The following is a 93,358-nucleotide window of genomic DNA, read 5'->3' as shown; positions in this document are numbered from 1 at the left end:
ATGAAGAAACACCAGTACTTTGAGAAATCGAAAAATAAATGCCTAAAGTAATTAAGGAAGCAGTTGACAAATGAATGGGTTGAAAACGGGATATAAATTGATGATGAGGACTGAAAACCAATCCTACTAGGGAGCAACGCGATTTCGTGAGGTCGGAGAAAAACAAGCGATCGCTAAAAATTTGCTTCAGTACGCTATAAATATTTATAACATTACAAACAGTACTAATACTGGTAAAATTTTATTTTTATTCTCAATATAAATATGAATCGTTTTTTGGGACAAAAAAAGGTAGGATTCCCAATTAGTAAAGGTTTTGATATCTGACATCAAAACGGGGAGTGCCTACGCTGAATGAAAAATAGTATATATTCTACCTTCGATTTAAGCAAATCATTGGAAAACTTTCTTTGAAAAGTTACGAAACTTTTAGAACTAACGAATATCTCAGAATGGGATGGACGGATTTTCAGAGAACGTGAGCAAAAAATTAGAGACTTAGCCTTAACTTTGGCAGGAGAATGTACAGCGTTGTTGCTCCATAATCTGTCAAAATCTCAAGATTTTTTGGATAAAGCAGAGCAGCAGACGCGGGGATGGTGGCAAGCAAGCACAAAAAAGCATGGTTGCAAAGAACGACAAATATTAACAATTGGAAATGTGAAAGTAAATTTAAAACTACCGTATGTAGTTGAACGTCAAACTCAATCGAAGAATAATAATAAATCTTCACATGAAGGATTTTGTCCATTTTTAAGATATTTGGGAATGACCGAAGGATTAACACCTAATGTTTTCTCAACAATTGCTAAATATGGTGCAATTTCAGGCTCGTTTGAGGCAGCACGAACAACATTAATTGATTGGGGTATAAATATCAGCCTAAAACGTATAGAACGGCTAACGTATTACTTTGGTAAAATTGGCATAAATTTACGTCAATCGAAAATAACAAGTTTAGCTTTAGGCAATTTACCTACAACTAGTATTCTGAAAGACCAACGTGTTGTCATCGCTGTAGATGGTGGTCGTACCAGGATTAGGATTAACAACAAGGGAAGGCGTAAGGTGAAGACTAATCGCTTAGGCTTTACAGGAGAATGGGTAGAGCCAAAGTTATTAACAATTTATGTAGTGAATGACAAAGGTGAAAAAATCAGGAATGGAGAAATTCCCATTACTAATGATGGAACATATTCAGGTTTTGAAGGATTTTTACAAATATTAGAAATGTACTTGGTTAATTTAGGGATTAGTCAAGCTAAACAAGTTTTATTAATTGCTGATGGTGCAGAGTGGATATGGATACACATTCCTCCTTTACTAAAAAAGTTAAACTGTCCACCCGAAACCTATCAAATCTTAGATTTTTATCACGCCGCATCGCATTTACAAGATTTTGCTGATGCTGCATTTAGCACAAATAATGAACGACAAAAATGGTTTATCAATGCCCGAAAAACTTTAAAAAAAGGTCAAACACTAAATTTAATCAGAAATATGGACGAATTTATTCTAGGAGCAACTGGAGAGCGTCTAAAAAATTTGTTACGAGAGCGAAATTATATTTTGAAAGCTTACCGACGCAGGCTTTTAAACTATAATTCTGTTGCCTTTAGAAAACTTCCTCTTGGTAGTGGCGCGGTTGAAAGTTTAATTCGCCAAGTTGTTAATTTACGGATGAAAGGTAATAGTAAGTTTTGGCTTCAAGATAACGCAGAAATTATGTTGCACCTCCGTTGTCAATGGATAGCCAAAAGTTGGGATAGTTTTTGTGATTCTATCTTTAATTCGTTTATCAAACCCCAAACTTCCTGATAAATTTTATACTTTAATTCTGTATTCAATTTATTGTTTGCCATAATTGATACTGAGTATTAAAGACTTATCGTAGATATATTTGGAAATAATCGTCAAATAACTTACTAGCAATCTTTTTGAGATATCTCATCAAGATGATTTATCGTATGATTACGTATATTAACTGTAAACAAAATTACTTCATGCACAAATGTCAGTTTTAGCGAACGCTTGGTTTTTACCCGACCTCACAAAATCGCGTTGCTCCCTCCGGGTAATTCATCCTTCTCCCTTCCATTGAGATTTTAATCAACCCTGCTTGCTCATCTGTAGGCGTATTCATTTCATCTATCGCTGACTCTATCACCTGAATAGAAGCGAGTGAAGGTAACCTTAATCCGCGCCCCTCTTCCATCTGTTTGATAGCGATAATCGCAAAAGACATCAGAGAAGTGATGTAGCTTCCCTTGAGTGCTGGACTACCAGTAGGGCGAACACCGTATCTACGGCACATATCGCGTAATTCAGGTACAGTCTTTATTTCGAGTTCTGAACGTGTAAACATAGAGTTACCATTCCAAAAAAGTGGTATCGGTGAGTCTGTAAGCCTGAGAAACTTGTTACTCACCGATTTAACATTCTCCACTGGTAGGCATGTGGAGAATAGCATTATTTATATTTCTACACAAATGACCAAGAACAAAGGCAAGCCAGAGAATCTAAGACCGTTCACCACAGACAGAGAAGAACCATTGACTGAAAGATTAAATTTACGCATTACTAAATCAATGAAAGAGGAAGTGCAGCAACAGGATGACCCACCAGAGTTTTGCAGGGAAGCTATTCAGAAAGCACTTGATGAGAAGAAAGGGAAAAATAAATAAATTCTAAAATCAACATTTATCAATTAAAAACCCTTCCTTATATTGTCAGGAAGGGTTTTATTTTAATAGTTACACTTGGATTATTAACAGTATAACTATTTATTTAGCAATGCACTTTCCATTGCTGTAATTCTCTCATCACTTCTTTGTTGTAATTCAGCTAACCGTTTTTTAATTTCCTGAAGTTTTTCAAGTTGTTCGGTACTTAATACTTTAGCTGTCATTTGTTATTCCTCATCCTATACGGTCAACGTAATTTCTTAGTTCTCGTATCTCAGCAGCATCTTGTCTTTGTTGCTCTATAGCTTTGTTGTAAAGCTCTTGTAACTGTTTCAACCGAATAGAATCTTCTTCTGTTACCTCTAACCTCTCTCGAAGGGTGTTGTTTTCTTCTTCTAATTCAGCAATTATTTGATTATCAGTTATTTGCTCATATCTTGTACAAAAAGCATTCCAATGAATGTCTCTCATCTCGTCATACGTCTTTTTTATAGACTCTGCCATCGGATAAGTTTTTACTGGAATCTCATTATCTTCCTGTTCCTTCCATTCCCTGAAATATTTACTAATAGTGCTATGTGAACCACCTTTTACTTCCTTTCTAACCTTTTCTTTCGTGACTATTTCTCCTTGAGCAAATAGTTTATCAGCAGCAGCAAAAACTTTCTCTCTTGTGGCTATAGTGTTGCCTTTATATGCTTGAGATGACCAAAATTTAACAGCGAGTCTAACGGGGATAACTTTGACTTGACTACCGCCCCGCTTGCCGTTGCCATTCCTTTCTATGGCAATTTTGTGATCCGTATAATCTTCACCCAGCAAGGCTTTTACCTCTTCTGAACCCAAAAAACGTGATACGTAAAATGGGTGTACCCCAATTGCCTCAGCCACTTGTGACTGACTGAGGAAATATTTGTCAAGGTATTTGAAAACATCAAGTTGGATGTTTCCTAGTAGTTGAAAGTTATCTAACAAGTTATCCAATAACTACAGGAAGATAGAGAGATAGAAGCATAAGCTTAAAACTGGCAAGCAAAAAATACCCTCTAGGATGTTGATTCTTAGAGGGTTTATTATTACTTGGAGTATTACTCTAACTGTTTCAAATCAAGAGACTTATTCGCTCTTATCTTGAAGTACAGCGTTTTTGAGGTAAATGAAGTACATGGTTACAGTTAGATGTCCGCTAACTCTCTTTGCTTGTCTGGCTGTAAATAATGCTTCATGATTTTATCTACGCTCGTGCCGCAAACATCAGCTATTAACGCTAAATCTGTACCATTATTAGCTTGAATACTAATAAATGTATGCCTAGTTGAATAAGGTTTAAGGTAACAGCTTATTTTGCCATCTTCAGCTAGCCCAGTAACAATTCCATTGTATGTCCTTCCTTCACTAAATTTTTTATACCAAACTCCCGCTAATGTATCCAACGAGACACGCTTCCCATTCATTTTAGTAAATACTAAATCTTCGGCAGAAATATTTTTGTTCGAGCTTTTCATTCTTTCGATTAGTCGTGTTAGTCGTGATTTACTTTTAATTTTAAAAATACGTATAACATTAGTTTTAGTATTTTTAATCTCTTTGCTAACAGAACTGTAAGCATCCTCAAAGCGTATCCATCCTTTATCTAAGTCGATATGTTTCCATTGAAGTGCAAAAGCTTCTCCAGGGCGACAACCAGTAAGAAACAGAAACTCAATTAATTCTGCTAATTGCCTGAATGACTGTTTTGTTGATGAGTAGAATGAATCAATTATTAAATCTCTCTCTTCAATCGTGTACGCTCTACGGTCTTCTTCTTCTTGTAATTGCTTTGATTTTTTTGGTGGCTTGTAAAACTTTTTGATTTCTGCAAAAAAATCTTTCTTTATCTTGTCTTCATTTATTGCCCTTTGTGACATAGAGCTTAAAGCACTAAATAGTTTACCAATAGAATCAGAATTGGTACGTCTGGCACACAAATCGTCTATTATTGATTGGGCTAACTCTTCAGTCAACGGTTTATTGAGATAATCGGCTAATAGATAGCCAAAATTTTGTTCATATCTCCCTATTAACGTACCAGCCGATATCTGCTTAGTGTCAACCTTCCAATCTACGTACTCTTGCCATAATTCTCGAAGTGTAGGAACCGTCAAGCTACCAGGAAGATTTATGACATTACTTTTGAGTTCAAGGTATTTTTTTAAACTGGGGTCAAAGTTAGCACCGTTTTGATAATCGATGTCTTCCTGTATTCGCCTAATAATTCCATCCGCCCACTTCCTGTTTTCGTCTGAGTCGTGCCTACCTAAACCTATATATTTTTGTTTCTTTCCATAAAACTGTTGTGAAACGCGGCTACTAAATTGCAATCTTAGAGAGCCTTTATCCATTCCCAGTCTTATGTCTGCTTGTTTGCTACTTTCTTGCTTGCTATACATGATAGTAATTTTCTAGTAATTTACTATAGTAAGCATTGTACTCCATAAGCTTATTAGCCGTTAAAGTGTTTTTGCTAAATCCGGATTCGGATTTAACATAGCCGTTGTCTTATGCAAGAGCGGGAATATTAATCCTATCGAAAAATGATATCTGTATCGAAATTAAGCCGTTAAATTATATTTTCAATGGTCTGTGCTTGGAACTGATGAGTATCATCAAGACTCCAGCTTCGCACTTCTGTTGCTTTACCGTTTTGGACGGAAACTATTATATACGAGTATCCTTGCCAAGCGTACAAGCGATCGCATTCCGAAGGTATGGCAGGGTGGTCTGGGTGGGAGTGAAAAATGCCGATAATACTCAAAGAGCGATCGCGTGCTTGTTTTTGTGCTTGTAACATTACTAATGGTGCGATCGTATATTGCCGTTTTTTACTTTCCACTGTGCCTTCGCCTGAAAATTCAGCACTCGCCTCTGTATTCCAGGCATTTTCTGTTGGCATTACTTCTACTGTAATTTTGCCTTCATTAGTCAGATGGCCTAAAATTATACCACAGCATTCTTCTGGGTAGATGTTTTCAGCATGGCTGCGAATAATTTGCAAGTGTTGTTCGCTAAATTTAATCATATCTGCATTTGTAATTTTACAGGACTTACGCAAGTGTCACAAAAAATCAATTTTTTTTGCTTGTAGTAAGGACTTCAGTCCTTATTAGAGGACTAAAGTCCTTACTACAAACTTAAAATAATATGCCAGTTGCGTAAGTCCTATTTTATTTATCCCAAGCGGTTTTGATTTGGGCACAAGATAATGCTACGGACTGATTTTATTTTTATAATAGTCAATCACTAGAAAATTCCACAACCAAAAAGGTTGCCTGCACTATTTTCCACTACCGACTCTCTAAGTAAGTCAGCACAATCAAATCCAACTATATCAAGAAAAATATACTCGCCTATTTTCTATTCCCTATTACCCGATCCCAACGATAATTACTGATGCCGACTTACTTATTTTTCCAACAGTAATTCCTAAGCAAAATATTTTTATCCATCCTTTTGGCATCTGCTTAATACTCTCATAAAATTATTTTCCTGTCAAAATCAAAAATACTATATTTAGGAATTATGTACATATTTAAAATGTGTATTACTAAAACCTACAAAAAGTTTACAAAAATATTTACTAAAGTCTGGACATTCAAGTAAATATTCGTTATTTATGTATTAAGGGGTTATTTAAATGTTTTCTATGTGGAGACTAGATGTTCATGGGATCGATTGCACAAGGAGGGTATAAAAATATTTCTTTCCTAGTCCGCAGCCCCATTAAGCTAGTAAGGCTTAAGCATTGACAAAGCAAGCAATTTATTACATTTCGTGTTGAGCGCATTCTAGATTGATTTTTCAACTGTTTTTCAGCGATGCCTATGGTAAATGCTTACCTGAGCTAGCGATGCAGGATGAATGAAATCAACTTCAAACTAATTGTTTTATATCTGAATACAGGGCAAAAGAGATTTGTACAGTGCTTAAGACTTAGATAGTCAGAGATAGTTCAATAAATCAGCTATTACGCTTTTAAATTGCATAGTCACTCATGCGATTGGCTACTGACGCTTAACTGTCAACCATTAACAGCCAACGTGAAATGATGTGCTGCATTAAAAGCGCGACAGCTGATTGCTCAGAGTAAATCTTGGGTAAAAATTGCTAACTCTCAACGGCAAAATTAACTCTGCCGAAAGCGTCAACTTTTGGCAAAAATTTTGTGCAGTCAAACAGCACTAACTCGATTATTGACAACTGAAATTACTCCCAAAAATGCATTCAGGAAAGTAAAAGTATGCCAAATATCATTGGAACCAACGGTAACGATACCCTACTAGGAAGCAACAGTGCAGATACAATTAACGGCAAAGCAGGCAACGACACCATCACAGCCAAAAAGGGCAATGACACGCTCACTGGTGGCGGTGGCAAGGATAAATTTGTTTATAACTTGGGTGACGGTATTGATACAATCGCTGATTTTGGTGGCGTAGGTAAAGGTACAAACCCAACAGCAGGAGTTATTGCTGAAGTTGATACTATCAAATTTCAAGGCTCTGGCTTGACAGCACAAAAGCTTGTACTCACACAGAATGGCACTGATTTGGAAATCACCTTTGTAGGTGTAGCTGGTACAAAAGTCATCTTGAAAAACTTCAAACTAGAAGACTTGGAAAACTCCAAAGCTTCTGGAGGTAAACCAGCCATCGGTAATATTATCTTTGATGGGCAAAGTAGCATCATTGATAGTTTTAATGTTCTTGATGCCAACTCTACTCAAACAAGTGTCGGCACTGCCAACATAGTCACCTTCCTCAATGACCTAGACAATAACATTACGGGTTTAGACAACTCAAGTGATGTGGTGAATGGTCAGGGAGGTAATGACAAAATTGATGGCAAGAGTGGCGACGATTTGCTGCGGGGTGGTACGGGTAACGATACTCTCATTGGTGGTGCGGGCAATGATATTCTTGTTGGCGGTATCGGCAATGATAGCCTCATCGGTGGCACTGGTAACGACTTGCTGCAAGGTGATGTGGGAAATGATACTCTTGTTGGTGGTTTGGGTAATGACACCATCAATGGTGGGGCTGGTGACGATTACTTGATTTTTGATGAAAGCGAGGGCCCCGACTTCTCTGGCAATAGCCTGCTATCTGGCGGCGATGGCAATGATTATTTCTCTCTCTACGTGTTCTTCGAGGGCTTTCCCTTTGGCTCTTCAGGCAATAACACCCTCAATGGTGGGGCTGGTAATGATGGCTTGGATGTTGAGTATTCACAAGGCAATAACTTGCTTGATGGAGGCATTGGTAACGATAATTTGAGCGTTGGCCGTTCAAGTGGCGATAACGTACTCAATGGTGGCGATGGTAATGATAAATTGAGCAGTGACTTATCAACAGGCAACAACCTTCTAAATGGAGGCAGTGGTAATGATTCTCTCTCCAGTTCTGGCGTAGAGAACGATAACGACCTCCCAGATATTGTATTTTTCACATCAGGTCAGAACACGCTCGAAGGTGGCGCTGGTGACGATTACTTAAATGTTGACTTATCAACAGGCAATAACCTTCTAAATGGAGGTAGTGGTAATGATTCTCTTTTTGCATCTGGCATAGAGAACGATTATTACTTCCCAGATATTTTTTATGTCACATCAGGTCAGAACACGCTCGACGGTGGCACTGGTAACGATTACTTAAATATTAGCTATTCATCAGGCGATAATCTATTGAATGGTGGTGATGGTAATGATACTCTCACAGCTTCTCTTGCCACTGGTAAGAACACCCTCAAAGGTGGTAATGGCAATGACTACCTCATCGGTGGCGAAGGAAATGACAGCCTCTATGGAGAAGGTGGTGATGATACCTTTGCTTTCAATAGTTTCAATGAAGGCATAGATACCATTTATGATTTCGACACCAATAATGACGTGATTCGGGTATCTGCTGTTGGTTTTGGTGGTGGATTATCACCAGATCTATTTTCTGGAATACTCCCATCTGGTCGGTTTACTATCGGAGCGTCTGCAACCACAAGTAGCCAGCGATTTATTTATAACTCGACTACAGGTGCATTGTTCTTTGACCGAGATGGTAATGCAGGCGGATTTACTCAGGTACAATTTGCACAACTATCTACTGATTTGTCACTAACCAACTTCAATTTTCAGGTTGTTTAATTGTAATTACGGTTACATCAGTTAGTACAACAGCACAAGAATAAATTCTCAGAATGCGAGGTGTTGAACATAGCACCTCGCATTTGATTGCTTGATACAGTCAGCTTAATCAACCAAAGCGATGGTATATTGCCGCTTTTTAATTTCTATTGTGCGTATACGCGTTCGCGAAGCGTCTCGGAGAAAAGAGGATATGATTTATTCAGCTGCACCTAATTTTTTGCAGCCTTTCATATCTCTGATAAGAGAAAAATAAAATACATTTTCTATAATTTTTTCAGAGTAATTTATCTACTATCAAAGTATAAAAAATACCTTATTTACTATAAAAATAGTAAGTTTTTAACCAATAATATAAAGAGTATGCAAAGATATGTTTTTGAGTATAGACATTCATTTGAATGTTTAGTATTTAATTATTATCAGCTTATTTAGATGTTCCCTGTTTTCAAGCTAAAAACGTATCGACAATAGCTCCTAGCAAGGGCTGGCAAATATTTTCTCGATTCCCTGTCAACGGTTCCCTATTCTCAAGACAGCGGGTCTTATTTATCCATAGGTAAAACGCAAATCAATGCAGCATTTTGTAACTAAGTCAAAGAAGCGATCGAAGACTCAAAATCAGATATGGAGTCTGTCTGAATTGTGATTCCTGACTCTGCTAAGTTTGATGTCTTATAAGCGTTATCTTAAACTTTTTTTAGATTATGCTGTATAAACTTTTCCGCTATTTAAGACTTCAATTGTCCTAAATAGCTAGATAAATCATGTCTATTTTTAAAACCGTAGATTTTTGTAATGGGTGTAAAACTCAAAATTACAGCCCAAGCTGAATACTATACCCTCGTTACAAACTTTCAGTTTTAAAATTCATGTGGTTTAACAATAAAGAATTCAGAAGTTAGTAGTCAGAATTCTCCAATTGAATTCTGTGCGTCGAATTTCGGCTAGTTCATTTTGCTCTCAAACACTACTAACTCCAAATTGGCAATTTCAGTTACTCAACAAATTGATTTAGGTAGGTAAAAAATCATGGCAAATATCAATGGTACCAGTGGAAATGATTTCCTAAGTGGCACAACGAGTGATGACCTGATTCAAGGTTTATCAGGTAATGATAATATATTTGGCAATGGAAGTAACGACACTCTAGATGGTGGTTCCGGTAATGATGAACTGAATGCTTCCTTTTCTACTGGAAACAATATCCTCAAAGGCGGAACTGGGTCTGATATTTTAAATGTTTCCTTTTCCTCTGGAAATAACACCCTCAGTGGGGATGCGGGGACTGACACCCTTGAAATTAGCTTCTCTACTGCTAATAATACTGTTTCAGGCGGAGATGGGAGCGATACCTTCTTCGCCTTTAGAGTTCAGGGTACAAACACCCTCAGTGGAGGAGATGGGGATGATTCCTTTTTTTTAAGCGCCCCATTTACAGCCCCTTCTTCCTTAGTGACTCAAACGGTAGAAGGAGGAACGGGTAATGATTACTTAAACATCGATTACAGCAGTTCTAACGTCGGAATCACTACGACAAATGGTTCAATTAAAGCAGGTAACAATCAAGTTAGCTACAGGAATATTGAACGATTAGAAGTTAGAGGTACAGCCTACGATGACAACATTGTGGGGAGCAATGGCAACGATGTGCTTTATGGTGGTAATAGTGGCAACGATACGATTATCGGCGGTACAGGTAACGATACTTTAAATGTTGATTATTCCACAGGCGATAACTCCCTCAAAGGTGGCATTGGTAACGATAGCTTGAGTGCTATTTCTTCAAATGGCGATAATCTGCTGGATGGTGGAGATGGCAATGATGCGATCTCTGCCTCTGCCTACTACTACTACGATCCTTTCAGTAACTACTACAACATAGGAAGTCCGTCCTCAGGCAATAACACCCTCAAAGGTGGGGCTGGTAACGATAACTTGAGTGCCAACTATTCAACAGGTAATAATCTCCTGGATGGAGGTGATGGCAACGATTTTCTCTCTGTCTCTGCCTACAGTACTTTCGACTACAACTCTGGAATCACTTCTTTCTTTAGAAGTTCAGGCAATAACATCCTCAAAGGTGGGGCTGGTGATGATAACTTGAATGCTGAGCGTTCAACAGGCAATAATCTGTTGGATGGAGGCAGTGGCAATGATTTTCTGTTTGCCATTGAAGCCTCTGGTAAAAACACCCTCAATGGTGGCGTTGGTGATGATTTGATATTTGCTGAGATTTCAACAAGCAATAACCTACTTTCTGGTGGTGATGGCAATGATTTTCTGACTACCTTTGGTGCCTCTGGTAAGAACACCCTCAATGGTGGCGATGGCGATGACAATCTCAACGGAGGAGAAGGCAATGATATTTTCATAGGTGGTAACGGTAATGATTTCATTTTGGGCAATGGCGGTATTGATACCTTTGTTTTCAATAGTTTCAATGAAGGCGTAGATAGTATTAGTGACTTCAACGCTACTAATGAACTGATTCGGGTATCAGCTGCTGGTTTTGGTGGTGGCTTATCAGCAGGCGTGCTTCAGACAAGTCAGTTTACTATCGGAACATCTGCAACCACTAGCACTGAGCGATTTATTTATAACTCCACTACAGGTGGATTGTTCTTTGACCAGGATGGTAGTGCAGGTGGATTTACTCAGGTACAATTTGCACAACTATCTAGTGGGTTGTCACTAACCAACTTCAATTTTGTAGTTGTTTAGGGTTAATTAGGGTTCCATGATTTAAAAAATTTGGCGTTGCTGATTGAAAGTATGAATTAGTCTCACGCAAAGAATGGTTGTTTAGTTATATCAAAAATGTCAATTCATACTCTGATTCAGCAACGCCTGTTAAATTAGCTAAAATTTGGGCATTTAACTCTATATTTCAGATATTTTCTTTTGTTTTAGCTTTTTTAAGCTAAATAATCCAAGATTGCGTCACAAGATTGTCTAAGTAAATGTTTGCAGCATGTATACCAATAGTTTGCAAGTATTGTTAGCTATATTTTATGATATCTGCGGTTACAATTTTATCCACATTCTAACGATTATTCATGATGCTGACTTAACATCAGCGATCGCCAACTCAATTAATATGTATTTTTACTCACCGCCTCCGTCACAAGAGTATGAAGAAGACAAAAAGATAAGTAAACCTTGATTGAAATAAACAATGCTCTTTGTCCCACAAGGAATTCCAGGCTTGGTAAATTTATCTGTTTAGCAAGATTGACGAAATCTGAAGGCTTCAATACCTAATCCTGTGAAACATCAGTACTTAAAGATATCCTTTTTTCAATGAATAATATGAAGAGTATGCAAAGATATGCTTTTAGGCATAGACATGTAAGTAAATATTCAGTATTTAGTTAGTATGGTGTTACTTAAATATTGTATATTCTCAAAGTTAAACACCCACAGGTAATACTTGATAAGCAAAGTCAGAAAATTTCTTTGCTTGTTTGTTTTTATCTGTAGACTGTTTGCTAATTTTCAAGCTAGATGTTTGTGGGAGCGATCGCACAACCATAGCATGAAAACATTTTTTTCTCAGTTCAACTCCCCAGTTACAAGCTTATGGACAAAACTTTTCTAATTTACTTCCTACTTTCCTTTTTCAGCTAGATGTTGAAAACTAGCATTATTGACATTTGTTGCAGAAGACTACCAGAAGTTCTGAGATTTTATGTGTTGATAACATCACTTTCATTTCAGGGTTTTTACATAAATTTTGTCGATGTAAAATAATGTGAAGAATGTGCAAAGATATTTGTTGAAATATAGACATCTAAGTAAATATTCAGTATTTAATTAGTATAGTCTTATTTATATGTTCCCTATAAAGAGATTAACTTGCACTCAAATAGCTGAACTTAAATAATCCCAAATAGATTGGATAGTTGCTAAGCTGATGCACGCTAAAAAAGCATAGTTAGTTGTGATGGCCGTTGATTGTTGACTGTTAATTGTCAACAGGCGGCGGCTAGTTAATGTGCAATTTTTATGTGGAACAGCTTATTTACAAGCTAGTTAACAAGGAGATGATTAGAACAATTGCTAATCCTCCTCCCATCTATACCGAAATGATTGAATTTTCGGTGATTTTTTGATGCTGAAAAATAGTATCACAAGTTGATAATTCCAGTTAAAAAAGATTTAGGCAGGAAAAATTTATGGCAAATATTATTGGAACCATTGGTAATGATACGCTACTGGGCACTTCAAGCGCAGATACAATTAACGGTAAAGCTGGTAACGATATCATCACAGCCAAACTGGGCAATGATACCTTAACTGGTGGCGGTGGCAACGACAAATTTGTTTATAACTTGGGTGACGGCATTGATACGATTACAGATTTTGGTGGAGTGGGTAAAGGAACAAATCCAACCCCAGGAGTTATTGCTGAAGTCGATACCATCAAATTCCAAGGCGCTGGCTTGACTGCTCGAAATTTATTGCTGACACAGAACGGTACAAATTTAGAAATCACCTTTGAAGGGGTGGATGATACAAAAATTGTCTTGAAGAACTTCAAACTAGAAGACTTGGATAATCTCAAAGCTTCTGGTACAAGACCAGCCATTGCGAATATTATCTTTGATGGACAAACAAGCATCATTGATAGTTTTAACGTTCTTGATGCTAACTCAACAGAAACAACCATCGGCATCAAAAACACAGTTACTTTCCTCAACGACCTTGCTAACAATATTATCGGTTTAAATAACTCAGATGATGTGATTAATGGTCAAGGGGGTAACGATAAAATCGATGGGTTAAGTGGTAACGACCTTTTGAGGGGTGGAACGGGCAATGATACTCTCATTGGTGGTTTGGGCAATGACACTCTCATTGGTAACGCCGACAATGACTCCCTGGTAGGTGGCGCTGGTAATGACTCCCTGGTAGGTGGTGCAGGCAATGATACCCTTAACGGTGGTAGTGGTAACGATTTGGTGAATGTTGACTCTTCAAGTGGCAATAATATCCTAGATGGCGGCGATGGCAACGATACTCTCTCGGCTTTAGGTGACTACTACGGAGAAGTGGTATCTGGTAATAACACCCTCAAAGGCGGTGCTGGTAACGATTTGTTGATTGCAGACTATTCAGCAGGTAATAACCTACTAGATGGTGGCGATGGCAATGATGAGCTTTCTGTTTCTGGCGACTATTACAGTGCTGTGGTTAGTGGTAATAACACCCTCAAAGGTGGCATTGGTGACGATACTTTGAAGGCTATCTTTGTAACAGGTGATAATCTCCTAGATGGAGGAGCCGGCAACGATTATTTCTGGCTCAACATTGCCGACGGTAATAACACCCTCATCGGAGGTGCTGGTAACGATACCTTAAGGACTGGGATTAACACAGGTAATAATCTGCTTTCTGGAGGCGATGGTAATGATTCTCTCACTGCCTCTGGTGTAGAGGGTTATAGATTTGATAACAATTCAGGCAATAATACCCTCAACGGTGGCCTTGGTGACGACACCTTGAAGGTTGACTATTCAAGAGGCGCTAACCTGTTAAATGGAGACGATGGCAATGATTATCTCTCCGGTTCTGGTTATACCTATGGCTACGGAGGAGCGTATTACATTACCACAGGTAATAATACCCTCAACGGTGGCAGTGGCAAGGATACCTTGAATGTTGACTATTCAGAAGGCGACAACCTATTAAATGGCGGTGATGGCGATGATTATCTCACTGCATCTGGCTACGAGTTCGATGAAGATTACGAAGTCTATTATCAAACCTTAGGCGATAATACCCTCAACGGTGGTGCCGGTAACGATACCTTGAGTGTTGACTATTCACAAGGTAGCAACTTATTGAATGGGGGCGCTGGTGATGATTGGTTATATGGTGTTTATTCAACAGGCGATAATTTCCTTGATGGAGGCGACGGTTTTTATAATCTGTTGTATGTAGCTTATAGTTCTGGTAATAACACCCTTGCTGGTGGTGCTAGCTACAATGATTTTGTGATTGACTATTCAACAGGTAATAACCTAGTATCTGGAAGCAATGGCATTGATTATTTTTCTGCAATAGCCTGTTTTGGTAATAACACTCTCAACGGTGGTGCTGGTAACGATTACTTTGATATTAGTTATTCATCAGGTAATAATTTAGTTAATGGTGGCGATGGCAACGATATTTTCAATACCTTTGGTGCCACTGGTAAAAACACCCTCAACGGTGGTAACGGAGATGATATCCTTACAGGTGGCAGTGGTGATGATAGCCTAACTGGAGGAGCTGGTATTGATACCTTTACTTTCAATAGTTTCAATCAAGGCATCGATCGCATTTCTGACTTTAACGCTACTAATGAAATAATTCAGGTATCGGCTGTTGGTTTTGGCGGCGGTTTATCAGCAGGTGTACTTCAAACAAGTCAGTTGAGAATTGGAACATCTGCAAACACTAGCGCTCAACGATTTATTTATAATTCCACCACAGGTGCATTGTTCTTTGACCAAGATGGCAATGCAGGCGGGTTTGCTCAAGTACAATTTGCGCGACTATCTGCTGGCTTATCTTTAACCAACGAAAATTTTGTAGTTGTTTAAGACTAATAAGCTGTTCAACATCTAGTTCGCATACAGCAATTTTCAGGTAAATAAACCACGTTGTAGGGCGAACAACCGTTCGCCCCTAGCAGGGATTGTGGTTCAAATAGATGAAAAACGGTGTACGTCAATTTTCTCCAACCACAACAAAAATGGTTGATATTCTTATTGCAACGGCTCTTGATTTGATTAATCCTAAACTAAACATCTAAAAAACTGGTTTACAGACTGTTGCTACTGTACTTCATGAACCTGCAATCTGCTGTATCGGCGTTGCGTAAGTCCTAATATCTAAAGACTAAAAAATGTTAATAATAAATAATATTTTTTTCTTAACATATATTAATCAGTAAAATTTTGGCAAATTATGTAAAGTTATTTATTGAGAGTGTCGATAGCTCAGTAAATCTTTTGTATATTACTTGATTGACGGCTTATTGCAACCTTGCTAAAAATTAGTCTCTTTATTCCCTCTTACCTCAATTCCCTATTTTTCAGCTAGATACCAAAGGCGATCGCTCAAAACAAAGGCATATATAGGATTCACATTTGATTTGTGTGAAGCTAGGTACGCTCGTATGATTTTTTACCTATTCCCCGTTCCCTCAACCCTATCTCTACGAGTAGTTCTCCCAATCAAATCTGATTCCTATATTTGAATAAGTAATACTTACAAGTCAAAACAACGAGAATTTTCTAAAAAATGAGTGACCCTCAAGGGTGACATAAAAGTATGCCAAAAACGCGAAATTTTGGTGAATTATTTGCGCGTTCAAATAGCACAAACACAAGAAAGTCAAAAATTTGATTCAAGTAGGAATAAAATCATGGCAAATATCATTGGAACTAACGGTAACGATACTCTACTGGGTACCACCAGTGCTGACACGATTAACGGTAAACTTGGCAACGACACACTCACAGGTGGCGGTGGCAAGGATATATTTGTTTACAACTTGGGTGACGGTATTGATACGATTACAGATTTTGGTGGCGTGGGTAAAGGCACAAACCCAACAGCAGGGGTTATTGCCGAAGTTGATACAATTAAATTTGTTGGTGCTGGATTGACTGCTAGAAATTTGTTGCTGACTCAGAATGGCACAAATTTGGAAATTACTTTTGAAGGGGTAGCTGGCGCGAAAGTCGTCTTGAAAAACTTCAAATTAGAAGACTTGGATAACTTGAAAGCTTCTGGAACAAGACCAGCGATCGCTAATATTATCTTTAATGGACAAACAAGCATCATTGATAGTTTTAATGTTCTGGATGCCAACTCCACAGAAACAACCATCGGCATCAAGAATACAGTCACCTTCCTTAATGACCTTGCCAACAACATTACCGCTTTAGATGACTCAGATGATGTGGTGAATGGTCAAGGAGGTAATGACAAAATCGATGGCAAAAGCGGCAATGACTTGCTGCGGGGTGGTACTGGCAACGATACTCTTATTGGCGGTGCGGGGAATGATACTCTTGTTGGCGGTAGTGGTAATGATAGTCTCAACGGTGGTACTGGTAATAACCTACTCCAAGGTGATGCGGGCAATGATACTCTCATTGGTGGTAGTGGTAATGATACCCTCAACGGTGGTACTGGTAAGGATTTCTTGAATGTTGACTTTTCAAGTGGTAATCATCTGCTAAATGGTGACGCTGATAACGATAACTTAAATGCTAAATATTCAACAGGCAATAACACCCTCAATGGTGGTCTGGGTAACGATAAGTTAGATATTTTACTTTCAGAAGGCGATAACTTACTGAATGGAGGCGATGGTAACGATTTTCTCGTATCCTCTCGCCAATTGGATGATAACTCACCTATCTCCAGCGCTTCAGGCAATAACACACTCAACGGTGGTGCAGGTGACGATAACTTGGATGTAGAGGCTTCATCAGGCAATAATCTGCTTGATGGTGGCGATGGTAATGACTATCTCTCAGCCTCAGGTGGCTTCGTCGGGTCTGTGTCATCTGGAAATAACACACTCATTGGTGGTAATGGTGATGATTTCTTGAATGCTGACCTTTCATCAGGTAATAATCTACTTAATGGTGGCGATGGCAATGACAGGATCTCTGCTTCTGGTGTATTTATCTCACCTATACTTAGCACTAGTGGAAATAACACCCTTAATGGTGGTGCTGGTAACGATACTTTGAGTGCTGACTATTCTTCAGGCAAAAACCTACTCAATGGAGATGATGGCAATGATTTGTTGTTCATCTATAACTCCATTGGGAATAATACCCTTAACGGCGGCGTTGGTGACGATAAGTTTAGCCTCTTTTATGACAATGCCTCTATCGACAATGGAAGTAATAATACTATAGATGGCGGCACAGGTAAAGATTTGTTGGCAATCGAATACTACGGTACTACTGAAGGAATCACTTCAGCTTTCAATACCACTACCAATGCTGGTAATATTTCCGTGGATGGGAAAGTGGTTAGCTATAAGAATATCGAACAATTAAATATCACAGGTACAGAGTACGATGACTTAATTGTGGGCAGCAATGGAAATGATACCCTCAATGGTAACTATGCTGGTAATGATACAGTTTTTGGTGGCGCTGGTGATGACCGCTTGATTGTTGAGTATTCAACAGGCAATAACTTTGTAGATGGAGGCAATGGCAATGATTATATCTTTGCCTTTGGCGCGTTCGGGAATAATACCCTCAAAGGTGGTACTGGTAATGATACCCTCACGGGTGGCAACGGTAATGATAGCCTAACTGGAGGAAGTGGTATTGATACCTTTGTTTTCGATAGTTTCAATCAAGGCATCGATCGCATTTCTGACTTTAACGCCACTAATGAAATAATTCAAGTATCGGCTCTTGGTTTTGGTGGCGGTTTATCAGCAGGTGTACTCAAAGCCAATCAGTTTACAATCGGTACATCTGCAACCACAAGTACTCAAAGGTTTATTTATAACTCGACTACAGGTGCATTGTTCTTTGACCAAGATGGCAGTGCAGGTACTTTTACTCAGGTACAATTTGCTTTAGTTACTACTGGGTTATCCTTAAGCAACAACAATTTTGTGGTTGTTTGATTGTAAATTAGCGATCGCACATAACTAACCAGTAGCTAAAAATCCAAAATCCCTTAATTGCCAGGTGGAACAAGGTTAGACCAATAGACTCAAAAGTCTTTTGATGTCAGAATTTGACCGTTGGTTTATGCCGTAATCCACCTGGCAACTGTTATACTACATAGGACTCATATCAAGTTCGGATAATCAGTTATTGTTACAATTTCTCCCTTGTCCCCGCGTCTTTGCGTCCCCGCGTCAGTCCTAATGATAAGTCTTCACCCGAACATGATATTAATCCGTAACTTTACATCCATTTTTGATGGTGAAACCAAACAATATGAAGAATATGCAAAGATATTTCTATAAATTTCCAAAATCTACGTAAATATTCTGTATTTTGTTAGTAAGATGTTATTTAGATGTTTCCTATTTTTCAGTGAGATCGTCAAGAGCGATCGCCTACAACAACCGGATGCAAATTATTTGTCTATCCTGGGTCAAAGTTCAATATTTTTAAGTTAGGAATAATTACGCATTGACAAAAAAACCTACATGAAGCGTGTATTAGACATTAAAGCTTTAATTTTTTGATGTTTTTCGAGAGATGCTGAGGTTTGATTGATTAAAAAAAGCCTGAAGCCATCATTATTACTCAATACACAGCCTCATAAATTTTTACAGTGCCTAAGGCTTAGATACTCCAAAGTATTTAGATAAGTGCTATCTGCAAACCATTGAAGACGTAAAACTTTCCGAAAAATTGCTACCCCTCAAGGGTGATATCCAGTATATCGAAAGCATCAACTTTCGAGAAATTTTTGTGCGCCAAAACAGCACTAACAACCGAGAGATGAAATTACTTCAACAATCGATTCAAGTAGGAGAAAGTTATGGCAAATATCATTGGAACCAACGGTAACGAGACTCTACTGGGTACCACCAGCGCCGACACCATTAACGGTAAGCTTGGCAACGACACGATAACAGGTAACGCAGACAATGACACACTCACAGGTGGCGGTGGTAAGGATAGATTTGTTTACAACTTGGGTGATGGCATTGATACAATTACAGATTTTGGTGGAGTGGGTAAAGGCACAAACCCGACACCAGGTGTTATTGCCCAAGTTGATACCATCAAATTTGTTGGTGCTGGTTTGACTGCACGAAATCTGTTACTCACCCAAAATGGCACAAACTTGGAAATCACCTTTGAAGGGTTAACTGGTACAAAAATCATCTTGAACAATTTCAAGTTAGAAGACTTGGAAAATTTGAAAGCTTCTGGAAGTACGCCAGCCATTGGCAATATTATTTTTGATGGACAAACCACCATTGTTGATAGTTTTAATGTTCTGGATGCTAACTCAACAGAAACAACCATCGGCATCAAAAATACAGTCACCTTTCTCAATGACCTTGCCAACAATATTACTGGTTTAGACAACTCAAATGATGTGATTAATGGTCAGGGGGGCAATGACAAAATCAACGGTTTAAGCGGTGATGATTTGTTGCGGGGTGGTGTTGGGAACGATACTCTCATTGGTGGTGCTGGCAACGATACTCTCGTTGGTGATACTGGCAATAACTTACTTGATGGTGGCGATGGCAATGATTCCCTTTTTGCTTCTGGTTCTTCCATTGATTACGAAAATATTAACTATGCCTTAGGCAATAACACTCTTAACGGTGGCGTTGGTAACGATTCTTTGTTCGCTAATTATTCATCAGGTAATAACTTACTCAATGGAGGCAATGGTAATGATTTTCTCTCTGCCACTAGCGAACAGTACTATTATACTATAGGTGCTTTAGGGAACAACACCCTCAACGGTGGTGCTGGTAACGATACATTGAATGCTAAATATTCATCAGGCGATAACCTCCTCAACGGTGAAGATGGCAATGATTTTCTCTCTGTTTCTGGGTTCCAATACTACGACGTTATTGGCGCTTCCGGTAATAACACCCTCACTGGTGGCGCTGGTGATGATTACTTGTATGCTGACTATTCATCAGGCACTAACTCACTTGATGGAGGCATTGGGAATGATGTTTTGAATGTTCAGGCTTCAACAGGCGATAACCTACTCAATGGTGGCGATGGTAATGATTATTTGAGTGCTTCTAGCGATAGCACCAGATACGGCATCGAGCGCACCTCTGGGAATAACACCCTTAACGGTGGTATCGGTGACGATACCTTAAGTGTTAACGGTTCAGCTAACGATAATCTGCTTGATGGTGGCGATGGTAGCGATCGTCTCTCTGCTTCTGGCTACTGGGATTACTACAATGGATTAAATAGCGCCTTAGGTAACAACACACTCAACGGCGGCGCTGGCAACGACTCCATAATTGTGAACTTATCAACAGGCAATAATCTTTTGAATGGAGGGAGTGGTAATGATTCTCTCTTTGGATCTGGCTTTGACGGTCTCTCCGATTTAAATGCATATTATGTCACATCAGGCAACAACACTCTCAACGGTGGCGCTGATAACGATTACTTAAATATTGAGTATTCATCAGGCAATAATCTCTTAGATGGTGGGGATGGCAATGATATTCTCATAGCCTCTAATGCCACTGGTAAGAACACCCTCAAAGGTGGAAATGGAAATGATACCCTCACAGGCGGCAAGGGTAATGATAGCCTAATTGGAGGAAGTGGTATTGATACCTTCGTTTTCAATAGTTTCAATGAAGGTGTTGACAGAATTTCTGATTTCAACACTACTAATGAAGTAATTCGAGTATCAGCTGCTGGTTTTGGTGGCGGTTTATCAGCAGGCATACTCAAAGCTAATCAATTTAGAATCGGTACATCTGCAACCAGTGGCACTCAAAGGTTTATTTATAACTCAACTACAGGTGCATTATTCTTCGACCAAGATGGTAACGCAGGCGCATTTGCTCAAGTACAATTTGCACAATTATCTAGCGGCTTGTCATTAACTAACAACAATTTTGTAGTTGTTTAATTAGGAAATAACACCCAGAAATTAAAAATAATTTCTGGGTGTATTTATTGAAATTAAATGGTGAAATTGTCAGCGTATTGTGTACCTATAATTAGAGAGCGATCGCTAACATTAATAATATCAGTATTGATTAAAGTATCATCACCATTTCCACCCGATAAATTAACATCATCAACAATTACACCCGATATAATATTAAAAGGGTAAAGGATGTATTTGAAACCTTTTCCCTTTTCCCTTTCCCCTTTCCCCTTTAACCGAACCATATTAGATACCAAGAGACTTTCTTTCCTTATTACCTGTTGCCTATTATAAGTCTGGCTAAGTAAAGAAAATTGCAAATGCTAGTAATGCAAGATGTTTTAAATGGCAACTCACACTTTACTCATCTATGCAATTTTAAAATCCTCCTGAGGATATAATTTATTATCGATTTTGATTATTTATCAAATCTATAGCCGTAGATATCGCTGTTATTCAAAATAAAATATTTATCCTTCTATCATTATTTAAAATATTTATCCTTGACTTAATATAAAGAATTAGTAACGTAAATATTAAGGAGATATAAAAAATTCTCTTGATAGAGAATTATCTACAAATCATCTTTAAAATATGTAAAGATATTGTTTGAGCAATTAATTAATTAGTAAATATTCTGTATATTAATGATGAACCGATTATTTTAATGCCTTGTTCGGTTTATTTATACCCTGCATTTTGTGTCTTATTTTTTTTCAGCTAAATACCCACGAACATAACCCATAACAAGAGCATAAGTATCTGTTGTTGTGTTTTGGAGCTAGTAATAATTACTCATTGACAAAGCCACTAAATTATAGTCTGTAGGTTTGAGTCATTCAAGGTTGATTTTTAACTCTTTTTCAGTGATGTGTTTGGTAAATATAGGACTCATATTTGATTTTGAGAAATACACATAGGTGCTTTATGTCAAAGGTTAACGTACCAGTTAAAGATTTAGGTGCGTTAGGCTATGGCATCAAAGATCCTACAGATACTTAAATTTTTTCATAAATCAAATCGGACTTTTATAGTTACCTATGCAATTGAGAAAGGATGATTAAAATCATCTTGAAACTATTTTTTTCAATCCATACACTGATTAATTTGTAGAATGCAGTAACGGAACTTAGACAAAAATAGTAAGAAAAATAACTCAAATATATATAGCAGTCGCAAATCATTTGCGAATTCTTGCTGCTGTTGACCATTGAGTGTTAACAGTTGACAGTCAACAGTCAACAATCAAAGTTTCAAACTGTTTTGGGCATCGTTATGTATTTTCTTTGCTCTGAATAAATTTGAACCTTGGTTTCTACTCAATATTTTTGAAGTTATGCACTTCAAAAAGTAATAACAATTCAATTACAAGGAGAATAATCATCAAAAATTCTTAATCTTTAAGAATCAAATTTGAGCGTGTTTAAACTCTTAAATTGCGGCTTTGTTTGCCGTTCCCCAACAGTACTAAAAATAAAGAATTTCATTTCTTCCAAAAATCAATTCAGGCAGGAAAAAGCTATGGCGTATATCATTGGAACTAACAGTAACGATACCCTACTAGGTACTAACAGCTTTGACACGATTAATGGTAAAACTGGTAACGACATTATTACAGGGAACAAAGGGTATGACTACTTAACAGGTGGCGGTGGTAACGATAAATTTGTTGTTAATTTGGATGATGGAATTGTTACTATTAGTGATTTTGTTGGAGTGGGTAAAGGCACAAACCCAACACCAGATGTTATTGCCGAAGTTGATACCCTCAAATTTCAAGGGTATGGGTTAACTCCACAAAATTTACTGCTGACACAGAATGGTAACAGTCTAGAAATCTCATTTGAAGGTGTATATTTTCCTCCGCTATCTATTACAAAAGTTATTCTACAAAACTTCAAATTAGAAGACTTGGATAACCTCAAAGCTTCTGGTAGTAGACCAGCCATTGGCAATATTATCTTTGATGGACAAACTAGCATCACCGATAGTTTTAATGTCCTAGATGCAAACTCCACTGATACGAGCATCGGCATTAAAAACACAGTCACCTTCTTTAACGACTTGGACAACAACATTACAGCTTTAGACAACTCAGATGATGTGGTCAATGGTCAAGGAGGTAATGATTTCATCAACGGCTTAAGTGGCAATGACTTGCTGCGGGGTGGTACTGGCAATGATACTCTCATTGGGGGTACTGGCAATGATACTCTCGTTGGTAATGCAGGTAATAACCTACTCTTTGGAGACAATAATGATGATTCTCTTTCGGTCTCTGGGTATTACACAATAGAATACACTGGCTACCAATACGACTCTCGCTCAGACGGCAATAACACCCTCAACGGTGGTGTTGGTGATGATAGCTTGAGTGCTAGTGGTTCAAAAGGCAATAACCTACTGTGTGGAAGCGATGGTAGTGACACCCTCTCCGTCTTTGGCTACTATCAATCCATTAGCTATAACTACGACTACTACTCAGAGTCATCTGGTCAAAACACCCTTGATGGTGGGGCTGATCGGGATTGGTTAAGCGCTAGTGGTTCGACAGGGAATAACCTGCTTTCTGGAGGGGATGGTAACGATTTTATCTCTGTCTCTGGTTACTACGAATTGAAAAGCTCATCAGACGCTTACGATCCTCGCACTTCTAGCCAGGAATACGATTCTCGTTCCTCAGGTAATAATACCCTCAACGGTGGGGCTGGTGATGATAGCTTGAGTGCTAGTGGTTCAACAGGCAATAATCTACTTGATGCAGGAGATGGCAATGATTTTCTCAACATCTCTGGTTACAATGATTCTAGTAACGTTAACTACTACGACGAGTACGGTAACTACGCTGGCAGTTATTTATATAATTACGAATCTCGTTCTTTAGGTAATAACACTCTCAGGGGTGGTGTTGGTAACGATACCTTAAATGCTGGTGGTTCAACAGGCGATAACCTCTTGGATGGTGGGGATGGTAATGATATTCTCACAGCCTCTAATGCCACTGGTAAAAACATTCTCAAAGGTGGAAATGGTAACGATATCCTTACGGGTGGCAATGGCAATGATAGCCTAATTGGAGGAAATGGCGTTGATACCTTTGTCTTCAATAGTTTCAATGAAGGTGTTGATAGAATTTCTGATTTAAATGTCACTAATGAAACGATTCGGATATCGGCTACTGGTTTTGGTGGCGGTTTATCAGCAGGTGTACTCAAAGCTAACCAGTTTAGAATCGGTGCATCTGCAACTACTAGCACACAAAGATTCATTTATAACTCGGCTACAGGTGCATTGTTCTTTGACCGAGATGGTAGCGCAGGTGGATTTGCTCAAGTACAATTTGCACAATTATCTAGCAGCTTGTCATTAACTAACAACAATTTTGTAGTTGTTTAACTTTGATTAAGGCTCTATCAATCGAGGTAGAGCAAATTGCAATCCTATTTCAGTTGCGAACAATATCGGTGTTAACTGTTGACTGTTGACAGTCAACAGTTAACGTTCAACAACTCTAACAGGTAATATTTCACAAATTATTTGGGATTACTATATTATTTTTTAATTTCTTTTTTGAAAGTATTTGTGTGGTTGTGAATGTAAATAATTCGCTAGGAAAATATTAAGAGTATATAAAAAATAATCTCACTAGATAATTATAAGTAAATATTTTTTTCAAATATGTAAAGATATTTCTTTAAAAATCAATTATTCAGTAAATATTCTGTATATTAATAATGATGAATGTTTTATCCCTGTATTTCTGAAAGTTTGTTTCCTATTTTTTTCAGCTAGATATCCACCCATCCACCACGATAACGGATAACAATAGCATAAATAGCTGTTGTCCTGTTTTGAGGCTAGTAGGACTTACGCATTGACAAAAAACCATAAATGAAGTGTCATTTTTAATACTCTAGCTGCACCGTTCAATATTTGTTGAGCAATGTCTGAGTTCAGGTTAAGCCTGAGTTATTGCTCATAAATGATGATTGGAAAAAGCCTGCAATAGAGATTTATTCCAATGGACACATTTATAGATTTGTATAGCGCCTAAGACTTAGATAGCTTAAATATTTTGTTCAGTGCTGCCTGCAAAGGATTCCAAATATAAAACTTCCGAAAAAATTGCTAAACCTTAAAGGTGGCATCAAGTATATCCAAAGCAGCAACTTCAGCGAAAACTTAATTGACTGCAAAACATTGATTCAAGTACGAAAAAGTTATGGTAAATATCATTGGAACCATTGGTAATGATACGCTAGTTGGTACTGACAGCCAAGATACAATTAATGGCAAAGCTGGCAACGATATCATCATATCTAATAAGGGCAACGACACCCTAACTGGTGGCGGTGGCAAGGATAAATTTGTTTACAACTATGATTCCAATACCTACTTAGACGAAGGCACTGATACCATAACTGATTTTGGTGGAGTGGGCAAAGGCACAAACCCAACAGCAGGAGTTATTGCAGAAGTTGATACCATCAAATTCCAAGGCGTGGGTTTAACTGCTCGAAATTTGCTACTCACCCAGAATGGTGCAAACTTGGAAATTACGTTTCAAGGAGTGACTGGTACAAAAGTCATTTTGAAAAACTTCAAACTAGAAAACTTAGATAATCTCAAAGCTTCTGGTACCAGACCAGCCATTGGTAATATTATTTTTGATGGGCAAACTACCATCACCGATAGTTTTAATGTTCTGGATGCTAACTCTACTGACACGACCATCGGCATCAAGAATACTGTAACCTTCCTCAATGACCTTGCCAACGACATTATTGGTTTAGATGATTCAAATGATGTCATTAATGGTCAGGGGGGTAATGACAAAATTGATGGCAAGAGTGGCAACGACTTGCTGCGGGGTGGTGCAGGCAATAATACTCTCATTGGTGGAATTGGTGACGATTATTTAAGTAATGACTCTTCAATAACTGAGTTTTCAACAGGTAATAATTTACTTGATGGAGGTGATGGCAATGATTTTCTCTCTGCCTCTGGCTACAGAGAGTTCCAAAACTTGGGCTTTGATACATTCTATTTTGCATCAGGCAATAACACTCTCAAGGGTGGCATTGGTAATGATGAGTTACTTGCTCAGTATTCATCTGGCAATAACCTACTAGATGGTGGTAGTGGTAATGATTCTCTAACAGTCTCTGGTTCTTACAGTAGCTACTATGGAGACTATCGCACCTCTGGCAATAACACCCTCAACGGTGGCGCTGGTGATGATAGGTTAAGTGCTGATAACTCAACAGGCGATAATTTGCTCAATGGTGGTACTGGCAATGATTTTCTTGGTATCTTTCAGGCTAGTGGCAATAACACTCTCAACGGTGGTACAGGTGATGATACCTTGAATGCTGACTATGCAGGAGGAGACGGTAGCATATTAAATGGAGGCGATGGTAACGATCTTCTCTCTGCGTCTGGCGCAGAGCCAGACTTTGGCGGAAGAGAACTCGGCAATTATACTACTGGTAATCACACCCTTGATGGTGGTGCTGGTAATGATACTTTGGATACTGGCATTTCATTTGGCAATAACCTACTCAATGGTGGCGATGGCAATGATTATCTCTTTGGCTCTGACTACTATGAACCCTACGCTTACCCGGAACAGAGAAATCTTTACATCGCCTCAGGCAATAACACTCTCAATGGTGGTGCTGGTAGCGATTCCTTGATTGTTGATGATTCAAAAGGCGATAATCTTTTGGATGGTGGCGATGGTAATGATATTCTTTCTGCCTCTGGCGCTTCTGGTAAAAACACCCTCAAAGGTGGAAATGGCAATGATACCTTCACAGGCGGCAAGGGTAATGATAGCCTAATTGGAGGAAGTGGTATTGATACTTTCGTTTTGAATAGTTTCAATGAAGGTGTTGACAGAATTTCTGATTTCAACACTACTAATGAAGTGATTCGAGTATCAGCTGCTGGTTTTGGTGGCGGTTTATCAGCAGGCATACTCAAAGCTAATCAATTTAGAATCGGTGCATCTGCAACCAGTGGCACTCAAAGGTTTATTTATAACTCAACTACAGGTGCATTATTCTTCGACCAAGATGGTAACGCAGGTGCATTTGCTCAAGTACAATTTGCACAATTATCTAGCGGCTTGTCATTAACTAACAACAATTTTGTAGTTGTTTAATCTGATTAAAGCTCTATTAATTTAAATAGAGAAAATTGTAAATTATCGGAATGTGAAATGCCTGAAATAGCAACTCGTATTGCTAGCATCAATGTAATTATGAAACCTTACCTTGGATAAAATTACATGATTAGCCATTCGCCTTACTGCGATCGTTGTGTAGGGGCAGTATACTGTGAACAATCGAAAAATTACTAACTTTCAAGATACTAAGTAAATCGAAAATATGAGCTTTTTACGGATTTTTATGCGCTCAAATAGCACTCACAATTAAGAGTTTAAATTACTTCAAAAATCGATTCAGGTAGGAAAAAATTATGGCAAATATCAACGGAACTATTGGTAACGATACCCTGGTGGGCACCCTGAGTGCAGATACAATTAACGGTAAACTTGGAAACGACATCATCACAGGAGACAAAGCCAATGACACCTTAACTGGTGGCGGTGGCAAGGATATATTTATTTACTACTCCGATGATGGCACTGATACAATCACTGATTTTGGTGGTGTGGGGAAAGGCACAAACCCAACAACAGGGGTCATTGCCGAAGTTGATACCATTCAATTCAGTGGTGCTGACTGGACTGCGCGAAATATGTTGCTCACCCAGAATGGCACAAACTTAGAAATTACCTTTGATGGAGTGGCTAGCACAAAAGTCATCTTGCAAAACTTCAAATTAGAAGATTTAGATAATCTCAAAGCTTCTGCAACAAGACCAGCCATTGGTAATATCCTTTTTAGTGGAGAAGAAAATACCATTACCGATAGCTTTAATGTTTTGGATGCCAACTCCACTGAAACAACCATCGGCATCAAGAACACAGTCACCTTTCTCAATGACCTTGATAATAACATTACAGGTTTAGACAACTCAGATGATGTAATCAATGGTCAGGGGGGTAATGACAAAATTGACGGCTTAAGTGGCAATGACTTGCTGCGGGGTGGCGCGGGTAATGATACTCTCATTGGTGGTGTCGGGAATGACACTCTTGTTGGAGATTCGGGCAATAACACTCTAGACGGTGGTAGTGACAACGATGTATTGAATCTTGACTATTCACTCGGCAATAATACCCTCAACGGTAGCATTGGTGACGATTACTTATTTGCGAGGTATTCACAGGGCAAAAATCTGCTCTTTGGAGGCGATGGTAATGATTATCTTTCCACTTCTGGCTTTGGCAACGACTACGGAGTAACTTATTATCGCACATCAGGTAATAACACTCTTAACGGTGGCAATGGTGATGATTTCTTGGTTGTTGATGATTCAACAGGTGATAACGCTTTAAATGGTGGCGCTGGTGATGATTACTTAAGTGCTAATGATTCAACAGGGGATAATCTGCTTATAGGAGGTGATGGCAATGATTCTCTCTACGTAAATAAAGATATCGATAGTGCCACGATATCTGGCAATAGCACTCTTAAGGGTGGTGCTGGTGATGATTACTTTAATGCTAGATATTCAACAGGTAATAACTTTCTCGATGGAGGAGATGGCAATGACTCCTTCGGCTTGAGCGCTCTATACTTATATGATGTTCCTGCCCTATCCTCTTTAGTGACTCAAACGGTAGATGGAGGAAGAGGCAACAACGATATCTTGTACATCAATTACTCTTATGCCAATGGAGGAATCACTTCAGCTTTCAATCCCACTACTAACATTGGCTCGATTACGGCGGGCATAAATCGGGTTAACTACAAGAATATCGAACGATTAAATATCACGGGTACAGGCTACAATGACAATATTGTGGGTAGCAATGGCAACGATGAACTCGAAGCGGGTTGGAATGGTAATGATACGATAATTGGCGGTGAAGGTGATGATTTCTTGAATGCTGGCTCTAATTCAACAGGTAATAACCTGTTCAATGGAGGTGATGGCAATGATTCTCTTACCGCCTCTGGCTACTTAGTTTATTATCGTGATGAATTTGCCTATAGCGTTCCTAACTCTGGCAATAGCACTCTCAACGGTGGCGCAGGTAACGATAGCTTGAGTGCTAACTATTCAACAGGTAAAAACCTGCTCAACGGGGGCGATGGCAATGATTATCTCTCTGTCTCTGCTGAGTTCGACTACACTAACAACACCAGATTTGACTCCTCTGGGAATAACACGCTCAACGGTGGTGCTGGTGGTGATTTCTTGATTGTTAACTATTCAACAGGTAATAACCTACTGAATGGTGACGATGGCAATGATTATCTCCTGGCTTCTGGTGCTACTGGTAAGAACACCCTCAAAGGTGGAAATGGCAATGATACCCTCGTAGGAGGCAAAGGTAGTGATAGTCTTTATGGGGGAGCTGGTACTGATATCTTTGCTTTTAATAGTTTTAATGAAGGTGTTGACAAAATTTATGATTTCAACACTGCTAATGAAATGATTCGGGTATCAGCCGCTGGTTTTGGTGGCGGTTTATCAGCAGATGTACTTGTACTACAAGCTAATCAATTTAGAATCGGTGCATCTGCAACCACTAACGTTCAAAGATTTATTTACAACTCGACTACAGGTGCATTGTTCTTTGACCAGGATGGCAGTGCAGGTACTTTTGCTCAAGTACAATTTGCACAATTATCTGCTGGGTTGGCATTAACTAACAACCATTTTGTCGTTGTTTAATGCGAGCAGAAAAAATTAGAAACTATCGGATTACAAAATGTATAAAAAAGATGGGAGGATAAAGAAATATTTTCTTCATGCTCCCATCTTTTTTTTGCCTCAACTAAGACAATTTTGGAATACTGAATTGATATTATAGTCTGGCAAACAAGTTACTTCAATTTTTCGTAAGCAGCCAAAATAATTTTCTCTGTTTCTTCCCAGTTAATACATTTGTCAGTTACAGAAACGCCATATTTTAATTCTGCTTTTTTTCCAGTAATTGGTTGATTGCCTTCATAGATATTCGATTCCAGCATCATGCCAACTATTGATGTATTGCCCTTCAATATTTGCTCAATAATATTTTCTAAGACGGCAGGTTGTAATTTGTAGTCTTTATTAGTATTGCCGTGGCTACAATCGATGACAATTCTTGGTGGTAAATTTGCTTCTTTTAATTTTTTTTCTACCAGACTGACGCTGGCTGCATCAAAGTTTGGCTGATTACCACCTCTTAAAATGACGTGGCCGTAGGCATTACCTTTAGTTTGAAAGACGCTGACTTGTCCGTTTTGATTAATACCCAAAAAATTATGAGGGTTTCTAGCTGATTGTAGGGCATTCAAAGCGACTTGAATATTGCCGTCGGTACCGTTTTTAAAACCCACAGGCATGGAAAGTCCACTGGCCATTTCCCGATGAGTTTGCGATTCGGTGGTGCGTGCGCCTATGGCAGACCATGTAATCAGTTCGCTAATGTATTGAGGAATAATTGGATCTAGGGCTTCTGTACCAGCAGGTAGTCCCAATTCTGTAATTTTTAATAATAGCTCTCTTGCAATTAATAAACCATTTTCTACATGAAAAGAATCATCCATTTCTGGGTCGTTAATTAATCCTTTCCAACCTACGGTTGTTCTTGGTTTTTCAAAATAAACTCGCATAATTAATAGCAGTTTATCTTCGACTTGCTGCGCCAATTTTTTCAACTTTTGGGAATATTCCATCGCTGCTTTGGGATCGTGAATTGAACATGGCCCAACTACGATGAATTTTCGGCGATCGCGAAAATCTAAAATATTTTCTATTTCTTCTCTATATCTTAAAACTGTTTGTTCCGCTAACTCAGTTAATGGTAATCTTGATTTAATTTCATTGGGAGTTAAGAGAACGCGATCGCTCTCGATATTAGCATTAAACAATTGATGGTTGTGCATGGAGTTTTCTCGGAATTTGTGCTATTCTGCTTCGGAGTGCATTTTAATATACACAGTTTTTATCAAAAATACAAGTTAAGTTGATATTATGTCTGGGAAATTCTATAATAAAAATTGACTTTAGTGCAGGAATTACTGTTATAAATATTTGAATTGATAGTGATATTGGGGAACTCCAAAAAATAAATTATTCGGCTTAAAGTTGTTAACTGTTAACTGTTGACTGTTAACTGCCAACAGTCAACAGCCAACACCCACTGCTTTTATTATTGCAGATAGTGTGTTTCATCTTATGTGCTAATGCCAAAAGAACTTTGTAGACACTTGTATGACTATTGTTGAATATGATTAAGAAATATTGTTTTTGGTCGATAGATTATGTATGTAAAGGTGTTATCTGCTGTAATCGATGACAAACCACTCATCCAACGGATGATGGAGCTTTATCAGTATGACTTTTCAGAGTTTGAACATCGAGACCTCAACGAGCATGGTTACTTTGGATACCCTTATCTCGATTATTACTGGATTGAAGGCGATCGCTATCCGTTCATTGTACGAGTAGGCAAACAGCTTGCTGGATTTGTTTTAGTGAATCAATTCACATACATACCAGAGAATCAATATTCCATTGCAGAGTTTTTTATTTTGCGAAAATATAGGCAACAAGGAATTGGTAAACTAGTTGCTTTTCAAGTTTTCGACAGATTTTGTGGAAAGTGGGAGATTTATCAAATTAGCGCAAATACAGTGGCTCAAAAATTTTGGCGGAGTACGATTGCAGAGTACACCGCCGCGAATTTTACAGAAATCGCCATTGATGATAGCGATCGCCAAGGAATAATTCAATGTTTTGACAACACCTCAAAATGTTCCTTGAATAATTCCGCCGTCTACTTGCAGCATGACTCCGTTCACAAATGAGGCTGCTGGCGAACTCAAAAATACTTTAATATCATGTCCGCCAAATCACTCATAATAAAAAGTTTATAGTGTACCCCTCCTCTTAAGCAAGCTACGCGAACACTACGAACAAACATTTTTTTATTCAGTTTAATTAACCGGACATGACATAACATCGGCAAACTCTTCTGGTGTCCCAATCCAACTTCAAGGAATTTTGGCATTAATTTTGGCTATTTCTGCTCAATGTTTAGTTAAGCTACGATCTGCAAATCGTTAGTAGTTAAGGAAGATACCCCAGCCAAGGTTGCAAAAAGTCCACCAGAGCCTAATCCTGCTGTTGTACCATCTTGGTTATAGAACAGGTCACCATTAAATCGGTTAAACACAATCTTCGCAACGCTAGTTCCTGCAAGGCTTCCTCCATTAACTGCTTCGTTGATGACAGCAAATTCACTGCTGTTTATATTTGCACCGGCGTTACTGATGAGAGCAGTAAAAGTTGTTTTATCTAATACAATTTTGTCTGTGCTGCTGATAAAATCGGTGATGCGATCGCTTCCAATAAAATTAGTAGTGAAAGCTAATCCAGTATCAAAGACAAATCTATCTGTGCCAGCACCTCCTGTTAAGGTATCATTACCATTCCCACCGTTGAGATAATCATCGCCATCGCCGCCGTTAAGGGTGTCATTATCGGCTTCACCAAATAGCCAATCATTACCAACTTCACCAAACAACTGGTCATTGCCGTTACCACCGTATAACCCACCATTGGCAAACTCATCTGCCCCCGCAAATTTCTGGAATAGATTGTTATCATCGCCATTGCCGCCACGCAGAATATCATTGCCATCACCACCTTCAAGGCGGTCAGACCCAGCACCGGAAATGATGGTGTCATTACCAACACTAGTGCGAATCAAGTTGCTCAAGGTCGTTGCACTAACAACAATGTTGTCATTACCACTGCCTGTTTTAATGCCTACACTCTCGATTTCGCGGAAGGTTGAACCATTAGAAACAGTACCATTGGTGGTCACAGTATAATTAATTGTGATGCCAGTGGTGGCTGCACTGAAGTCCAAAGCGATTGCGTCGTTGCCAGCACCACCGATAATACTGTTGATTCCAGTGCCACCGTTGAGATAATCATCGCCATCGCCGCCGTTAAGGGTGTCATTATCGGCTTCACCAAATAGCCAATCATTACCAACTTCACCAAACAACTGGTCATTGCCGTTACCACCGTATAACCCACCATTGGCAAACTCATCTACTGCTGGAAAATAACGGAATAGATTGTTATCATCGCCATTGCCGCCACGCAAAATATCATTGCCATCAAGTCCGTCAAGGCGATCGCCATCAGAACCACCAACAAGGCTATCATTACCCGATCCACCTATAATCCAAAGGTTTGCCATGAGATTGTAATTAACTCCCAAAAAAATTAAATAAAACTGTTCAATTGTCTAGCAGAAAACTCACCTCAAACGAAAGATATCACCACTTTGTAAAAAGTGGCGGTAAAGTATCTGTTATCTATTGGAATATACCTGAATCACATTTTTTGTTTGCGTTTGCGTTAAGAAAATTTTCATAAATGTGATGGTAATTTATCTGATTTTAAAAAAATCCCTAAAAATTGAATATTAATGTATTGCTTTTATGAACGCTATTTTATTTCTTTGAATAGAGAAAATTTTTCTGACATTAAATCTTTTTAAAACCCTAACTCTATCGTCAAAGCCAAAAATCTTTGTTTGGAACAAAGCACAGAGAAACAAGGTTTTAAATATTCTCTAATGTAGCGGAAGTCTTAATAATACCCGATCGCCCTAACTTGATATCACAACGCAAATATTTAATATTTGTGTAATACTCCTCAAAATGTTCCTTGAATAATTCCGCCGTCTACTTGCAGCATGACTCCGTTCACAAATGAGGCTGCTGGCGAACTCAAAAATACTGCAACATTGGCAAATTCTTCTGGCGTCCCCATGCGACCTAAAGGAACTTTACTATTGATTTTGGCGATTTCTGCTTCTTTTGTTTGGCCACTTTTACTAATTTGAGCGTTGATTAATTCTTCAACTCGTTCTGTATACGTCCAACCGGGTAAAATGCTGTTGACGCGAATTCCATCGCTACCCAATTCTTGGCTGAGAGTTTTAGTTAAACCAATCACTGCCAACCGAATGGAATTAGACAATAGTTCCAAAAAGCATAGACAAATATCTCATGCCCTTTGTGCGCCGGGAATAACCCCCACAGGGCGAACTACAACGCCCTCTATCCCTAGACTAAACGCTGTCGGGACTACTTTTCTTAAAATATTCAAACTACCATTCACATCAGCATGAATCAATAAACCATTACCTGCTCTATACAACTTCGTGCTGATTCTTCGACCACTAAATTTAACATCTTTTGAGTTAGCTTCTCCATAAACAGGAATCGGATCTCGATCTAAAAAAGAAGMCACACTCGTGTAAGACTCCTCAGAAATCAACACCTTAATTCCCACTAATTTAGCTTTATAACTCAACTGCTGCACAAATCGAGCATGGGGAATACAAACAAAGTTTTGATTATTTTTTCTGCCCAAATTAGCATTCTGCTTCCACAAGGGATTTTGACCAATTACTAAAGTCCCAATCCCATGCTTTACCAAGTGGTCAATAACTAACCGACTGGCTTTATGCAGATAATCATCTACTCGAAAATTCCGTTTTTTAGTTAAAATCCGCAGTTGTTTAGAGGTTTTTTGAGCGCTTGGTAGTAAAGATTGTAAATTCGCAAATCGTCGATTGTAATAACGATTAATTGACTTGATAATCCGCCCCGAAACCAGAACTGGAAAAAATCCAGGCTGGTTAGATGTTAAGGTTGCTAAGTTATCTATCCCTAAATCAATCGCTGCTATCACATTCGAGTCTAAACCATAATCTAACTCCTCTTTTTCATACACAACTTCTACTACATAGTGGTCAATTTTTGGCACAATCCTCACTTGATTGAGATGTACATATTCTACCTGAGTAGGAATATAAATCTGTGTTTTTGACAAATGAATCAACCCAGCTTTCATTTTTGGTTTACTCACAGACTGGGCTGTGTAAACTAATAAATGTCTCCCTTTGTCTTTTTGTTTATATTTAGGTAATTTCGGTCTTCCGAAAAACTTAGATTTATCTGATGTATAAGCTTTAATACCTGCAAAAAAACTTAACCAGTTCCGGTGTAATCCTAATAATACTTGTTGAGCGACTTTCGCTGGTATTGCAAGATATGGTTCTGTAGATTTTAATTGTTTAGCTAAACAATTGTAATCGAGATATTTTTGCTCCCAAATAAAGCTTTGACGGATGTGGAAGTTAGCGTAATTRTAGAGGTTTTTGGCTGCAAAACATAACTGATCTATCTCCTGATAGTGGGGATGATTTCGTTGAATGATATGCCGTTCGACCAACTGCATAGACTAGCTGACCAAAATTACATGATATCTGCTCATATATACTAACTCACATTTCTCCAGACTCCAGTCAATAAATTTATGCTAATTCTCTGAAGTTAGGTGTGCTAATTTCCTATTTATTAGCTGCCTAACAGCTGATGAATGACAATTTATGACTAGATTTGTCTACATATTGCGCGAAGTTTTACAATACTCAAGGTTGATGGATATGGGAATTGGAACTTTTAAACCAATAATCCCCTCGGTAAAAACTGAGGGGATTAACGATTATTTAGACTAGTAGTCTGGCAACTCAACAATACTTGGTGAGGTCTGGGTAAAGGGGAAGGGGAAAAGGGTAAGGGATTTAAAACCTTTCCCCTTTCCCCCGCTAAGTTGACTTGGCGAACTACTAGTTTAATGACATTGGCAGCTAAAATTTATTTTGCATTAGTAAGCCATAAATCCTTCTGGTCTGATGGCGTCTTGCAAATCAACTCCCATCAAGTTGGCTCCTTGGATGTTTGCATTTGTGAGATTTGTCTTTTCCAAGTCTGCGTTTTGCAAGTTTGCTGCTTGGAGGTTTGCTCCCAAGAAGCTAGCCTTTTCTAGGTCTGCATCAAATAGGTTGGCTCCTGTTAAGTTTGCTCCTGCGATATTTGCCTTACCTAAATCTGCTCCTTGCAAGTTTGCTCCTTGTAGGTTTGTTTGCTGTAAGTTCGCTCTTTCAAAATCTGCTTTTTGTAAGTTCGCACCTTGCAAATTTGCTGCTTGCAGGTTTGCATCCTTGAGAACTGCACCAATTAAATTACATCCGACACATTCTTTAGTTGTTAACAAACGTCTAACGTTTGCGGCTACAGATTGTACTGGTACTACAACTGGAGGTATTGCTGGAGTTGGTTCTAATACTGGTGATGCAGCTGGAGGTGTTACTGGGGTTGATTCTAAAGCTGGTTCTGATGGTGTTATTGTTTGAGCTTGAGCAGTGGGCTGATTGAACAGTGAAAATGTTGCTACAACTACTACAAATAAGGCAGTTACAAGCCACTGAGTTAATTTTTGAGAATTTGATTTATTCATTAGTTTCCTTCCTGCGATCGTTTGCGATGTTAGATTTGCTTTTGTAAGAGCCATAAATAATGTGCTTTATGTTCACTTTAGATAAGCTAATTGATAAGAGCAAATATTATTTTTATTTAAAAGCATAAATTCAAGTGATTAGAAAACCTCCAGTGTGGGAAGGGGATTAGAGACGCGGGGAGGCGGGGACACGGAGACACGGGGATTATGTCTTGATGCAAATTCTCAAATCATCCCGTAATTATGCAACACCCAAAATCTCAAATCCAAAATATCGCCTCATGCTGAGTGAGAAAGCATTGCCAAACTAGGTAAAAGTCGATAGCTTTCACTTTTAATCAAAATAGACAATCCCAGCCAAATTAAGACAAAGGGGAAGATTTTTCGACCATAGCGAGTTAAAATAGGTGCCATCAGAGGATTACGGGTCAGGTTGTAAGACAATAAACACCACGTCGCAACTGTTAGATAACAAACACATAAAATTACGCCCAAGCTTGGAAGATTGGTAGTAGCGAACAACGGTACATATATTCCAATGTTATTTCCACCGTTAGCAATGGTAACTGCTGAAACACGATAAGTTTGGGGATCGCGGATAATTGCCAACAATGATTTCTTCTGCCGCCCAGATTTACCAGGAGAGGGTAAGTTAATTGACACATCTTGTACTATCTCTCCATCATCTTCTCGGCTGATGAAATTACTAATACCGATGGCGATGGGAAGTAAACCTAGTAAACCAATCCAGGTACTAGGAATAATCAAACCGCCGAAGAAACCAGGGAGGCTAGCAAGCACTAATGCAGTAAATCCTACAAATTCACCGATAACAATATGCTTGGGGCGAAAGGTGCGGTTGACTTTTCCGAAGAAAGCCGTCAAATATAAATTGTCGTCAAAAGTAGTTGCAAAAGCTACAGATATTCCAATAAGTACTGTACTAATTAGCCAACTCATAGTCATTACTCACAAAGATTCAATGCTGTTTGTCCTCAAATCCTGACTTTGCTTTTCGATGTGATGACAGTTCAGGATATTGTTTGACTGTTTTTTCTCGCGACAACTAACAACTAATAGAAGTTCGCCAGACAACAGCCAATTGTCCAACTTTTAAAAGCGATGCTTACGGTGGTAAACTACGCCTCCAATCAAATTGGTGATTTTTTTTCTCAGCAAGGTACCTTGGGAGTTCATGCAGTCAATATTATGACTTTTGACCGAATAAGAGCAAATACTCTTGTTTTTTAAAATGATAAATTAAAGTGATTAAAAGAGAATTCAGGAGTCAGGATTCAGAATTCAGAATGGGCCGCTAACAGATGACTGTTGACTGTGAACCGTCAAAGGTCAACAGTCTTTTGAGAATTGGAAGTCTCAGCCGTTGCTTTCAATGAATAACTCCTCAAGCACCACATCAAATTTTCAATTTAGTGGACTACAATTAGTGGCGGGTATAAATCTCCCATTTCTTTGCTCTAATTCCTCAATTCTGAATTCTAAATTCTGAATTCTAAATTCTTATTTTTAACTCGTAATTATGCTAACTAGTGTTGACCGTCTATTATTTGTCCGGCGAGTCCCAATTTTTAAGGAATTGCGAGACGATTTTATTGTGCGGCTGACTTCAGTGATGAATGAACTGTCATTTCCAGCTAATTACACAATTTTCAGGCAAGGAGAAGAAGGGCGATCGCTTTATATTGTGGTGTCGGGTCGAGTTAAAGTACATATTGGAAACAAACAGCTGGCAGAGGTAGAACAGGGAAAATACTTTGGTGAAATGGCAGTATTTGATACTCAACCCCGTTCCGCCAGCGCCACGACTCTAGAACCTTGTGAATTTCTAGAATTAACGCAAGAGCAATTATATGATGCCATTGAAGAAACTCCAGATATTGCGGTGAATATCATTCGTGAGTTATCACGGCTGATTCGCAGATTGAATGAGGATATGAATGTGACTTCTTTACAAAGTTAATTATCTAGTGAACTGCTACCCTCCCAATGTCCGCGTATAAATTACCTGACCTTGAGAATCATAAAGGGAAAGGGACAAGTTGGCATTGTCACTAATTACAGCCAAGGCTTCCTGTAAGACTTGCAAGTGATTGGTGAGATCGATAGCAGTATTTGAATTCTCAGATTCAGGATTAACCGAAGTATTTTGCCTTAATTGGTCATACTCAGGGGTTAACCGGACAATAATTCCTGCATCCTCCATACTAAAGGTGCAAATCCGAATTCCATTAACACAGGTTTTCTCTAAGTCAGTGCGGGTTTGTTGCAAATCACTAACTACTTGTAGTTTTTCTTGCGCTTGTTTGAGGGATGTTGAGTAGGGTTCGATTAACGACTGAGCTTGAGTGTAATATAAGCTATCTTGGGAAACTTTTTTCGCAGTTTCCAAAGCCTGCTCCCAGTATGTTGCTGCTGCTTGCCATTGATTTTGTTGTTGATAAACTTTGGCTTGGTTGGCGGTGCTAACAGCTTGTTGGTAAGTTCTGGCAGCTAATTGTTCTTTTGTGGTGCGATCGCGTGCTGTGACTAACTTAGGTTTATACTCTAATAACAACTTTTGGGCTTCTTCATAGGCAGGGCTAGTTTGGGGAATCACCCTCAAGGCATTAATCACTACTTGCCAGTTAGACTGGACTTTTTGCCAATCCTTTAATGATTTAGCACTAGCTTGACGACTTGCGGCTGTATTAGCTACATCTTTTGCTGCTGCTAGTTTTTTCAGCCATTTTTCTTCAGTTTGTATCTGCTGATTAATAGTGTGTAAACTAATACGATAACTAAATAATTTTGCTTGTATTAACGGATAAAGTTCGTTGTTGGAAGTTACGGCCTCTAGTGGTGCAATGGCCTGTCGCCATAAATGTTGCCTAGCTTGTATTTCTTCTAAAGTACGTGCGGGAGCTTTAATTTTTTCTGCCGCCAAAGATGCTGTTTGCAAAGCCTTAACTACCTGGCTGATTTTTTCGGCTCGTCCAGACAAACTTACTTTGAGTTCTTCTGATGTTTGGTAACGAGGTGACCAACTAGGAATTACATTCAAGGCTGTGGTAGCGTCAGTTAACCGTTGATGCACTGCGATTAAATCTTTTTCTGACTTGGCGCGACGGATTAATTGGGGAGATTCTGTTTTTAATTGCTGGGCTATTTGTATTTCTTTACACTCAGACATCACACAAGGACGAGTCAGTAAATAACCACCAACACCTAAAACCACAATTCCCACCAACGCCACACCAAAGAAAATGGGTTTAATTCGACGTGTTGGCTTTGAAGTCGGTAAACTCGGTGCATCTGCAAATGGGTCAAATACTTCCTCCTCTTCAGTTTCGTCTGAGGATGGAAAATAGGTCAAAGCTGATGAGGGGGATGAGGGGGAAAAGGATGAAAAGGAAGATATCGCTTCCTCATCTTTCCCTACTTCCTCCTCTTCCTCATCTTCCTTGATTCCCCTTATTCCCTCAGATGTCCAAATGCCCAAATCTCCATCGTTGGATTTTGTCTTGTGCTTGAGAGTGAGAAAACGTTTGGCATAAGGAAGTTGTTCGCCAAAAACTCTCAGGAAACATTGTACTCGTTGCTCTCTGTAGGGTGCTAAAGACTGAAGTGCATCTTCAATAACTGCAAAGATAGTCTCGGCATCAACTGTTACACCGGATGGGTGTTGAGTTAAAATCATTAGCTCGTCTTTATTGACGGCACACTTAACTTGAAAGACTCCAGCCAATGGAACTTCTACAAGCAATTGTTCCTGCAAAGTTTTGGCTAAAAGCTGTAAATCTTCCTGTTGAACTGCTACTTTCATAGAGCTTTCGTACTGATTTCTATATTGTTTTGATTATCTTTAAGGAGGTCAAATCAACTGTTTGGGTTTTTTGAATAAAGATGCACAGTTTAAGCAACCACAGGCTGAAAATCTAATCGAACAACTTTCTAACACAAATTCTAAGTTTTCACCAAAAATTAAAATATTAGTAATTGTTCGTAGTGCTACATTTTGGAGTTAGTAGATACAAGATTAGATAATCTATCCACAGGTATATATTTTCTGTAAAAAAATGGGAATAATAATATTTTTGAGTATTTTCACTGGATAATTTTGTGGCAATTAAATTCACAATAGCTACTCTTCGAGAAAATTATAGTTGTGGAGCAATTGTGACAAAATTATCCACAGGTTAAGGAAATGTTGCTATGTTATAGGCTTTTGACAGGAATACTAGTTATCTTCTATGCCGAAAAGTCTACTGAGGAGATTAATTAAGTATTGTAGCTAGAGAAATTAATTTGCCTCATTTGCTGAATTCGATAAAATTGATACGTGAAAAATAAGTTTTTATAGCTGCCAATATGTAATAAAGGTGCTGCCAAATATTTAGACAGCAATCATCAAAAGCTGGTAAAGTCTCAAGATAAGGTGTATCAATGGATTTATTAGAGTACCAAGTTAAAGAATGGTTTGGGAAGATAGGCATTCCTGTATTGCCTTCACAACGAATTGACCATCCCACAGATTTAAAACGTTTAAAAATTGGTTTTCCAATTGTCCTGAAATCCCAAGTACATGGGGCAGAACGAGCAAAAGCAGGTGGAGTCAGGTTTGCCGAAACAACAATCGACGCCATCGCTGCTGCCCAAAATATCTTTAGTTTACCGATATGGGGCGAGTTGCCAGAGGTTGTACTAGCAGAATCCCAATACGACGCCAACCAAGAATTTTATCTGGCGGTGGTTTTAGACACCGCTGTTTGCCGACCTGTACTTTTAGGTTGCAAAGAAGCAAACATCGATTGGGAATCCGCTGGGGAAAAAATGCATCATGTGGTGGTCGAACAAGAATTTTCGCCATTTTATGCTAGGCGACTAGCTTTGAAAATGGGTTTGCAGGGAAAGCTGATGCAATCAGTAAGCAGCGTTCTCCAGAAGATGTACCAGCTATTTGTGCAAAAAGACCTGGATTTAGTTGAAATTAATCCCTTAGCGGTGAATGCTGATGGTGAAGTGATGGCTCTTAATGGTAAAGTCAGGGTGAACGAACGAGCCATCAAGCGTCATCCAGATCTGACGGAAATGGCAGCAAAAATCATCAGTCGTCATCCAAGTACTGAAATTAACGGTATTTTGGGCGACTGGGATGGCGTGCAAATGCAGGGGAAAATCGGTATTTTAGGTAATGGTACTGGTTCAGTAATGGCAACTTTGGATTTAGTTGCTAATGCTGGCGGTAAACCGGGGGTTTGTTTGAATCTACGCCATGCTTTTCTTACAGATACTACTCCAACTACATTTGGCGATCGCCTAGAAACTGGTTTGAAAATTTTGGCCGCTGATAAAAGCATCCAAGTTATACTAATTAATTTCCTGGGTAGTATTCCTCAGCCACAGCAACTAGCCGAAATTATCGCTAAATTTGTCGAGCAAGACAATAACGAACTCAAATTAAAAATTGTCCGTTCTAACGGTAGTAAAATTCCGCGGGATGTGAATGTTCCCACATTAGTTGTCCGCCTTGCTGGTTCTGAGTGGAATGAAGCTAAAAATTATTTAGCAACACTGGAAACTCACAGCAATGCCCTGATTGTGGTAGAAAATTTAGATGAGGCAGTGGAAGTTGCAGTTCGTCTTGCCAAACCCACTAATAAAAAGCGCGTTGCTGAATAATGGGATGATTTAGGCTGACACGGAGACACGGAGACACGGAGACACGGAGGCATGGAGACACGGAGACACGGAGACGCGGAGACACGGAGACGCGGAGACACGGGAATTATGTCTTGATGCAAATTCTCAAATCATCCCGCAATTATGCAACGGCATAAAAAGAAATAGTCAGACAATTTGAAATTTGAGATTTGGGATTGACCAAAGGCAAAAATCAGAGGTCTGGGAATTTTGGATAAGAGATTTTCAATTGATTCCATTGATAAATCAACAATTGACATGAAAAATTAGAGTTCAGGTTTTCTCATATCCAAAGTTCCGAGACTGAGAATAATTTTTGTTTGCTTGAATTAATATTAATTTTTCATGTTGGAGATGAATTGAAAATGTAACGCTAAAAGTAAGTAAATTTAGAAAAACCCATCGAGACAATATTGTACACATATCCTTTTATGCCCAGTGGCTCAACTCACTGGCTTGCCAAGCTTACGGTAATTGATTATGAACTTAACGCCAGAGAGTAAAGTCTTAATTCAAGGCTTTTGTGAATTTATATCAGGCACTCATGTTGCACAAATGAAAGCCTACGGCACAAATTTGGTAGCTGGTGTTAATCCTGGATGCGGTGGACAGGAACTCCACGAACTACCAGTATTTGACTTAGTAGAGGAAGTAGTAGAGCAATTTGGCACAATTGACACAACAATTATCTGTGTAAATCCCTATGAGGTTTTAGATGCGGCATTGGAAGCGATCGCATCTCACATTAGCCAAATTATTATCATTACCGCTGGCGTGCCACCTTTAGATATGGTGCAATTACTCCGCAAAGCCGAAGCTTGCGAAACTTTGGTTGTCGGGCCCAATAGTCCGGGGATCGTTGTACCAGGAAAAATTCTCTTAGGAACTCAACCCAGCGAATTTTATACACCGGGCCCAGTGGGGATCGTCAGTCGCAGCAGTACCTTGACCTACGAAGTCGCCTACGAATTAACAAAAGCTGGTTTGGGACAGTCCATTAGTGTCAGCATTGGTAGTGATGCTATTGTTGGTTCCTCATTTTTGCAATGGCTACAAATTCTGGACGAGGATGAAACTACAGAAGCCATTGTTTTAGTAGGTCAACCAGGTGGTGGTAGTGAAGAAGCCGCAGCGCGGTACATTGCCGAGGCTATTGATAAACCTGTAATTGGCTACATTGCAGGTAGACAAGCACCACCAGGAAAAAGTTGGCGTCAAACCGGAACTTTAGCAACAGTTATTGGACGCGACCCAAATTTTGGTCTCAAATTCCAGAATTGGTTAAAAAACGGATTTAGTGAACAAATAGACTTCTAAGAGAAGTCGGGGAAGAGGGGGAAAGGGGAAAGGGGAAGGGGGAAAGGGGAAAGGGGAAGGGGGAAAGGGGAAGGGTGAAAGGGGGTGAACGAAATTTTGTGTGGGATTTCTAGCTAAGTATCCAAAAAATTACCCTCCACACTCCCCACACTCCCCACACTCCCCACACCTTTTTTCGCTCACCCGGTGAAAGGTGGAAAGGGGGCAAGGGGGAAAGGTTTGGTATTTTCCCTTTCCCCGGTTGGTGAGCTTGTCGAACCATTAACCTTTTCCCTTTTCCCAAAGTCCAAAAAGCACTTTTACGCTCTTGTCTAATATCTTGTAGCTTATTGCACTCCATTTTCCTTGAACCAAGCCAAAAGGCGCTGCCAGCCTTCCTTTGCTTCTTTTTCGCGGTAGGAAGGACGATAATCGGCAAAAAAGGCGTGGGGTGCGTCTGGGTAGACAATGATTTCAGATTTGCTACTGCTTGACTTGAGGCGATCGCGCATTTGCTCTACTGTATCTAAAGGAATACCCGTATCCTGGCCGCCATAAAGTCCGAGAACGGGAACTGTAAGTTTTGATGCAATATCAATGGGGTACTGGGGCTGAAGTTTAGTAGCATCACCTACGAGTCGCCCGTACCATGCTACACCCGCTTTCACCTTGGGATTGTGTGCAGCGTACAGCCAAGTGATGCGCCCTCCCCAACAGAAGCCTGTAATTCCCAATTTATCGGCATTACCCTTAGCTGATTTCACAGCCCAGTCTACTGTGGCGTCGAGGTCAGATAACACTTGGGTATCTGGTACTTTGGCAACAATAGAGCGAATTTCGTCGATATTGCTTAATTTTGAAACATCACCTTGACGAACAAACAATTCCGGAGCAATGGCTAAATACCCCAACTTGGCGAAGCGGCGAGTAATATCTTGAATGTGTTCGTGTACGCCAAAGATTTCTTGAATTACTAAAACAATTGGGAAATTTTCACCAGTGGCGGGTACTGCTCTATAGGCAGGAATTTCGCCATCCTTGACAGGAATTTTCACTGCACCGGCTGTTAATCCCTTGGTATCAGTGGTGATGACTCCGGCAGAAATCGGTTGCACTGCCAAGGCAAAACCCGTCGCCAAGGTGGCTGTGGCGATAAATTTGCGGCGAGTTATTTCTCTCATATCTCTACCTTGAATTGGCGAAAACTTCTTTGTTTGCGTATCCGTAGAGTAATATAAAATAAATACTACACTTTGGCAATCAGCATACCGGAATATTGACTATATTTACTACTTTAGTATTTTGAGTAACTTACACTGATAAATCAACAGCGATCGCCTGATTCGTCCTTCTAAAATACAAGTTTTCAACAAGTTCTCAAGTCGATTAATTCCTGTGTCATTTTTCACTGCCTACCGACTTTCCAATCTTCTCCACCTGGTAACTCAGTTAAGGTTTCAGCCACAACTGCTGGTAATTCTTTAGCTGAATAAGAATAAGTTAATGTCAAAAATTTCAAAGCAGCCTGAATAATTTGTTTTCTATCTACCATTTCAGTCAGTTGAAATTCATTATATATTCCATTCATTACTTCCACACTGGCATCACGCACAGCTACTTCTATTTCATCTTCTAGATGAGTATCCCATTCTTCTAAATTTAGATAATAAGACTTTTTATTTTCTTTGAGATTAAGTTTTTTAATTTCTAAAACTGAATTGCGAATAGAAGCTACCCAAGAATTTGTTAATCTCTGCTCTAGTTGGTTTTTAATTAAATGAATTAATAAAATTCTTAAATAAGCCTGTATATTACGCAGAATAGCTTGTTTACTCATGCCCTCTAATTCATCTACGATTGCCAAGGCATCTGCATAACGTCCTTCTAAGATACAAGTTCTGAGGTCTATTAATTCTTGTGTCATTTTGATTAACCTCAAAAATTCATCATGCTTATTTCAATATAACAATGCACTATTTTAGCTGTGTCAGTCCAGTAGTGGCGTGTTACGCCAAAGGCTAACGCACCGTTTAACGATTTAAGTGCGTTACGCTACACCATAAGTCACCCCTGAGATTTTTTAATAAATCAAAACAGTAAAAATTCAATATTCTTAACATAAAATTAGGACTTACGCAAAAATCCCCTGCCTTTACAACTAAGTGAGCGTTCGCCGTTAGGCGTTGCCGCTGGCTAGCGATACTTAGTCAGGCAGGGGAGTGTCAGCGCGACCTGCCTTGAAAATAGAGGCTGAAACAACGCAAAATCGTTCCAACATCATTTTCATTGTTCCTTGTGAGCGCAGCTCATGGAGTAAGAGTGCAAAAGTGCTTTTTGGACTCTTGTGGTCAAAGGGATACATCTTTATTGGGGAAAGGGAAAATACCAAACCTTTCCCCCTTTACCCTTCCCCTTTTCCCGACTTATGCAAAAAGTCTAATACCTCTTTAAACAAATAACTTCAAAAATCAAAGCATACTGCTATAAAATATCGCCAAGCCACAGGCAATCAGAGAACCAACAGTTAATCTGTTATTTTTAGAGGTTAGCTTGATAGCACTTAATTTATATAGAGCGCAAAATATATGGGACAAGGTTTTTTGCAAATCGCCTTAACGCTGTGTATAGTTGTAGCGATTACTCCGGTGTTTGGAAGATACATAGCACGTGTTTTCTTGGGAGAAAGAACGCTACTTGATTTCTTAATGAACCCAATAGAGCGAAGTATATATGTACTATCGGGTGTCCGCACAAAAGATGATATGACGGGCTGGCAGTATATCCGGGCTGTAATATGCACAAATCTGATAATGGGTATTTCAGTGTATTTACTGCTGTATTTTCAGAAATTTTTACCTTGGAATCCTAATGGTTTTGGTAGGCCGAATTGGGATATATTGCTGCACACGACAATTTCCTTTTTAACGAATACCGACCAGCAACACTATGCTGGTGAGACGACCTTAAGTTATTTTAGTCAGGTATCCGCTTTAGGCTTTTTAATGTTTGCCTCCGCAGCCACCGGCTTAGCGGTGGGAATTGCTTTTATTCGGGGGTTGACTGGCAGACGACTAGGTAACTTTTACGTAGATCTTATCCGTGCCATTACGCGAATATTACTACCAATATCAATTGTTGCCGCCATCGCCTTAGTTTTAGTAGGTGTACCGCAAACATTAGCTAAGACGATGGATGTGACAACCTTAGAAGGAGGAACCCAGTACATTGCCAGAGGCCCGGTAGCATCCTTTGAGGCCATTAAAATGTTGGGGGAAAATGGCGGTGGCTTTTTTGGCACAAATTCTGCCCATCCCTTTGAAAATCCCAATGGTGCTTCTAATTTAATTGAAGCGATCGCCATGATTGCCATCCCAGCAGCCTTGATTTACACTTATGGCGTGTTTGCTAATAACATCAAACAAGCATGGTTGCTTTTTTGGATGGTGTTTGCGGTTTTTGTATTTTTGGTTGGAGTTACAGCCATCGGAGAACTGCAAGGAAATCCCCTGGTAAACAGAACCATTGGATTAGAACAGCCGAGTTTAGAGGGTAAGGAAGTTAGATTTGGTTGGGCGCAAACGGCATTGTGGGCAGTGATGACCACCGCCACCATGTGTGGTGCTGTGAACGGAATGCATGATTCCCTAATGCCACAGGGCATATTTTCCACTCTTTTTAACTTATTTATCCAAGTTATCTGGGGTGGTCAAGGAACTGGAACAGCTTACTTATTTATTTACTTAATTCTCACCGTTTTTCTCACTGGGTTAATGGTGGGACGCACCCCAGAATTTTTAGGGCGCAAAATCGAGAAACGAGAAATTGTCCTTGCCAGTCTAGTGCTGTTAATTCACCCAATTGTAGTTTTAATTCCCAGCGCCATTGCCTTAGCTTATCCAATTTCCCTATCTGGAATTAGCAATCCTGGATATCACGGCATTTCCCAAGTAGTTTATGAATTTGCCTCAGCCGGGGCAAACAATGGTTCTGGCTTGGAAGGATTGAAAGATAATAGCCTTTGGTGGAATACAAGTACTTTAGTTAGCTTGATAGTAGGACGCTACATCCCCATGTTTGCCATCCTCCTGTTAGCAGACGGCATGTCTGGTAAACAACAAGTACAAGAAACTCCCGGTACCCTCAGAACTGATTCTTGGGTATTTATGGGCATCGCTGCTGGAGTAACCCTGATTTTGGGAGTCTTGACTTTCTTTCCGGTTCTAGCTTTAGGGCCCATAGCCGAAGGTTTGCAACTAGCCTCTGGTAGCTAGATTCAGTTAGGAGTTAATAACTCCTAACTCCTAACTCCTAACTCCCAACTCCTCATTTTTAAGTTTATGAATAAAGCGGCAACTACCTCTAAAGCTAGACGCCCAAATTCTCGTCCTGGCGATCGCCGCCAAGCACGTAAAAAAGCTAGAGTAAATACTAAGTGGTTGTACTTAAGGGCAGTGCGAGATGCTTTTATTAAACTCAACCCTAAGTATGCAATTAAAAATCCAGTGATGTTTTTGGTTTGGGTGGGGACGATGGTCACTATATTGGTAACCGTCGATCCCAACTTATTTGGCCCAACTAACCAAAAGAACCCGCAACTGTTTAATGGTTTGTTATCAGGGATTTTATTTTTTACAGTTTGGTTTGCCAATTTTGCGGAAGCCATAGCCGAAGGACGAGGAAAAGCTCAAGCTGATGCCTTGCGGTCTACAAAATCAGAGACGATTGCTAAAAAACTCGCTGCTGATGGCACAGTGAGTGAAGTTTCATCCACCAGCCTGCAACAAGGTGATACCATCTACGTAGTTGCTGGCGATATTATACCCGCTGATGGTGAAGTAATCATGGGGGTGGCCTCTGTGGATGAATCGGCAATTACTGGGGAATCCGCACCAGTATTAAAAGAATCGGGTTCTGATGTTGCCAGTTCCGTCACAGGTGGAACGCGAATTATCTCCGATGAATTGATTATCCGCATTACATCTGACCCAGGTAAAGGCTTTATTGACCGGATGATTGCCTTAGTGGAAGGCGCGCAACGCAGCAAAACACCAAATGAAATTGCTTTGACGGTATTATTGGCTGTTCTCAGCTTAATATTTTTGTTTGTTGTGGCGACTTTGCCCGCACTTGCCTACTATGTCGATAGTCCTGTTAGCGTCCCAGTTTTGATTGCCCTATTAGTGGCATTGATCCCCACCACCATCGGTGGGTTACTGAGTACCATCGGCATTGCCGGTATGGATCGAGTCGCGCAATTTAACGTCATTGCCACCTCAGGACGAGCGGTAGAAGCTTCTGGTGATGTCAACACTCTGGTTCTCGATAAGACGGGTACAATTACCCTTGGCAACCGTTTGGCAGAGGAATTTATCCCCATCAACGATCATACGATGGCGGAAATCGCCAGTGTTGCCTGGGCAGCTAGTGTATTTGATGATACCCCAGAAGGCAAATCCATTGTGCGACTCGCGGAAAAGTTAGGCGCAAGATTTGATTTTGACTCTAGTCAAGCCCAAGGAGTTGATTTTTCTGCGAAAACACGCATGAGTGGTACAAACTTACCCGGTGGACACGAAGCCAGGAAGGGAGCAGTGGGAGCCATTAAAGGATTTGTTCGTTCCCGCAACGGACGCGATACTCCAGAATTAGATGCAGCCTACGAACGGGTTTCATTGTTAGGAGGTACACCCCTAGCAGTGAGCTTAGATAACGAAATCTACGGAGTTATTTATCTGAAAGATATTGTAAAACCTGGTATCCGCGATCGCTTTCTTGCACTCCGCCGTATGGGAGTTCGCACCGTCATGCTAACAGGGGATAACCGAATTACAGCTTCCGTCATTGCCAAAGAAGCCGGAGTGGATGACTTCATCGCCGAAGCCACACCAGAAGACAAAATCAACGTCATTCAACAAGAACAAACAGCAGGCAAAATAGTCGCCATGACAGGAGACGGAACTAACGATGCTCCCGCATTAGCTCAAGCAAACGTCGGCGTGGCAATGAACACAGGAACCCAAGCCGCAAAAGAAGCCGCCAACATGGTAGATTTGGACTCCGATCCCACAAAATTAATCGATATTGTCAGCATTGGTAAACAATTGCTGATTACTCGCGGCGCATTGACCACATTTTCCATCGCTAATGATGTTGCTAAATACTTTGCGATTATTCCAGTAATCTTTGTGGCTGCTAACCTCCAAAGTCTAAATATTATGAATTTAACCAGCCCAAATTCTGCTGTGTTATCGGCACTGATTTATAATGCTTTGATTATTCCAGCTTTGATTCCCCTAGCATTGAGGGGTGTGCAGTTTAAACCTCTAACAGCTAATCAACTATTGCAACGCAACATCTTAATTTATGGTTTAGGTGGAGTAATTGCGCCATTTATCGCCATTAAGTTGATAGATATGCTGATTACAGTTGTTGGCTTAGCTTAATAACAGCAAAAGTACAGATGCTGGAAGAAAAGATGGGAAAAGGGTAAAGGTTAAAGGGGAAAGGGAAAACACAAAACCTTTCCCCCTTTCCCCTTACCCTTTTCCCGACTTATGCAATAAGTCTAGTCATCAGTCATCAGTCATCAGTCATCAGTCACCAGTCAACAGTCATCAGTCATCAGCCACCAACTTCAAGCACTAGTTTTTATTTATAGGAGTTCTCTAACATCTAACACTCGCTATTTTTAGAATGCTGTGGTTGAATGTGGTAGTTCTCACAATAATTTATGCTGTTGACAGCATTCTATTTGGTAAAAGAATTAAAAATTAAAAATTAAAAGTTAATTTTAGGAGCAAGTAGAAAATTTATTATGGCTATTATTCGAGAAACAATCAGAGCAATTTTCATCACTCTCATGCTTTGGTTGTTGACTGCGCTGGTTTATCCTCTGGTAATCCTTGTAGTGGGTCAAGTTTTCTTCCCCTACCAAGCTAACGGCAGTATTATGCTGAATTTAAATAACGAACCAATTGGTTCAGCTTTGATTGGTCAAACTTTCACCTCTGAGCGATATTTCCATTCTCGGCCCAGTATAGTGAGATACAGCCAAGGAAGAAAAGCCAGACCGACTGGCATATCTGGAGCCAGCAATCTTGCTCCCAGTAATCCAGAGCTACTGAATCGGATTGTAGAGCAGTCAAATCAATTGCGAGACGAAAATCTGCAACCGATCGCTGATATTATTTACACCTCTGGTTCTGGTTTAGATCCCCATATTTCCTTCAAAGCAGCACGCCAGCAATTAGAACGAGTAGCTCGTGCCCGTGGAGTCGCAGAAGACGAAATTTTACGTCTAATTAATAAGTATACTGACGACAGATTTTTATGGATTTTTGGCGAACCAGGCGTCAACGTCCTGAGATTAAATTATGCTCTCGACCTGCAAGATCTTAATCGTCAGCAAAATTAGTAAATTGGTCATGGGGCATTGGGCATGGGGCATTGGGCATGGGGCATGGGGCATGGGGCATGGGGCATGGAGACAAGGGAGACAAGGGGGACAAGGTAGCAATTTTTGTCCCCTATCTCCCCCATCTCCCCATCTCCCCATCTCCCCCATCTCCCCATCTCCCCTATCTCCCCCATCTCCCCATCTCCCCATCCCCATCTCCCCATCTCCCCCATCTCCCCCATCTCCTAAAAGTCAGATGTCAGATAACACTGAGTTCCCTGAAAATCTACCTTTCAATTCTGTAAGTTACTCGCTTTATCCGCCACGGCGGGGGAAGCATAAAATCTTTATTGGTATGGCTCCTGGGGTAGGGAAAACCTACCGGATGCTGGAAGAGGGACACGCGCTCAAACAAGAAGGTATTGATGTTGTTGTGGGACTTTTGGAAACCCACGGACGTAAGGAGACAGCAGAAAAGGCAGACGGATTAGAAATTGTGCCCCGCAAGCAATATCCTCGCGGTGGGTTGACCTTAACGGATATGGATACAGATGCTATTTTAAAGCGATCGCCCCAATTAGTCTTAATCGATGAACTTGCCCATACCAATGTCCCTGGTTGTCCACGAGAAAAACGCTACGAAGATGTAGAAATAGTCTTGGCAGCGGGTATCGATGTTTACTCGACAATGAATGTCCAACATCTGGAAAGCCTCAACGACTTGGTAGCGAGAATTACCGGAGTGGTGGTGCGCGAACGGGTTCCCGACAGGATTCTGGATGAAGCAGATGAAGTGGTGGTAGTGGATGTGACGCCGGAAACGCTACAAGAACGATTATTAGAAGGCAAGATTTACGCACCGGAAAAAATCCAACAATCCCTCGATAACTTTTTTCAACGTCGCAACTTAATTGCTTTGCGCGAGTTAGCTTTGCGAGAAGTGGCAGACAACGTAGAAGAAGATGCCATTGCCACCACACCTAATGGTCAATTTTGTAACATTCACGAACGGGTATTAGTATGTGTATCTACTTATCCAAATTCATTGCAACTATTACGCCGTGGTGCAAGACTGGCTAACTATATGAATGCACCATTGTATACTTTATTTGTTGCCGATCCAGAACGCTTTCTTACCAAAGAGGAAAGTTTACACATTCATAATTGTGAAAAATTGTGTAAAGAATTTGAAGGCAGTTTTATTCGAGTCACTAGTAGTAACGTAGCTAATGCCATCGCCGAAACCGCAGAAAAATATCGAATTACGCAAATTGTAATTGGAGAAAGTCAGCGATCGCGCTGGCAAATACTCCTCAAAGGCTCTTTAACCCAAAAATTGGTGCGCTTGCTGAAAAACATCGATTTACACATCATTGCCAGCGAAAAAATGGCTTCACCCAAATAGCTTTTTCACCTTTGAAGTAGAACGACTTGAAAAAACCAATTACCTAATTGATGACACGCCCTAGACGCTTCTAAAATAGGTGATTTTGACATTTAGCTTTTGACTCCTGACGGCAAACGGAATCTAAGGGGGGTAAAGATGTAGGAGTTTAGTTTAATGGTTCATTTTATTGATTAATTTTATTGGCATTTGGCGATATCTTCATTAAAACTATTAACCCAAAGTTGTTTGACATCAACTTTCGAGGGAATTACACCCGCTTGAAAAAAGGTATCAGCAACCTGTTGTTGAGAAGCAATAGCTTCATCAGAAACCGGAAGTATTTCTTGACGACGCTGTTTTTGGCCTTGCTGGGCATCTTGATAAACAATGCCTTCATCAACATTAATGGCGCTTGCATAGGTCTTTGACCATTGTTTGAGGTTAGATTCACGCCAATTTTGGGCTTTCTTTAACCGACATAAGAAATCCGCAATTGCCACTTTTTTTTGTGGCTCGGCGATTGCATTCGGTGAAGCAATAATCACAAAGTTACCGCTTAAAATATCTTGTGCTGATTCCAGCACCCGCGCCCCTTCTTTTTGCGCTTGGGGGATAGAGTAACCATAGGTAGCCCAAGCATCTAGTTCACCTTTACGAAAAGCAGAAAGTCCATCGGGTATCGACAAAGGAATTGCATTGATATCCTTCATCGTCAACCCTACTTTTTCCAACATCTTAATGAGGAAGTAGTGGGCAGTTGTGGCTTTAACGTAACCGACTTTTTTACCCTTAAGATCAGCGATGGTTTTGGCTGTTGAGTTCTTGGGTACAAGTACAACTTGACCAACCGTTGGCCCTTTAAGAGTGGCGATGATTTTGACAGATGCTTTTGATTCAATCGCAAAAATCGGCGGAATTTCACTAGCCGAAGCTAAGTCAATTGCACCAGCATTAATAGCTTGTACCATCAAATTACCGCCAGTAAACTCGGTAAATTGAGTTTGGTAAGGGAAATCATCGAGTCCAGCTGACTTTAAATTTAAGTCCCAACCGCCCTTATACTTGGCAACACGTAATTGAGTTGTATTCGTCGCCGCAATGTCAGATGGAGTAGGATTAGCAGCGATCGTTGCTGGACTGGTAGACTTAACCTTTGAGCAAGCCGTTGTTGCTAAAGCTAACAAGCAAACCAGAGACAAGATAAAATTCTGCCGCAACCAATTGGTAGACACGTTAATTTTTAGGTATAAAAAGATAAAATTTTCTGAGAAACTCTCCGCGTAGCTTGGCGTTAAAAAAAGGTATTCAACTACTCCAACAAATCCGGTTCTTCACTGTCCTCCTTGTCCCTCTACCTTCACCTAGAAGCAGTAGTTCCTAACGGACACACAGATGCAGCAATATCTACTTTTTGAGGAATAATTTTTTGCTCTAGTAACCAGTCAGCTGTTTTTTGAAGATTGGCGACATCTTCACCATTAGGAAATACGTAAGACTCAGGGCCGCGATTTTTAGTAACTTGCTTGGCTACTGCATCAGAAAGTTTTAACTCTTTCACCAAAAAATCTGATGCAGCACTAGTATTTTGATTTAGCCATTCACCATCTTCACTTAAAGCAGTCAGAGCAACTTTTACAGCTACAGGATTTTCTTTAGCTGCATCACTACGAACAATTAGAATGCCGTAGGTAGGAGCAGGGTGTGTAGTAGTAATTCTTCTGGCTTTATGTTCTAATTCGGCAATAGAAATATAAGGTTCCCAAACAGCCCAAGCATCAACAGAACCTTGATATAAAGCAGGTGCGGCATCATTCGGTGATAAATAAACTCGCTGGACTTTTTCTTTAGGAATATTTTCTTTTTCCAAAACTTTTAATAACAGATATTCGCCTGCACCACCTTGATTAACAGCTACTTTTTTCCCGACTAAATCAGCAGGTTTCTGAATAGGAGAATTACCTCTAACTAAGATGGCGTTCCCCAAAGAATTAGGTCTTGGACGCTGTACAGAACCAATACAAAGAGGTTGTCCAGCAGCAATTCCAGAAATGGAAGGAATATCACCACACCCACCAATATCGGCTCGATTACCATTGAGAGAACTTAACAGTGTGGCGCAACGGTCAAATGGCCCAATCCATTCAACTTTAATATTTTGTGCTATTAACTGACGTTCTAACTCACCTCTTTGACGGGCTAGGGGAATAATTCCACCTTTTTGGTAGCCCAAGCGAATGACATTGTTTTTCTCTGTAGTTTTGGTACTAACAGTATTTGAGGTGGTATCTGACTTAGCTGAAACATTGGTAGCTGTTTGTTGGCTGCAACTACAAGCGAGTAGTCCCAAAAAAGAAGCTGCGATCGCCAATTTCTTATCAATATGATATTTCTGTTTGTATGAAAAGCGGTGTTCTTGTAAAGAATTGACCATAATTGACTCCTTGATATCAATTTTTAGGAGTTTAGGCAGGTTTATCTGTAATCACAACTATTAACTACTTTAATTCCATCGACTTAGCGTAGTTAGTATAAATTTGTAGTAGTTCTTGTCCTTGCATCTTTTGAAAAGAGTGTAAGGGTTTAGGGGCTGAAGAATTAAATTCTCAGACCAGCTTGTTTTAGCAGTGGTAAAACGCGCTTACCGAATAAATCTAAATCAGGCTCGAAATCGTAGAAGGCTATTTGAAAACCATCAACACCAGCTTGATGCAGTTGCAAAAGTTGTTCGGTAATTTGTTCTGGTGAACCGATTAGTTGCACATTACCGCCGATAGCACTGCCAACATCATGACGCAGATTTCCTTTTTTATGCCCTCTCCAAGCGTGTGCATCGCTGCTAACACGGGAACGTCCCGCAATTGATTCATAATCAGCCTGGTCAACAATGGCTTGGGCGTATGCTTCTGCCTCTTTTTCGGTTTCTCGCAAAACAATCAACGGATTTAGAAGTGTGCGGACTTGTCTACCTTGGGCGATGGCAGATTGTTTTACACGTTCTGTGTGGGCGGGTAAAGATGACAAAGCACTATCTATATCTCCGCCAGCCGGACTGGTGATAAACACAATATCAGAATGACGACCTGCAAAATCGATACCCGCATCTGAACCAGTGGCGTTAACTAGGATGGGGCGGCCATAAAGCGGACGAGGGCTAATGTAAGCATCTTTGAATTGCCAAGAACTTTTTTGACTCTGGTAAGAAAAATTCTCTGTTTCCGACCAAAGTCTCTTTAAAACAGTGACAAATTCATCAGCCATTTCATAACGGCGATCGTGTTCAATTTGACTCCAGCCAAACAATTCATGTTCATAAGCCCGATGTCCAGTGACAACGTTAATTCCCCAGCGACCTTGAGAAATATGGTCAAGTGTTGCCCCAAATTTAGCTAAATGAATGGGATGCCAAGGCCCATAAAGAACGTGAATGGTGGAAATTAAGAGAATCCGCGAAGTCATCCCAGCTAGAGAAGCTGTTGCAATGAAAGCATCTAAACCCGCTTCCGTGCGAGTCGGCCCCTGTCCACCCTTGGGTTGCCATGTAGAATAACCAAAAACGAGGTCAAAACCCAGTTCCTCAGCCTTTTGGGTCAGCTTGGCATTATAGTCAAACGACCAATCGGTGGTGCGCGGCAAATGTGATGAACTCCAGCCACCGTGATGAATTGGTAAGAATAACCCTAGTAACACAGGCTGTTTGAGAGCTTGAGATAATGGGCTATCGGGATAGTCTGCGGGAGAAGTGATTGTTTTTATCTCCGTTCTGACAGCAGTGGTATCAATTACGCTCATAGTTAAATTTCACAAATAAAAGTCTTGTTAAGAAAGGGTGTGGGGGTATAAGAGTGTGAGGGTGTAGGGAAGAGGTTTAAAGAGAGATATTAATTAGGACTTACGTAATATCTCTCTCAAACTCTTATAACTTCGTGTCCTTCTCTGACGAGACGCTGCGCGAATGCGTCCTACCCTGCGGGAAGCCGCTACCGCGTCTATGCGGTTCGTTTTTTTCATACTTGTGCGTAAGTACTTCTTTCCCCTACACCTTAAACCCCTTAAAAGAATCCTCTCTGCGGTAACGGCGTACCATTTATCTCGTAATCGCCAATTGCACGCGCCTTAAAGTGATTGGGATTATGTGAGGATAAAGTACGGGCGTTGCGCCAATGACGGTCAAAATTAGAGCTTTTCTTCGTTGTCGAAGCCCCGCCGACTTCAAATAGTAAGGTGGCTGAACGTAACGCTAAATCATCAACAATTAATTTGGCTTTGGCTGCATTCAAAGAAGTTTCTAACGCTACAGCCGTTTCTGCTTCTTCACCTTGGGCTTTAGCGGCAGGCAAGCGATCGAGTCCATCGGCGGCGGCTAAAACGATCGCTTCTGCTGCAAAGGCATTAGCCGAAATTTGTCCGATGGTTTGCTGCAAGATGGGGTCATCTGCTGCTTGCTCAGATACCGCATGGTAGAAAGTCCGAGGACGATTATGGACTAAAGTTGTGGCATCACGCAGCACGCTACGAATAATGCCAGCGTTGATTGCCGTCAAGAATAATTGCGGAACGATATTGTATGGCAGATAATCTTTATCTGTATCTGTCTCAAAAATCACTTCTTCTGCCTCTACGCGGACATTAGTGAAGTTAGTCGTTCCTGTGCCTGTAAGCCTTTGCCCAAAGCCATCCCAGTCATCTACAAGCTCAATTCCCTCGCGGTTTGTAGGAATGAGGATGAACGCTGTAGTGCCGTCGGGTACTAGTACACGTACAAAAATCAAGTCTGCATAAAGACTGCCGGTGCTGTAATACTTCGTCCCATTCAGACGATAGCCATTACCATCGGGTGTTAATTTTGTATTCACAACTTGACCACCGCCAGCTCGTTTAACTTCTAATTCGGTGGAAGCAAGTCCAATAATTGCCCCATCAGCCACGGCTTTTAGCCAGCGACGATTTCTTTCGGTGCGTTGAGAACGCAAAATTCGCTCTGTGACAGAAAAATGATTCCGTATAATGTGAGCCACATTTGGGTCAGCATCGCCTAACTTAATCACCACCTCGAATAATTCCCGCGCCGTGGTACCACCGCCACCTTCAGCAACGGGGACTCGCAATGCACCCAACCGGGAACGCCGGATTAAATCAACTACATCAAAAGGCAAGATGCGATCGCGATCGCGCTCACTTGCTCCCAAAGCAATAAAATCAAACAGGGCTTGTAGTTCAGGAGAATTGGCAGTTACAGGAGATGAAAATTTGAAGGTGGAATTTATAACTTTTTCTTCAATTTGAGTCATTGTTTTTCTGCTATTTTTAGAAAGTGGGACGAGTAAGTATTGCTGTCACGTCGCTTTGTTCCAATTTCAAAATTCAATCTGAAGAACTTTTAGGCTATGGGGTATAACTCAACCCCTATATCCTGATTTCTTCTCTCTTTTAGCTGGCGATCGCTGCACTTTCTACTGTTAACCCCCGCACTCTTGGTATAATCTCCGCAGCAAAACGCTCGATTTCTGTGGCAAAGGGCTGGAATTGCAGCATGAACATACCAATTCCTACTTTGGTAAATTCAGCAATCCGATGAGCCACAGTGTCATAGCTTCCAACTAAGCCAGCCGCAGTTCCGCCATTGCTCCCTACACCTGGGTATTTAGCCATATTTTTAAACATGACTACTTCTGAATCTACTCCTTTGAGGAGTTCTGAGCGATCGTCTTGTGCTAGTACCATTGCTCTGAGGTTTTGATATTCTGTTTCTGCTTCTGCGTCTGTTGGTCGAGCAATCACGAAAGCCGACATGGCAAAACCTAAAGGTTGAGAACGAGAGCTAGCTTTTTGATGAACCTGAGCGATGGTTTCGCGGATAACTTCAATTGGACGACCGTTGAGGAAAAATGTATGTGCTTGTTTTGCTGCTAGTTCTTGTGCTGGTTCTGACTCTCCACCCACATAAATACGCGGATGTGGTTTGGCTATGGATGACGGACTAAACCTTAAGTCTTTGATCTGAAAATAATTTCCCTGAAAATTAACTTCTTCTCCACTCCACAGAGCTTTGACGACGCTAATCCATTCATCAGAATAGCGATAACGCTCATCATGTTTCAAGAAGTTTATTCCTGCTTTTTCCATTTCTGGTCTAAACCAAGCACTGACTAGGTTAATCGCAAAACGACCTCGACTGATTGCATCAATACCTAAAGCCATCTTTGCTAAGACGGCTGGATGGAATAGTAATGGTTTCACAGCTGCAATAATCTCAATAGAAGTTGTCGCTTCTGCAAGTGCGGCTGCTGCTGTCCAGGTTTCTAGTTGGTCAAGTTCTTGGTTTCTGGGATTGATGATATGTTGTGCTATTAAAGTTGTGCTAAATCCACACCTTTGGGCCAACTGAATTAAATTCTTGGCTCGTAAGTAACTAGCATCTCGAGGTTCAAGAGGATGGTTCATCACGCCGCAGTTGCCGTAAACAGGTATCCAAATCCCGTAGCGTGGCTCAGTCATAGCTTTCCAGAACCCTTCTCAATGGGTGCTAAAAGTTGATTTTGCATCTAGGTTGTTTTATACGGTAAGTCAGTAGCTTTACCGTAGTATATATGAGATTTGCATATATGAGCCTAAAAAACAAGGGGGTACTTGGATTCTGTGGTGGCAATTGGCATAGAGCCGAGATCCTTGCAAGTGCAGAAATAACGGCTGAAAAAGCTTGCTATATCTAGGTTTCAAAAATTTCAAGGTGAAGATGAAGAGCCACCTCAAAAGGTTGGGGAATATTGTGCAGATTTACCACATAAGCGATTGACACGCCCTAGTAGTTCGGCAAATCAACTTAGCTCTTTAAAGGGGAAAGGGGAAAGGGGAAAGGTTTTAAATCCCTTACCCTTTTCCCCTTTCCCTTTCCCCAGACCTCATCCAGCAAAGTTGACTTGCCAGACTAGTAGTCACCAGTCCCCAGTTCCTTGCTATAACTACCAACTGCAACACAGTAAAGTGCAGCATGATGCTTGCCGTCAATGCCCAAAATGGTGTTCAGACTCATATCATGGAATCCGCCGATACAAAGACTGCCAAGACCTAATTGCACAGCCATTAAACATATATTTTCAGCTTGATGACCAGCTTCCAATAAAGCAAAGCGGTAGCCGCGGGCACCGTATTTACACATCGATCGCATAAAAACAGATGTGAACACAAATAAAGCATTGGCATTCACAACGTAATGCTGGTGTAATAAGGCTTCTACAAAATCTGTTGGTACTGCATCGCTAACTCGATGTAAACCGTGACCGCGTGGCTCATAGTGATATAACCCAGCAGCCAAATCTTCTACTGCTTGTGTAGATACAAAAATTTCCATCGGGTAAAGTCCACCCGCAGAAGGAGAGTTGCGACCTTCAAAGAATTGACCCTCTACTTGGCGCACACCGTTGATCCCGCATCCAGCATCAAGCAGTTGAGCCAATAAGACGAGTGGCATTACCTTGTTATCAAACGATCGCACAGAAGAACGTTGTTCCAAAAGCTCAATTAGCTGATTATTGCGCGGTGCTTGTGGAAGTTCAAGAAAAGGAGCCTCCGGCATATACCGCAGTTGAGTAGCAGAAACGCGCTTGACATAACTCTTAGGTACTGGAGAGTTCAAATGATAAAGAAGAGCTAGCTCCAAAGGTTCTTTATCTGTATACATTGCTTTCAGGGAACTCCAAAAAATAAACAATGGAATGGTAGTTGAGTGTTGACGGTTGACTGTTGACCGTGAACCGTCAACTTAAGCCATAGGATGCGGACAGGGATTTAGAGTGTCTTCAGTACGTTGTCCGGTGTAACCCAGTTTTTCTGGAACCTCGAACAAACGTCTAGTACCCAGTGGTTCTTGTCCGTAGCCGAAGTATATGGGGACTAGTCCACTGGCCAATGTCCGGACTACTCGAAAACCAAGAGTCCTGATATCAGGGGTTGTAATCTCAACTAAATAAGGTTCAACGCCAGCTGAATGTAAGTTGACAATGAGCGATCGCAATTTCTCTATCTCTGGTTGAGATGGGTAAGTTGGTAAATTTTCAACTTTTAGCTGTTGGTCGTGGTGAAATAAGAAGTCCAACTCACCCAGCCGAGCGGTACTATAGAAAAAAGCACTGTGATCGTCCAAAGATTTAATATCAGTATATTGCTTAAGATTAGCCCCAGCGCCGCCCCTCATACGTTCTATGTCACCAAAGCGGCATTGGCAAACTTCAAAAATCGCTTTACGAAGCGCCGTTGGCCCGTCAAGATGGCATCCTAAACCGGTGGCGACGGCGGGAGTTTTGCCGGAACTATCGATTAACATGGCCATCACAACTGGGACTTTAATATCAGTAGTCAAATCGAAGGTAACTAACTCAATTCCAAATCTCCCATAGTGGCGGGCAATTTCGGTCTCAATTCCCGGTCGATGGTCGAAATAAATCCGTGGAGCAGGTAACCGATTTAACCATGTAATCATAAAAGCATCCCGCTCTATTAATTCGCACAAGCCACTGTAGGCAGCAAATTCAAGAGTAGGCCCGCTAGCCATACCGTTAGAACTTACGGGTAAAATATAATCCCCTGGAAAATCGCTATACCAATGAAAATAAACCAGAGAGGCTGGAACTAAAACCTGTTGATTAGTTAGCAGAGAAAGGGCAGCAATCCACGAAGTCTGCATTGCGCCATTGAAAGCTGCAAAGGGAAAAGTGGGGTCAGAGTATTGTTTATCAGAAAACGAGAAAAAAGCTAGAGGAGGGACGATGGCATCATTATCTAATTCTTTGTAGCTACTAACAACAATCTGGCGATCGTCAAATATGCTACCACAGTACCGTTCTATAGCTTCCCCAACAGCGCCGAAAATTGCTTGTTCATCAGTCATCCCCCTGCCTACACCGTAGCGTAAATCATCTTGCTGTTTGCGAAGCTGAAAATTTGCTAATTCAGCTTGCCACAAAACCGGCAACTCAAACTCTGTATAAGGCTTACCGAACCTATCTAAAGCTCGGATAATTCCAGTATGCGGGCTGACTAAATCGCGCCACCGTGGACTAGCTGCTACTGCATTCACTGTGTTCTCTCCTAGTTTGGAAGTAGGGAGTAGAAGGAGGGGAGCAGGGGAAAAGGTTAAAGGTTAAAGGGAAAAGGAATCAATTTAATCTTTCCCCTTTACCCCTTTCCCTTTCCCCATGCCCTGTTTGCCCCATTCCCCTCCTAATCAATATGTCAGTTGTTATGATTGCCCCGAACAATGAGGACAACCAGGTTTTTTTAAGACAACGTTGTGAGTTAGTTTTGTGCCGATTAAATCGAGGTGCAATAATTTTCCGTCAGTGGCGATGGGTAGACCGAGTAATATTTTGACTGCTTCCAGAGCTAGGTAACTACCAACTAACATCTGGCCTATGGGCAAGTTTTCTCGTAGTCTTGGTTGAGTACGGCGTTCTCGGTTGAGAAACTGTTCGATTGCTAACTCTGCTTCCGGAAGTTTGGCACAGGCCATAGCCCGCATTCGATAGCACAAATAGCAAGGGCCATCCTGAGAAAAAACCAAGGGGCCGATAGTTCCTTCAACACCAGCAGCACCGCCTGGTAGTAATGCACGCTGCATTTTCAGGCATAGTCTGTTCAAGCGATAGGCTAGATTGACTGATACTGCATCGGTGGCGACAATAACGAGGTCAACGTCATCAAGTAAAGCATTGATTGTTTCGTCGTTAGTTAAAGGATCTGTGACAACTTCAGTTCTGGTGACTCCTACCATCGCCTCGATTTGTCGAGCTGCTTCCACACCTCGAAAAGCACCGATTTGATTAAATACCAAGCCTGACATCATCGAGGAATCGGATACCACTGTAGAGGTATCATCGCATAGACGTAGAAAACCAATACCAGCACTAGCTAGATTCATTGCTGTTACTAGCCCTGAACCTGCAAGTCCAAAAACGGCAATTCTAGCCTTGGTTAAGTACTTCTGGACATCCTTTTGCTCAAAGCCGAGTTCATGATAAAGACCGATTTGAGGGAGTAAATAAGCACGACTATCTAAATCATCAACTGTATCTTCCAAAAACTCTTCTACTAAACGATTGTCCATCAAAAACTCTAAACATTGATTTAATGAAGAATCTGTCAACTTTTCGCCGACGGTAGCACGTATTTCTCCTATTGTTCTGGAGCCGTCTAATAAAGGTAAAATAATCCTTTCCACGTCGTGCAATGCTTGACCTTTCACTGCTAGTGTTCGCCGCGTGGTCTTGAATATCATGGTTTCTTCGTCATGACAATCTGGCGGCATAACGCCAACAATGATATGTTCTAGTAGACGCAGGCGGCGATCGTCGTTTAATTTCATAGGCTTTTTCACAAGGTTGTTAACTGTTGACTGATGACTGTTAACCGTCAACAGTCAACACAAAATTCCATCACCTTTTAATGGTGTGATGAACTGAATTAGGGAACTCCAAAAAACAAATTATTCCGCTGCAAGTCATTGATTGTTAACGGTTCACAGTTAACAGTCAACAGTCAACAACCTTCTAGAGAATATTTTTTTATTTGGAAGTCCCTTAGTACCCAAATCCGACTTCATCAGTGTCTTCTATGACACCAGATAGTGTTTTTTGATCGCGAAATCTACATCCACCACATCCACCACAAGGTCTACATCCAGCACAAGGTCTACATCCGCCACATGGTATGCATCCACCACAAGGTCTACATCCACCACAAGGTCTACATCCGCCACATCCACCACATCCGCCACAACTAGCAAACCATCTTTGTTGAATCGTAGAGTCAAATACTCCTGAGGTTGCGAATTTTTCTAAAGCTGCTATTTCCTCATCAGACAACAGAAGTTGTTCTAGTTTGTCTGCTTTATCTATTAAACGCATTTCTAGTGTTGGTTGAGTTAGTGTTTTTTGTGCAAGCATGATTCCTTAATCCTTTGAACTTCAATTCTTTGATTGGTCTGTAAATCTGCATTCCATTACGGAAAAAACTTTGATGATTTTTTTGAGTCAACAAAATTTTCACCGTTGCATAGGTATTTCAACAAGTGAGTTGGAATAAATGACCAGAACATTGAACAACGCTTAATTTTGTTCAAAATTTTGCTGTAATTAACGTCACCAACCAATAGTGCAATACTGTTCAATTAACAGCATGTAGCTCCATAAAATACCCCAATGAACGGGGAGTTGGGGGGCTTAGTTCTCTCCTTTTTCAGGAGGGTTCGGGAGGAGCGAATCTTAAGTGAACTGTATTAACTAATAGTCTTTTTGTGAGCCTTTAATTCTTATAACAATATCTGTTTCTAGAGCTTTTTATTCTTTCTCAAGAGGTATATTGTACTATAGATAACAATTTCATTCTGAACTAAGCCAGATGAAATTAAGTCTTGATAACACTAAAAAAAACTACCATAGTGTGTCATTAAATTAAAAAAATCTTGAATATGAAATAATTTGAGAGTTAAAGTCGATTTTTCAATAATCAGATTACCTCCAGTAAAAATGTGACTCTATTCATTTATGAATACGACTTTAGTCAAGTAGTAATACTCCGATTATACGCAGAAGATTATCTCATCAGATTAGCTGGAACTCAATATATTATCAGGTTTGGATTGTAGACTTGATATTAGTGCGATCGCCTGAATAAAAATAACCATACTACGATTATAAACAGGAGATTCTTGAACAACAATAATTGTTGAAAATTAAAGAAGTATCTTAATAAAAATCAGGTTGAATTCATGAGCGATTTCAGAGTTGGGTTTAAGGAGTACACTAGAGTTTTATTTCGTTCTCTACCTTTGTTATGGACAGCAGCACCTAAAGAAATGCTTGTCTTGGTTGCTGTCACTTTGTTACAGGGGATTCTTCCTGCTATCAGTGTTTGGATTACTAAACTAGTGGTGGATACTGTAGCAACAGCATTAACATCCGGCAAAGAATTAGGTAATGCTATGTTGTTACCTTTAGTAGCAGCATGGGTGGCAGCTTTATTATTACAAACACTTTTGTATCCTTGGATATTCGCACTTCAAGGAAATCTCAATGATAAGTTAACTGCTCATATCAGCTTATTATTAATGCATAAAGCTGATTCTTTTCCAGACTTGAGCCGTTTTGAAGATTCTCAATTTTATGATGAGCTACAACTTCTGCAAGAACAAATTAACTATAAGCCGTTGAATTTGCTGAATAATTTGGTTGAATTAGGTCGCTCTTTGGTAACTTTGATTGTTATTGTTGGACTACTAGCACCCCTAGCTTTTTGGATACCACTGGTAATTGGGATAGCAACTATACCTCAAATAGTGGTTTCTTCCCAGTATGGTAGAGCTATTTGGCTAACTTTATTTGAAAACAGTCCTCATGCTCGGAGAATGCAATATTACACTTCAGTGATGCTCACGGACACCTATGCTAAAGAAATCAGGTTATTTAAGCTAGGTTCGTTTTTTATGGAGCGTTACCTGCAAGCATTCGAGTCTTTACATCAATCTATGCGTTATCTGAGGGGCAAGCAAGCATTTTGGTCATCTAATTTAGCTATTTTGAGTACTTTAGGAAATGGTTTTGCCTTTTACTGGGTGGTAAATAAGGCTTTTAAAGGAGATTTCACCCCAGGAAGCGTACTTCTTTTTGTACAGTCATTGACTTACTTCCAAAATAATCTAGAAGGATTTGTTGGTAATTGGCTGGATTTGTTTGAGAATGTTCTCTACATGGAGAAATTTTTCAATTTTCTCCATAGCCCAATTCCCATGCCATTGAGCATACCTGGAGAAAAAATACCAACTCCCATTCGCTCAGGTATTACTTTTGAGAAAGTTGACTTTTACTACCCAGATGGTCGGTTAGCTCTCAAGGATATTTCTTTTACCCTTTACTCTGGGCAAACGGTAGCGATCGTAGGGGAAAATGGAGCAGGTAAAACTACTCTAGTTAAGCTATTGACCAGACTATACGATCCAACCATAGGAAGGATTCTAGTGGATGGTATAGACCTGAAAAATTTCAATTTGGAACAATGGCGGCAGCAAATTGCTGGAGTTTTTCAGGATTTTGGACATTATGCCCTGACTTTGGGAGAAAATATCGCTTTAGGCAACCTAGCGGCTTTGGAGTCTCCAGATATTTTAAAGTACGCGGTTGAAAAAGCTGATATCGCCAAATTAGTCGAGCATTTCCCCGCAAAGGAAGATACGCCACTGGGTAAGCAGTTTGGCGGAACTGAACTTTCTGGAGGTCAATGGCAAAAGTTAGCTCTCGCTCGTGCTTTTGTCCGCCAACAAGCCCAATTACTACTTTTAGATGAGCCTACAGCCGCACTCGATCCCCGCAGCGAATACGATCTTTATCTGCGATTTATGGAGTTAGCTGAGGGCAAAACCACTATTCTCATCACCCACAGATTAGCTTCAGTGCGGATGGCTCACCGCATCTTAGTTCTCAAAGCTGGATGTTTAATTGAAGATGGTACCCATCAGGAACTTTTACAGCATGGAGGCGAATATACCACGCTGTGGAATATGCAGGCACAACACTATGGTATTTCCGACCCACAGTAAAAAATAAACAACAGGTTGAAGCGTTGACCGTTGACAGTTCACAGTTAACCGTCAACAGTCAACAATATCAATCTTTGAGTGCAACTTAGTATCAATAGAGGCGTGGTGAAATCTAAAGAAAATATTAAGGGAATACCCAGATAAAATTGGGTAGAAATTGGGTAGTTATCCCCTATTTTTTACCAACCTCTTGAGCCATAATTATGTGTATAGAAAACCGCCGGCAAAGATTTTTAGCTGGCATTTAATAAACCCTATAAAAGCAAAGCCTTGAATTTTTCAGGGCTTTTTAAATTAGCTGATACCTTCAGCAGAGGTTTACGCTACTTTCACTCATAGATTTTTTACGTGAAGATAGCTGAAACTTGGCAAAACACCGATGACCTCACATGAGTTCTTCAACTTGGCACAAAGATTGAACTAATAGACTAGTAGTTCACCAAGTGAATTTGGCTTTTTAAAGGGGAAAGGGGAAAGGGGAAAGGGGAAAGGTTTTAAATTTCTTACCCTTTTCCCCTTCCCCTTTACCCACACCTCACCAAGCATTGTTGAGTTGTCAGACTACCAGTAATGTTTCATCACCGAATTTTTCGATATCTAATAAGTCTGGAATGCTTTAAACCATTTATTCAAAACTGTACTGATGGTTTTCTTAATTTGATGCTTGCGGTTCCACTTCTGGAATGCAATTTCATATTCTTCGCCTTTAATTTGAAAGGTATTCCAGACATCAAGCCCTACTGGCAATCCGCAGAATAGTAAAATGTACAGCGACCAAGAAATTCCGCCACCAGTGATAAAATCTATCAGTATCAAAAAGCCATTGAATATTGCATAATTGCCTAGACGTTTTTGAAATCTTCTCTTGCGGTAAGCGTCAAAAGCTTTTCGTTGTTGGCTTTGGCTTTGTTGCAATAACCAATCGCGTTCTGCTAATTTTAAAGACTCAGGTGAAATTTCTAACTCAGCAGCAATTTCTAATACTTGTTCGTAGGAAAATTCTTTGTCTTTATCATCAGCTTGACGAGCGATCGCTAGCTGTAGAATTTGTTGTACATCTTCTTGGTTATAAGAGCGGATGCTTTGAGGTTCAAAGGCCGTCATAATTCTGTTTCTGATAAAATTTTCAATAGCAACTTAACTATCTGACAGATTTTAACTAGCTACGCTAGTACTACTATAGCAATCCTATTTGAGTTGTGAAAAATATCGGTGTTGACTGTTGACTCTCAACAGTCAACAGTCAACAGACTAATGTTATGGATGCTGTGCCGCATCTATAAACCTTGAACTTTTGGTTGTTGAAAAGCGTAAATATCTTGAATAACTTGTACCCAACCGTTAGCCACAGATTCGAGAATGCGATCGCCTTTTTCTTTAGTTGCGGTTGTAGCGTCACCAATCACTCCACTTTCACTGATATCTCGCGTTACCCAAGCCACAGGTAACTTGCCCTCCCAACTCAGTAAAGTACTTTCTGTTGGTTCTGGTGGATACTCTGCAACGGCTTTTTCTAGCTGCACTCGTTCCGGCAACAGTGATAACATAATACTAGTTTCGGCATCTCCAGCGTGCATTCCCAGCGCTGCTTCTTTCGGTGTCAATAATTCTTTAGTAATATTAGGCACGCGCCAAGTAAACAGGGGAAATACCATAAAATCATCATACTGGACGTGCAAATCCCGCGCCGCCATTTGCATAACTTGGGGTTGTCCGCCGTGGGAGTTCATTAACACTAATTTTCTAAACCCAGCACGGTAGATACTTTCTCCCACTTCCATAATGATTGCCGTTAGAGTTGCCGTGCTGAGGGTAATTGTGCCGGGAAAGTGCCAGTGTTCGTTAGATTTGCCGTAATAGAGGGTTGGTAAAGCATAAGCCGGAATACTAGGATCGAGTTTTTCCAATGCTTTACCCAGTACCCCCACACCAATAGCAGCATCTACAATTAATGGCAAGTGGGGGCCATGTTGTTCAATTGCCCCTACTGGTTGGATAATAACCACATTTTCCTTATTTGGCATTGCCTGGATATCAGTCCAACTCAGATAGGGGAAAAATCGTTGTGGAGGGATGAAGCTGTGCATATTACTGAAATGTTTATATTTTAGGGTATGGGGCATGGGGCATGGGGCATGGGGAAAGGGAAAAGGGGAAAGGGGAAAGGGGAAAGGGGAAAGGGTAAAGGGAAAAGGGTAAGGGGAAAAGGGGAAAGATTAAATTTATCAAAACAATCGGGTCTAAAACCTCGCCTTTTAAGGCGAAAAGTTAGGCGTGCGGGGTCTAAATCCCCGTTACAAAACTGCGCTTTTGACTTCCGACTTTTTTAATTTTTTTCCCTTTAACCTTTAACCTTTTCCCTCTTTCCATACCCATGCCCCATCAATAATGAAGACTCTCCAAATATCCGGATATTACCAGATGTACCAAAGCATAATAACGAAATAACAAGCTGTGACAGGGATGTAACTCAATGGTTGAAGAAAATGGATCGATTCGTACATTGTCAGTTGATATTGGTGGTAGTGGAGTTAAGGCGATAGTTTTGGATATTACAGGAAAGCCAATAACTGAAAGAGGACGTTTAGATACGCCACAACCTGCTACGCCTGAGGTTGTAATTAATGCGATTGCTGTGTTAGCGGCGGCGCAGGGTGAGTTTCATCGGGTTTCTGTGGGTTTTCCCGGTGTGGTGCGCTGTGGAGTTACGGAAACAGCGGTAAATTTGCATCCAGATTGGATTGGGTTTGATTTGGAAACAGCATTACTAAAACGCTTAAACAAGCCTGCACGAGTAATTAATGATGCAGATATGCAAGGGCTTGGGGCGATCGCAGGTAAAGGTGTAGAATTGGTGATTACTTTGGGTACGGGGTTTGGTTCGGCTTTGTTTGTGGATGGAAAGCTGGTGCCGAATATGGAAATGGGACATCATCCATTTCGCAAAGGAAAGACTTTTGAAGAACAACTAGGACGGGCAGAGTTAGAAAAAATTGGTGATAAAAAATGGAATAAGCGTTTACAAAAAGCCATCGCATCTTTGCAACATTTGTTTAATTATGATTATCTATATATTGGCGGTGGCGAAGCCGTAAAAGTGAATTTTCAGTTACCTTTAAATGTAAAGCTGATCCCCAATATCACTGGTTTATTAGGCGGTATTGCTTTGTGGAAAGATGAAAAAAGGTAACATGTTTTGCCATATTTACAGATGAGTATCCTCAGTACAATGTTTCTTTAATTCCTGAAAACGTCTGCTTGGATAAGGTTTTACATGGCTTTGCGTTGAATTTTTAACCTTCAATTGATGATGAATTTACGCAAAGCTCTAATCATAAGTAAAGTTGCTAAAACTAAATAATACTGCAACAAGCACCATGTATCCATCAAGATAATATTGAACGATAAAAAGTAGATAATCCTCTCCAAAGGAAGACAAATTATTGGGTTCGAGAGCTTATCATTGTTGCCAAATACTACACCAATGAATCTTCAAAAAATTAACTCTGAAAATCCAGTAGTATTTTTGCTTGCAGGATAAATATGATAAGGCTGCATCAGCATACCAAGCGTCAGCCAAAGATGACTAGACAAATTTGTGCGATCGCATTCCCATACGATCGCATAGTATGTTATTGTCTAAACCATTGATTTAGACAAGATATCTTACAAGTTGATAGCTGAATCAAAGATAAAAAAAGCACAAAGACTAATGATATTAGTCTAATTAGGCAAAATGGGAGGTAGAAAAAATATTACATATAGCAGAATTGAGAATTTGGTATTCAAAATTGGAAACTAAAACACGCTTTCTAGTTGGCTACTAGACACATCTTTGTGTAATTCACTTTACTTTAAATCTGCTGTATGTCAAAAAATCACTAGTTGATTTTTTTATTGCAACAGTATCCAGTATCCCGGACAGCTGTACTGTTGTTTGTTAAAAGAAATATTGGTTTAACTAAAATGAACGACAATGACTGAAATTGGCCTGATGATGACGGGCGTTTTAACAGCAAGACAAGCATCTGGGCCTAATTTGCCAGAACAGCAATTATTTCAGATGGAACATGACATTAACCAGTCAAAAGGCAGTCAATTAGAAACAACTGCTCAAGTCACACCACCTGAATTCATACAAACAGATGCAAATTTGCAGGCTTCTTTAAGAGGGATCGCGCTAGAAAAAGAACATACAGTTCAAAAAATTGACAATAAGAATCAGTTCCCAGGTTCTGGTGGTTTAGTACAGCCTCAGAAATATTCTCAATCGGTAGGGAAAAACCCTGCAAAGTCTGGGGGAAAATTTGATAAATATAGTACACAGCCTCTACCAACTCTTTATTTTGGTAGTTCTGGTGTGGCTGTCAGAGCTTTACAACGGCTTTTGGTCTCTAACGGATATACCGTTAGAGTTGATGGAATCTTTGGGGCGCTGACGGAAACTGCTGTCAAAGCATTTCAAAACCAGCGGAACTTAGCAGTGGATGGAGTCGTAGGTCAGCGAACTTGGCGCGCGCTAACAATTTAGTTAAGAGTTGAGAGTTGGGAGTTAGGAGTTATAAAATTTTCATTCTTCATAGGTTTTTAACTCTTCACTCCTCAATCCTCACTCCTAACTAAATTATCGGTACTTATGCTGCTCCAATAACTGTTGCGCTCTTGGCTTGTAAATTAAATAGAATAGAGCCTCTATATAGCGCAACAAATCTTCTCGATTTTCCTTAGAAGTAAAGTTCCAAAAGCCATAAATCCGTGCTAGTGATAACAGCTTGGTGGTGTGAATTTTCCAAGTATAGGTACTGTAAACTCGGTCAATGGCTCGCTGGGAAATTTCATTCCAATAATGTGAATTTTGTTCGCACTTAGTGATAAAGTCCACAATTATTGTTGCTGTTTCCTCTAAATTTGTCGGGTTAATGTAGAATCCATTAACTTTGTTTTGAATAATTTCTAGCGGCCCGCCAAACTGTGTAGCGAAGGTCGGTAATCCTGAAACCATCGCCTCTAAAATTGTTAAACCGAAAGCTTCAAATAAAGCTGGTTGGACAAAAATTCCTTGGTGGTCGGCAATCACTCGGTAAATTTCACCAGAATCAGTTTTGGACAAGCGCACACCCAACCAGCGAATTTTTCCGTGGAGATTGTATTCGTCAATTATGCGGTAAAGTTTGACAATTTCATCTCGTTCTTCGTTGTCTTCGGATTCTTCTACACGCAACTTACCAGCCACTAAAATTAAGTTGCAATGTTCTTGTAATTCTTTACTTTGACCAAAGCATTCAGCTAAGCCTGTGAGGTTTTTGATGCGGTCAAGACGCGCCATTGAAAACAGAGGACGCTTGTGAGGATCGTCAAGTTTGCCAAAAATTTGGCCTGGGTCATCTAAGGTAAAAAGCATTTCAGCAAGGCGCTGGCGATCGCTTTCTACTCTATCTTGAGTCCGAGTGTAGGGAAAATAGTAATTTTCGTTGACTCCAGGCGGTACAACATTAAATTTGGGACTGAATAATTCAATGCCATTGGTTACATGGTATAACTCCGGCATGGTGAAGCATTTATAAGATTCGTACTGTCCCACACTATCAGTAGTTCCCACAATTTCTTGGTAGGTGCTGCTAATCACAAAATTGGCAGCGTTCATGGCAATTAAGTCGGCTGTAAATTGCAAGGAAAAATGATATTTATCTTCTAAATCTTGCCAGTAAAGGTTACTAAACAAGTATTTAGATTTTTCCAAAGCATGGGCAATATTACACTGCGTGACTTTCATCCGTCGCGCCAACAAAAATGCTACTAAATTTCCATCAGTATAGTTACCAACTATTAAGTCTGGTCTACCATGAAATTCTGCCCGTAGTTCTCTTTCAGAGTCAATGGCGAAAGTTTCCAGATAAGGCCAAAACTCAAACCGGGAAATCCAGTTTTGAGTCATATTTGGATTAAATTCCCGCAGAGGGACTCGCAAAATCCAAGCATTTTCTGTGCCATAAACTTTTTCTAGCCGTTGATTACAAAGAGTACCATCACTATTAGGAATCAAGCGGCTAAGAATAATCACTTTTGGCTGGACGTTCAATCCTTCTAAGCCAGCTAGAAAAACATCTTCTTGCAATTGTTTTTCTAGACTTTTTGCTTGGTCAAGGACGTAAACCACTTGACCGCCAGTATCAGGACGCCCCAAAACGCCTTCTTGTCCGAACCATCCGTGGGCTGACACCAGGACGATTCTAAAAATCATTGGAACGCGAGAAATGAAGGCTTCTAGGGTCTGGGGATCGGGAGAATCAATTAATTCATCGAGAATATTTAGAGTGTCTCGCACGCGGGCTGCGGTATTACCCCAACCCGGTTCAAAACCCATTATTTGCAACTGGAAACGGAATTTTTCGTAGGGTTCATCATCGGGGCGATCGCTAACAAAGTTTATGGCTTTCTTAACTTGGTCGGAAAGTTGCTGCTGGGATTGGATGCGATCGTTTACCAGCAATTGTACGCCGTTGTATTGGTGTAAACGCAAGAAATTCAACAAGCTTTCTAGCAATTGTTTGGAGTCTTGAAATATTTTGCTAGAGAGATAGCGGTTGAGAAATTGTACCCCCTTACCAATATTTTTCGGGTCGCGGATAACTGGGGTGTAATCATAAAACGGGCCGAAATCCAACTCTAGCAGGTCGCCGTCGCTGGGATGATATTTGTTCACCAGGCGATCGCGTAAATCGAGTAAATCCTGCACCGTCATCGGCTCAACACTCAAGTCGGACGTTAACCAATAGACTTCTTGACTGGCAATTTTAGAACGAATAATGAAACAGAAGTTTGAGTCCTCTTGAATAATTTCCTGAGTGTAGTAAATGAGTTTACTTAAGTCAGATGTAGTGTAAAATGCCTCAGGTTTCTGGTACTTGGAACAATATTCAGCGTATACATTGAGTATGTCATTTCGCAGCAAGTACTTCTTTTCTTGTTGGCGTAATTCACTAATAAAGGAACGCAAATCATTTTTTTCTTCACTATCTAAGACTGCTTGCAGCAATTCAGACATGGTAACTCCAGTGGATGACGATGTTTGCATTTAACTTTCAGTACTTTTGTCTAACTGCGTAGAAACAAATACAAAATCACACAGATAAACTATATTACCTGTGTATCTACGAGTATCTACTTTTCAGCAGCACTGAAATCATCTTGTACTTTACTTAAAGTATCTATTACTCAGTATTTTTGGCTCTCACCAAAGGAATACTATTGTTCTTTCTTTTGACAGATGTTGTTAAATAACTGATACAATCATTGGCGAACCAACTCTTATTATAATTTCCAATTCGTAATAAATTGTCTGTGAGTTATGAATTCTGCCATTGCTATAACTATATTCTTCAAAAACCTGAAACAAAAGTTATTTTTTTCGCTTCAACCTTAATCTGAAGTTAAACTTAGATGAATTAAAATCAACTTTTGATTTTAGCTCCACTCATCTTAATTCAGTTTAGTTATAATTTCATCATCAAGATTTTTCAATCAGGTCGATTATATGGCAGACAATACACACAACTTAACATCTTCTGACCACAGTGTAGGCAACATTATGATTATTTCTTTGCTTGCCTTTTGTGGTTTGACTTTCATCATTCTTTTAGGTCTTTTTTAACAATTGAAATTCCTTTCCAAAACACAATTCTTACAATTAAAATTCCCCATTTCTTATAGAAGTCGGGAATTTTATGTTTACAGTATAATTTTGGGTTATTTAGTAAATAAAAGCCGTCTTTTTCCTTAAAGGATGATTCCTAATTTTTTGCCAAAAATTATTGGATAGTCAGAATCTCAATGCTCCTCCAAGGATTTAGCACAAGCAAATCATCTTTCTTGACGCGAACCGTCAGTTAGTAAAGTTTGACAGAGTATTAATTTCAGGCGATGGATTGCGATGATGAATTGGATTTGTTGAGTCAGGCCGTTAATAGATAAGGGAGTTTTCCAAAAACTTCACATTACCTGATTCTACTTAAGCAAGTAAATTTGCTTATATACATATAATTACTTATAAACTACATTAATGTATATCCTGGTTCAGTTTTGCTGAACTTTTAAGTCTATAAATAATGATAAGGGCGAACGATGGGACTCGAACCCACGAATGGTGGTACCACAAACCACTGCCTTAACCACTTGGCTACGCTCGCCATTCATTTACTGATTATAGCACTTATCTCAGGAAACGATCCAGAGTTTTTATTTTTGGAACGGATGAATTGCATTTAGAGTCTCTGGAATTTAACATTTATAATGACTTTCACTTAGGAAACATGAAACCGTTAACCATCATCGCGTATACTGGAGCAGCAGCAGGACTAGCCGCCTTAGGAGTGACAATGGCGAAGACTAATCCGAGTCAAGTTGCCTATGAAGAATATGCAGTGCAACGGTTGGCAAGCTACTTAAAAACCGATGTATGTAAAAAAACTACGAACTTCATAGAAAATTTAATTCGTTTTAATTGCGAGAAGTTAGTGGATCGAGCTAACCCGCAAATGCAGGAAATTATTAATAGAACCACAGAACGGCAAAATTACATTTTTTTTAGTGTCTACCGCACAGATTTAAAGGTCAGTTCTTGGGTACCTGCTTACAAATTTGAAACGGTGGGAGCTTTCGATCAATTTTATACTTTTACTGCGGAACAGCAATAGGCAAGATAGAGAAGATGTATGTTAGTGATGGCGATCGCTAGTTCCTGGTGAGGTAGAATTTGGGGACTGGGGATAAGGGAGACAAGGGAGACAAGGGAGACAAGGAAAATAATTCATCAGTCAACCGTCAACCGTCAACACTCAACTACCAACAATCATCACAACACCCAGTCCTTCACGTAAAATATGAAAACTGCTCGCTGAAAGTTTAACCTTGCCTATGTCATCTGCATATCTGTTGGTATCTCACGGAAGTCGCGATCGCCGTCCAGAAATTGCTATGCAGGAACTTGCAAGGCTGGTGTGTCAGAAATTAGAAAAGAATCACAATCAAACAAGTGGCGAACATCTAGTAGGTATAGCTGCTTTGGAAATGACTCAAAAGCCTCTACACCAACAGATTCAAGAATTTGCTAAGACTGCTTTTGGCTTTGATAAAGTTTCTGCAAATCACCATCGCCTCAAGATTGTACCGCTCTTTCTGCTGCCAGGAGTGCATGTGATGACGGATATTCCTGCTGAAGTAGCTTTAGCGCAACAGTCCACTGGTGAAGATATCACGATTGAATTGCAACCATACTTGGGTTCTCACCCAGATTTGAAAAAATTGCTCTGGCACCAAGTTGCTAAGATAGAAGCACAAGCATGGATTCTCTTATCTCATGGTAGCCGTCGCCCTGATTCTCAAAAACCAGTGGAAGCAATGGCGGCGAATTTGGGAGCGGTGGTTGCTTACTGGTCTGTAGCTGGTAGTTTAGAATCACGGGTGAAAGAGTTGGTTGCTGCTGGTTATCGGGAAATTGCAATTTTGCCATATTTTTTATTCGCAGGTGGAATAACCGATGCGATCGCCGCCTCAGTAGAAACGCTAAAATTACAATTTTCGGCAGTAACTTTTCACTTGGCACAACCTCTAGGAGCAAGTGCAGAATTAGCCGATTTAATTTGGGATTTAACAGACAAATGAACCCCACAGTCAAAGAGAGGAACAAATATTTGGGAAAAGTTTATTTAGTAGGTGCGGGGCCAGGAGATCCAGGACTAATAACTCTCAAGGCGAAAGGTTTATTAGAATGTGCAGATGTAGTTATCTATGATGCTTTGGTAAGTCCAGCAATTCTAGCAATGATTAATCCTCTAGCCGAGCAAATTAACGCTGGTAAGCGCAGGGGAAAACATTCGCTGTTGCAAGAAGAAACCACTCAACTGCTAATTGATAAAGCTCAAGATTGTGCCATAGTAGTGCGGCTAAAGGGTGGCGACCCCTTTATTTTTGGTCGTGGTGGCGAAGAAATGGCAGAATTAGTCAATGCTGGGATTTCAGTGGAGGTTGTGCCCGGTATTACTTCGGGGATTGCGGCTGCTGCCTATGCAGGTATCCCATTAACCCATAGACTATATAGTTCTTCGGTAACATTTGTAACTGGACATGAAGCGACGGGTAAATATAAACCCTTAGTAAATTGGAGTGCGATCGCCCACGGTTCGGAAACTGTTGTGATTTATATGGGAATTCACAATTTACCTTATATTGTGGAAGAATTAACTCAGGCTGGGTTAAGTTTAGAAACGCCCATTGCTTTGGTACGCTGGGGTACGCGCCCAGAACAAGAAGAATTAATTGGCACATTAAAGACAATTGTCCAGCAAGTGGAAGAAACTGGATTTGGTGCGCCAGCGATCGCAGTCATTGGACAAGTAGTCAAAATGCACGATATTTTGTCTGGTTGTCGTCCAGTTTAATGATTAGTGCAAAGCTACTGCACTAACAGGAAACAAAAAACTATATATACCTTACCTGATTTTGCATTTCCTCTGCTGTTACTTGATTTAGAATAACTAACAACCTTTGTGCAATTTCTTGAGGTGAACGGCGAACAGCAAAAATTACACCATAGTGCGTCTGCTCTGATGCAAAGTAAGTCTGTACAAGTTCTTCAAAATCAGTTCGGTTGTGAGTAACTAACGTTCTTGTTTGGCTTACAGCATAAGCAAGTTGTTCTGCATCGCTAGCATGAAGTTGTGCTACATCCCGTGCTGCGATAATATCAAAACCTCTTGCTCGGATCAAGTTTGCCACCAAAACATTGACATCTTCATCTAAGTACAAGCGAATAAAAAGGGTATTCACAAATCTCTAACCAATGGGTCAATTAACTCATCAGGAATTCTGTTACGTTTGATGTAATCATTAATTTCCTCTTGGCGATCGCTATAATAACTCAATGCACTAAATACTTGTGCCAAGGTCAGATGGGGCATTCCTATGGGAATTTCTTCCGGGGCGACACCCATACGCCAAGTTTCAACAATTGCTCTTACAGGTGTACGAGTTCCTTTGATAATAGGTTCACCACCCAAAATCTGATTATCTCTAACAATGTAAAGATATTCCGTTGCTTGAACCATTGCTGTTTTCAAAAATTATCATCACATTTTATTGTATCGTTTAGTGTTTTCCTAAACCATTGCATTCTTAATATCATCAATCAACTCATCAATTCTGGATTGAGTGGTATTCCAAGAACATACAAAACGCGCTCCTCCCACACCAATAAATGTATAAAATTGCCAATTTTTGGCTTTTAAACTGTGAATAACTTGTTCGGGTAATTTGACAAATACTGCATTAGCTTCTCTGGGAAACATCAAATCAACGCCTTCTATATTTAATAGCTGATTTTCTAAATATTCGGCACATTGATTGGCATGTCTAGCATTTTTGAGCCAAGCACCAGTTTCCAATAAACCCAACCAAGGAGCCGAGATAAACCGCATTTTTGAAGCTAATTGACCTGCTTGCTTGCACCGATAATCAAAATCTTCTGCTAATGCTTTATTGAAGAAAATAATCGCTTCACCTAATGCCATTCCATTCTTAGTACCACAGAAACACAATACATCCACGCCAGATTTCCAACTAATTTCAGCAGGGCTTTTATTCATTGCGGCCACTGCATTGGCAAAACGAGCGCCATCCATGTGGATTTTTAAATTATACTTTTTAGCAACTTCTTGAATTTGCAGAAGTTCTTCAATAGAATATAAAGTTCCTAATTCAGTTGATTGTGTGAGACTAATAACTTTAGGCTTGGGATAATGAATATCATTACGTCGAGTGACAATTGCTTCTATAGCTTGTGATGTTAACTTACCATTTTTTCCTTGAGCAAGTAGCAGTTTAGAACCGTTAGAAGCAAATTCCGGCGCGCCGCATTCATCAGTTTCAATGTGCGCTGTTTCATGACAAATAACACTATGATATGACTGACAAAGTGCCGCTAAAGATAAAGAATTTGCTGCTGTACCGTTAAAGGCAAAAAATACTTCACAGTCAATTTCAAAAAGTTCTCGAAAATAATCTGTGGCTTTTTGAGTCCATTCATCATTACCATAGGCTGGAACGCTACCCTGATTTGCCCTAAGCATATATTCCAGCGCTTCTGGACATATACCAGAGGAATTATCACTTGCAAACTGTTCTGAGGGGATAGTCATTATCTCTAAGTTAATTTTTATCAGTATTTTTTCCAATGTTAGTGAATATTTTTGCCAGACGGCAACTCAAGATTTCGATGATACAAGGGCGCTTTTAGCATTAATGGGGCATTTAGTCTGTGCTTGATGTTTCAGTTAAATCATTAACAGGACTTACGCAAAAATAACGTAATTCCGTCATTACGAGCGAGAGAGAAGTAATCCCCCCTGACGCTGGGATTGCTTCCCTACACTCCGTTTCGGTCGCAATGACAATATCGGCGTTGCGTAAGTCCTAATTAATTTACTGATGTCCATAGAAAACTAGCGTCTGAGTCGATGTTTACCATCGCCGAGTCAACTACTAGGGGATTTCAGTCAAGCTGACATGAGACTTCTAAGAGAAGTGGGGAAAAGGGTAAGGGGTAAAGGGCAAATAAAAACCCTTTTCCCTTTAACCTTTTCCCTTTCCCCCTCTTGCAAAAGTAGCTTTTGCAAGAGGTATATTGAGGTATTTTGCGATGTTAAAGCTTTTAACTGAATATTGTGCTAAAAAAATAAAGTTTGCTAATTAAAATACTAATCATATACCGATGATATAGTACACAATCCCCTGTCAGTAACTATGACATCACTATCGAGCATATTTGTCCTTTGTAATTTGTCAGAGCATTTTTCATCGGAAATTTGAGATTATATATACATTGACTTACAATGCAATCTGCTTCCTTAATGGCTAATAACTAATAACCAATGACTAATAACTAATGACCAATGACTGAACCATTAATTGAACTCAAAAGTGTTTCTAAGTCCTTTGGTAACCATAAAGTTCTAGATAATGTAGATTTAACAATTTACCGAGGAGAAGCACTAGGAATTATTGGCCCATCGGGGACTGGTAAATCGACAATTTTACGGGTAATCGCAGGTTTACTGGCTCCCGATACAGGAGAAATTTATGTTCAAGGAGTGCGACGAAAGGGTTTGATTGAAGATGGTACCGAGTCTGTTGGAATTGGTATGGTGTTTCAACAGGCGGCGTTATTTGATTCGCTGACAGTGGAGGAGAACGTGGGATTTTTACTTTATCAAAATTCCAAGTTACCGCGATCGCGCATTCGAGATTTGGTCAAAGAAAAATTAGAAATGGTAGGCTTGTCAGGAATCAGTGACCTTTATCCATCAGAACTTTCCGGAGGAATGCGAAAACGAGTCAGTTTTGCCCGTGCAATTATGGCTAACCCTGATAATCCTACAGAAGGTGCAGAAGTTTTACTCTATGACGAACCAACAGCCGGACTCGATCCCATTGCTTCCACAGTAATAGAAGATTTAATCCGCCGTTTGCAATGTACGCATGGAGTTTGTAGCACTTATGTTGTTGTTACTCACCAAGATAGCACTATACGCCGTACAACTGATAGACTTATATTTCTGTATGAAGGTAAAGTACAGTGGCAGGGTACAGTTAGTGAAGTATACAGTACAGAAAATCCTTTGATCGAGCAATTTATTAGTGGAAGTGTCAAAGGGCCGATTCAGGTCGTAGGTTAAAAAATTAGGAGTGAAGAGTTAAGAATGAAGAGTTAGGAATCAAGAGTTAAGAATCAAGAGTTAAGAATCAAGAGTTAGTAATGAAAAGTTAAGAGTGAAGAGTTAGGAGTGAAGAGTTAGGAATAGTTAGGAGTGAAGAGTTAGGAATAGTTAGGAGTGAAAAGTTAAGAGTTAAAAATTAAAAGTTAAATTCAACTCCAAACTCCAAACCCCTAACTCCAAACTCCAAACTCCTAACTCCTAAACCATAACTCCTAACTCCTACCCCCTAACTCCTAACCCCTAACCCCTAACTCCTAACTCCTAACCCCTAACTCCTAACCCTTAACTCCTAACTCCTAACTCTTAATTTATAACTAACTAATTATTTGACGGAGGGAAAAATGCGAGGTTTGATGACAAGCCGCTTCGCGTCTGGGCGAACATTTAGGGAAGGTTCTGTGGGATTGTTACTGTTATTGGGGCTAGGAGTATTTGGAATACTCTTACTATGGATAAATAGATTAAATGCCACTAGCGGTACATACAAAGCTATTATCGAATTTGCTAACGCTGGGGGAATGCAAAAGGGAACGACAGTCCGCTATCGTGGCGTTAAGGTAGGAAATATTTCCCGGATTAAACCAGGAGCAAATGTCATTGATGTAGAGATTCAAATTGTTCAAAGAGACTTAATTATTCCCCGGAATGTAGTGATAGAAGCTAATCAAAGCGGATTAATTAGCGAAAGTATTATTGATATTACACCCAAAACAACGCTTCCCACTGGAGTTACCATCGCTAAACCTTTAGATAAAAATTGTGATTCGAGTCTGATAGTTTGTAATGGCTCTCGCTTAAAAGGTCAAGTTGGTATTAGTGTTGATGAACTCATTCGTAGTTCAACTGAACTCACCAATGTATACAACAATCCCAAATTTTATAAAAATGTCAATGGGGTTTTAGAAGCTACTACAGTTGCAGCAACTAGTTTTACAGATTTAAGTCAAGATTTAAGGGGTTTAACTAAAAGTTTGCGACAACAATTAAATACATTTTCAGCCACGGCTAATTCAGTGCAACGCGCCACTAATCAACTGAATGTATCTACCACTGAAACAGTAAATGAATTTGGGACAACTGCAATTCAAGCGAATCGATTGCTGAAGAATCTAGATAGTTTGTTGACCACAAATCGTTCTTCACTAGTTACTGCACTGAACAATATTACTGAAACTAGCAATCAATTACGGGTGACGGTTAGTAGTTTATCGCCAGCTGTCAATCGCTTCACTCAAGGAGAATTACTCAACAATTTAGAAGCCCTTTCCAACAACGCAGCACAAGCTTCAGCTAATTTACGTGATGCTACTAAAACCTTAAACGATCCGAAGAATATTGTCGTATTGCAACAAACTTTAGATTCAGCAAGGGTAACTTTTGAAAACACCCAAAAAATTACCTCTGATTTAGATGAATTGACCGGCGATCCTACTTTCCGCCAAAATCTCCGCCAACTCGTAAATGGTCTAAGTAGTTTAGTCTCTTCTACACAAAACATGCAACAACAAGTGCAGGTTGCTACTACTCTAGATTCCGTCAAAACTGTTGTCAACAAACCAAATAATGTAATTCGTACCCCAGTAGTAATTCCAGAGCAAATATCCGATGAAAAACCGCTTTTCAAGTCGCCTTTACCAAATATTGAACCTCAGAAAAATCCACAGGTTTATGCAGTGAATCAACCTCCCACTTTTGAGAATAGCAACAATTCTCAAGTAATTCCTAGTCCATCTATCCCTAACTCGTCCCAAGAAAATCTTTTGAGACAGTTACGAGAATATGGTAAGCAACGCGAACAATTGAAGACGGAAAAATAAGCAAATATAAAAATAGGGACAGAGAAAACTAAGACATTTTAATTAGACTTTTTGCGCTTTCTTCTGTGCGCCATTTATTGCGATATTGATTCTTCTGCTAACAATTCTGATGGCGGTTTAGCTTCCACAGCATTTTCAAAATCACCAGCTTTTGAAAAACCTTCTGCTGCATCTTTAATAAAACCAGCTACAGGTACAGCGATTAACAACCCTACAACTCCACCAATATTAGTACCCACAAGCAAAGCAATTAATACCCATATTGGTCTGATGCCAGTAAATTTACCTAAAAGACGAGGAGCGATCGCTTGATCGATGAACTGGTCAATTACCACAGCTAGCACGAAAACTTTCACTGCTAACCAAAAGTTATGTGAAGCGATGATTAAAGTTATGACAACAAGACTAACCACATCACCAAAGGGAATTAAGCTCAAAAGTCCAACCCCCAAACCAAATAGCAAAGCAAATTGGACTTGAAAAACTAAAAATACCAATGTTTCTGAAAATCCCATCAGTAAAGCCAAAGTTCCTTGACCAATCAAGTAATTTTGGAAATTTAGCTGAATCGACTGGCTGACTTTGGGAGCAAAACTTCCAGGTAATCTATTAAATAATCCCTCCCAAATCCTCGGCCCGTCTAACAATAGATAAAAAGCCAGCACTACAATAATTAGTGCTTCAGATATATTATCAATTGTATCAATAATAATACTTAAAAGTTTATCTGAAATAAACTCTAATTCATTGGGTAATTGGTCGGTAACTTTTGTGAATACTTGTCTGAAATTTACATTTAATTTATGACTAGAAAACCAGTGACTTAAAATCTCTAATTTTTCTTCGCTAGAATCAATCCATTGAGGCAAAACTTTAACCATCTCATTAAATTGTTCTAAAACAATAGGTAATAAAATAATACCTAAAGCTATAAAAACTACTGTTGCGATGATAAAAACTAAAGCTACCGCATAATTACGCTTAACACCTTGCCTTTGCAAAATTGAAACAGGGAAGTTTAAAATAAATGCCAGCAAAGTAGCCAATAAAAGAATTGTTACTACAGGTTGCAAACTTTGAAAAAGCCGAGATGCTAACCAAAAATTGAGAAAAACTATAGGAAATAGCAGCGTTAAAATTAACCATCTAAGTAGTTGACTGAGCGAAAAATTCATATTTAATCAATTTGGTAAAACAACAAAATCTTTCCCCATCCCCCTCATTCTAGTTGTTACTCCAATTTTAACTTTCATTAAAAGCTAAAAATTGCTCATCATTTATCCTTCCTGCTTGATATAAAGTATTGGTAATCTCCGAAATAGTTAAAACTGCATGGCCGCGATAACCATTTTGCTGTAATCTATCTTTTACGCCTTGTTCGTGGTCGATAAATACTACAATGTCATTCACATTTAATCCTGCTGATTCTAGTTTTTCTGCTCCTTCCATCACACTTTTGCCACTGATGAGAATATCATCAACTACCACAACGATTTCACCAGGATGAAAATTACCCTCAATTACTCTTCTAGTTCCGTGAGCTTTTACTTCTTTGCGAGGAAAAATCATCGGACAATTAAGGCGTAAAGCCAAACCAGTTGCGGTTGGCAAAGAACCATAGGGAATACCTGCTAATCTATCAAAATTGAGGTTCTTCAAAATCTCCTCATAAGCAGTGAGAACTTGATTGAAAACCTGGGGGTTGGAAATAATTTTGCGTAAATCGATGTAATAAGGAAATACGGCTCCTGATGCTTGGACAAAATTACCAAACATAATACAGCCAATATCATAAAGTTGTAAAATCAAATTTTGTTGGGGATGTTGATTTAGCAAACAAACATCAGAAAACCACACAGAACAAGTAGAATTTTCGTGAATAATTTCAGTTTTGATTTGATTAATTTCTGTATGTAAAGATTGGATTTCCTGAGATAATTGTGGGCTTCCCAGCATATCTTGAGGAACAGGAATCAGCAAACCATCACCGTTAGTATTTAAGCCAGCTTCTAAAATTTGCCTCAGGTTTGCTCCCTCCGCCCAAATACTACGGGCCATAATTATTCTTTCAGGAGCAATTCCTCGAATAGTTGCCAAAACTTCAGAATTTGTAGTTCCTACTTCCAATCCCAATTGTTCTGGAGTTCCCCAATTTTTTGATTCTTTAACTATCTGTAAATAAAGAGGCGATTCCTTTGTGGGATACTGCTGTAAAGCTTCTGCTCCTGGATTAGAAGTGCAACATAAAATAAACACAGCTTTATCAGGATAGACCAAAAAAGGTACTACATGATCTTGTCCTGTATAGGGACTGAGAGTGATTGCATCTACTTGCCATTCTGTAAACACAGTACGAGCAAAAATGTTACTGGTATTTAAGTCACTGTGTTTAGCATCTAAAATAACTGGGATGTGAGATGGAATAGCTGTTAAAGTTTTTTGCAGTAGTTGTAAACCGGGAATACCCAGCGCTTCATAAAAGCCAAGTGTCGGTTTATAAGCACAAACAAAATCGGAGGTTTGAGAAATAATAAATTCTAACCACTCACCCAAACCAGCAATGATATCTTCAGATTCATAACGAGTAGGCATCATCTCTGGATTAGGATCGAGTCCTACAAATAGGAGACTTTGATTTTGCAAAATATTTCGATTCAATTTATCAAAAAAGTTCATATTTTAAAATTTCAAAATACTAATATTCAAATTTTCAAAATCACATTTTTTATGTATCGACCAATCAGCAAATGTGCCAGTTGCTACTGAAATTTACAAGTGTTTAAATTCCTGCAAACCATTCGTAACCTTGATCCTCCCAATAGCCTTTAAAAGGGGATAAATAATTAGTCAGTGTAATTTGAATCACCCATTTACTTTGTTTGTAGCCTAATTTAATTGGTGAAGCTAAACGCAGAGGCGCACCATTTTCTACTGGCAAAGTCTCACCGTTTTTTTGGTAAGCTAATAAAGTTTGGGGATGCAACACTGAAGCAATATCCCAACTTTCGTAATAGCCATCAGCTGATTTAAAGTAAGCGTATTGGATATTGGGCTTGGGTTGAGCAAGAGCAATAATTTCTTGCAAACGTACACCACCCCATTGAACGATCGCAGCCCAACCTTCCACACAAACATGGCGAATAATCATAGATGTCAGCGGCAAAGCTTGAATTTCTGCCATACTCAGGCTGAGAGGATTATTCACCTCACCATCTACAATTAAACGATACTTTTCTAAATCAATAATGGGATTATATCTAAAGCTATTAACTATTAATGCTTCTGGTTCAATTTCATGAATGGAAAATTCTCGTACAAGCTTTTGTGGTTGAAAGATTAACTTTTCTACCTTTTGATTGACTGGTTCAGAAAGTTTACCCACAACATCTTCAAATATTGGTGTTCCACAGCCACCAAGGAGAAAACTGACTCCGGAAACTCCAGATATTTGTAAAAAATTGCGGCGTGATAACTGCAAAGGTTTGACACCAAATAAGTTCATAATTTAGAAGTTAATATTTGTAACTTGTCGAGAGGGCAATAATAACTTAACAAGTACTGGCAATGGTTAAGTTTAATCAATCTCATCAACTACAAGATTTATTTTATTAATCTTTAACTCATTCTCTCATGATTTGAAGAATACTTGACACAGGGAATTACTGCTACTAATTTCAGCGATGGGTTCTGTGTACGCCAATTTCATGCAGTATATATGTACTATAAGATAGCGATCGCACTCTGCCAGCTAGGTAAGTCCTGTATCGAAGTAGCCCCCAATTCAAAGGATCGCTGACTACTGAATACGGTTTGGGGAAGGGGGAAAGGGGAAAGGGGAAAGGGGAAAGGTTTCAAATACATCCTTTACCCCTTACTCCTTAACCTTTTCCTACACCACAAGGGAAGTTCATACTGCTTATCCGAACGGTATTGGCTGAGTACTCTGTGCCGATCCTAATTATTCGTGGAAATTGATAATTTTAAATCAGGACTTACGCAAGTGTCACAAAAAATCAATTTTTTTTGCTTGTAGTAAGGACTTCAGTCCTTATTAGAGGACTAAAGTCCTTACTACAAACTTAAAATAATATGCCAGTTGCGTAAGTCCTATAAATTTTGAATTGTTTTAAATGTTGACTGTTAACGGTTAAATGTCAACCATCAACCGTTAACAGTCTTCTATCAAATATTTTTTACTTGGAAGTTCCTTAATCAACAATTTAGACAACATCACTTTTACTGCTGTTGTTTAAATTGTTGTTGAAGTTTAAATCTATCCATTTCCATTCTTTGTTGTTGTCTTAGTCTATCCATTGTGGTAGATTCTCCCAACCGTTGTTGTCTGAATTGGTTTTGGAGGCGAAATTGTTCAATTCGCTGTTGTTGTTGTAATCTGACTCGGTCTTGTTGCTGTCGAAATTGTTGCCACAGTTGTTGAGAAGATTGTTGTTTAAGCTGCTTTTGATTTTCAGATGTCGTTTCTGTGATTCCTGCTTGTACAGGAGAATAACTCACAAATCCTATTGTCAGGATAAAAAGTAGTAGCCCTGGTTTAACTATTAATGAATGATTCATACAGTTTTCAAAAGTGTGTAGAATGGTGGTCTTACTGAAGGAAAAATTATGAATTGCACTCTTATCCGTAAATAACTGCTTGCAATTTTGATTTGACATAATCTCAGCTTCTTCTATTATAACAGCCAGTAATTATGCTGTTTTGGTATCGACTATCACAAGCCATAACGTTGTTTATTCAAACATAATGTTTATTTGAGTAGTACTTCTTTAGGTAGTTGACTGTTGACTGCTGACTGTCAACAGTTAACAGTCTTCTATGGAATATCAGGACTTACGCAGCGAGATTATTTGTTGAGGTTGCGAATAGGACATTGACCAAGAGAAAATCCCCGATGCCCCATGACGGCAGTTGCTCTACTTGGGGAGACCCCAAGACCGCACTGTCTCCCCCATGCCCTTATTTTTGAGTTGATACACAAATAATTTGTCAATATTTCTACTACGGGTATTAAATTTTAAAGCTATTTTGGCAAAAAATGTTATTTAAATTACTCTAAATTAAATCAACCAAGCTGTCATTTATATCGATGAAATTATTTTCGAGTCTTTATTTATAAATGTTGACATTGGATGTTTTATTGACTATCATCTTGCATGTCCTGATTTTATTTTTCTTACTGGATAATTCTTGTAAGTAAATATTAAAACTAGTAATAATACATGAAACTACGCTGGTTTTCTCTTAGCCTCATCAGTCTTTTTATGCTTTCATCGCCAGTAAAAGCAAATCCTAGCAGCGATCGAAGTTATTCTGTCTATGACTGGAGTAAAAATCAATCTAATTTAACATTACCACCACTGAAATTTGTTCCTCCAGTTCCCAGCGATGTTATTACTCCAACAAATAAGCCTCAATTTACTGGTATAGTTCCTTTAGGACATGAGATATCAGAACTAAAAACTCCAATTAATAAATTAGTTTCTCGCTATAAATTCCTGACTCCTGGAATCTTTTTTATGGACTTAGAAACAGGAGACTATATTAGTGTTAACGGTAACAAAGCTTTTGCGGCAGCTAGTACAATCAAGTACCCGATTTTGATTGCTTTATTTCAAGAAGTAGACGCAGGAAGAATTAATCTCAACGAAACTCTCGTCATGCAGCGTAAATATGTTGTTGGCGGTTCTGGTAGTATGCAGTATAAGCGGGTGGGAAGCAAATTTAGTGTTTTAAAAACTGCAACTATGATGATGACCATCAGTGATAATACTGCCACAAATATGATTATTGCTCGCTTAGGCGGAATTCCTAAATTGAATCAAAGGTTTCGGAGTTGGGGGCTGCAAAGTACTGCTTTGCATCGGATGTTGGGGGACTTTAATGGAACTAATAAAACTAGCGCCAAAGACTTAGTAAAACTTTCTGCTTTGATGGTAAGTAATCAGCTACTTTCTGATAAAAGTAAGTCTCAAGTGCTAGGTATCATGTATGGCTGTCACAATAGAAAATTGCTACCATCTGGTTTAGGTTCTGGTGCAAAAATCGCTCATAAAACAGGAACTTTGCGTTTTGTATTAGGTGATGCGGGTATTATTCAAACGCCTTCAGGTAAGCGTTACTTGGCAGGAATTTTTGTGAAAAGACCAAATAACGATTTGAGAGCAAGAGATTTTATTCGTCAAGTGTCTCAAGTTGTGTATGGCTATTTTGAACAGGCAAAAGTTAGCAATTTACCCTAGACCTCTTGCAATCAATTGCTTTTTGCACTCTTGTGGTGAAAGGGATACATCTTTATTGGGGAAAGGGTAAGGGGTAAAGGGGAAAGGGTTTTTATTTGCCTTTACCCCTTTACCCCTTACCCTTTTCCCCACTTCTCTTAGAAGTCTAGTAGATTTGAATTTTGCTGTAACTGCCAACATTGTTGAGCGATCGCCCAATCTTCTTGAGTATGTATTACTAATACTCTCACTGCTGAATCGGGTGTGGCAATATCTTCGTCAACTGGCTGCTGTTGATTTTTTTCCTGGTCTATTTTTAATCCTAAAAATCCAAAAGCGTCACAGGCGGCTTGACGAATTCCTGGAGAGTTTTCACCCACACCTGCGGTGAACACCAAAGCATCTAATCCCCCCAAACTGGCGAGCATTGCACCAATGTTAGAACACAAGCGATGCACATACATATCCCATGCTAGTTGAGCGCGGGTATTGTTTTGGGCGATCGCTTTTCTCACTTGGCGCATATCACTAGATACGCCCGAAATTCCTCTTAAGCCAGAAGCTTTATTTAAAACATCATTTAATTTTTCTACAGAGTAATTACAGTAGCGTAACAGGTGAATCAAAATCCCTGGATCGATTGAACCAGAACGGCTACCCATCATCAACCCTTCCAAAGGGGTGAATCCCATAGTAGTATCAATACTGCGACTGTTTTTAATGGCGGCTAAAGAGCAACCATTACCGAGATGACAAGTAATTAATCGTAGAGATGCTAAATCTTTGCCGAGAATCTGGGCAGCACGACCAGAACAGTATTGATGACTGATACCATGAAATCCATAGCGGCGGATACCTTGCTCTACCCATTCATAGGGGCCGGGATAAATTGCTGCGGCATCAGGGATAGTGCGATGAAAAGCAGTATCAAATACTGCTATTTGTATGACTTTTCCTAAGATATTTTCAATGGCTTTTATCCCGGCTAAAGCAGCGGGATTGTGTTCTGGAGCTAGGTTAGACAGATTGGCGATCGCCTTTTTGACATCCTCAGTAATTACCACACTTTCTCGGTAATTTTGTCCGCCATGTACTACGCGATGTCCCACCAAATCGATTTCTGATAATTGATTAATTACTTTGGTAGCACCATCGGTGAGTGTGTTGAGCATGTAAGCGAGGTGCGCTTCTGGAGATTCACCAGAAATAGAATTTTCCACTGTTGCACCTATAGCAGTTTTCACCTCAATTTCTGCCACACCGTGGTCTTGAGTCCAGTTGACTTTCCCTTCCCAAACAGGTTTGGGTGCTTGGGTGGGGAGAGCCTCATCTGCAATTTCATACAGACAACTCTTTTGGCTACTCGAACCAGCGTTTAGCACCAGTATCTTCATAATAGGAAAACGTAACCTGCTGTAATGATGTTACAATGCTACACTTAGTTGGGATAGTGTGTTATTGAGCATTAGATATATTTTCACAAAGTAGCGGCTTACCGCAGGCTACCGCAAAGGAGAGGCAGCGCGGTCTTGGGGGTTTCCACGCCACTTGCTTCTCCTGTGGTCGCCGCTGTGCGTAGCTTGCTTAAGAGGAGGGGTACAAGCCTCTTAACCACTCCAACGCAGTGGCTCCCCATGAGCGACTGCCCTCGCAAAGAAATAAGGAACAGGACTTACGCAACGATATTATTTTTTGAGGTCGGGAATCAGACATTGGGGATTCTTTCCTGTTCAAAGTCTTTGCAGTCAACAGTCAACAGTTAACAGTCAACAAACAACTGATTGAGAAAATATTCATGAGATACAAACTCTTGGGCAAAAGCGGGTTAAGAGTCTCGGAACTCTGCTTGGGAACTATGACCTTTGGTGAAGATTGGGGTTGGGGTGCTTCCAAAGACGAAAGCGCTAGAGTCTTTGATGCTTTTGTGGAAGCAGGAGGCAATTTTATTGATACTGCCAATGGTTACACTGATGGTAGCAGTGAAAAAATTGTTGGTGAATTCATCGCCAAAGACCGGGAACGCTTTGTAGTTGCGACGAAATATTCCTTTCCTTTGCGGATGAACGAAAAAAAGGGCGACCCCAATGGTAGCGGGAATCATCGCAAGAATTTAATCCAATCTTTAGAAGGTAGCCTGAAGCGGTTGAATACTGACTATATTGACTTATTTTGGTTACACGCTTGGGACTTTACCACACCCATTGAAGAAGTATTGCGATCGCTTGATGATGTAGTCCGCCAAGGTAAAGTACTTTATATTGGCATTTCTGATGCACCCGCTTGGATTGTTTCCCAAGCAAATACCATCGCTCAATATCAAGGATGGACGCCATTTGTTGCCCTACAAATTGAGTATAGTTTAATCCAGCGCACACCAGAACGCGATTTACTACCGATGGCTAAAGCTTTCGATTTAGCAGTAACACCTTGGTCACCATTGGGCGGTGGCGTCCTCACAGGTAAGTATAATAAATCATCTCAAAAAAGTGGCGAATCAGGAAGGTTAGGAAATTCGGCCTTGGGAACTATTCCCGAAAAAAGTTTAGCGATCGCAGAAGTTGTTACTCAAGTTGCAGCGGAAATTGGACACACACCATCACAGGTAGCATTAGCTTGGTTACGCGCTCAAACTGGAGTAATAATTCCTGTCGTTGGTGTACGTAAATTAACTCAGTTTCAAGATAATTTAGGTTCTTTGGATGTGACTCTGTCCCCAGAACATTTGCAGCGTTTAAACGAAGTGAGTCAAATTGATTTGGGTTTTCCCCATGAATTTTTGTACAGTGATGTAATTCGCGATCGCCTTTTTGGTGGTACATTTAATGCCATAGATAACCATCGGATCTAATGACACTAGCCATTATTTCGTTGGGCAACTCCAAAAAGTAAATTATTCTGCTTTATGTCATTGATTGTTGACTGTTAACCGTCAACCGTTAACCGTCAACAGTCAACAACAGGAATGGAATATTCTTATTACTTGGAAGTCCGTTAGTGATTTATTATTCACTGATGAGTAACGATTAATGACTTTAATCCCAAAATCTTAATTTATTCGATGCAAAATTGTATCATTTACAAACATTAACACATTCAAGCTTGAATTCAATCTATCGTCAGAGAGTTTCCCTTTCCCAAGTAAAATCTGTAAAGTTAAATGTAAAAGGCAGTTAAGTTAAAATCATGAGCGACAACACCCTATCATCACGTCTGTACCCTACCCGCATTGATATTCCTGCGGAAGCACGAGTACAAATTGTAGTTATTCTCAACAAAACTCTAGCAGCTACTTTGGATTTAAAAACCCAAGCAAAGCAAGCGCATTGGAATGTTAAAGGCACTGATTTCTACCAGTTACACGAATTATTTGATGAAATAGCTGGGGAATTGGAAGAATATGTTGATATGGTTGCAGAACGCGTCACCGCTTTGGGTGGATATGCCGTAGGAACAGCGCGTGCTGCTGCGAATAATTCCATTTTGCCAGAATATCCCTTTGATATTTTGGATGGTAAAGACCATGTAACAGCTTTAGCAGATCGTTTTGCACCTTACGCGAAACATATCAGAGAAGCGATCGCTAAAACCGATGAGTTAGGTGATGCTGATACCGCCGATCTTTACACTGAAATTTCCCGCACCATTGACAAACGTCTGTGGTTCTTAGAAGCTCATCTACAAGTAGCAGAAATTAAGGCAGAAAATGGCAGCGCAGGTGCTACTAAAACTCAAAAAACAGCAGCTGGTGTCAAGTAAGCACTTTTTCAATTAGGGAACAGTAAATCTCAACTAATACGGTGCGTTACACAGAAGTTGTAACGCACCATATTATTTAGGTAACTCCAAAAAATAAATTATTGCGCTTGGGGTCGTTGATGGTTAACAGCATTCCGTGGAATATTTTTTACTTAGAAGTCCCTGATACAAATTTAAACACCTGACAAAATAGTACTTGCATAAATTCTATTCATGTTATTTATATAAAAAATAATTGAAAATCATAACAATACGGGCGAACGGCTGTTCGCCTTTATAATTTTCAGTTCTACGATAAACTAAGTTACAAATATTTTCATTTTTTCTAGTAATAAAACAACTGTATTGAATTAAAAATAACTCTAAAATTTCATAGTATCTTTTTGGTAACTATGGCACTTTTAAGTGCGTACTTTTCATTTATATGTATATACTTTACTATTTAAATAGTTGAAAATTAGGTTGAGTAAATAAAAATTATTCATAATTTTTGTTATGCAACCCTCATCAATTCAGAATTCTCAATTCTATTAGGGCAGCAGGACGTAGCCCATTCTAAATTCTTAGCTAAAAACAATTAACAACGGAGTAAATCTATGTCTAAAAATACAATTGCTCATCTAATTCACGATCGCAATGCCCGCGGTCACGCTCAAACAGGCTGGCTGGACAGTTATCACACATTTTCCTTTGGTAGTTTTTACGATCCCAACCGCATGGGATTTCGTTCTCTGCGAGTCATCAACGACGACCGCATCGCCCCTGGAGCTGGATTTCCTACCCACGGTCATCGGGATATGGAAATTCTCACCTACGTCTTAGAAGGTGCTGTAGAACATAAAGACAGCTTGGGTACAGGCTCAGTAATTCGTCCTGGCGATGCCCAAATCATGAGTGCTGGTACTGGAATCAGCCACAGCGAGTTTAATCCTTCCCCCACTGAACCACTGCACCTACTACAAATCTGGATTCTTCCTGACGAAGAAGGTTTGACACCAAGATACGAACAAAAAGCTTTTCCCATCGAAGAAAAGCGCGGTCAATTACGCTTAATTGCTGCTAAAGATGGGCGCGATGGTGCTGTGACGATTCACCAAGATGTTGATTTATACGCCTCTGTTTTAGAGTCAGGTGATGTTGTGAATTATCACGTCAAACCTGGTCGCTATGCCTGGTTACAAGTAGCCCAAGGTATAGTTACCTTAAATGGTGAAGAACTCAGAGCCGGTGATGGCGTACAAATCAACGGCGAAGAACAGCTAGAAATTGGCAGCAATATCGGCGGCGAAATCTTGCTTTTTGATTTGGGCTAATATCCAGCGATTTTCAATGGATACTGACGGCTAAGAACCCCGACTTCTTCAAGAAGTCGGGAACAGCAGAAGGGTAAAGGGAAAGGAACCCCGACTTCTTCAAGAAGTCGGGAACAGCAGAAGGGTAAAGGGAAAG

The 93,358-nt window shown here is 39.8% G+C and carries 65 protein-coding genes, 1 tRNA gene and 3 pseudogenes; 31 read left to right on the top strand and 38 right to left on the bottom strand.

Annotation, left to right across the window (positions count from 1 at the left end; all coding sequences use genetic code 11):
• The first annotated feature begins 354 nt into the window (after positions 1-354).
• A pseudogene (locus VF06_RS20225) lies at positions 355-1,818 on the top strand (ISLre2 family transposase).
• Positions 1,819-2,038: 220 nt separating this feature from the next.
• On the opposite strand, the gene VF06_RS20220 reads toward VF06_RS20225, so the two are convergent.
• The gene (locus VF06_RS20220; RefSeq protein ID WP_143861843.1) at positions 2,039-2,365 is read right to left on the bottom strand and encodes a hypothetical protein; all 327 of its coding nucleotides are present in this window, start codon (positions 2,363-2,365) and stop codon (positions 2,039-2,041) included.
• A 124-nt stretch (positions 2,366-2,489) separates the two neighbouring features.
• Between VF06_RS20220 and VF06_RS20215 the strand changes: the two genes are divergently transcribed.
• A complete protein-coding gene (locus VF06_RS20215) occupies positions 2,490-2,684 on the top strand; it encodes a hypothetical protein (RefSeq protein WP_099070059.1) in 195 nt (64 codons plus the stop codon).
• A gap of 95 nt (positions 2,685-2,779) precedes the next feature.
• Here VF06_RS20215 and VF06_RS42820 read toward each other — a convergent pair whose 3' ends face one another.
• The 4 genes from VF06_RS42820 to VF06_RS20200 all read right to left on the bottom strand — a co-directional run bounded on the left by VF06_RS42820 (position 2,780) and on the right by VF06_RS20200 (position 5,742).
• Positions 2,780-2,908 (bottom strand): hypothetical protein, encoded by a 129-nt coding sequence (locus tag VF06_RS42820; protein ID WP_257207655.1) that lies wholly within the window; start codon positions 2,906-2,908, stop codon positions 2,780-2,782.
• A gap of 10 nt (positions 2,909-2,918) precedes the next feature.
• Positions 2,919-3,659 carry a DNA-binding protein gene (locus VF06_RS20210; protein WP_180267801.1) on the bottom strand — a complete coding sequence of 247 codons (741 nt, stop codon included), beginning with the start codon at positions 3,657-3,659 and terminating at the stop codon, positions 2,919-2,921.
• Between the two features lie 200 nt (positions 3,660-3,859).
• Positions 3,860-5,113 carry a tyrosine-type recombinase/integrase gene (locus VF06_RS20205; protein ID WP_099070061.1) on the bottom strand — a complete coding sequence of 418 codons (1,254 nt, stop codon included), beginning with the start codon at positions 5,111-5,113 and terminating at the stop codon, positions 3,860-3,862.
• A gap of 170 nt (positions 5,114-5,283) precedes the next feature.
• Positions 5,284-5,742, bottom strand: coding sequence for a M67 family metallopeptidase (locus VF06_RS20200; protein WP_099070062.1), 459 nt, complete (start codon positions 5,740-5,742; stop codon positions 5,284-5,286).
• A gap of 1,218 nt (positions 5,743-6,960) precedes the next feature.
• On the opposite strand from VF06_RS20200, the gene VF06_RS43395 reads away from it, so the two are divergent.
• From VF06_RS43395 to VF06_RS39350, 3 genes are all read left to right on the top strand, one after another.
• Entirely contained in the window at positions 6,961-8,856 is a 1,896-nt protein-coding gene (locus tag VF06_RS43395) for a calcium-binding protein (protein WP_099070063.1), read from the top strand.
• 1,032 nt (positions 8,857-9,888) lie between these two features.
• Entirely contained in the window at positions 9,889-11,580 is a 1,692-nt protein-coding gene (locus VF06_RS20190) for a beta strand repeat-containing protein (RefSeq protein WP_099070064.1), read from the top strand.
• 250 nt (positions 11,581-11,830) lie between these two features.
• Positions 11,831-12,022: a hypothetical protein gene (locus tag VF06_RS39350; protein ID WP_143861842.1), complete on the top strand. Its 192-nt coding sequence runs from the start codon at positions 11,831-11,833 to the stop codon at positions 12,020-12,022.
• 246 nt (positions 12,023-12,268) lie between these two features.
• On the opposite strand, the gene VF06_RS42805 is transcribed toward VF06_RS39350, so the two are convergent.
• A complete protein-coding gene (locus VF06_RS42805; protein ID WP_257207656.1) occupies positions 12,269-12,391 on the bottom strand; it encodes a hypothetical protein in 123 nt (40 codons plus the stop codon).
• A gap of 643 nt (positions 12,392-13,034) precedes the next feature.
• Here VF06_RS42805 and VF06_RS20185 point away from each other — a divergent pair.
• From VF06_RS20185 to VF06_RS20175, 3 genes and pseudogenes are all read left to right on the top strand, one after another.
• Positions 13,035-15,446 (top strand): annotated as a pseudogene (locus tag VF06_RS20185) (beta strand repeat-containing protein); the annotation flags it as partial.
• A gap of 827 nt (positions 15,447-16,273) precedes the next feature.
• Positions 16,274-18,517 carry a beta strand repeat-containing protein gene (locus VF06_RS20180; protein ID WP_099070088.1) on the top strand — a complete coding sequence of 748 codons (2,244 nt, stop codon included), beginning with the start codon at positions 16,274-16,276 and terminating at the stop codon, positions 18,515-18,517.
• Between the two features lie 872 nt (positions 18,518-19,389).
• Positions 19,390-21,486 carry a beta strand repeat-containing protein gene (locus VF06_RS20175; protein WP_099070066.1) on the top strand — a complete coding sequence of 699 codons (2,097 nt, stop codon included), beginning with the start codon at positions 19,390-19,392 and terminating at the stop codon, positions 21,484-21,486.
• Positions 21,487-21,539: 53 nt separating this feature from the next.
• Here the strand turns inward: VF06_RS20175 and VF06_RS20170 are convergent, their stop codons facing one another.
• Positions 21,540-21,752 (bottom strand): hypothetical protein, encoded by a 213-nt coding sequence (locus VF06_RS20170; RefSeq protein WP_099070067.1) that lies wholly within the window; start codon positions 21,750-21,752, stop codon positions 21,540-21,542.
• 1,276 nt (positions 21,753-23,028) lie between these two features.
• Between VF06_RS20170 and VF06_RS20165 the strand changes: the two genes are divergently transcribed.
• From VF06_RS20165 to VF06_RS20155, 3 genes and pseudogenes are all read left to right on the top strand, one after another.
• On the top strand, positions 23,029-24,903 hold the full coding sequence (locus tag VF06_RS20165) for a calcium-binding protein (RefSeq protein WP_099070068.1): 1,875 nt from the start codon (positions 23,029-23,031) through the stop codon (positions 24,901-24,903).
• An 826-nt stretch (positions 24,904-25,729) separates the two neighbouring features.
• A complete protein-coding gene (locus VF06_RS20160) occupies positions 25,730-27,673 on the top strand; it encodes a beta strand repeat-containing protein (RefSeq protein ID WP_143861841.1) in 1,944 nt (647 codons plus the stop codon).
• Between the two features lie 317 nt (positions 27,674-27,990).
• A pseudogene (locus tag VF06_RS20155) lies at positions 27,991-30,321 on the top strand (beta strand repeat-containing protein); the annotation flags it as partial.
• Positions 30,322-30,473: 152 nt separating this feature from the next.
• On the opposite strand, the gene VF06_RS20150 reads toward VF06_RS20155, so the two are convergent.
• Positions 30,474-31,520 carry a 3-deoxy-7-phosphoheptulonate synthase gene (locus VF06_RS20150; protein WP_099070070.1) on the bottom strand — a complete coding sequence of 349 codons (1,047 nt, stop codon included), beginning with the start codon at positions 31,518-31,520 and terminating at the stop codon, positions 30,474-30,476.
• 378 nt (positions 31,521-31,898) lie between these two features.
• On the opposite strand from VF06_RS20150, the gene VF06_RS20145 reads away from it, so the two are divergent.
• The gene (locus VF06_RS20145) at positions 31,899-32,444 is read left to right on the top strand and encodes a GNAT family N-acetyltransferase (protein ID WP_099070071.1); all 546 of its coding nucleotides are present in this window, start codon (positions 31,899-31,901) and stop codon (positions 32,442-32,444) included.
• A gap of 233 nt (positions 32,445-32,677) precedes the next feature.
• Here the strand turns inward: VF06_RS20145 and VF06_RS20135 are convergent, their stop codons facing one another.
• The 5 genes from VF06_RS20135 to VF06_RS20115 form a co-directional block, all read right to left on the bottom strand.
• Positions 32,678-33,850 (bottom strand): calcium-binding protein, encoded by a 1,173-nt coding sequence (locus tag VF06_RS20135; RefSeq protein ID WP_099070073.1) that lies wholly within the window; start codon positions 33,848-33,850, stop codon positions 32,678-32,680.
• 461 nt (positions 33,851-34,311) lie between these two features.
• Positions 34,312-34,638: an SDR family oxidoreductase gene (locus VF06_RS20130; protein ID WP_244917937.1), complete on the bottom strand. Its 327-nt coding sequence runs from the start codon at positions 34,636-34,638 to the stop codon at positions 34,312-34,314.
• A 27-nt stretch (positions 34,639-34,665) separates the two neighbouring features.
• Positions 34,666-35,904 (bottom strand): RNA-guided endonuclease InsQ/TnpB family protein, encoded by a 1,239-nt coding sequence (locus VF06_RS20125; protein ID WP_099076636.1) that lies wholly within the window; start codon positions 35,902-35,904, stop codon positions 34,666-34,668.
• Positions 35,905-36,333: 429 nt separating this feature from the next.
• On the bottom strand, positions 36,334-36,966 hold the full coding sequence (locus VF06_RS20120; RefSeq protein ID WP_099072782.1) for a pentapeptide repeat-containing protein: 633 nt from the start codon (positions 36,964-36,966) through the stop codon (positions 36,334-36,336).
• A 279-nt stretch (positions 36,967-37,245) separates the two neighbouring features.
• The gene (locus VF06_RS20115; protein ID WP_099072783.1) at positions 37,246-37,926 is read right to left on the bottom strand and encodes a cadmium resistance transporter; all 681 of its coding nucleotides are present in this window, start codon (positions 37,924-37,926) and stop codon (positions 37,246-37,248) included.
• A gap of 580 nt (positions 37,927-38,506) precedes the next feature.
• Between VF06_RS20115 and VF06_RS20110 the strand changes: the two genes are divergently transcribed.
• On the top strand, positions 38,507-38,947 hold the full coding sequence (locus tag VF06_RS20110) for a Crp/Fnr family transcriptional regulator (RefSeq protein ID WP_099072784.1): 441 nt from the start codon (positions 38,507-38,509) through the stop codon (positions 38,945-38,947).
• 15 nt (positions 38,948-38,962) lie between these two features.
• Here VF06_RS20110 and VF06_RS20105 read toward each other — a convergent pair whose 3' ends face one another.
• Positions 38,963-40,789 carry a hypothetical protein gene (locus VF06_RS20105; protein WP_099072785.1) on the bottom strand — a complete coding sequence of 609 codons (1,827 nt, stop codon included), beginning with the start codon at positions 40,787-40,789 and terminating at the stop codon, positions 38,963-38,965.
• A gap of 620 nt (positions 40,790-41,409) precedes the next feature.
• Here VF06_RS20105 and VF06_RS20100 point away from each other — a divergent pair.
• Positions 41,410-42,645 (top strand): succinate--CoA ligase subunit beta, encoded by a 1,236-nt coding sequence (locus VF06_RS20100; RefSeq protein WP_099072786.1) that lies wholly within the window; start codon positions 41,410-41,412, stop codon positions 42,643-42,645.
• 501 nt (positions 42,646-43,146) lie between these two features.
• The gene (locus VF06_RS20095) at positions 43,147-43,983 is read left to right on the top strand and encodes a succinate--CoA ligase subunit alpha (RefSeq protein ID WP_099084280.1); all 837 of its coding nucleotides are present in this window, start codon (positions 43,147-43,149) and stop codon (positions 43,981-43,983) included.
• 326 nt (positions 43,984-44,309) lie between these two features.
• Here VF06_RS20095 and VF06_RS20085 read toward each other — a convergent pair whose 3' ends face one another.
• Both VF06_RS20085 and VF06_RS20080 read right to left on the bottom strand, forming a co-directional pair.
• Positions 44,310-45,143: a dienelactone hydrolase family protein gene (locus VF06_RS20085; protein WP_099072789.1), complete on the bottom strand. Its 834-nt coding sequence runs from the start codon at positions 45,141-45,143 to the stop codon at positions 44,310-44,312.
• A 224-nt stretch (positions 45,144-45,367) separates the two neighbouring features.
• Entirely contained in the window at positions 45,368-45,886 is a 519-nt protein-coding gene (locus tag VF06_RS20080; protein ID WP_099072790.1) for a DUF29 family protein, read from the bottom strand.
• A gap of 661 nt (positions 45,887-46,547) precedes the next feature.
• On the opposite strand from VF06_RS20080, the gene kdpA reads away from it, so the two are divergent.
• The 3 genes from kdpA to kdpC all read left to right on the top strand — a co-directional run bounded on the left by kdpA (position 46,548) and on the right by kdpC (position 51,376).
• Positions 46,548-48,233, top strand: a complete 1,686-nt coding sequence (gene kdpA, locus VF06_RS20075; RefSeq protein WP_099072791.1) for a potassium-transporting ATPase subunit KdpA — start codon at positions 46,548-46,550, stop codon at positions 48,231-48,233.
• Between the two features lie 66 nt (positions 48,234-48,299).
• Positions 48,300-50,405 (top strand): potassium-transporting ATPase subunit KdpB, encoded by a 2,106-nt coding sequence (kdpB, locus tag VF06_RS20070; protein ID WP_099072792.1) that lies wholly within the window; start codon positions 48,300-48,302, stop codon positions 50,403-50,405.
• A 371-nt stretch (positions 50,406-50,776) separates the two neighbouring features.
• On the top strand, positions 50,777-51,376 hold the full coding sequence (kdpC, locus tag VF06_RS20065; protein WP_099072793.1) for a K(+)-transporting ATPase subunit C: 600 nt from the start codon (positions 50,777-50,779) through the stop codon (positions 51,374-51,376).
• Between the two features lie 8 nt (positions 51,377-51,384).
• Here the strand turns inward: kdpC and VF06_RS41035 are convergent, their stop codons facing one another.
• Positions 51,385-51,582 (bottom strand): hypothetical protein, encoded by a 198-nt coding sequence (locus VF06_RS41035; protein WP_180267928.1) that lies wholly within the window; start codon positions 51,580-51,582, stop codon positions 51,385-51,387.
• Positions 51,583-51,614: 32 nt separating this feature from the next.
• Here VF06_RS41035 and VF06_RS20060 point away from each other — a divergent pair, with 32 nt between their 5' ends.
• The gene (locus tag VF06_RS20060; RefSeq protein WP_099066003.1) at positions 51,615-52,763 is read left to right on the top strand and encodes a universal stress protein; all 1,149 of its coding nucleotides are present in this window, start codon (positions 51,615-51,617) and stop codon (positions 52,761-52,763) included.
• A gap of 179 nt (positions 52,764-52,942) precedes the next feature.
• On the opposite strand, the gene VF06_RS20055 is transcribed toward VF06_RS20060, so the two are convergent.
• From VF06_RS20055 to VF06_RS20015, 9 genes are all read right to left on the bottom strand, one after another.
• Complete coding sequence (locus VF06_RS20055) at positions 52,943-53,977, bottom strand: ABC transporter substrate-binding protein (RefSeq protein WP_244917936.1); 1,035 nt, start codon at positions 53,975-53,977, stop codon at positions 52,943-52,945.
• A 125-nt stretch (positions 53,978-54,102) separates the two neighbouring features.
• Positions 54,103-55,176: an aliphatic sulfonate ABC transporter substrate-binding protein gene (locus tag VF06_RS20050; protein ID WP_099066002.1), complete on the bottom strand. Its 1,074-nt coding sequence runs from the start codon at positions 55,174-55,176 to the stop codon at positions 54,103-54,105.
• A gap of 164 nt (positions 55,177-55,340) precedes the next feature.
• Positions 55,341-56,534, bottom strand: a complete 1,194-nt coding sequence (locus tag VF06_RS20045; RefSeq protein WP_099066001.1) for an LLM class flavin-dependent oxidoreductase — start codon at positions 56,532-56,534, stop codon at positions 55,341-55,343.
• Between the two features lie 260 nt (positions 56,535-56,794).
• Positions 56,795-58,033, bottom strand: a complete 1,239-nt coding sequence (locus VF06_RS20040; protein WP_099066000.1) for an acyl-CoA dehydrogenase family protein — start codon at positions 58,031-58,033, stop codon at positions 56,795-56,797.
• Positions 58,034-58,172: 139 nt separating this feature from the next.
• Positions 58,173-59,240: an LLM class flavin-dependent oxidoreductase gene (locus tag VF06_RS20035; protein ID WP_099065999.1), complete on the bottom strand. Its 1,068-nt coding sequence runs from the start codon at positions 59,238-59,240 to the stop codon at positions 58,173-58,175.
• Positions 59,241-59,670: 430 nt separating this feature from the next.
• Positions 59,671-60,423 carry a SagB/ThcOx family dehydrogenase gene (locus tag VF06_RS20030; protein WP_099065998.1) on the bottom strand — a complete coding sequence of 251 codons (753 nt, stop codon included), beginning with the start codon at positions 60,421-60,423 and terminating at the stop codon, positions 59,671-59,673.
• 81 nt (positions 60,424-60,504) lie between these two features.
• Positions 60,505-61,818 carry a YcaO-like family protein gene (locus tag VF06_RS20025; protein ID WP_099065997.1) on the bottom strand — a complete coding sequence of 438 codons (1,314 nt, stop codon included), beginning with the start codon at positions 61,816-61,818 and terminating at the stop codon, positions 60,505-60,507.
• Between the two features lie 162 nt (positions 61,819-61,980).
• The gene (locus tag VF06_RS20020) at positions 61,981-63,102 is read right to left on the bottom strand and encodes a TOMM precursor leader peptide-binding protein (RefSeq protein WP_099065996.1); all 1,122 of its coding nucleotides are present in this window, start codon (positions 63,100-63,102) and stop codon (positions 61,981-61,983) included.
• A gap of 214 nt (positions 63,103-63,316) precedes the next feature.
• The gene (locus tag VF06_RS20015; protein ID WP_099065995.1) at positions 63,317-63,682 is read right to left on the bottom strand and encodes a hypothetical protein; all 366 of its coding nucleotides are present in this window, start codon (positions 63,680-63,682) and stop codon (positions 63,317-63,319) included.
• Positions 63,683-64,506: 824 nt separating this feature from the next.
• On the opposite strand from VF06_RS20015, the gene VF06_RS20010 reads away from it, so the two are divergent.
• Entirely contained in the window at positions 64,507-66,330 is a 1,824-nt protein-coding gene (locus VF06_RS20010) for an ABC transporter ATP-binding protein (RefSeq protein WP_099065994.1), read from the top strand.
• 597 nt (positions 66,331-66,927) lie between these two features.
• Here the strand turns inward: VF06_RS20010 and VF06_RS20005 are convergent.
• Positions 66,928-67,434 carry a 2TM domain-containing protein gene (locus tag VF06_RS20005; RefSeq protein WP_099065993.1) on the bottom strand — a complete coding sequence of 169 codons (507 nt, stop codon included), beginning with the start codon at positions 67,432-67,434 and terminating at the stop codon, positions 66,928-66,930.
• A 173-nt stretch (positions 67,435-67,607) separates the two neighbouring features.
• Positions 67,608-68,417, bottom strand: coding sequence for a creatininase family protein (locus tag VF06_RS20000; protein WP_099065992.1), 810 nt, complete (start codon positions 68,415-68,417; stop codon positions 67,608-67,610).
• A gap of 386 nt (positions 68,418-68,803) precedes the next feature.
• Between VF06_RS20000 and VF06_RS19990 the strand changes: the two genes are divergently transcribed.
• Positions 68,804-69,520, top strand: coding sequence for an ROK family protein (locus VF06_RS19990; RefSeq protein ID WP_099065990.1), 717 nt, complete (start codon positions 68,804-68,806; stop codon positions 69,518-69,520).
• Positions 69,521-70,306: 786 nt separating this feature from the next.
• On the top strand, positions 70,307-70,861 hold the full coding sequence (locus VF06_RS19985) for a peptidoglycan-binding domain-containing protein (protein ID WP_099065989.1): 555 nt from the start codon (positions 70,307-70,309) through the stop codon (positions 70,859-70,861).
• Positions 70,862-70,954: 93 nt separating this feature from the next.
• Here VF06_RS19985 and VF06_RS19980 read toward each other — a convergent pair whose 3' ends face one another.
• Both VF06_RS19980 and VF06_RS19970 read right to left on the bottom strand, forming a co-directional pair.
• Entirely contained in the window at positions 70,955-73,375 is a 2,421-nt protein-coding gene (locus VF06_RS19980) for a sucrose synthase (protein ID WP_099065988.1), read from the bottom strand.
• 1,068 nt (positions 73,376-74,443) lie between these two features.
• A tRNA-His gene (locus tag VF06_RS19970) sits at positions 74,444-74,516 on the bottom strand.
• Between the two features lie 123 nt (positions 74,517-74,639).
• On the opposite strand from VF06_RS19970, the gene VF06_RS19965 reads away from it, so the two are divergent.
• The 3 genes from VF06_RS19965 to cobA all read left to right on the top strand — a co-directional run bounded on the left by VF06_RS19965 (position 74,640) and on the right by cobA (position 76,766).
• The gene (locus VF06_RS19965) at positions 74,640-75,023 is read left to right on the top strand and encodes a DUF4359 domain-containing protein (protein WP_099065987.1); all 384 of its coding nucleotides are present in this window, start codon (positions 74,640-74,642) and stop codon (positions 75,021-75,023) included.
• Positions 75,024-75,243: 220 nt separating this feature from the next.
• Positions 75,244-75,990, top strand: coding sequence for a sirohydrochlorin chelatase (locus VF06_RS19960; RefSeq protein ID WP_099065986.1), 747 nt, complete (start codon positions 75,244-75,246; stop codon positions 75,988-75,990).
• Positions 75,987-76,766, top strand: a complete 780-nt coding sequence (cobA, locus tag VF06_RS19955; protein ID WP_099065985.1) for a uroporphyrinogen-III C-methyltransferase — start codon at positions 75,987-75,989, stop codon at positions 76,764-76,766. The genes VF06_RS19960 and cobA overlap by 4 nt, the downstream gene beginning before the upstream one ends.
• A gap of 40 nt (positions 76,767-76,806) precedes the next feature.
• Here cobA and VF06_RS19950 read toward each other — a convergent pair whose 3' ends face one another.
• The 3 genes from VF06_RS19950 to VF06_RS19940 are packed head-to-tail and all read right to left on the bottom strand — an operon-like array spanning position 76,807 to position 78,521.
• A complete protein-coding gene (locus tag VF06_RS19950) occupies positions 76,807-77,154 on the bottom strand; it encodes a DUF5615 family PIN-like protein (RefSeq protein ID WP_099065984.1) in 348 nt (115 codons plus the stop codon).
• Positions 77,151-77,432 carry a DUF433 domain-containing protein gene (locus VF06_RS19945; RefSeq protein WP_099065983.1) on the bottom strand — a complete coding sequence of 94 codons (282 nt, stop codon included), beginning with the start codon at positions 77,430-77,432 and terminating at the stop codon, positions 77,151-77,153. The genes VF06_RS19950 and VF06_RS19945 overlap by 4 nt, the downstream gene beginning before the upstream one ends.
• Before the next feature lie 51 nt (positions 77,433-77,483).
• Complete coding sequence (locus VF06_RS19940) at positions 77,484-78,521, bottom strand: threonine aldolase family protein (protein ID WP_099065982.1); 1,038 nt, start codon at positions 78,519-78,521, stop codon at positions 77,484-77,486.
• A 753-nt stretch (positions 78,522-79,274) separates the two neighbouring features.
• Here VF06_RS19940 and VF06_RS19935 point away from each other — a divergent pair.
• The gene (locus VF06_RS19935) at positions 79,275-80,057 is read left to right on the top strand and encodes an ABC transporter ATP-binding protein (protein ID WP_099065981.1); all 783 of its coding nucleotides are present in this window, start codon (positions 79,275-79,277) and stop codon (positions 80,055-80,057) included.
• Positions 80,058-80,440: 383 nt separating this feature from the next.
• Positions 80,441-81,916, top strand: a complete 1,476-nt coding sequence (locus VF06_RS19930) for an MlaD family protein (RefSeq protein WP_099065980.1) — start codon at positions 80,441-80,443, stop codon at positions 81,914-81,916.
• A 74-nt stretch (positions 81,917-81,990) separates the two neighbouring features.
• Here VF06_RS19930 and VF06_RS19925 read toward each other — a convergent pair whose 3' ends face one another.
• From VF06_RS19925 to VF06_RS19910, 4 genes are all read right to left on the bottom strand, one after another.
• Complete coding sequence (locus tag VF06_RS19925; protein WP_099065979.1) at positions 81,991-83,091, bottom strand: AI-2E family transporter; 1,101 nt, start codon at positions 83,089-83,091, stop codon at positions 81,991-81,993.
• Between the two features lie 67 nt (positions 83,092-83,158).
• Complete coding sequence (locus tag VF06_RS19920; protein WP_099065978.1) at positions 83,159-84,592, bottom strand: bifunctional orotidine-5'-phosphate decarboxylase/orotate phosphoribosyltransferase; 1,434 nt, start codon at positions 84,590-84,592, stop codon at positions 83,159-83,161.
• A gap of 103 nt (positions 84,593-84,695) precedes the next feature.
• Positions 84,696-85,418: a molybdopterin-dependent oxidoreductase gene (locus VF06_RS19915; protein WP_099065977.1), complete on the bottom strand. Its 723-nt coding sequence runs from the start codon at positions 85,416-85,418 to the stop codon at positions 84,696-84,698.
• 734 nt (positions 85,419-86,152) lie between these two features.
• Positions 86,153-86,491, bottom strand: coding sequence for a hypothetical protein (locus VF06_RS19910; RefSeq protein ID WP_099065976.1), 339 nt, complete (start codon positions 86,489-86,491; stop codon positions 86,153-86,155).
• 663 nt (positions 86,492-87,154) lie between these two features.
• Here VF06_RS19910 and VF06_RS19905 point away from each other — a divergent pair.
• A complete protein-coding gene (locus VF06_RS19905; protein ID WP_099065975.1) occupies positions 87,155-88,174 on the top strand; it encodes a serine hydrolase in 1,020 nt (339 codons plus the stop codon).
• Positions 88,175-88,311: 137 nt separating this feature from the next.
• On the opposite strand, the gene VF06_RS19900 is transcribed toward VF06_RS19905, so the two are convergent.
• Positions 88,312-89,547 carry an acetate kinase gene (locus VF06_RS19900; RefSeq protein ID WP_099065974.1) on the bottom strand — a complete coding sequence of 412 codons (1,236 nt, stop codon included), beginning with the start codon at positions 89,545-89,547 and terminating at the stop codon, positions 88,312-88,314.
• Positions 89,548-89,948: 401 nt separating this feature from the next.
• Here VF06_RS19900 and VF06_RS19895 point away from each other — a divergent pair, with 401 nt between their 5' ends.
• From VF06_RS19895 to VF06_RS19885, 3 genes are all read left to right on the top strand, one after another.
• Positions 89,949-91,001, top strand: a complete 1,053-nt coding sequence (locus tag VF06_RS19895) for an aldo/keto reductase (protein ID WP_099065973.1) — start codon at positions 89,949-89,951, stop codon at positions 90,999-91,001.
• Positions 91,002-91,336: 335 nt separating this feature from the next.
• A complete protein-coding gene (dps, locus tag VF06_RS19890; protein ID WP_099065972.1) occupies positions 91,337-91,909 on the top strand; it encodes a DNA starvation/stationary phase protection protein Dps in 573 nt (190 codons plus the stop codon).
• 596 nt (positions 91,910-92,505) lie between these two features.
• The gene (locus tag VF06_RS19885) at positions 92,506-93,222 is read left to right on the top strand and encodes a pirin family protein (RefSeq protein WP_099065971.1); all 717 of its coding nucleotides are present in this window, start codon (positions 92,506-92,508) and stop codon (positions 93,220-93,222) included.
• Positions 93,223-93,358 lie beyond the last annotated feature (136 nt).

This window comes from Nostoc linckia z4 (genome assembly GCF_002608075.1).
GTDB classification, from domain to species: domain Bacteria; phylum Cyanobacteriota; class Cyanobacteriia; order Cyanobacteriales; family Nostocaceae; genus Nostoc; species Nostoc linckia.
The sequence above is the reverse complement of the archived record's forward strand: the minus strand, read 5'-3'. Positions and strand labels throughout refer to the sequence as shown.

Bases quoted from the DNA above. Each gene is read 5' to 3' on its own strand.
- VF06_RS20010 (WP_099065994.1), top strand. From the start codon at position 64,507: ATGAGCGATTTCAGAGTTGGGTTTAAGGAGTACACTAGAGTTTTATTT.
- VF06_RS19940 (WP_099065982.1), bottom strand. From the start codon at position 78,521: ATGACTATCCCCTCAGAACAGTTTGCAAGTGATAATTCCTCTGGTATA.
- VF06_RS20220 (WP_143861843.1), bottom strand. From the start codon at position 2,365: ATGTTTACACGTTCAGAACTCGAAATAAAGACTGTACCTGAATTACGC.
- VF06_RS20045 (WP_099066001.1), bottom strand. From the start codon at position 56,534: ATGAGCGTAATTGATACCACTGCTGTCAGAACGGAGATAAAAACAATC.
- VF06_RS19985 (WP_099065989.1), top strand. From the start codon at position 70,307: ATGACTGAAATTGGCCTGATGATGACGGGCGTTTTAACAGCAAGACAA.
- VF06_RS19910 (WP_099065976.1), bottom strand. From the start codon at position 86,491: ATGAATCATTCATTAATAGTTAAACCAGGGCTACTACTTTTTATCCTG.
- VF06_RS20105 (WP_099072785.1), bottom strand. From the start codon at position 40,789: ATGAAAGTAGCAGTTCAACAGGAAGATTTACAGCTTTTAGCCAAAACT.
- VF06_RS19920 (WP_099065978.1), bottom strand. From the start codon at position 84,592: ATGAACTTTTTTGATAAATTGAATCGAAATATTTTGCAAAATCAAAGT.
- VF06_RS20180 (WP_099070088.1), top strand. From the start codon at position 16,274: ATGGCAAATATCATTGGAACTAACGGTAACGATACTCTACTGGGTACC.
- VF06_RS19930 (WP_099065980.1), top strand. From the start codon at position 80,441: ATGCGAGGTTTGATGACAAGCCGCTTCGCGTCTGGGCGAACATTTAGG.
- VF06_RS42805 (WP_257207656.1), bottom strand. From the start codon at position 12,391: ATGGTTGTGCGATCGCTCCCACAAACATCTAGCTTGAAAATTAGCAAA.
- VF06_RS20150 (WP_099070070.1), bottom strand. From the start codon at position 31,520: ATGCACAACCATCAATTGTTTAATGCTAATATCGAGAGCGATCGCGTT.
- VF06_RS20160 (WP_143861841.1), top strand. From the start codon at position 25,730: ATGGTAAATATCATTGGAACCATTGGTAATGATACGCTAGTTGGTACT.
- VF06_RS20215 (WP_099070059.1), top strand. From the start codon at position 2,490: ATGACCAAGAACAAAGGCAAGCCAGAGAATCTAAGACCGTTCACCACA.
- VF06_RS20110 (WP_099072784.1), top strand. From the start codon at position 38,507: ATGCTAACTAGTGTTGACCGTCTATTATTTGTCCGGCGAGTCCCAATT.
- VF06_RS19915 (WP_099065977.1), bottom strand. From the start codon at position 85,418: ATGAACTTATTTGGTGTCAAACCTTTGCAGTTATCACGCCGCAATTTT.
- VF06_RS19895 (WP_099065973.1), top strand. From the start codon at position 89,949: ATGAGATACAAACTCTTGGGCAAAAGCGGGTTAAGAGTCTCGGAACTC.
- VF06_RS19885 (WP_099065971.1), top strand. From the start codon at position 92,506: ATGTCTAAAAATACAATTGCTCATCTAATTCACGATCGCAATGCCCGC.
- VF06_RS20020 (WP_099065996.1), bottom strand. From the start codon at position 63,102: ATGAAATTAAACGACGATCGCCGCCTGCGTCTACTAGAACATATCATT.
- VF06_RS20170 (WP_099070067.1), bottom strand. From the start codon at position 21,752: ATGGTTCGGTTAAAGGGGAAAGGGGAAAGGGAAAAGGGAAAAGGTTTC.
- VF06_RS19935 (WP_099065981.1), top strand. From the start codon at position 79,275: ATGACTGAACCATTAATTGAACTCAAAAGTGTTTCTAAGTCCTTTGGT.
- VF06_RS19925 (WP_099065979.1), bottom strand. From the start codon at position 83,091: ATGAATTTTTCGCTCAGTCAACTACTTAGATGGTTAATTTTAACGCTG.
- VF06_RS20100 (WP_099072786.1), top strand. From the start codon at position 41,410: ATGGATTTATTAGAGTACCAAGTTAAAGAATGGTTTGGGAAGATAGGC.
- cobA (WP_099065985.1), top strand. From the start codon at position 75,987: ATGAACCCCACAGTCAAAGAGAGGAACAAATATTTGGGAAAAGTTTAT.
- VF06_RS19965 (WP_099065987.1), top strand. From the start codon at position 74,640: ATGAAACCGTTAACCATCATCGCGTATACTGGAGCAGCAGCAGGACTA.
- VF06_RS20040 (WP_099066000.1), bottom strand. From the start codon at position 58,033: ATGACTCAAATTGAAGAAAAAGTTATAAATTCCACCTTCAAATTTTCA.
- VF06_RS42820 (WP_257207655.1), bottom strand. From the start codon at position 2,908: ATGACAGCTAAAGTATTAAGTACCGAACAACTTGAAAAACTTCAGGAA.
- VF06_RS20060 (WP_099066003.1), top strand. From the start codon at position 51,615: ATGTCAGATAACACTGAGTTCCCTGAAAATCTACCTTTCAATTCTGTA.
- VF06_RS20095 (WP_099084280.1), top strand. From the start codon at position 43,147: ATGAACTTAACGCCAGAGAGTAAAGTCTTAATTCAAGGCTTTTGTGAA.
- VF06_RS43395 (WP_099070063.1), top strand. From the start codon at position 6,961: ATGCCAAATATCATTGGAACCAACGGTAACGATACCCTACTAGGAAGC.
- VF06_RS20135 (WP_099070073.1), bottom strand. From the start codon at position 33,850: ATGGCAAACCTTTGGATTATAGGTGGATCGGGTAATGATAGCCTTGTT.
- VF06_RS19905 (WP_099065975.1), top strand. From the start codon at position 87,155: ATGAAACTACGCTGGTTTTCTCTTAGCCTCATCAGTCTTTTTATGCTT.
- VF06_RS20050 (WP_099066002.1), bottom strand. From the start codon at position 55,176: ATGGTCAATTCTTTACAAGAACACCGCTTTTCATACAAACAGAAATAT.
- VF06_RS20000 (WP_099065992.1), bottom strand. From the start codon at position 68,417: ATGCACAGCTTCATCCCTCCACAACGATTTTTCCCCTATCTGAGTTGG.
- VF06_RS19900 (WP_099065974.1), bottom strand. From the start codon at position 89,547: ATGAAGATACTGGTGCTAAACGCTGGTTCGAGTAGCCAAAAGAGTTGT.
- VF06_RS20015 (WP_099065995.1), bottom strand. From the start codon at position 63,682: ATGCTTGCACAAAAAACACTAACTCAACCAACACTAGAAATGCGTTTA.
- VF06_RS19980 (WP_099065988.1), bottom strand. From the start codon at position 73,375: ATGTCTGAATTGCTGCAAGCAGTCTTAGATAGTGAAGAAAAAAATGAT.
- dps (WP_099065972.1), top strand. From the start codon at position 91,337: ATGAGCGACAACACCCTATCATCACGTCTGTACCCTACCCGCATTGAT.
- kdpA (WP_099072791.1), top strand. From the start codon at position 46,548: ATGGGACAAGGTTTTTTGCAAATCGCCTTAACGCTGTGTATAGTTGTA.
- VF06_RS20035 (WP_099065999.1), bottom strand. From the start codon at position 59,240: ATGACTGAGCCACGCTACGGGATTTGGATACCTGTTTACGGCAACTGC.
- VF06_RS41035 (WP_180267928.1), bottom strand. From the start codon at position 51,582: ATGGGGAGATGGGGATGGGGAGATGGGGAGATGGGGGAGATAGGGGAG.
- VF06_RS20190 (WP_099070064.1), top strand. From the start codon at position 9,889: ATGGCAAATATCAATGGTACCAGTGGAAATGATTTCCTAAGTGGCACA.
- VF06_RS20165 (WP_099070068.1), top strand. From the start codon at position 23,029: ATGGCGTATATCATTGGAACTAACAGTAACGATACCCTACTAGGTACT.
- VF06_RS19960 (WP_099065986.1), top strand. From the start codon at position 75,244: ATGTCATCTGCATATCTGTTGGTATCTCACGGAAGTCGCGATCGCCGT.
- VF06_RS20115 (WP_099072783.1), bottom strand. From the start codon at position 37,926: ATGAGTTGGCTAATTAGTACAGTACTTATTGGAATATCTGTAGCTTTT.
- VF06_RS20080 (WP_099072790.1), bottom strand. From the start codon at position 45,886: ATGACACAAGAATTAATAGACCTCAGAACTTGTATCTTAGAAGGACGT.
- kdpB (WP_099072792.1), top strand. From the start codon at position 48,300: ATGAATAAAGCGGCAACTACCTCTAAAGCTAGACGCCCAAATTCTCGT.
- VF06_RS39350 (WP_143861842.1), top strand. From the start codon at position 11,831: ATGTATACCAATAGTTTGCAAGTATTGTTAGCTATATTTTATGATATC.
- VF06_RS19990 (WP_099065990.1), top strand. From the start codon at position 68,804: ATGGTTGAAGAAAATGGATCGATTCGTACATTGTCAGTTGATATTGGT.
- VF06_RS20175 (WP_099070066.1), top strand. From the start codon at position 19,390: ATGGCAAATATCATTGGAACCAACGGTAACGAGACTCTACTGGGTACC.
- kdpC (WP_099072793.1), top strand. From the start codon at position 50,777: ATGGCTATTATTCGAGAAACAATCAGAGCAATTTTCATCACTCTCATG.
- VF06_RS19945 (WP_099065983.1), bottom strand. From the start codon at position 77,432: ATGGTTCAAGCAACGGAATATCTTTACATTGTTAGAGATAATCAGATT.
- VF06_RS20145 (WP_099070071.1), top strand. From the start codon at position 31,899: ATGTATGTAAAGGTGTTATCTGCTGTAATCGATGACAAACCACTCATC.
- VF06_RS20200 (WP_099070062.1), bottom strand. From the start codon at position 5,742: ATGATTAAATTTAGCGAACAACACTTGCAAATTATTCGCAGCCATGCT.
- VF06_RS20205 (WP_099070061.1), bottom strand. From the start codon at position 5,113: ATGTATAGCAAGCAAGAAAGTAGCAAACAAGCAGACATAAGACTGGGA.
- VF06_RS20005 (WP_099065993.1), bottom strand. From the start codon at position 67,434: ATGACGGCCTTTGAACCTCAAAGCATCCGCTCTTATAACCAAGAAGAT.
- VF06_RS20030 (WP_099065998.1), bottom strand. From the start codon at position 60,423: ATGTATACAGATAAAGAACCTTTGGAGCTAGCTCTTCTTTATCATTTG.
- VF06_RS20085 (WP_099072789.1), bottom strand. From the start codon at position 45,143: ATGAGAGAAATAACTCGCCGCAAATTTATCGCCACAGCCACCTTGGCG.
- VF06_RS20120 (WP_099072782.1), bottom strand. From the start codon at position 36,966: ATGAATAAATCAAATTCTCAAAAATTAACTCAGTGGCTTGTAACTGCC.